We start from the raw sequence: 113,841 nt of genomic DNA on the forward strand, positions 1-113,841 counted from the left end.
GAGGGGGAACGATCGTGCACCCGTGGCAGTACGTCCTATTGCGACATCGATCATCATGTTGTCCGTTCCCCGCGTTCACGCCGACTGTCTCACGATCAGCCTGGCAAAGAACGTATTCCACTCGCACCTAACGAATGCGCGCGCGTTTGCGAACCCGATCGACCCCCCGTCACATCATTTCGACGAGTCCTCTTCGGCTACCGAATCCGGCTCGTCGTAGGTCACCGTGATGTCCTGGAATCCCTTGTTCCGCTGCGCTTCTGCCTGGCCGGTGTAGGAGTTCTTGTCCCCTTCGGTGAGTTCGACGTTGTCGGTGAACGGCGTGAGCAATGCTCTGGGGTGCAGGTGATCGACTCGCACGGCATTGATCTCGATGCACAGCACGATCAGCACCGACGCGACGTAGAGGAAGCCCAGCAGACCGAGGACGATCGCGAAGATTCCGTTGGCCGCGCTGGCATTGCCGACGACGTACCGAATGTAGATTCCGCCGAAGGATTGGAGCGCCTGCCAGATCACGGCGGCGATCGCCGCACCGGGCAGAACCTCGCGAACACTCAGTGGACGTGCGGTTCCGATACGAAACGCTGCGGTGAAGACCACGACGTTGACGACCACCGCACCGATCAGTGCCAACGCGCCGCCCGCGAAGCCGAACACCCCCGAGGACGCGACACCGTTCAGGACCGTCAACCCGATGATCGCCGTGCCGACGGTGCTCAGCAACACCAACCCGCGCAGGCGTCCCTTGATCGGATCCGGTTGCTCGTTTCGGGGTACCGACCATGCCGTGTTCATCGCGTACTGGGCGGCCAGGGAGACCCCGAGCCCGCCGTACAGCGACCCGACGACACCGATGACGATGGCCGTAGTTCCGCCGCTGAGGCGATCGGGCTGACCGAGTTGATCGCCGATCACGGGAATTTGACTCATCGCCGAATCGAGAATTCGGGCCTGCAGCTCCGGGTCGCCGGCCAGCACGATCCCCAACACCGTGGTGAACAGCAGCAGGAGCGGAAACAGTGAGAGGAACGAGTAGTACGCGATCAGTGCTGCCAGATAGCCGCCTCGGTCGTCGAGAAACTTGTACAGCACCGCCAGCGGGAAACCTGCCGACCGGTGTTTGCGCTGATAACTGTCCACTTTGGCGACCATCATCGGTCGAATGTATCCACAGCCGGCGTCGTGGAAACGTCGACGGTGTGTGTGACCTAGATCTCTTGATGCACACGTGCGCTTCGGAAGGTGGCCCTCGACTAAGTAACCAGTACCAACCCAGGACGAGGAAAGGAACTCACATGAGCTTCATCGACAAGGCCAAGAACGCAGCAGAAGACGCAATCGGCAAGGCCAAGGAAGTTGTGGGTGACGCCACCAACAACAAGGACCTCGAGGCCGAGGGCAAGAAGGACCAGAGTTCGGCCGGCGTGAAGAAGGTCGGCGAGAACATCAAGGACACCTTCAAGTAAGTCTTTCCGCAGAGGGGACCGTCGATCGCACGATCGGCGGTCCCCTCTGGTTTGCACCCGTATAAAGTGCACAGCACCGGCCTCGGCGGCCGGCAGGGCGTCCAGCAGACGGCGCATGTTCGTGGATTTCTCCGGCGAATGACGGCAGAGGTCCCATGCGAGAGGACAGTGTGAATGTCGCAACAGTCGACCGATAGACACCCTGCCAGTACGTCCCAGGCTTCGATGCTGGCCGAGTTCGCGCGGTCTCTTCGCGATACCCGTCGTTCGATGCCCGAGACGATCAGCGAAATTTTGCGTACTGCGATTCGGCTCATCCCGGGCGCAACCGTCGGTTGCGTCACCACCGTGAGCAAGGGTGAGCGAACGGTCGTTGCGTCCACCGATCCTCTTGCCGAGGAGCTGTGTCGACTTCAGTACGAACTCGACCAGGGCCCCATTCCCACCGAGGTCCGTCATTTCGACGTCGTCGTGTCGGACGACCTCACGTCCGAACCACGATGGCCGGAATTCGCCGTCCTTGCCGTCGGCGCGGGTTTCAAGTCGCTGGCCGCATTTCAGCTCTACAGCAATGCCGATGACCTCGGCGCATTGGTCTTCTACAGCAATGAACCCGGGGCCTTCGACGCCGACGCAGTCGAGATCGGTGAGGCACTCGCCGCCCACGCCGCGATCGCCCTGCTCAGTGCCCGCGACAACGAGCAGTTCCGAACGGGACTGGCGAGCCGCGACCTGATCGGTCAGGCCAAGGGGATGATCATGGAGCGCTACGACCTCGATGCAGTCCAAGCGTTCGAGTTGCTCGCCAAGCTGTCGCAGCAGCAAAATCAGCCCCTGCGTACAGTGGCTCAGGATCTGGTAAGTACCGATCACCCCACCAACTCGACCTTCTGACCGCCTCCCAGGTTTCGATTTCCTCGCTCGAGGAAGCCTGTGGGTGGTACCGCAACGAACACGCGGTATCCGCGGGCGGTTATGTCGTTGAGTCAACAGCGATCGACCGCTCGTCGCTATCTCTCCGGTTGGCATCTCGGACACCACCACGTTCGACGCCGATCCGGATCTGCCGGCACTTCGGCAACCACCCGAATGCGTGTTCCGCACCGCAGGCATGGCTTGCCTGCCCGTCCGGCGACCCAGTGCGAGCGACCCTTTCGAGTGTCACCGGTAGTGACCTGCATCGCCCCCGGCGTTGTTGCGGAGTGCCGCATCGCCCGCTCGAGCAACGCAATCAACTTCTGTGGATCTACTTCACGCGACGGTGTCCACGGCCACAGTCCGCGGAGGAAACACAGCTCGTTCGCCCACAAATTGCCGGGGCCGGCAACCACTCTCTGATCCAGCAGAGTTGCGATGATCGGGCGATCCTGTTGAGCAACCACATTGGCCGCTGCTCTGTCGGCGTCGAACGTGGGCTGCAGCGGATCCGGCCCGAGATGTGCGACCAGTGCATCCATGTCGGCGGTGAATCCGTAGTCGACCACCGGTAGCAGAATCCCATAGGCGGTAGGCCCATCGACCACGGCCAACTGCACACGAACGTCCGGACGCACCCGCTGCGGAATCGATCGCCCGGCCCGCACCACCGTCCACGAACCGCTCATCCGCAGATGTGTGTGCAATGTGGTGCCGTCGTCGAAATCGGTGAACAGATGCTTCCCGTGGGTTCGATGTGCGACGACGCGTCGGCCGGCCAGATTCTCCACCGCGTGTGCCGGCACGTTCAGCCTGCCGACCCGCAACGGCGCGCCGTCCAACGCGCGCCGCAGCCTCGCGGCCAGTACGAACACGGTGTCGCCTTCGGGCATGCAGATGGTGTATCCCGTGTGCGCACAGCGCAATCTCTCGAAGCCCCTAGGGCGCGACCGAGGATCGCAGGATGCCCGGCGGCGTCGGCCGCAACACCGACGCGAGCTCCTCCAGACGCACCGGTGGCTCGACGAGGGATTCCCACGGATATCTGTCCACGGTGTCTCGCAGAAACGCGACCGCCTGGTGGAGGTGTCGTGGCTCGTAGTTGTGGACGCCGGTGACCGTGAGCCACTGACGCACTACGGTTTCGGGGTCCACCGTGATCGATGGACCCGGCGAGACGGAACCGGCAAGCACCAGGCGACCGCCGACGTCGAGTCTCGATAGAGCCGACTGCACAGCGGACGACGCACCGGAGAAGTCGATGGCGACATCCGTCGGTCCACCGTCGTCGCCGTCGGCACCGAAGTCACGCGATCGCCCCTGCCGTTCCGGGTCTCGATCGAGCACGCGGACCGTCGCGCCCCGCTCGGTGGCTGCCGCAGCGGCCGAGATGCCCAGCATTCCTGCACCGACGATCAGGACTCTCTTTCCGTCGAGAGCGCCGGCCGCCTCGAGAGCCGCCATGACCGTGGCCGTCGCACACGCAGCCGGTGCGGCGACTGCGTCGGGCATCGTATCGGGCACGTGCGCCACAGCGGTGCCGCGCGGAAGCACGATGTGTCGGGCATACGAGCCGCTGAGAGACCATGTGCTCCGGGCAGACTCGTGCCCCACCTTGCGCACGTCCGAACATTTGGCCGTGAAACCGGCCGCGCACCGTACGCACCGGCCACAGGGCACGGTGACCGACCACACGATCCGATCCCCCACTGCTGCGCTCGACGTGTCGCCGCCGACGGAGACCACGTGGCCGACGGCCTCGTGTCCGAGTACCGACGGGCACGCACCGGCACGGCGTCCCGATACCGTATGCAGATCACTCCCGCACACCGTTGCGAGATCGACTCGGACCAGCAGGTCGCCCGGCGCGAGGGCAGGAATCTCGATGTCCCGCATCTCGATTCCGTTACCGACCCACACCGCGGCTCGTGTCACACCAACAGTGATCTGATCCACCCCGAGATCCTTTCCACGATGTACACGACGACGAAGATCACCAGAACGATGGCACCGGCAACATCGAAATTCAGAGTGCGAATGGACTCGAAGAGCAGGAAACCGATACCTCCCGCACCTACGATCCCCAGGATGGTGGAGGTACGGATGTTCACGTCGAGCAGGTAGAGACTCGAGCCCACCATCGACGGGACAGCCTGAGGGACAACGGCACTGAGCGTTCTGTTCCACCAACCTCCACCGACCGACGCGACGGCCTCGAGGGGCCCGGGATCGATTTCCTCGATGGCGTCGGCGACGAGCTTGCCGAGAAATCCGACGGATCCGATGGCCAATGCGCAGGTTCCCGCCACCGGACCCAATCCGAGCGCCGCGACGAACACGACCGCGAGGATGAGTTCGGGAACGGCGCGAACCAACAGGATCCAGGATCTCGCCACCCAATACACCGCGGGATGCGGAGTTGCGTTGCGCGCGGCCAGCACTCCGACGGGTATCGACAGTACGACTCCGATTGCGGTGGCCACCACACCGATGGCGACGGTCTGGACGGCGGCGTCGAGCAGGTCCGATCCCAGGGACGAGAAATCCGGGGGGACCATTCTTCCGAACACCTCGACCGACGGCCCGATCCACGTCAGCAGCGACCGCGGATCCAGCTCGAGGACCGCGAAGGACGACACCACCGCGACGACCAGCACGGCCGACGCTCCGATCCGCATCAGTCGATCTCGCTGCGGGCCGGCCGCGGACGGAACAAGCAACATGCGGCGAAGAGCCATGGCCACCAGTTCCATTGCCGCGATGATCACCAGGATCACCAACACGATTCCGAGAGCACGCGGGTAGATCAATCCGCGCAGGGCGTCCTGCAGGGCGAAGCCGATACCGCCGGCTCCGACGAATCCGAGAACAACCGACATACGTAGGTTGATGTCGATCCGATAGACGAACGCTCCGATCCATGCCGGAACAACCTGCGGTACAACGGCATTGATCATCTCTCGAAAGTAGCCCGCTCCGGCGGCGCGCAGCGCCTCGCGCGGTCCCACGTCGGTCTCCTCGATGGCATCGGCGAACAGTTTGCCGAGCATGCCGATCGAGTGCAGCGCGAGGGCGAGGATGCCGGGCAGCACCCCGATCCCCAGCGCCCTGACGAACAGCACCGCGAACAGCAGATCCGGCATCGCCCGACAGAACGTGATGATTGCGCGAGCCACACTGTGCAACATCGGATGCGGCGAGGTATTCCGCGCGGCAAGGAAGGCGAGCGGTATCGAGACGATCGCCGCGAGCACAGTACCCAGCACCGCCATGAGCAATGTTTCGACTGCGAGTGAGACGATCCGGCCGGTGTCGTCGACGCGGGGCGGCAGCATCCGTTCGAGGAGATTGCCGACGTCGTCGAGACCGTCGAGCAATGTGGTGGGCGCAAAGTCGATGAACCCGGCAGACAGTACCGTGAGAACCAGGGCAGCAACGCTCAACAGCGGAAACAGCCATCGTGGTCGACGCGGATCGTTGTGCGCTGCAGTCTTCGTCGGCTGTGGCGACGCCGTGACTGTCATGTCGGTGCCACCGCGGACCTGTTCCCGGGGTCGGGGGTGATCCGCTGATAGATCGGCATGATGTCCTCGCGCTCGAGCCCTGCGGCCGGGCGGTCGAGCACCACCCGTCCGTCTCGTAGACCCACGAGCCGATGCGCCCAACCCAGCGCGAGATCGACCTGATGCAATGTGCACACCACGGTCAGCTTCTCCTCACGGCACACTCTTTGCAACAGGTCCATGACCACGCCTGCATTCTCGGGGTCGAGGGACGCGACCGGCTCGTCCGCGAGGACGATCCGGGGCCGCTGCATCAACGTCCGGGCGATCGCCACCCGTTGCTGCTGTCCACCGGACAGCGTGTCGGCACGGCGTTCGGCGAAGTCCGCCAACCCGACTCGGTCGAGACAGGCACGAGCCTCCTCTCGCATCGCCTTCGGGTACGTGAGTGCTCCGTACCGGGGAAGGGACAGCCGACCGACGCCGCCCACGAGTACGTTTTCGAGGCAGCTCAACCGACCGACGAGATTGAAGTGTTGAAAGATGAAACCGACGTCGCGGCGCAACTCGCGCACCCGGCGACGGTTCGCCAGATCGACGCGAATGTCGAGAGCGGTGATGTTGCCCGAGGTGACGGGATGCAGCCCGTTGATGCACCGCAACAGCGTCGACTTGCCGGAACCCGAAAGCCCCAGCAACACCAGCATTTCACTGCGATGAACGTCGAGGTTGACGTCCTGGAGCGCGGTGGTCGGCCCGAACGTCTTGGTGACGTTACGGACGCTGACAACCACGTCCCGCGTGCCCATGGGTGTGGATGTCATCAGCCCGTGCACTTCTCGGAACCGGTGACCTCGCATACGTGGCGCACGCCGTCGTAGTCGCTGTCCTGGGCCGGGACGACGCCCCATGCATCCTCGTCGGTGATGCGGCATTCCTCGGCGCAGATACCGTCGGCGACGAACGCATCCGAGTTCATGCCCTCACTGAATACGTCCTGCAGTTTCGCGATGGCATCGGTACCCAGATCGTTGTTGGCCGCGAAGAGCGATCCGGCGATCGTCTCGGACTTCCAGACGGTCCTCAGCTCGCCGGGTGCGATCTCGCCGTTGTCGATCATCGTTCGGTCGACCATGGTGTCGAACGCGAATCCGGCGTCGCAATCACCCGCTTTCACAGCAAGTACCGATGCATCGTGTCCGCCGGCATAGATCGGGGTCATCGCCGCAGAGATGTCGGCCTCCGAGCCCGATGCGATGACCTTGTCTTCGGTCAGTCCCGCTGTGGGGTAAAGGAATCCGGAGGTCGAGCTCGGGTCGACGAAGCAGACCTTCTTTCCTGCGTAGTCTGCGAGATCACTGACCGAAGCATTGTCCGACCGGGCGATTCCGTAGGACTGGTACCCGGGCTTGCCACCCTTGTCCTGGATGACGGCACCCAACGGTGTCATCTCGGCCCCGTTGATACCGGCCACGACGTAGGCGAACGGGCCGAAGAATGCGAGGTCGACATTGCCTGCGATCAAGCCCTCGACCACACCGGCGTAGTCGGAGGCCTGGATGAACTCGACCGTGGCTCCGGTCTCCTTCTCCAGCCGCTCGATGACCGGGTCGTAGCTGGCCTTCAGATCGGTCGAGTTCTCGGCGGGAATGGCGGCGAGCGTGATGGTTTCGGGAAATCCTTGCTCGGTCGTGGCTCCGTCGGAAGAACTGGAGCAACCGGCTGCCACGAGGGCAGTAGCGGACAGCAATGCCGCAGCGGCTACGGCACGACGGCGAGAGGTGATGATCATGGCGTGGGTTCCGTTCGGTGGAGTGAGCGTTCAGGGCAGAACGATGTGGGGGAGCTCGGCAACGCTGTCGAGCACGTGAGTGGCACCGGCTTCGCGGAGTAGGTCCGCAGAGTGAGCACCGGTGAGCACACCGACGAGTACGGACGCGCCGGCCCGCCGACCGGACAGGATGTCGCTCGAGGTGTCACCGACGACCGCGACGGCAGCGATGTCACTGACCTCGGAGCGCAACGCAGCCGAGAGGACGAGGTCCGGGTGTGGTCGGCCGCGACCGGCATCGCCGGGCGCGAGGAAGGCGTCGGGCAGATCCTGCCAGCCGAGCGTGTCGATGATGCGCCGCTGCGTCGTAGCCGAGAATCCGGTTGTCAGGACGACGCTGATCCCGGATTCGCGCAGCGCCGTGATGGCCTGGGCTGCACCCGGGATGGGCGCGATGCCGTCGTCGATGCGGGCGTCGTAGGCAGACTCGAATTCCCGGTTGGCGGCCTGGGCGCGCTCCTCGGATCCGAACAATGCCCGGAACACCTCGATCTTGGACTGCCCCATGGTGTCGAGTACGTAGCGTCGGGCGTCATCGCGTTCGGGCCCGTCGTTCGCAAGTCCCACGGCCGTCGCCGCGGCGTCGAATGCATCCAGTACGAGTCCGTCGTCGGTGACGGTGGTTCCCGCCATGTCGAGGACGATGAGTTCGATGTCGCGAGTGTTCGGGTCGGTGGTGTTCGGCATGAGGTAGAGATTGCCGTTTGGTATAGACCATTGCGTGGAACTTCGATGAACGAATCGTGAACGTCACGCAACAATTAGGTCTAGACCAATTGATGCTATGGTCGGCTCATGGTTGTGGACACCGAACCCCGGGTGCTCAAGCACCAGATCGTGCGAAGAAGCCTCGACGCGATGCTCGACGGCATGGCCGCCGGCGACGCATTTCCGTCCGAACGCGATCTCGCCGATCGATACGACGTCTCCCGCGAGACATTGCGCCAAGCCATCCGAGAGCTGTTGGTGGCGGGTCGAATAGAACGTCGTGGGCGCGCCACGGTGGTTGCCGAGCCCAAGGTCGTACTGCCGCTCGCCATCGGTTCGTACACCGAGGCAGCGCGCGAGAAGGGTATGAGCGCTACTCGAATTCTGGTGGGTTGGGATACCTTCCGGGCCGACGACGCCCTGGCGGAGCTACTCGGAATCGACATCGGTGCAGATGTGGTGCAACTCGAGCGCGTCTTCACCACCGGCGACGTCCGAGTGGGCCTGGAAACGACCCGTATACCTGCGCACCGGATTCCGGGGTTGCCGGACAGCTTCGATCACCGAACCTCGCTCTACGCCGAATTGCGAACGCGCGGAATAATCTTCGGGCGAGTAGTCGACACCATCGAAACTGTCCTACCCGACGCCCGAGAGGCTGCGCTCCTCACCGTCGACACCCGAACGCCGATGTTCCTGCTCGGCCGCGTCTCCTACGACACCGACGGGATTCCCATCGAGCACCGACGTTCGCTCTATCGCGGTGACCGGATGACGTTCACCGCTGTCATGGACGCCTGATATGACCACAGAATACGACGTCGTGGTCGTCGGGGCCGGGATAGTCGGCCTCGCTCACGCATACCACGCGCACCGACGCGGCCTCACCGTCGCAGTGGTGGATCATGCAGACCGGGTCGCGGGCGCGTCGGTACAGAACTTCGGACACGCCTGCATCACAGCGCAATCCGGGGACGCGCTCGAGTACGCCAGGGTCGGTCGCAGTCACTGGCTCGAGCTGGCCCACACGGCCGGCTTCTGGGCTGCCGAGTCCGGCACGCACTGCGTGGCTCGGCACGAGGACGAATTCGCGGTGCTCGAGCAATTCGCCGAACTGCGCGGCCCCGACCACGCGCGGTTGATGGACCGCCGCGAGGTGCTCGACCGGCTGCCGATCGCCGACACCGATGTGGTGGGCGGCCTGTACATGCCGACCGACGTTCAGGTCGACCCGCGTGCCGCCGCACCGGCCATCGCGCGCTGGCTCGACGCCTCCGGGGTGGACTTCCACTGGCGCACCGCCGCAACGTCGTTCACGCCGGGAGTCGTCCACACCTCACGCGGCGACCTGTACGCAGGCACCACCTTCGTCACCGTCAATCACGACATCGATCGACTCTTCCCCGAGTACGCGGAACGCGGCGGTCTGGTGCGATGCCGACTGCACATGATGCGCGCGTCCCTGCCACTGCGCGCGCCGCTACCCTCGCCGTTGTTCACCGGTTGGTCGCTGCTCCGGTACTCGGGCTTCGAGAACCTTCCCGCCGTCGCAGATGTCGCCGCTCGCCTGCAGGCCGAACACCCCGACTACGTCGAACTCGATCTGCACCAGATGTACACCCCGCAGCCGGACGGGTCGATTCTGTTGGGTGACACGCATGTTCGCGAGATCACCACGTCTCCCTTCCAGAGCGAGGAGGGATTCGAGGTTCTTCTCACCGAAGCCAAGTCGCTGTTCGGAGTCGAACGCATCGACGTCACCGAACGATGGCAGGGCACGTACTGCTCGGCACCGGGTTCGGAGTTCCTGCTCGAAGAACCCATCGACGGCGTGCACATCGTCACCGTCACCACCGGAATCGGCATGACCACCAGCATGGGCCTCGCGCTGTCCAGTGTCGACAGCGCTCTGGTGCGGGTGTAGCGAACCTGGTTGTTCACGATCGCCCCCGAGTTGCGGAATCCCGCCGGCCAAGGACGATCGTGAACACTCCGGTCCGGTTGTTCGGCTTACCCGAGCAGGCTTTGCCCCAGATATCCGTCGTCGACCACGCCAGGCACTATCGCGAACACCGCTGACCCGATAGGCGTTGTCCATTCGTTCAGTGCATCGAATTCGTCGAGACGCTGCTGAATCGGCAGGAACTGGGTGAGCACATTGCGCTGGTAGCTCGCGAACAGCAGGCCGGAATTCGACAACGCACCGGCGGCCGGTGGGTCGTCGTAGTTGTAGGCCCGTCTGAAGATGCGTTCCCCGGCGTGAGAATGTCGGGCACGCGCAATGTGCGAGGACGGCGGGATCACCGGAATGCCGAATCGATCGGTCGCGTCGAAATCGGCCTCGTCGAACTCGGCGGTTCCGGTCAACGGGGCACCGGTGTCGAGAGTTCGCCCCACCGACAGTTCACGGCCGGGTCGGTCCAGTTCATCCCAGGTGTCCATCTCGATTCGGATGCGCCGCAACACCATCGACGTTCCGTGTTTCATCCAGGACTGATCGCTCCCGTCGTCCCAGACCAGAGCGTCGAAGTCCGTGCTCCCGGCCGCTGGATTGACGGTGCCGTCGACCTGTCCCATCAGATTGCGCATCGTGGTGCCCGATTCCTCGGTGCCACGTGAGCGCCGGAACCCGCGTTGCGTCCAGGCGATCGTCACCAACGAGCGAACGTTCTTGGTGAGCACCCGCACAGCGTGCGCAACCGTGACGGGATCATCGGAGCACACCTGCAGCAGCAGATCACCTCCGGTGAATCCTGGCTCCATACGGTCGATTCCGAACGTAGGGAGCGGGGCCAGCCACGACGGCCGCCGATCCGGCAGACCGATCGCATCGAATACACCGGGACCGAGTCCCACTGTCACGGTCAGGCGAGCCGGCCGAAGCGCAAGTTCGGCCTCGGTATCGGCCAACGCGGGCGCACCGGCTGTCAGCCGTCCGATGTCCTCGGTCCAGACCTTCAAGATCCCGATCAGCTCGTCGCACCCGACGCGATCGTGCAGGTTCAACCCGACGAACGTCGAGTGTGCCTGCGGCGGAACGGTGTCGATTCCAGCTTGATGCAGGCCACGCCACGGCACCGTGTCGGTTCCAGTAGTCGTCTCTTCCGCTCGGTTGCCGATGACTCCATAACCGGTCGCTGCCCCGACGCCTGCGATGCCGAGGGCGGCGACGCCTCCTCCCAGGAGACGTCGCCGGCTCATCGAACGTCGTGACCGGTTTTCGTTGTCAGCCACCGTGTGTCGGGGCAGGGGTCGCCGACCCGTCCATGTGCATGCTTCCCGGTTCGTAATTCTCCTGGGCACCGGAGAAGTCGCGGACCTGGGCGGTGAACGTCGTCGTCGACGCATCCTCGAACTCGAGGGTGAACTCCGCATCGGCTCCGGGGGTCAGCGGGGAGGTGACATCCATCAGCATCAGGTGGTCGCCGCCCGCGGCGAGCACATGCGTGCCGCCCGCAGGAATGACGAAGCCGCCCTCCTTCGGACGCATCACCATCGCGCCGTCGGCCCCGGTTGCCATCTCGTGCAATTCCATTCGGCTCGATGCCGGTGAGGATGCGCCGACCACGTGCACATCAGCGTCGCCGGTGTTCTGTAGTTCGGCGAAGGCTGCCGTCATCCCGGAGTCGGCCGCTTTCACCCATTGCTCGCGGACGACGACGGAATCGGACTCCTTCGCCGCGGTGGCCGGCTCGTTGCTGGAGCATCCGGTGAGGATCAGGCCGGTGACCGACAGTGCGACCAATATCGTCGAGGTACGTCGGGAGAGATTCATGTGAGTTCGCTTTCATGTTGGGAAGCCGAGGAATTAGCTGATCTGGTCCGCGTTCGACGGATCGAACCGAGCACGACGTCGACCGCCAGGAAGGCCACCAGACTCAGCCCGAGCAGCGGGACGAACCAGCCGACCCCGACTGCGACCACCGTCAGTGCGACCGCCGCGATCGGCGAGATGCGACGAATACCGCCGCGCAGAGGCGGCCGGCCCATGGTGAGACCGGTTACCCTGGTGGGGCGGCGTTTCCACCACATCATGTAGCCGCGGACGATGACCGATGCCAGTGCGATCGCAAGAGCAAGCAGCGCAAGCTGATTGGCCACGCCGAACAGCGTCCCCATATGCAATTGAATTCCCCACGCCGACAGCTTGGCCGCGAGCGGCCAGTCCGAGAAGTACTGAGTGTCGATCACCGTGCCGGAACTGCCGTCGATCGAGATGGAGTTGTTCGACATCACCCAGGGCTGACGGGTTTCGGCGACGACGGACGCCACGCCGTCCGACGCCGGGATCGACGCCTCCAGTGCTCCGTCGACGCCGTTGGCTTTCGCGATATCGAGGACCGAATCGATGCGGCCCACATTGCTGTCGACCGTAGATGCATCAGCGGACATGTCCATCGAATGCCCACCGTGACCGGAATGATCGGTCGTCGCCGCGTCGGACGATCCGATGGTTGTGGTGACGGCGGGTGTGGTCCAGCTCAGGGCCGACCGCACATCGGTGACGTTCTCACCCGCATAGGTGGACCACGTGAGTCCGGTGGCGGACAGGAAGATCAGACCGACGGCTATCCAGATCCCGGCTACGCCATGCCAGTTCAAGGACCTGTTGCGGCCCTTCGACTTACGGTCGAAGGTGAACAGTGTCGCCCTGCCTCGGTTGCGCCGATAACGCTCGAACCACAGGTAGAGACCGCCGAGCGCGATCACCCACAACCACGAGGCCGCAAGTTCGCTGTAGAGGCGGCCCGGCTCCCCCAAATGCAGATGGCGGTGCAGTTCGGAGATCCAGGTGCGCACCGGCAATGCGCTGGACGAGCCGTAGACGGGGAGTTCACCCACGGACGTCGCAGTCGAGGGGTCGACGAAGACTGCCAGTCGCTTCGATTCCCCGAGGCCGGGGTCGGTGAACATCACTCGGGTGGTGTCGCCGGGGTCGGCGGCGGGGCGCACCGCGGCGACGGTGAGCTCGGGTTGTTCAGCCTGCGCCGCTCGAATCTGATCGGCCACCGGAACGGCCGGGCCGGTGGGGTCGACGTGCAGATAGTCCCGATACATCAGTTGTTCGATTGTCGGTGCGACGGCGTACAGCCCGCCGCTGATGGTGGCGATCAGGATGAACGGTGCGATGAGGATGCCCGCGTAGAAGTGCAGACGCAGGATGAGCGGACGCCAACTGCGAGGGCTGGTCGGACGGGTGGGTGGGGAAGGATCGGCGACGCGTTCCAGTTCCGGTGTGGACACGAGGACTCGTTTCTCGGGAAAGATTGTGGGCGCGCGGATATGCGCGAGGTGGCATCGCACGACGGATCGAGCCGCGTCATGGCAGCGCGAATCACCAGGGGTGCGATGTGAAGTACGGCAACAGCCCGCTACCCGACGCCTGACGATCAGGTCGAGTGAGTTGGAGGGCTGAGCTCAGGCAGTGCGCGCCGGTGGTCCGCGGTTCCCGCGGCCCGAGAGGTCGAGCAGATGCGTCGATGCCGGGATTCGGTACACCGGGAGCGGCGGAGCGATGCGGTTTTCGTCGACGACGAGCGCCGTCAGTAGCGGCAATGCCCTGCGAAGTGAAGTGATTGCACGACGGATTCCGTGCTCGGCTCCGCGAATGGCGAGTGCGCCGACCAGGACGGCAACGGCGTGCGCTGCGAGCATCTGCTGCGTGAGCATCGAACCGTGATGGTGACCGTCCACGGCGGTGAGCAGCAGGTGTCCCAGCGCTTGAGCCGTGGCCAGAACGACCAGTAGCTGCAAGCGGGGTGCCACCACATTCGGTGCCGCCGATGTCGCGTACCCGACCGCCGCACACACGAGCACCAGCAGCACGACCGCAGCGTCGGACGGGAACATCCCGCCGCCGAACGTGTGCGCGGTCGTTGTGACCAGCGCGGACAGAGTGCCGACGGAGGCACCGCGCAGGGGCGCGAATCCATCCGTGGCAGACATGTCGGGAATCCTACTATCGGCCACACCGGGTAGTGATCAGAAGCTGCGCCCACCGAGACCGATCGCCGACCCATACCTAGCCCTCGTAACCGGTCCATCGGTATTTTTTCGGGCGTCTATCCTGATCTCCGGTATTCGAAATTTCGAGTACTTCGGCGCAGTGTTCGCGAAGGGACGCACATGGAGGTGAGCTCGGACGAGGCCCAGGCGCGGGTGTTTGCCGACATGCTGGAGACGGAGATCGGTACCGCCTCCACTCGCGTCGAGGAATCCGAGGAATGGGCGCGCAAAGCGTCCCGGGTCGGAGATTCTCGCAGTCAGGCCTGGCACAGCGAGGAAGCCCGCACACTGAGGCGGACGCTGTACGAGTTGCATCGCCAGCTCGACGCGTTACGCACCCGATTCCCCGGGATGACGACACACACGTACAGCTAGCGTCAGGCCCTACCGACGACGGCGACGATCAACGTCGTCAATTCTGCGGTCGCCTCCTCGGGAGCGAGGACACCCGATACCGCCGCGTGCGACAGCGCATCCGCGGCACCGAAGACGGCAGTCAGTGACGACGCCGAGACACCGTCCGCAGCAAACGGCTCCAGAAGCGTTCGACAGCGCTCGGAGTACGCCCGCTCCGATGCACGCTTCACCTGCTCCAATTCGGGTGAACCCTCCAGCGCTGCAAGCACACCCGTCAACTCGCGCCCCTGAGCCAGAGCGCAACCGACGTACGAGTTCGCAATAGCCCGTGCCCGTCCGCCCAAGGAAGCGGGTGCAGCATCGAGGCTCTCCTCCAGCATTGCCGTCTGCCGATCGTCGAATTCGGTGAACAACGCGGCCAACAGTTCGGCCCGAGAGCCGAAGTGGCTGTACACCACCGGTTTTGCGACGCCGGCATGCTCCGCGAGTCGCCCGAGCGTCAGGGCGTCCGCCCCCTCCGCTCGCACGAGGGCCCACGAGACCTCGACCAGTTGGTCGTACCTGTCCGATCTGGACAATCTCGTTCGAGCCATCGCGGACCTCCTTGCGCTATATACGAATAGTAACCTACTCTTGGTACATAGCTACTCGCCTCAACGAAGGAACAGCCATGAACGCACTCGTCGTAGTCTCCCACTCCGATCCCGGCTCACTTACTCACCACGTCGCCACATCCGTCTCGGACGCGATTCGCATCGCGGGCGGCACCGTCGAGACAGCCGACCTCGCTACGGAGAACTTCGATCCCAGATTTTCCACCGCCGACCTGAATCTGTTCCGCGGCAACGGTACCGCGCCGGCGGACGTCGTCGCCGAACAGGAGCGAATCGACCGCGCAGACCATCTTGTTCTCGCATTCCCGATGTACTGGTGGTCCATGCCCGCCCTGCTCAAAGGCTGGATCGATCGCGTCTTCGTCGGCGGATGGGCATTCGACTACAACCCGGGAGTCGGTATCGTCAAGAAGCTCGACCGACTCACTGTCCACCTGGTGGCGGTCGCGGCCGAGGACTCCGACAGCTTCGAGCGGCACGGCGTGCACGAGGCGTTCCGAACGCAGATCGAGCGCGGCATCGTCGAATACTGCGGGGCGACTGTCGGATCGACGACATTTGTGCACGGTTCCGATACCCGGTCACGCGCAGACCTCCTTGCCGAGATAGCCGAGATCGGCGTTGCCGTCGCTGCGCGCGTACTGGCCGACACGAACACACCTGCGGCGGTGTAGCACTCAGGTCAGTCGCGCTGCCACCGCAGCGAGGTCGGCCACGGACCCATCGGCGATCGTGCGGACGCGTTCGGTGATCGAGTCGATGGGCCAGTTCCACCAGGCGATGTCCAGGAGCGTCCGGGTCTCGTCCGCGGTGAACCGCTCTCGCAGCACACGGGCGGGGTTACCACCCACGACGGCGTAGTCCGGGACATCCTTGGTGACAACACTTTCGGTAGAGATCACGGCCCCGTTCCCGATTCGCACTCCCGGCATGACGGTGACGTTGCCGCCGATCCAGACATCGTGGCCCACCACAGTGTCTCCCCGCGACGGCAGATCGGACACCAGATCCAAGTGTTCGGCCCAGGCACCACCCATGATGGGAAAGGGATACGTGGACACACCGTTCATCCGATGGTTCGCCCCGTTCATGATGAACGTGACTCCGGTGGCCAAGGCGCAGAACTTGCCGATCACCAACCGATCAGGTCCGTAGTGGTGCAGTACGTTTCGGGTCGCGAACTCCTCGGCGAACTCCGGATCGTCGTAGTACGTGTATTCGCCGATGTCGATGAGTGGACTGGACACCAGAGGCTTCAACAACACCACCCTCGACTGCCCGGGAATGGGGTGCAGATTCGATGCGTCAGGAGCGGTCATGCTCCGACACTAGTCAGGAATCTGTCAGTCAGGCCGGCGTCAACCGGAAGATCGGGAACCGTCGCCCCTCTGCAGTCTCGACGTATTTTGCGAAGCCCTCGGACGCGTTCACGAATTTTTGCCAGTTCGCGTCCCACTCGTCCTCGGGTATTTCCGACACGGTCACCGGAATGGTCCTGACGTCACCGTCTCCGGGAATCTCGACGTCGATGGCGGGGTGGGCACGCAGATTGTGGACCCACGCAGGATGTTTCGGCGAACCGGCTGCCGACCCGACAATCAGCCAACTATCGCCCTCGGGAATTGCCATGAGCGGGTTCAACCGAATCTCACCGCTCTTGGCACCGATGGAGTGCAGAACGACGAGCGCATCACCGAAGCCCGCCGTCGATACGTGCCCGCCGTTGCTGCGGAACTCGTCGATGATCATCTCGTTGAAGTCGGCCATGGATCGAGTATGACGCGCAGCACTTCGTTTCGGACCTGATCGCAGCCCACGATTTCCGTCGACGCGATCCAAAGGTTAGCCTGTGCTCACCCGTACCTCACGTACGGTGCGCCGTCGGGTAATCCCCGGCGGCTCGTTGCTGTCTTGGACCGAAGGAAACCTTCAGTGCTGAACGTTCGTCGCCGCGCAGGCACCCTCGCTGTCGCTGCCGCCCTGGCCGGATCGCTCGCCGCCTGCGGGGCCTCCGAGGAGGTTCCCGACGCGGTCTCCGATACCACTGCCGGCGGGACGTCCTACCCACTGACGATCGAGAACTGCGGAGAGTCGGTGACCTTCGAGTCGGCACCGCAGCGGGTGGTATCGCTCGACCAGAACTCCACCGAAATTCTTCTCTCACTCGGCCTGCAGGATCGGCTGGTGGGCACCGCGTCGTGGACGGACCCGGTCCGGGAGAACCTCGCCGAGGCGAACGCTTCGGTTCCGAGACTCGCCGACAACGCACCTACCTACGAAGTGGTGCTGGACACCGAACCAGATTTCGTCACCGCGTCCTTCGGACGGCATTTCGAGCAGGGCGGGGTGACAGAACGCTCGCGCTTCGGTGAGACCGGTGCCGCGACCTACCTGTCCCCCACCGACTGCGACGCCGGTCGCAGCGTCAACGGGGGAAACACCCGCACGACGCCCCTGACCATGGATTCGCTGTACCAGGAGATCACCGAACTGGCAGCCGTCTTCGATGTGAACGAGCGCGGAGCCGAGTTCGTCGACGAACTGAAGAACCGCATGGCCGACGCCACCGCGCAGACGGCGAAGGCCGATGTGTCCGTTGCCTTCTGGTTCGCAGACACCAAGAGCCCCTACATTGCCGGCGGGCGGGGATCGGCTGATCTGCTCGCACGCACGGTCGGGATGTCGAACGTGTTCGCCGACACCGACGACGACTGGCCCGCCGTCGGGTGGGAGACCATGGTGGATCGCGATCCAACCGTCCTCGTTCTGGGCGACCTGGCGCGCAATCGCTTCCCCGGTGACCTCCTCGCCGACAAGATCGCGTTTCTCGAATCCGACCCCGTCACCAACACCATGGAGGCCGTCCGCGACAAGCGCTACATCTCCTTGCACGGAGCCGAGATGAACCCGTCCATCCGGGCAGTCGACGGTGTCGAGAAGGTGTCGGCCGGACTGCGCGATCTGGGGCTGTCGTCCTGATCACCACCGCCGCCCGCCGCCCTGCCGTCGATCGCTCGCCTGCCCCCCGTCATCTGTGGCGGTGGGTGTTGGCGGCGGTCGCTGGAATCGCACTGTGCGTGGTCTCGGTACTCGTCGCCATCACCTTGGGGCCGGCGAACATTTCGTTGGTCAACGTTCGAGATGTGGTGCTGAACCATCTCGGAGTCACCGATGTGCCGGTGAAGGTCTCGAAGAACGCGATCATCTGGGAGGAGCGGCTTCCCCGGGCGCTCGTCGCGGCAGCCAGTGGCGTCGGCCTCGGGATCTGCGGCGTCATCATGCAGTCGCTGCTGCGTAATCCGCTGGCGGACCCGTTCGTGCTCGGGGTTTCTTCCGGCGCATCGACGGGGGCCGTTGTGGTCGGCGTTCTCGGCGTGGGTGGGGCCGCCCTCGGCCTGTCCGGTGGTGCGTTCATCGGTGCACTCGTCGCGTTCGGCCTGGTCCTGTTCCTCGCCCGCATGTCCGGTAGCGGAAACGACCGCGTCATCCTCGCCGGCGTCGCAACCACTCAATTGTTCTCGGCCCTGACATCTTTCGTCATCTTCGCGTTCGCGGACTCCGACGAGACCCGCGGCGTGATGTTCTGGCTCCTCGGATCGTTCGAGGGAGTCCGCTGGAACGACGTCGTGCTGTGTGTGACCGTGGCCGGCATAGGCGCGGTGGTGTGCTGCTACTACGCCTTTGTGCTCGACGCGTTCGCGTTCGGTAACTCCGTCGCGTCCTCGCTCGGTTTCGATGTGAAGAAAGTGCGCCTGGCACTGCTCGTCGGTACCGCCCTGATCACCGCGACGTTGGTCAGCGTCGCCGGTGCGATCGGCTTCGTCGGGCTCATCCTCCCGCACGCCGCGCGACTACTGGTGGGCCCCAACCACAGTCGACTGGTGCCGGCCACAGCGATCATCGGTGCCATCTTCATGGTGTGGGTCGACGCCGTCTCCCGAGTCGCGTTTGCCCCTACCCCACTTCCGGTCGGCGTCGGAACCGCATTGGTCGGCGTGCCCGCCTTCATCGCGATCATGGCTCGCCGGAGGGGGATCCGATGACTTTGCACGCGTCGAACGTGTCGTGGAAGCGCGGCGGAGTCCTCGTGGTCGACGGGGTGACCGTACATCCGGCGCCCGGGCGAATGGTGGGACTGTTGGGCCCCAACGGTTCCGGTAAATCCTCGTTGCTTCATCTGATGGCCGGGGCAGCAACACCTACCTCGGGTGTCGTCGAGCTCGACGGTACGGAGCTCGGTTCGCTCAAACGCAAACACATTGCCCGCGCCGTTGCGGTGGTCGGTCAACATGCGCACACGGACATCGACGTGACGGTTCGTGACGTCGTGCGTCTCGGCCGAATTCCGCACCGCGGAGCGTTCGGTGGAAACGACCTGGACGAGGACGCAGTGGACGATGCCCTCGCGCAGACCGGGCTCAGTATCAAAGCAGATCGATTGTGGCGCACCTTGTCCGGTGGTGAGCAGCAGCGGACGCACATCGCCCGGGCCCTCGCGCAGCAGCCGCGCGAAATGTTGCTGGACGAACCCACCAACCACCTCGACATCCATCACCAGCTCGAGCTGTTGGCGCTCGTCGCGCGCCTGCCGATCACGAGCATCGTCGCGCTCCACGACCTGAACCTGGCCGCGATGTTCTGCGACGAGGTGCTGGTCCTCAAAGATGGGAAGGTCGTCGCAGGCGGTGCACCTGCGGCTGTGCTGACCGAGGACTTGATCGCCGACGTCTACGAGGTGCGAGCGCGAGTGTCGGTCGACGACGACACCGGACGCGTGTACATCCGATTCGATGCGGCGGCGCAACCCGAGGTCGTTCGTCGCTAACCTTGAACTATGAGTGGATCCTCGAACGACCCCGCAGTCGCGACCACGAACCTGCCTGCATTCGGGTTCGAGACCACGTTGGTCGACGATGTTCCCGGTGTGACGGTGCCGTGGCAGGGCACCCACGCACCGGATCCGCGGGTGCTCATCCTCAACGACGACCTGGCTCGGTCGCTTTCACTCGACCCAGAGTCGCTCCGCACTCCGGACGGTGCCGGTGTGCTGTCCGGATCGACTCCGTCGGCCGAAGCTGCCTCGGTGGCGATGGCGTATGCCGGTCACCAATTCGGGAACTTCGTACCGTTGTTGGGTGACGGCCGTGCACTTCTGCTCGGCGAGCTTCACGACGATCGCGGCCATCGAGTAGATCTGCATCTCAAAGGGTCCGGCGCTACACCGTTCTCGCGTGGCGGTGACGGGCGCGCGGTAGTAGGAGCGATGCTGCGCGAATATCTGATCAGCGAGGCAATGCATGCGCTGAACATTCCTACGACGCGCTCACTTGCCGTCGTCACGACCGGCGAGCGGGTTTTGCGAGAAGGAGGTCCGCGACCCGGGGCAGTGCTTGCCCGGGTCGCGTCCAGCCATCTGCGGGTGGGCACCTTCGAGTTCGCTGCCCGGCGTGAGGGGCTCGCGCAGCCGCTCGCGGATTACGCGATCGCCCGCCACTACCCTGCCTTCGTCGATCTTCCTTCCGAGGATCGCTACCTCGCCTTCTTCGAAGCCGTCGTCGAGGCCCAGGCATCCCTTGTTGCTCAGTGGATGTCGGTCGGATTCGTTCACGGTGTCATGAACACCGACAACACGACGATTTCCGGCGAGACCATCGACTACGGGCCGTGCGCGTTTCTCGATGCCTACGATCCTGCAACGGTATTCAGCTCGATCGACCACGGCGGACGCTACGCCTACGGAAATCAACCCGCGGTGCTCGGGTGGAATCTGGCCCGATTCGGTGAAACACTGCTCCCACTGGTGAATTCGACGCCAGACACTGCCATCACCGCTCTCACTGCGGTCCTCGATACGTTCGGGGATCGATACCGACAGCACTACTCTGCCGCGATGGCCCGCAAGCTCGGACTGGCAGACGATGGGATGGACGCGGCACTCGTCGACGATCTTCATCGACTGCTCACCGAGCACCGTGCCGATTGGACCCTGGCCTTCCGGGCGCTCGCCGACAACCTCCGAGGAAGCTCGGCTCCGTTCGACTCCCTCGTCCCACCGGACGCGTCCGCGAACTGGCTCGAGCGTTGGCGCACAACGGTTTCGGCGCGGGAACAGAACTTGCCATCTGTCGCCGACGGCATGGATCGCGTCAACCCGGCATACATACCCCGAAACCACCTGGTCGACGCTGCCTTGAATGCCGCCACCGAGGGTGATCTGGAACTTTTCGATCGCCTGCTCGAGGTCGTCATGTCACCGTTCGATCGACGCGACGACCGCTCGGACTACGCTCTCCCTGCGCCCCAGAACTTCAGCGCGGGTTTTCAGACTTTCTGCGGTACCTGATGATGTGAAAGACAGCGCGATCAGGCCGGCGCAGCGAAGAATTCGAGCGCGATGTTGTCCGGATCTCGAAACGAGATTCCAGAACCGTAGTGGGCGTTCTTGATTCCGCTGTGCGCGATGTCGAGTCGGTCGAGCGTGGACACCCAGTCCGCCAGCTCGTCCTGGGTGCACGAGAAGGCGATGTGGTCCACACCCGTGCTCTTCTCGTCGAAGGCACCAGACCTCTGGGCCGCACCGTGTGTGTGCAGCCCGAAGAGCATGCCGCCATCGAGCGCGAACACGGTGTGGTGATAGTCGCCGGATTCTTCGTCCTCGTCGAGAACGGGCGAGGCGTCGAACAGTCGTGAGTACCACTCGGTGCTGGTGGCGAGATCGGATACGGTCACGGCCACGTGGGAGAGACCGGGGAATTGCGGCATGCGCTGGTCCTTTCGTCGTCACCGTCCACGTTAGGCACCAATGTCTGTGTGCTACCGACGATCAGGGGAATACTGCCCATTCGGCGGGGGGTCGGCCCGACCATCCCTGCTGGCTCATCACTGCGGGGGCTCCATGAACTCGATCGTCTCTCCGTGTGGACCCAACGCGTACATCACGCGGGTACCCACCTTTGCCCCGCCGGCAATAGGTTGAGGAGTTCCCTGCGCCGTCCACCCGAAGTCCGCGATTCGCGTCAGGACCGCGTCGATATTGTCGACCTCGAAGGCAAGATGGGCGAAACCAGGATCGTGGGGTCGAGAGGATCCCTGCTCTCCCTGGACGTCGCGATATTCCAGCAGTTCGATCGTCTGACCCGCGATGGATACCACCGCCATCCGGACTGCAGCCCCGTGCGCTCCGGTGACCTCTCCGAGAAACTCTCCACCCATCTCACCGGTCCGTTCGAGGACCGCGCCGAGACCGTCGATCCAGAACCGAAGGGCGTCATCGAGGGAACCGACGGCGAAGCCGACGTGGTCGGAGCAAAGGATTCTGAACGACATGCCAGGAGCGTACGCCTGGCATGTTCACGAGTTGCGCTTCTGTTCGGCTCTGATCAGTCCGCCGCCGACGATCAACCGCTGGATCTCACTGGTCCCCTCGTACAGCCTCAGCAGTCGCACGTCCCGGTAGATACGCTCGACCGGCACCTCACGCATGTACCCGGCACCGCCGTGGATCTGGACGGCGAGATCGGCGACCTTACCCACCATTTCGGTACAGAAGAGCTTCACCGCGGACGGCGCGATCCGTCGATCGGTCTCCAGCACCCACGCACGAGCAGCCTCACGCACCATTGCCCGGCCCGCCATCACCCCGACCTGCTGATCGGCGATCATGGCCTGCACGAGCTGGAAGTTTCCGATCGGTTCACCGCCCTGAGTGGACGCCGCAGCGTGGGACACCGACTCATCCAACGCGCGCTGCGCCTGACCGACCGCTAGCGCCGCGATATGCACCCGCCCCCGCGCCAGCGACGTCATCGCCGCCTTGTACCCGATATCGCTCTTGCCACCGACCACCGCGTCGGCCTCGACCCGCACATCGGTGAAGTTCACATCAGCGGTGCCCGAGCCCTGCTGACCCATTTTCGCGTCCTTGACACCCACCTCGATCCCCGCGGTGTCGGCAGGAACCAGAAAGACCGCAATACCGTTGCCGCTCTCCGGTTTCGGGTCCAGCTTGGCGAAGACGACGAACATGTCGGCGATCGGAGCGTTGGTGATGTACCGCTTGCTGCCGTTGATGATCCATCCGGAGCCGTCCACCTTCGCCGTTGTCCTCAGGCCCGCCGGATTGGATCCGGCTCCGTCCTCGGTCAGCGCGAAGGAGGCGACGATCTCGCCGGTTGCCATGCCCGGCAACCACTTCGCCTTCTGCTCCTCGGTACCGAAGCCCACGAGCACCTGCCCGGCGATCCCGTTGTTGGTGCCGAACATCGACCGCAAAGACAACGAGGTGTAGCCGAGTTCCATCGCGAACTCGACGTCCTGGATCAGGTTCAGACCCAGGCCGCCCCACTCCTGCGGGATCGCGTAACCGAATAATCCCATCTCGGCGGCCTGCTTCCGCAGATCGTCGGGAATCGCATCCGTGTTCATGATCTCGAGCTCGCGCGGCACTACACGCGACCGCACGAAGTGGGAGATCTGCTTCAGCACGTCAGCGAAAAGGTCGTCCGGTACATCGGGGTTCAGCGTGTCCATGACACCACTATCCCCTGCTGGCGTGTCCTGGCAACATGGCATGGTCCCGCCGAATCAGCCCCTCCGTTTCGGAGACCTGCCTCCGATCGGAGTCTGGTATTCGATTCCGAGGAGCTGATTCGCAGCGGAGGTTGGGCGCTACCGTCAGCGAGACACCGCCTCGAAGTGATCCAGCGCCTCGGCAAGGCCGATCACGTCTGCGTATTTCGCTCGCAAATCGAGCAAATTCGACTCGTGCATGCCCGGCTCACGATCACCGCACGCATCGGCGACCACCAGTGGGCGGAACCCGTGTTGGAGTGCATCGGTGGCACTCGCACGGATGCACCCGCTGGTGGTCAACCCACAGATGTACAGCGTGTCGATACCGGATGCCGTGAGTGTGGCGGCAAGCGAGGTGCCGAAGAACGCACTCGCGTACTGCTTGGTCACCACGGTCTCGCCCGCAAGCGGACGGGGTTCCGCCGGAAACTCGCCCAGTTCCGAGCCTTCCTCGAAAACCTTCAACGCCGGGATCTTGGACATGAACAGGCCGCCGTCGCTACCGCCAGGCTGGTAACTGACCCTGGTGAACACGACGGGAATGCCAGCGGCTCTGGCGGCCGACACCAACTGCGCGGCAGCCTCGACCGACGCGTCCACCGGGGCACGCATGGGCGAACCGTCCACCAGATACGCCGCAACGATGTCGACCACGAGCACCGCCGGACTCCGACCGGGACCAAGCTCGCCCGCGAACCCCGACTCTCGATACGAGCCGAGGGTATCGCTCACGCTCGTACCGCCTTTCTGACGTTCACCGGCGGACGAGGTGCCGGCAGACCGGTCTCGGCCTCGCACCGTTCGAGAATCACCTCGATCGACGGCCCCTTGTCGAAGACCTCGATCTCACCACGCGCTTCCGCCATCTGGTGTCGAAGTGCTTCCGACGCAGCCGAATCCACCACACCGTCGGCGTCGCAGACCGTTCCGTACCCGGCTCGGGCACCTTCGGCACTGACGAGACCTCGGCGGACCTCGAGACTGATCAGCTCGGGATCCCGGGTCAACGGGTCACCCCATCCTCCGCCACCCCACGTGACGAAGTGCAGAACGTCTCCGCGTGCGACCGGGACCTCGTGAATCTTGCTGGGCAACACCTCGACCTCACCTGACGCCCGGACAATCCACTTCTTCCCTCTCGCACCGGGTTTGCCGCCGTTGACTCCCCACGGGTACGTCAGCCACCTGTCGTCGTGGATCGCTATGGTGCCGGGTTCCTCGAAGTAGTACGCCACATCGACACCGTTGCCGCCACGATGCAACCCGGCACCGCCGGTATCGGTGACGGTCTCCCAGCGCTCGATACGCAGTGGGTAGTACGACTCGAGGTACTCGCACGGAATGTTCACGAACGACGGCCACAGCGAGTGCCCGTCCGGGCCGTCGCCCATCGGTCGTCCGGGGATGCCGCCGAAACCGATCGAGTAGAGCTGGAACCACTCGCCGTCGCGGGCACCCCCGTCGTAGTGGCCGGAGTACATGAAGTGCGGCGAGGACGAGAAACCGGCGGCGTTGAGAATCTCGGGATTGTTCTTTCCCAACAGTCCACCGAAAAGGTCGAAGACGCGGCCGATCCCGTGATTTCGTCCGTTGAGCGCAGCGGGATAGCGCGGCTTCCAGAACGAGTCCTCGGGGATGGTCACGTCGATCAGCGGATAGAAGCCGTCGTTCCACAGAATCTGCGGATCGGCCACGGTGATGACGTAGATACCGAAGAACATTCGTACGAGGTTCTCGTTGATGAAGTAGTTGATCGGCCCGACGGCCTGCGGCGCGGCCTTGCTGAAGTCGAGATGGATCTTTTCGCCGTGACGGGTCAGCGTGATCGCGAGTTCGTACGGTCCGTAACCACACCCGTCGTCGCAGATGAAATCGCTGAACTCGATGGTCTCGCCGTCGACGAACAACATGGCGAGCAGCACCTTCATCGCCTGATAGTTCCTGTCCAGCAACGCATCGAGCGCCGACAGGTACACATCCACACCGAATCGGTCGCAGAGTTCGACGATGCGCCGCGACGCGGTGGTGCACGCAGCAACGAGCCCGTTGAGGTCCGCTCGGTTCCAATCGGGCTTGCGCACCTGATTGAGGATGATGTCCAACGCGGTCTCGTTCAATTCTCCTGCGCTGTAAAGCTTGAACGGCGGAATGATCACCCCTTCCTCGAAGATGGTGTGCGCGTCCGTCGGCATCGACGACGGCGTCTTGCCCCCGACGTCGGCCATGTGGCCGAACATCGACGACCATCCGACCACCCTCCCGCTGTGGAAGATGGGGAGAACGATGAGCCAGTCGTTGGCGTGGCTGATCGCGGCCCCACAGGCGTACGGGTCGGAGGTCAGGAGGATGTCACCCTCGCCGACGGTTCCGGAGAAGTTGTCGAGGAAATCCGGCACGGAGAGCCCGAATTGACCGACGACCATCTTGCCGCTCGGGTCGGCGATGAGCGGGAATTCGTCGTGCTGCTCGCGAATGCCCGGTGACAGTGCGGTTCTGAACAGCACTTCGTCCATCTCCGCCCGCGCGTTTCGCAGCGCATTCTCGATGATGTCCAGGGTGATCGGGTCGACCGGAACTGTCGTGAACGGAGTCTTCGAGGTCTCGATGATGGTGGCCATCAGCTCTCCTGCAGTCGAGTGGTGCGGTGGGTGTCGTCGGTGCCGATCGGGGCGATGAGAAGGCAGGCACTGGCGTGGACGGTCGCTGCGTGCCCGGACAGCACCAGCGTGGTGGAGTCCATCTCGGTGATGACGGCTGGGCCTGTCACGACGTTGCCCGCCAGCAGTTTCGAGCGATCGTAGATCCCGGCTTTCGAGTACTTCCCGTCCATCCAGACGTCGTTCGTGGACATCAGAGCCGCCGCCGCGTCCTCGGTGCCCTGCTCCAGCGGTTGGAACGCCACCTCGGGACGCGGCCCGCTGACGGTCACTCGGAGATTGATGACCTCCCGTTCGTTCTTCAGCAGGAACGAGAACAGGCGCTGATGTTCGGCGTCGAAAGCGGCTCCGAGTGTTGCCAGCACGTCTCCGGAGTCGAGGGCGGCGGCGTCGAGGTCGACGGGAATCTCGAATCCCTGTCCTTGATAGCGCAGATCCACTTGATAGGCGGCGGTCTGCTGTTCTTTCGGAACACCCTCGGACGACAGCCTTTCGGCGGCCGACTCGGCCAATTCCGCCAGCGCCTTACGCACCTCGCCGTCGTCGATGTCCGAGAACGCCCTGACCATGGTTCGCGCAGCCTCGTCGCGCAGACACGTCGTGGCGTCGCCGTAAGCGCAGAGGACACCAGGAGACGGGGGCACGATCACCGGCCACGCCCCGGTGAGTCGTCCCAGAGCGTTGGCGTGCAGCGGCCCGGCACCACCGAACGAGACGAGCGCGAAATCACGTGGGTCGTATCCCTGCTGCACACTGACCAATCGCAAAGCGCCGAACATGTTCTCGTTGACGATATCGACGATCCCGGACGCGGCTTCCTCCGGACTGGCGAGGCCGATCGCGTCCGCGATCGTTGCCACCGCGGTCCGGCTCGCCTCGGCGTCGAGATCGACCTCGCCGCCTGCCAACGAGGTCGGCAGGTACCCGAGAACGACGTTCGCGTCGGTGACCGTCGGTTCGGTTCCGCCCTTTCCGTAGGCGGCAGGCCCCGGGTCGGCACCGGCCGATTGCGGCCCGACCCGCAATGCACGGGTCAACTCGGGTACGTGCGCAATGGAACCACCACCGGCACCGACGGTTCGCACGTCCACGCTCGTGGCGCGGACCGCGAGATCACCCACTTTGGTCTCACGCCCGATGCGCGGCTGTCCACCGAGCACGAGGGCCACATCGGTACTGGTTCCACCCATGTCGAACGTGAGGAAGTCGGAGAAGCCGGCCTGTTCGGCAAACCAGACGGCTCCGGTGACGCCACCGGCCGGACCGGAGAGCAGCAACGACACCGGTGCCTCCGACGCCTTGGCCGACTGCACCAGTCCGCCGTCGCTGCGCAGGATGGACAGGGGGGCCTCGATTCCTCTGTCCTGCAGGGACTTGTCCAGGTTTCGTACATAACGCGACACCTCTGGTTGAACGTAGCTGTTGGCCACGGTGGTGAGGGTGCGCTCGTACTCCCGCATCTCGGGTAGGACCTGACTGGAAATGGAGATCGGAATGCCCGGCAGCTCGTCGGCAGCCCACTCGGCGACCTGCTTCTCGTGGGTGTCGTTCGCATACGAGTTGATGAGCGAGATCGTGAGAGCCTCGATACCGGCACCGGCCAGTCGACGTAGTTGAGTCCGCGCCTGGTTCTCGTCGAGCGCCGTCACCTCGCTACCGTCCGCGGCCAAACGACCTACGACCTCGACGGTGTTCTCCAGCGCTGCAAGTGGTTCGGGCTTGGGCCAGATGATCCAGCCCGCCAGACCACCCGGGACGTACGATCTGGCGATCTGCAGGACCTGCCGGAACCCGTCCGTGGTCACGAGTCCCACGCGAGCACCACGGCCCTGAAGGATGGCGTTGGTCGCCACCGTGGTGCCGTGCAGGACTTGATCGATCTCCGACGGTTCTATCCCGGCCGCCGAGCACACCTTGTCGATGCCGTTCAGCACGCCGACCGATTGATCGGCCGGTGTCGACGGTGTCTTGGCCCTGAAGGTGGTACCTGTCGTTTCTTCGAGAAGCAGTACGTCGGTGAAGGTTCCGCCGACGTCGACGCCCAATCGATAGCGCATGGTGATCTCCGGTCGTGTGGGATGCGGTGAGTGGAGTTGTCGAGATCAGATGGTGCCGCGGTCGACGAGCGCAGCCTGCTCGGCGTCGGTCAGCCCGAGGAGCGACCCGTAGATATCCGAATTATGCTCCCCCAGTTCGGGTCCTGCATGCCGGACGGCTCCGGGACTGTCGCTGAGCTTGGGCACGACACCCGCCATCGGGATCTCGCCGAAATCGGGATGAGCCAAACGCACGATGGCGTCGCGAGCCGCGAAATGCGGATCGTCGAACATGTCGCGAGCGGTGTAGATGCGACCGGCGGGGACACCTGCCTCGTGCAGGATGTCGAGCACTTCGTCGGTTCCGAGGTCTGCGGTCCACGATCCGATGACGGCGTCGAGTTCTTCCATGTTGACCCCACGTGATGCGTGGTCGACATAACGAGGATCGGACACCAGATCGGCGCGGCCCATCGCGGTGACCAGTCGGGCGTAGACCGAATCCTGGTTCGCAGCAACCAGAATCATCTCCCCACCCTTTGTCGGATAGACATTGCTCGGCGCGATGTTCGGCAATACCGACCCGGTCCGTTCGCGCTGGTATCCACCGATTTCGTACTCGGGGAGCAGTGATTCCATCATTGCGAGCACGGCCTCGTAGATCGCCGAATCCACCAGTTGCCCACGTCCGGTGCGCTCCCGGTGGTGTACGGCAGTAAGGACACCGATCGTCGCGAATACCGCAGCCAGGGAGTCGCCGAGCGAGATTCCGGCCCGAGACGGTGGCTGATCCGGATTGCCTGTCACATATCTGATTCCGCCCATCGCCTCGCCGATCGAACCGAAGCCGGCGCGGGGAGAGTAAGGCCCGTCTTGGCCGTAGCCCGTCACCCTGGCCATGATCAGACGCGGGTCGAGCGTGCGCAGGTCCTCGTACCCGAGTCCCCATCGCTCGAGGGTGCCGGGACGGAAATTCTCGACGACGATGTCCGACTTACCGATGATGTTGCGCGCCAGCGCCTGTCCTTCTTCGGTACGAAGATTGCAGGTGACCGACTTCTTGTTCCTCGCCACCACCGGCCACCACAGCGACTTGCCGTGGGGCTTTTCGCGGCCCCACTGCCGCATCGGGTCACCCTTGCCCGGCGGCTCCAGCTTGATGACCTCCGCTCCGAAATCGGCGAGGAGTTGTCCGCAGAACGGCCCGGCCAACAACTGGCCCATCTCTACTACTCGGAGGTCTGACAACGGCCCTGAGGCGGCCTCGCTCATTCGGACTCCTTGACTTCGTCGGGCGTGAGGGATTGCAGAAGAACGTGTTTGGCGGCACGGACGTGAGCACGCATCACCGAGTCGGCCCAGACTTCGTCTCCACTGGTCAGGGCTGACACCAGATCGCGGTGGTGCGCATGACTACGGGCGACGTCCGCCGGTGCGTAGCGGTGAAAGGTGCGCATCACGAGGGGGAATTGAATGACGGCACCGAGCATCGTCAGCAAGCGAGTGCTGGCGGCGGCGGTACGCACGATGGCGTGAAACTCGTCGTTGAGCTGCGCCATCAGGTCCAGTTGCTGCCCGGCACCGTGCGCCGCTGCAGATTCCATCAGATCGCAGAGCTCGCTCAGCCTGTCGAGGTCCTTCTCGCCGATTCGGCGCGCCGCCCGCGCCGCGGCCATGGCTTCGAGCGTCATTCGTAGGTCGTAGATTTCTTCGAGATCGTCTGCTGTCCAGGAGTAGACGCGCGCCCCGCGGTGGGGAACGACCTCGACGAGCCCTTCCATCTCGAGTTGCCGCAGAGCCTCGCGAACGGGCGTCCGACTGGTGTCGGTCAATTCTGCGATGTCGACCTCCCCCAGCCGTTCGCCGGGCGCATAGGTTCCCGCGATGATGCCGTCGCGAATGTGGGAATACACGCGATCCACGGCCCTGACCATGCAGGCCTCCGTCCGAAGGGGAGCTAGTTGTTCACAACTTAAGGCCAGTTCCGCCTGCTGTCCACGCTTTGACCAGAATCAGAGTCGGTCAACTCTTGGTATTGCATGCAATGCCTCCTGAGAGGAGGATCGCGCTATGACGCCTGTACAACTTGTCGAAGTGGGTCCGCGTGACGGGCTGCAGAACGAAAAAACCGTGCTGACGGTGGACCAGAAGATCGAGTTGATCGCTCGCAGTGTCACGGCCGGCGTCAAGCGAATCGAAGCGGTCAGCTTCGTCAACCCGAAGCGAGTGCCGCAGATGGCCGGGGCCGAGGACGTGATGGCCGGTCTCGAGCGGCGCGACGACGTGTCGTACATCGGCCTCGTGTTGAATCGGCGCGGTCTCGAGCGGGCCGTCGCAGCGCGCGTCGACGAAGTCAACGTCGTGGTCGTTGCCTCCGAAGAGTTCAGCCGGAGAAATCAGAATTGTTCTGTTGCAGAAGCAATCTCGACTGCTCGCGATGTCATTCGCGATGCCGGATCGGCCGGGTTGAGCACCACCGTCACCATTGCGGCGGCGTTCGGTTGTCCGTTCAGCGGAGAGGTCGATCCCGAGTTCGTCGGTGAGATCCTCGCGCAGTTGGCCGAGGATCGGCCGTCGGAAATCGCCTTGGCGGACACCATCGGCGTCGGCGTGCCGACGCAGGTACGCATATTGGCCGACGTGGCGAACACACGAGCACCCGGAATTCCGCAGCGATGGCATTTCCACAACACGAGAAACACGGGCTACGCCAACGCATTGACTGCTCTGGACACGGGTGCGCACGCGTTGGACGCCAGTATCGGCGGCTTCGGAGGGTGCCCGTTCGCCCCTGCGGCAACGGGCAACATCGCGTCCGAGGACCTCATCTACGCACTCGATCGATCGGGAGTCGAAACCGGTGTTGCTCAACAAGTTCTGATCGATGCCGCGTCGTGGCTCGGGTCCGCGCTGGACAAGGAAGTCCCCGCTCTACTCGGACGGGCCGGTGGCTTTCCTAACGTGTGAGTCCCCGTTCACCGATCGGCTCCTCGCTTCCGGATCCACGACTCCGATCGGCGTCGGATATTCGAATCCGAGGAGCTGATTCACGGCGGCGGGGCTATCGAAGACGGGTCGCGGCGAACACGTCGACCGGATGCGGAACACGCTGCCCACCAACGGCATCGGGGACCGACACGGCGTCGAGATAGGCCCGCACGGGCACACGCAACTCCGGCGTCAGTCGGGCTTGTACCGAGAAGTCGAGCACCTCGTCGCTCGCGGCGGCGAGGTCGACGAGCGCATCCAGAGTGACCACGTCGTCGACGGTGATCTCGGCGTCGACGAAGGCTTTCTCGACGTCGGCGCTGAACCACTGCCGATGGCCCTCGAGCGGAGGCGCAAGGACTTCGACGAGTGCGTTGAGCGCGGCCGTCGGCGCAATCGCGACCCACAGTTCGCCGCCGGGTCGCAACAGGCCGAGCGCGGCACGCAGGGTTGCTCGTAAGTCTGCGACGTAGTACATCGAGTGCACGAACATCACGACGTCGAACGTCTCGTCGACCGGCGAGTCGTCGAACGATGCGACGTATGCATGGGAGTCGAGCTCGGTGGCCTCGAGCGCGGCCATCTTGGCGGTGAAAAGCTCGGCGCTCCCAGGCCAGGGGTCGATGCCGACGTACCGGACCGCTCGTCCGGGTACACCCTGCACCAGGCTGGCGGCGAGCCGAGCGTCCAGGGAGCCGTCCCCGCAACCCACCGACAGCACCGAGATCGGTCCATCACCCATCCCGGCCAGCCGCGCGGTGACGTGCTCGGCAATCAGGTCGCGCTGGTCGGAGAGTCGCTCGAAGGCCGCGTGCGATCGGGCATAGGACTCTGGCGCGAGGCCCGCCAGCGCATCGGCCCCGCGCCGCACCGACCGCAACTCGTCGAGAAGCAGTGCGGCAGTGTCGGTCGGCGAATTCGGAGCTATGTTGGACATTGAACCGAGTCAACCACGACGCCCCGCCCGGTGCGACGTAGTCGGCCTTCTTGGAGGAATCGCATGAGCAGCGGAGACACGGCCGAGCGCAGTCTCGAGCATTGGAGCGAGGCCGGTCGCACGGGGATGGAGGCGTTCTACGCCTTGGCCACCGAGGACTACCACCAGCTGGCACTGGCGGCAGATTGGCCCGCCCTGCTCGCCGAGCGAGCGCACGACGGCTGGACGCTACTGGACGTGGCCTGCGGCAGCGGCAAGTTCCCGACCGCACTGCGGCGGTACACCGACTTGTCCTCGGTGCCCGACCTGGCCTACGACCTCCTCGACCCGTCGGCATTCTCGGTGGCCGAGGCGCGAGGAGCGCTGGAGAAACCGTTCGTTGCTCGTCGCGACCTGGTGATGACGCTGCAGGATCTGCCCGCCGATCACACCGGCTACGACGTCGTGTGGGCCACCCATGCGCTCTATGCACTGCCACCGGCCGAGTTGGACGCTGCAGCCGAAAGATTCGTGTCCGCATTGGCCCCGGGCGGTCTGGGTCTGGTCGCTCAGGCCACAGCCGCCTCGCATTACATCGCGTTCTACGACGCCTTCCGCGCCGGCGTGCGCGAGGCCACGCCGTATACAACGGCCGAGCAGGTACGCGACGCGCTGATTCGAGCGGGCGCGGACGTGCGCGACCAGCGCGTCACGTACACCACCGGTACCTCCGATCGTGCTGTTGCCCAAGGCTTTCTACAGCGTTGTGCCTTCGACGACTCAGTGTCGCTGGAGGAGATGGAGGCGGCACCGGTGCTGGGTGACTACCTTGCCTCCTGCCGCGACACGTCCGGTTCCTACACCTTCTCGCACGAGGCGGCCCTGTTGTGGATCTGACCAACAAGCTTCTCCCCGAACAGAATCGCGACGGCGGTATCGATCAGGATTGGGCAGGTGACGATCAGGACTGGTGGGATTGGTACGTCACGCTGGCCGCCAACGACACGATGCCGACCGAGCTGGTCGACGGTCCTGGCCTACCCGACGTCGAGGCGGCGACGGACGCACAGGTCGAGCGTGAGCTTGCCGAGCCGTACGACCTCGACCCTGCTGCCGTCGACGCATTCGCTCGTCAGGCCTTCGTGCGGCTGCCCGCCGTGTTCTCCCCGGCCGTCGTGCGTCGCCTCGCCGAGCGCCTCGAGGAGCTGCTGCGAGCCGAGCACGGCGAGAACGTGGCCGGTAGATTCACTGCGCTGGAACAGATGTGGCTCCATGACGACTTGATGCGCGCCGTGGCGCTGTCACCCAGAATCGGGGGCGTCGCCGCAGCCTTGCTCGACGAACCAGCCGTTCGGCTCTATCACGACAACGCACTGTCCAAGGAGCCCGGTTGCGGACGCACTCCCTGGCACCACGACGCCGAACATTTCCCGCTGCAGACCACCCAGGCGGTCACTGCGTGGATGCCGATGTCGGCGATCCCCGGTCGTATGGGTCCGCTGTCGTTCGCTCGCGGTCGACAGGTGCTGGACGAGGTTGTGGATTTGGAGTTCGACAAGGTCGGCACGTCGTACGACGAGGCCGTCACGAAGCGCTTCGTCGAGCGCGACGTCGAAGTCGAGTCGACGCCGTTCGCCGTGGGCGACGTGTCCTTCCACTCCGCGCTGTGCTTCCACACCGCGGGGCCGAACCTGACGACGCAGCCGCGCCGAGCCCTGGCCAACACCTACTTCGCCGACGGGGCTCGCGTTGTCGAGTCGCCGACGCTGATCAGCGGCACGTGGCGCGAATTTCTCCCCGGTGTCGAGCCCGGGGGCCTTGCGGCTTCCGAGCTGAACCCGGTGGTCGGCCGCCGCTGATTTTTGCAGCTCGACCGTTTCAGTGGACACACGTACACTGGATTCGGTGGGGAAGAAATCTCAGCGCACGCAGGAACTGGGTGAACTCGGCGAGCTCACCCTTCGCGAGCTGGCGTCGGCCGCAGGTGGCGTTCGCGCCGTCCACTCGGCAATTGCACGTCGGACGTTCTCTGCCGTACGGCTCGGCGTCGGTCCAGCCGTCCTACCGACACAGCTGATGCACGACGCGATCGCCGCGGGCACTTACGCGACCGTCGCGGCCGCATGTACCGGGGCAGCCAAGGTCGTCGGTGCCTTGACCGGCGGCGACGAGACGAGCGAGGACGACTCGCGGCCCTCGCCGTCGCACACCACCGGTGGTGCGCAGACCATCGCGGTCCTGCACGGTCTCATCGGCGACGAGATGGAGCGAACCGCCCGGGTCCTGGCGTATCCCATGTCGATCCGTGTCGACGGACGCCCCGTACCCCCGAATTATCGAGCGCTGGCCGCGGCGTTCCCCACCGCGGGAGCGCACCTGGTGTTGTTCCTGCACGGTCTGGTCGAAACCGAATCGGCGTGGCGGCTCGGCGGGCGGCCCACGTACGGGGAGCGGCTGGACTCCGAAGCCGGAACCACCTCGATCTTCGTGCGCTACAACACCGGACGTCGAATCGGCACGAACGGCAGCGACTTGTCGGACCTCCTGGAACAGCTCGTCACGGCGTGGCCGGTGCGGGTTCACCGCATCACACTGGTCGGTCACTCCATGGGCGGGTTGGTCTCACGCAGCGCCGCTCATCACGCCACCGAAAGCGGCCGCCGATGGGTGGACCTGTTGACGGACGTGTTCACCCTGGGAACTCCTCATCTGGGCGCTCCGCTCGCACGCGGGGTTCACCTGGCCACAGCAGCGCTGGCGCTCGCACCCGAGACCCGGCCGTTCGCACACCTGTTGGCGCGTCGAAGCGCCGGGGTCCGCGACCTGATCCACGGCGCGATCACCGAACAAGAGGGGCATGCCAGCTACACCGACGGATTCGATGTGGGCGCGGCCATGGACATCTCGGTTCCGGAGGGGGTGCGGCACCATCACGCCTCTGCCGTCGTCACCGGCAACCCTCGACACCCGGTCGGGATATTCGTGGGCGACGGCCTCGTTCGCACCGACAGCGCCGGAGGACGAAACAAGCTGCGCAACATAGGACTTCGGCCGGACGATGGGCTGGCGATCAACAGCGCCCACCATTTCACCCTCCTCAACGACGAGAGGGTGTACGGCTGGATGCGGCGTGCACTGGTCGGTCCAGGCTCGGAAGACTCCGATCTACGCCGACACCGTCCACCGGACTATTCGGTCCATCGATAGTCGAGGAACTTCCCGTCGAATGTCACCACGACGCGATCTCCGTCGTCGTGCGGGCGTCGTTCGATGTTCATCGTGAAGTTGATGGCACTCATGATGCCGTCGCCGAACTCCTCGGCGATCAGCTCTTTGAGCGCCGGCCCGTATACCTGAAGCGCCTCGTGGAATCGGTAGACCGTGGGGTCGGAGGAGATGTCGAGTGACCCGCGATAGGGAGCCAGGGTCAGCTCGAACAACGAGCCTTCGGGCATGCTCAGTTTCTCTGCGAGCAGATCGGCCTGAGCGACGGTGAGAGGATGCTGGCCGTACAGAGCCGAGACCGTCCATGCCACCGGCATATCGATAGCTTCGGCCAAGCTGGCCCAACTCGTCCCAGCACGCGCGCGTGCAAGCCGAATCTCACCGATCAATGGCTTTCCTGCGAAATCGGTCAACAGCTCACTCCTTCGTAGTCGTACTACAAGCACGAACCCGGTCGGGCCTCGACATCCCAGTCTCAGCCGAGAATTGATGTCTCGCAACATTTCGCATCGAGGGAGCCCGCGCTACCCGATCGCGGATAGGGTGGTCCTGATCGCCACGGCACAACGAAAGTACTGACCACATGACACAACTCGGCCTCGGCCTCGCCGCACTCGGACGTCCCGAGTACCTGACGATCGGGCACTCGGACGCCGTGGCCGGGCGATTCGATCCGGCAGCCTTGGAGCAGCACTGCCACGCAGTACTCGACGCCGCGTGGGACCACGGGGTTCGGCACTTCGACGTTGCGCGCTCGTACGGGCTTGCCGAGCAGTTCCTCGGCAATTGGTTGACTCGACATCCGGGGCGGCGCGAGAACCTCGTGATCGGCTCGAAGTGGGGATACGCCTACGTCGCCGATTTCCAGCAGGGAGCCGAAGTCCACGAGGTCAAAGAGCATTCGGTTGCACGCTTCGCCGAACAGTGGCCGCAAACCCGCCGCGAGCTCGGTGGTGCGCCCGACCATTATCTGATCCACAGCGTCACTCCGGACAGTCCTGCGCTCACCGACACGGCACTGCTCGACGGCCTACGCGCCGCAGCCGACAGTGGCACCCGAATCGGCATCAGCACCAGCGGGCCGCAGCAAGCCGATGTGGTGGATGCAGCGCTGCAGATCGGGGTGTTCAGCTCGGTGCAATCGACCTGGAACCCCCTCGAACCGTCCGCCGGTCCCGCCCTCGCCCGTGCACACGAGGCCGGCTGGTTCGTCGTCGTCAAAGAGGCGATGGCCAATGGCCGACTCGTGACGGAAGATTCGGCACTCGCCAGGGCAGCAGACTCCGCCGGGGTCGGACGCGACGCATTGGCGCTGGCAATAGCACTCGCGCAACCGTGGGCCGATGTCGTGCTCTCCGGCGCGGCCACCACTGCACAACTCGAGCAGAACCTCGCCGCACTCACCATCGACCACGAGCTGACAGCCGCGAGCGACCCGGACCTGCCAGAGCCTCCAGACATTTACTGGCACACACGGTCCCAGCTTGTGTGGACATAATGTAATTCGGATTGCTTGTCATCTCGCCCGCACACCTCCATGCTGTAGGCAGGAACAACAACTGTCGTCCCCTGCGACCGTCGGTGGTGCTGCCCACAGGCCCGTCGCCGCTACGAGTGCGAAACGGAGACAGATGAGCGATCCTGGCCTCGATCCGCTCGTTCTTCGCGCTCTGTTCGACGAATCCCCCGACATGGTCGCCCTGTCGGAATTCTCGGGTGCCGTGATCGACGTCAATCCGGCCGGCCTCCGCCTGGTCGGCCTCGACGCACTACCGGCGAACCGTCTGTCGACAGTGGATTTCTTCACTGCCGGCGGACTCGAGGTGTCCGGGGACGTCGAAGACGCGTTGCGGGCGACAGGGCATTGGCAGGGGCGAACCGAGCTACGCCACTTCGCGACCGGCGCGGGCATTCCCGTCGCCCTGTCCACGTTCGTCGTCCGACGTTCAGGACGGGGACCCGACCTGATCGCGACGATCGTCCGCGACCGCACCCGTGGCCATCGACGTGACCTCGAACTGCTGGCCGCGGCCACATCGGCGGAGAGGATTGCCGTCGAGCAACAAGCCTTGGCCGAGTTGAGCGCACTCGCTGTCACTGCAAGCTTCGACGCCGTACTGACAGCGGCCACGAACACGGCGGCCACGTTGATCGGCGTGGAGTCCGCGGCACTGGCCAGACATTCGAACCCGGCCGAACCGTTTCTGTCCATCGACGCTGTCACCCGTTCACTTCGAGACGATGTCGTGGTGGCCGCCGGCGATGGGTCATTGACCGGTTATGCACTGGCTCGAAGCGAAACCACCGTGTGCTCCGACATCGACTCCGAAACGCGATTCGACACCTCGGCGATGTCCACCATGGGTTTTCGCAGCGGAGTCGCCGTCCCGATCACCATCGGAACCGGTCTGTGGGGCGCGTTGATCCTCTTCGGCCGGATCCCACACCTGTTCGGCGACGGCGACATCGCCTTCGTCTCCGCGGTAGCAGGAGTACTGTCGGCCGCACTCGAACGGGTCGAACTCGACCGAGAACTGCGCTGGCGCAGTGCCCACGATCAGTTGACCGAGCTGCCCAATCGAGCAGGGGCGTATGCCGAGATAGATGCCGCACTGGCCCGTGCCCGCGAGAACGACCAACGAGTGGCATTGCTGATGCTCGACGTCGACGATTTCAAGATCATCAACGACAGCCTCGGCCACGACGCCGGAGACCGCTCACTCGTGCGCTTCGCGCGGCGCCTCACCGAAACAGTGGAACCCGGCGACATGGTGGCCAGACTCGGCGGCGACGAATTCCTGATGATCTGCAACCACGTTCACGATGTAGCGCACGCAGAGCGCATCGCCGAGTGCATTCGCGCTTCTCTCGGTTCGTCGACCGTCGAAGACGACGACGATCCGGTACCGGTGAGCGCCAGCATCGGAGTCGTTGTCTCCGAGCCGAACTCGACTCGTAGTGAGCTTCTCAGATCAGCCGACCTCGCGATGTATCGAGCGAAGGACACCCGAGCCGGGCATGCGGTCTTCGATTCGAGCGATCTCTACGACGCCGACCGCGTGCGCTCGATGTCGGTGGATCTCCGCAGGGCTCTCGCCGGCGGCGATCTGAACCTCGCGTACCAACCCCTGATCGACATCGCGACCGGACAGATCGTCTCCGTCGAAGCACTGGCACGGTGGCACCACCCGAAGTTGGGCTCCATAGAGCCATCGGAATTCGTTGCGGTCGCCGAACGCACCGGTCTGGCAACACTTCTGGGCGATTGGGCACTCACCACTGCCTGCCGGCAACTCGTGCGGTGGCGCGAGACCGTTCACCAGAGCGTCCGCGTGAACATCAGCGCGCTGCAATTGCGAGACCCGGCATTCCCGAACCGAGTGGCGGTCGCCCTCGACACCACCGGTGCACCTGCCGGTGCCATCGTGCTCGAACTCACCGAAACGGAGTGGCTGTCCGACAACGGCACCGTTGCGTCGAACTTGGCTGCTCTGCGTGAGATCGGCGTCGCGTTGTCGCTCGACGACGTCGGGAAGGGCTACAGCAGCCTGGCATACCTCGAACGCTTTCCGTCGATCAGCAGCTTCAAGATCGACAAAACGTATATCGATGCTCTTCACACCACCCGAGGTCGCGACGTGGTGACTGCCATCATCGCCCTTGCGAAGGCGTACGGTGTGACCGTCGTGGGTGAGGGCGTCGAAACACAGGCACAACTCGACGTCCTCACTGCAGCCGGGTGCGATCTGGCCCAGGGCTTCCTGCTGGGTCGACCGGCTGATGCCGAACACACGACGACCCTGCTGACTGGTACGAGACCCAGCTCGACGAACACCTAAACCGACAGAACCCCTGATTCCATGGCGCGAATCGGTCCTTTGGTACACACTCGAAAGGAACAGGATCGCCGATGGGATGGAGTCGCGTATGGCCGACGCCCCACACTCGTCGTTCGGCGCGGAACCACTTGTCTCGGACGTGGCATCGCACGCGGCGTCCATCGGCATCACGCGCTTCCATATCGGGCAGTCGTACATGGAGTGGGACGCGCGGGCGGCAGCGATATTCGACGCCGGTCACGACGATCGGCCTGCACTCGAGATCTGGCACAGCCGTGTGCACCCTGACGACACCGACGTGCTCCGAACGCTCTACGGTGACGCGCGCGCATCGATAGGGGCGGAGTGTATTTATCGGATCATCGATCGCAACAGCATCATTCGGCACGTACTCACCAGGAGTGTGTCCATCGAGCATGCCCCCGATGGATCGCCCTCGGTGCTGACCGGCGTCGTCTCCCTCGTTGTTCCACCGGCGGAACCCCAGCTGGACCTGATGCCCGAAGCACGGTGGAGCCGCATCCTCGACGGCGTGTCACTCGGATTCGCCATTGTCGACGAGGCAATGGTGTTGCAGTACATCAACACTCAGACCGAACGCCACCTGGGCGTCAGCCGAGCGGAGGTCGTCGGACGGCATATGCACGAGGCACTACCGGTGACGGCTGGGTCCTACTTCGACGATCTGCACCGGGAGGCGATCACAACTCGCGGCGAGGTCACCAGGGTGGTGCAGGCCCTGTTCATTCCCGGCAGAACGCTCGAGGTAACCGCAAACTACGTCGACGGTGTCGTCGCGATCAGCTTCCGCGATGTCACCGATTTTGCCGCGACAACCAGCAGTCTGCTCGAGGCGTACCGCGAACTACTGGTGAAGTCGAGGGTCGACGATCTCACCGGCGTGCTCAATCGCGCGGCGCTACTCGAACGAATCGAACGGACAACTGCGGAGACCGCTGCTCCCGCGGCAGTATTGTTCATCGACCTCGATGACTTCAAAACCGTCAACGATACGTACGGCCACTTGGTCGGAGACAAAGTCCTACGAACGACAGCCGCGCGGCTGGTTGCGATCTGCGATTCCGGCACCGTATTCGGAAGGATCGGCGGAGACGAGTTCGTTGCTGCGCTTTTCGACGACACCTTGCTCGGTCGAACTCGATCCGCCGCGGACGTCGAGCGCGACATGATCATCGCGACGTCCTCGCCGATCGACGTCGTCGATGGACAAGTCTCGGTGTCGATCAGCATCGGGGTCGCGCACAACACCGGAGCCAGCACACTCGAAGAGCTGCTGACCCAGGCCGATATTGCCCTGTACAAGGCCAAACAGTCGACTGCATCGAATCGGACCGACAGCCCGCCCTACTCATAGCGACTCGGATCGATCCCGGCCGGCCGCCCGCTGGTACCCGACGTCGTCCGGCACTCGCACACCGTAGCGATTGTCTCCGAAATCTGTTGCCAATGAACGGTTTACTGAGACCAACTGAATCGGCAGAGTGCGAACGTATGCCGCGAGCGCGCCGCGAGCAAGCGCCCTCGACACAGGTCCCGGGCTGGGCAGGCCGTGGATTTCACGAAGTCGCGGTGGGCAGAACACAGCAATGATCTGCGCGTCCCACCGTCGTAGCAGCGCGGGCAAGCACCGCTGCCCGAAAGCACGCACCAAAGCATCTGTGATGTGTCGTCCTTCCTCGCTGGCTGCGTATTCCGTCTTCTCGTACAACTCCGCCCATGCGCTCAGCTCTGCGCGGGTTTCCGGTATGCCCTCCAGGTGTTGCCGCACCGCAACCTTTCGCCAGAAGAGCCACTGCGACTGCAGTTCCGCTGGACCGAAGGGCGAGTGCCCCAGCGCCAGTGTCAGATCGTGCGGGTCGAGTGCGAGCGTCGACAGGGTGTACAGCGAATCGTTGTTCCGGATGGGAAAATTGGCGTGTATTCGGTTCAGGCGGTCGATCCACTCACGGCCTGTGGGCGAGTTCGGTCCATGGTCGAGCAGTTGGCCGAAGAAGACGATCGTATCGTCGTTGCGCTTCACGGTCTCTCGAACGATGTCGCCGCTCCCCCGCCGGTACAGAATGCGCGCCATGTCTGGCACGGCCACCTGTTTGATGAAGGCAACGGTGAAGAGTGCGTACACCAGTCTGTTCTTACCGTTGAGCGTGACAACCGACAGTCTCGCGATCTCGTCGGCATCCTCGGTCGGGTCCAGTGCACGTATCTGCTGCCGAACGCGTCGGCCCGAAACTCGGTTCATGATCGTGGCTCGATTCGTAGCTCGGTTCGACCGTCGAGGTCGACGGTGAGGGCGAAGCGGCCGTCGTGCCCTGCCCTGACGGTCTCCTCCAAAGCACCTCGGACGAGGTAGTCTCGCGCGGGTTGCGCGTTGTCGATCGTGAGATTCACTCGCTTTCGTTCCGCGCCCGGATGGAGCACGCACTCGAGCGCTGCCCCGTCGCTGACCGCGCGGCCCACCAGGACGTCCGGGTACGACGCGTCGGCCAGACGTGGTCCCCGGAGCCAGTTCGCATCGGCCCCATGCCCGACGAGGTCACGAAGACCCCCGTGCCGACCGAAGCGAGCCATCAGAGAGTACAGATTTCCCTGCGTCGATGTCTGTGTGAAAACCGTTGCACCGTTGGCAGTTCGGGTGGGTTCATGATGATCCAGATGAGACAGGACGTTGGCCGCGACATCCTCGTCGCCGATCTCCCGGGCTGCCATGGCGAGCATGATCTGACCGAAGGTATCCCCACCGAAGGAGTAGGAACCGGCATCCACCCGATTGGCCAGAGTCCTCGGCAGGTGAAACCGTTCGCCGTCGTGGCGCAGCACCGTATCGCGCATCAGCCACCACGAGCGGTGCGCCAGATCCGGCAAAGCCGCGTGCATCCAGTACGTCGTCGGTAGCCACACTCCGTCTCCGGACCACGGGCTCCAGGAGATTCCAGCAGTCTCGGATCGGACCCCGATGATCCGTCCGTCGGGTCGATGAAATTCCTCCAGGTACGCCCGCCGGATGGACTCTTCGAGATCGGCGAACATATGGGTGCCGTGGAGTCTGTCGTGCATGACCAACGTGTTGACGCCGAAGGTGTTGCACACCGGGTAGATCCAGCGAGGTTCACACGAGTACAGCGTGAACGGTGATCTCCGCATGTTGTGTTCGATCGACGCCGAGAGCGAATGAAAGTCGTTGGCGTACGACTCGGTGTCGGACCACCGATACGTCAGCGCTTCCGGCTGGGAGAAGCGGTTGTCCTCGAGACTCTCGAACATCCCGACGGCGACACCCTGCCAGCCGGTGAGCATGATGTTGTCGGTGTTCGCTACCGGATCGCGACTCGACTTCATTCTGCCCCAGGCATTCTCGACGGCCCAGTATCCCCATACTCGTCGATCGCTCATCTTGTGGATCGACCGCGCCGCCGACTCGGCCAGATAGCCCGAAAATGCGGGAGCGTAGTTGTATCGATACGTCGCCAGCGTGTAGCCGAGGATACTGAGCTGGTATCTCAGCGCGGCTTCTCTGAACTGATCCCGTCGGTCGAATCCGTCGAAACGGTCCACCGGCTGCAGGGCCAGATCGAAAGCCAGCCTCAGCCGGGTGAGATCCTCGATCGACGCCTCGCCCACGGGCAGAACAGGACTCGACGGAACCCGCGTGACGGCGACCTCCAGTTCTCGCAATACGAGATTGGTACGGGCTGCCACGCCTCGGCGCCGACGATGGCGTACGGCGTGGGCGAAAACAGCGAAGGCCAGCAAGGTGGGTACCACCGCGGACAGTACCGCCGCAGTGACGCTGTCGATGTTGTGGTGGCTCGGCATTGCCACAGCCCACGCCGCGTTGAGACCCCACACGACGAACGGTGCGACGAAAGCGCCGACCATCCACCAGAGCAGCACGGCCGCAACCAACGACACGATCGCAACGACGCCGAACAGAATGTGGCCGTGGGCAAAGTGTCCACCACCCGGGACCAGTAACTCTGCGCCGAGAATCTGTATGCGACCGGTCCCGGCCAGAAGCAGGGTGAGGCCCAGGATCCACACCGCGGCGTAGACGGTCATGAATCTGCCGACGACCCTGGCCGTGACCGGTGGAAGAAGTGGTGCTCGTTCGTCGAGGAGCGGGACCGACATCGGTTCGGTTTCGGGCACGACGAGTAGATCCTGCGGCGTCGTGTTCTTCACTGGAAGACGTCCGATCTCTGCAGCGGTCGGACCGTGTACTTCGCCGTGGGCAGGTGGGGCACGTCTCGCCCCCCACCTCTCACCCACGAAATCGGCCGTACGAAAACCCGCGACAGGATCGACAGGACGGCAATTGCGGCAATGCAACACACCATGACCACTCCAATCAGGAACTGCGACGTAGCAGTTCCTGAATAATGCAGCGCAGCTCCCCGAGTGTCAAGATGTCGGTATGAACTCGATCGATGGCCCCTCACGCAAGTACGGCGGTCTGTCTCAGGAGGAACGACTTGCAGATCGGCAAGATCGCCTCCGGGAGGCCGCACTGGATCTCGTGCACGACAAGGGCGTCACCGAACTCACCATCGGCGCGGTATGCGCCCGAGCAACTCTCGCAAAGCGGTACTTCTACGAGACCTATACGTCCCTGGAAGAGCTGTTGTCGGCGGCCATGCAAGACGTCTTCGACTCCATCTCGCAAGCCATCGACGCGGCGGGCAACCTCGGCATCTCAGATCCTCGGCAGGTACTGACGTTGGCCATCGAGGCCGTACTGGACGCGATGGACGACCCACGGACAGCTCGACTGTATCTCGAATCAGCTGCCAGCCCAGCACTACTCGCGACGCGCGACGCCGCCGTGGATCGGTACGTGAACCAGCTTCTGGGCTTGATGTCATCGACATCCGTCGACGACGTGGACGCGCAACTGGTAGGGCACTTGCTCGTTTCCGGCTCGACCCACGTAGTCGCCATGTGGCTTCGCGGTGCACTGCCGATCGAACGGAACGAATTCATCGAACGGCTTCTGAACCTCGCAACGACGGCGGTCGCCGGCCTCGGCCCTGCCGAAAGACAGTGACGGGTGGCGTTTTACCGCGGGGCGGTCAGTGCCAGGCGTCGGGTGCCGGCGTCAGCGGTTCTGGACCTGACATACGAAACGCTTGAAGCATGTAGTCGCCCAAACGTTTCCACGCATTCGGAGCGGTGCTCTGGGTACCGCGCAGGAGACCGGCGTTGGCATGATGGAGTAGCAACAGGTCGCTGTGGTGGAAGTCCGCTCGAATCGCACCAGCCGCTTTCGCACGATTCACCAGGGTCACCGACGCGTCGAACGCGCGCTGGATCTCGCTTCGGAACTGGACAGTTCCTGAGCCGTTGGTACCGAACAGGATGACGTCACTGAATCCGAGATCGGCAGCTTGCTCGGACAGGAAGAAGTGGACGTAGTCACGGAATGCTTCCCACGGCTCGGTGGACGCTCGCTCGGCGGCCGCCTCGGTGCGATCGGCATAGCGTGTCATCTTCTCTTCCAGCACGACGGCGACCAGGTCATCGATTGTCGGAAACCGACGATAGATCGTCCCCACTCCTACCCCGGCGACGCTCGCAATGTGTTCGAGGGTCGTCGCCGTTCCCTCCTCGGACAGAATGGTCGACGCTGCCGAGATGATCGCCTGGCGGTTTCGCTCTGCGTCGGCCCTCAATGGCCGCTGCTCGGAGGGCATACCCCACCCTAGCAGCCAAGTGGAATAAATCTTCCAGATATGTGGTTCAATCAAGCGGAGAACAAGTTCCACTTACAGATTCGAGTAAGAGACGCCAGGCACCTTGACGTCGCCCCTCATTTCCTGCATCAACCGTAAGGATTCGATACCAATGAACATCACTGTCTTCGGTGCCACCGGCGTCATCGGCTCCCTGACCGTCGACCGCCTACTGGAGGCCGGTCACACTGTCACCGCGTATGCCCGCAACCCCTCCAAAGTCCCCGAGCGGTGGGCAGACCGTGTACGACTGGTGGTCGGAGAACTATCCGATTCCGAATCCGTCGATCACGCTGTCCATGGTGCCGATGTCGTCGTCAGTGCTCTCGGGCCGTTGACCGACCGCACGATCACGGGACTGCCTCTGACCGATGGGGTGCAGCACATCCTTGCTGCCATGAGTCGTCACGGCGTCACCCGATATGTCGGGCACGGCACCCCATCGGTGCTCGACCCACAGGAGAGTCCGACCCCGATGACTCGGTTCGTCTCGTTCACCGCACGCACGTTCATTCGCCGCGCGTACGACGATATGACCGCCATGTCCGCCGCGATCATGAGCTCCGGATTGGACTGGACGATAGTGCGTTTCATACGCCCCACGAACGGCGACTCCACAGGTACCGTCAGGTCGGGCTTCTTCGGCACCGACAAACTCGGCTTCGCCATCACCCGCGCCGATATCGCAGCGTTCACCGTCGCACAAGTCGACGACACCCGCTACATCGGCCGCGCTCCCGCCGTCTCGAACTAGCGGTCGGTCCTCGTAATCCATTGACGCCCAACATCATTCGACGGCCAGCGACGTTCTCAATTCCTGATCGACCCAGCGGCGCCGATGATTCCGGAGGCGACGAAGCCGAGAATCAACACGAACAGCATCACAGAGAACGCGAGCGCGGCGGCCGCCGACTTCACTGCGGTACCGCCGGCCTCGACGAAGTTCGACATCAGATCTCCCAGTTCCAGTGCGTCGCGAGACGCAGCTACTTAAGCGCGTTAGTAGAACTACTATGGGCTGCGTCACAGGTCCAAGTCAAGAGTTCGGCTACAAACCCCGGTGCTTCAACGCGCGGATGCGCTCTGCGGAACGCACGGGTCCGGTGCTTCCCCGCACGATGAGATGTGGTTCGACGATCATCTCGGACGCCGGCGCGGAGACGTTCTCCAGGCGCGTCACCGCGAACGTAACGGCGTTTTCGGCCAGGGCATCGACGTTCTGCCGCACGGTCGTCAGATCGATCCGAGACAGCCGCGCGAGTTCGCTGTCGTCGTATCCGACGATGGACACATCACCGGGCACATCGATTCCGGCGCGGTCGAGCGCATCCATGAGGCCCAATGCACAGCGATCGTTGCCCGCAAGAACCGCTGTCGGCAAACTGCCTTCGTCGAGCATGAGATGCCCGGCAGCAACCCCCGACGCCTCATCGTGAGCTCCGGCGATCACTCGAATTCGATCGCCCAGGTCGTGTCGATCCATCGCACCGCGATACGCGGCGCTCCTGATCGCAGATCCCGGACCGGATCCCCCGTCGATGTGATAGATCTCGCGGTGGCCCAGTTCGATCAGATGGTCGACGGATTGCCGAACACCGCTGTCGTCGGCGCTGCGCACACTGTCGAAGTTGCTCCGAGACAACGGTTTTGCCACGACAACTACGACGGCACGGTCTTCCAACTCCTCGAAGTACGACTGGTCCGAGCTCGGACCGAGCAGGATCAGCCCTTCGCATCGATGTCCGATCAGAGATTCGACGGCAGCCCGTTCGTCTCGTCCCGGTGCGCTGGCAGAGAGCAACACCTCGTAACCCGCGGCTTTCGCAACCGGATAGATTCGCTTCACCAACTGCGCTTGGAACGGCTGCTCGACGTCGATCAGAACTCCGATGGTTCGACTGCGTCCCCGGGCCAACAGCTGAGCGGTGGCGTCGGGTGTGTATCCGAGTTCAGCAGCTATTCGAAGGACGCGCTCTCGCGTTCGCTCCCCCGCACCGGCCTTGCCTCCGAGGACGAACGACACAAGCGTGCGTGATACCCCCGCCCGAGCGGCAATATCGTCCATCGTGGGTTTTCGAGATCGCGCGCGAGGCTGCGAACCAGCATCCGGCCGGTGATCACCCTGCTCGCCCTCGACCACGTTCCCCCCTGCACCCGGACACCACTGTCGAAACCGTACCTCCGGACGGCCTCGACGCCCGCGCGTTCGATCGGATGCCTAGTGCGCGTCCTGTGACCCACTTCTCATTTTGCTGTCAGTATGTTAAGACATACGTACATGGATTTCCCGCTTTGACAGCAGAGTTGCCACCCACGGGTATCGGAGGATGAGAAACAGATGTCTTCAGCTCAACCAACCTCACGGAGTGCGCTGCCGCCCGACACACCGGGGACGCATTCCCGACGACTGGGCGTCATCGCCGTCGTAGCGACATTCGGCGGGCTACTGTTCGGCTACGACACCGGTGTCATCAACGGTGCGCTCGAACCGATGAAGGACGACCTGGGGCTCACGTCGTTCACCGAAGGTCTTGTCGTCAGCATTCTCATCTTCGGGGCTGCGATCGGCGCACTGGTCGGAGGGCGTCTGTCCGACAAATACGGTCGACGCCACAACATCTTGCTGCTTTCCGGCGTCTTCGCCCTGGGCACGATCGGGTGTGTGCTTGCCCCGTCGTGGGAGGTGCTCGCGGTATTCCGATTCATCCTCGGTCTCGCGGTCGGCGGCGCGTCCGCCACGGTTCCGGTCTACCTCTCCGAGGTTGCACCTGCCGAACGACGCGGATCTCTGGTCACCCGCAACGAGGTGATGATCGTGAGCGGCCAGTTCGCGGCCTTCATCATCAATGCCATCATTTTCAATATCTGGGGTGACCACGAGTCGGTGTGGCGCTACATGCTGGTGGTCGCACTTTTCCCGGCGATCGCGCTGTTCGTCGGCATGCTGCGCATGCCCGAGAGTCCGCGCTGGCTCGTGCTGCAGGGTCGCGACGACGAGGCACTGGCAGTTCTGAAGCAGGTACGGACCGATGAACGCGCAGTAGCCGAGATGGCCGAAGTCCACGCTCTGGCAGAAGAAGAGCGACTCTCCCAGACCGGAGGTGCTGCGGACCTGTCCGTCCGCTGGATCCGTCGACTCATTTTCATCGGCGTCGGCCTCGGCGTCTTCCAGCAGTTCACCGGGATCAACTCGGTCATGTACTACGGAACTCAACTGCTCGGTGACGCGGGTTTCTCCGACAGCGCCGCAATCATCGCCAACACCCTCAACGGATTGTTCAGCGTTCTCGGCATCACCGTCGGTTTGCTCATCATGAACAAGGTGAACCGCCGGACGATGCTCATCGCCGGCTTCGGGCTGACGACCTTCTTCCACCTCCTCGTCGGACTTTCCGCGCTGCTACTGCCCGACGGCAATGCCAAGGCGTACTTCATCCTCGTCTTCGTCGTGCTGTTCGTTTTCTGCATGCAGGGCACCATCGGCCCCCTGGTGTGGCTCATGCTTGCCGAGATCTTCCCCCTCAAGATCCGCAGCTTCGCAATCGGGGTCTGCGTGTTCATGCTCTGGTTGGCCAATGCTGTTGTTGCGCTCGCATTCCCGCCTGTCGTCGAAGCGCTGGGCATAGCGCCGACCTTCTTCATCTTCGTCGGGCTCGGGGTCCTGGCACTGATCTTCATCGTCACCCAGGTACCGGAAACACGCGGGCAATCACTCGAACAGCTAGAGGCCGGATTCCGTCGCGAGTACTCGTGAACCGAACGCATCGAAAGGACGGCACGACATGGCAATACTGGTTGCAGTAACCGACAACGAAGAGGGTCGTCACGCCCTGCGCCTCGCGGCCGACGAAGCAGGTGCCATGCGCACCGAACTGATCGTGGTGAATTTGACTCTCGGCGGACTCGACGTCAGCGGACTCGACGCAGAACTTACTGTGCGGGTCATCGACCGGGCCGGACGAGCAGACCGCGATCCAGCAACAGCCGTCCTCGACGAGATCGACGCCCATCCCGAAGTGACGCGACTCGTTATCGGAATCAAGAGACGCAGCCGAGTCGGTAAAGCGTTGCTGGGCAGCATCACTCAGCGTCTACTCATGATGTCGCCCGTCCCGGTCCTGAGCGTCCAACCCAGCTGATACGGCCGCTGCCGGCAAGAACGACGATGACGAGACCCTGCGCGACAGAACATGTCACGCAGGGTCTCGTCGTCGTCGGAATCTGTAGTAACACGGCGCAAGCCGGGGTATATTTCCGCGCGGGGGCGGCGGATCCGAACCTCTACGGTCGATCGCGGGGGAATACATGAAAATTCGATCCACGTTGGTCTGGTTCGCAACTGCTGCAATGCTTGCCGGCTCGGGAGTGCTCGGCCCCGTTGCCGGCGCGGCACCGTCGACATCTATCGAGCCGATTTCGAGGATCATCGACGGTGCCTATGCCGGCTACGCACTGTCCTACTGGACCACCGACGAACACGGGCGTCCGGCGCGAGCCCGCGGACAGGTGTACATCCCCTCCGGCACGCCGCCAGCAGGCGGGTGGCCGATTGTGTCCTGGGCCAAAGGCACCGTCGGCGTGGGTGATTCATGCGCCATGAGCACGGCGCTGGAGAACAGGACTGCCGAGGATCCGATGGCCGTCGAACTGTCGAAGCCCCTGATCACCAACCTACTCCGTAGCGGTACGGCCGTAGTCTCGACGGACTACATCGGACTCGGAACGTCGGACATCCACCACTATCTGAACAGTGTCTCGGCGGCGAATGCCGTCACCGACGCCGTCGACGCAGCAGCCGACATGCTGCCCGCATTGTCGCGAACCTGGGTCGCCGCCGGGCACTCTCAAGGCGGCGCGGCCGCACTCACCACCGGAGCTCGCGCCGGTATGTACGGAGCCCCGTCAGACTTTCGCGGGGTGGTGTCTTTCGCACCCTCGTCGAACCTCGAGGTCCTGCTGCCACTACTTTCTCCCACCACACCCCGGATCGCACAACTCGACAACGTCACTGCCACCCTGATCTACATCCTCCATGGGCTCGAGGACTCTCGGCCCGATATCCACGTAGACGGCTACCTCAGTGACATCGGACGTGCCTACGTAACGCAAGCAGAGGGCAGCTGTATCGGCGCGTTGAGAGAGGAAGTGATCGGTGTTTCTCCGCAACAGCTTCTTGCCCGGCCGCTGTCCGATTCTGCGATGGCCTCGGCTCTACGCGAGTACCTGTCGGTGCCGACCACCGGATACACCCGGCCGGTAGTGATCGAACAAGGACTGGCAGACATGGTCGTGCCGCCGGCAGCAACGACCGGCTTGGCTGCTGCACTGCTGGCAAGCGGCGTGCGCGAGGTGACCTATCGGCCCGTACCCGATGCAACCCACTACGACGTTGTTGCCGCTACCGTCGACGACGCCCAGGCTCGAATACTCCACATGCTGCACTGACCCCGGCTCACCCCGCAGAGTCGAATCGGTCCAGCATCTGCTGCCCGTGCAGCGCGAAACCCCCGCTCCGACAATGGGAGCGGGGGTTTCGCAGTTCAGGGCTCAGTCGTTCTCAGGGCTCAGTCGTTCTCCGGGCTCAGTCATTTTCAGGGAATCCGAGGTTGATGCCACCATGGCTCGGATCGAGCCACCGGCTGGTGACTGCTTTGCCGCGGGTGAAGAAGTGCACGCCTTCCATTCCGTGGGCGTGGGTGTCGCCGAACAGACTGTTCTTCCAACCACCGAAGCTGTAGTACGCCATGGGCACCGGGATCGGGACGTTGATGCCGATCATGCCGACCTCGACCTCGTTCTGGAAGCGTCGGGCCGCGCCGCCGTCGTTGGTGAAGATGGCGGTGCCGTTGCCGTACGGGTTCGAGTTGATGAGCTCGAGTGCCTCGTCGTAGGTATCGACCCGAATCACCGACAGGACCGGTCCGAAGATCTCGTCGGTGTAGATGGACATGTCGGTGGTGACATTGTCGATCAGCGTCGGGCCGAGCCAGAATCCGTCCGCTCCGCCGTCGGGTTCAACCGTACGTCCGTCGACGACAATCGTCGCACCGGCGGCTTCGCCGGCATCGACGTACGAGGCGACTTTGTCGCGGTGGGCCTTGGTCACCAGCGGTCCCATATCGGCGCCGCGGGTGCCGTCGCCTGTCACCAGAGGCGTGGTGCGCTCGACGATCTTCGCGACCAGGTCGTCGGCGATATTCCCGACGGCAACCAGCGCAGAGATGGCCATGCATCGCTCACCGGCAGAACCGAACCCGGCGTTGACCATTGCGTCTGCCGCGAGGTCGAGATCGGCGTCGGGCAGGACGATCGCATGGTTCTTCGCTCCGCCGAGAGCCTGAACGCGCTTACCGTTCGCCGTGCCGGTGGAGTAGACGTACTGCGCTATCGGCGTCGACCCGACGAAACTGATCGACTTGATCGACTTGTTCTCGAGCAGTTCGTCGACGGAGACCTTGTCACCCTGGAGGACGTTGAAGACACCGGGAGGTAGGCCTGCCTCTTCCCACAGCGCGGCGATCCACAGCGATGCGGTCGGATCCTTCTCGCTGGGCTTGAGCACGACCGTGTTGCCTGCGGCGATGGCGATGGGGAAGAACCACATCGGCACCATCGCTGGGAAGTTGAATGGGCTGATGATGCCGACGGGGCCGAGGGGCTGACGGATCGAGTAGATGTCGACCTTCGTCGACGCGTTCTCGGTGAAGCCGCCCTTGAGCAGATGGGGAATGCCACAGGCGAATTCGACGACCTCTTGGCCGCGGCTGATTTCGCCGAGTGCGTCGGAGAGAACCTTGCCGTGCTCGGCGGTGATGATCTCTGCGAGCTCACCCTTCTTGGCGTTGAGCAATTCCCGAAATTTGAAGATGATCGCGGTTCGCTTGGCCAGCGAGGTGTCTCGCCAGCCCGGGAATGCTGCTGCGGCAGAGGCGATGACCGTGCGTGCATCCTCGACGGTGGCCAGCGCTACCTGGCCGGTTACCTGCCCGGTCGCGGGGTTGGTGACCGGAGCGGTCTTGTCGGACGTGCCGGCGAACGGCTTCCCGTCCACCCAATGTGCAATAACGTTGTCGGTCATGTTGTGTCCCTACGTGAGTGAAAATCAGGAGTGCTCGGAGACGTACTTCCGAATGGTGTCCAGCTGATAGCGCGAGACCTCGTGCGCGTTCTCGTTCTCCGCGAACACACTCGAGACCATGACGGTGTCGCGGTCGTAGAAGCCGAGCGTGGCGAGGCCGCCGAAGAACTGGTTCCAATCGACATCGCCGTCACCGATCTTGAGGTGCTGATGCACGCGTACGGCGTTGCCCGGAGGATTGGTGATGTACCGAAGCCCGTGCGAACGATGATGATCCATCGTGTCGGCAACATGCACCAGTCGCACCATGTCGCCGGCCGCCGCCATGATCGCGTCGAGATCGCCGCCCATGTGGAACTGGTGACAGGCCACGATCACCATGCCGATGTTCTTCGAGTTGATTCCGCGAATGGTACGAACCGCCGCCAAACCGTCCTCGACGAAATCGTCGGGATGCGGATCGATCAACACATCGAGACCTTCACGTTCGATGATGGGCACCAGCTCCTCCATCGACCGGTAGAAGGCCCGTTCGGATTCCTCGGGCTTCTCCGGTCGGCCGCTGAACTCGGTGTTCATGGTCGACACACCGAGGTCGACGGTGATCTGAATCGCGCGCTTCCAGTACCGAACTGCAGCCTCACGGGCATCCTCGTCGGGACCGGACCACCGCAGCACCGGAAGCACGGATGCAATACCGACACCGGCGTCGGAACACGCCTTCTTGAACTTGGCGACGAGGTCGTCGTCGGCTTTCGGGTGGTTGAAGAACGGGATCATGTCCACGTGCGGCGTCAACTGCAGCCACTCGTACCCGAGATCGGCTACCACACCGGGTAATTCGAGCAAGGAGTAATCGTGGTGGAACGGAGTCGGATCGAGAGCGATCTTCATTCGCTTCACGCGCCCGGGATCGAGGAACGCGGAACCATATCCACGGCCACGGGAGCACCCGACTCGAGCGACTTCACTCCGGCATCGCACACAGCCGCTGCGGCATAGCCATCCCATGCGCCGGGACCGTCCACGTAGTTTCCGGTCTCGGCACCCGCGCGCACGGCGTCGACCCACCGCTGAATTTCCGTGTCGTAGGCCTGCCCGAAGCGCTCCTTGAACGACGGTGTGATCGTGCCGCCCCAGGTTCCGGGTGCCGACTTGCGCACCAGGCCCACATCGAGACCGATCATGGCACTGCCGCGTTCGGCCACGACCTCTGTCCTGACCTCGTACGCGACGCCCGTGGTCACGAACACCTCCGCGTCGACGTGCCGACCGGTCTCGGTCGTGAAAATGGCGATCTGCGGATCTTTCAGTCCCGCAGGCGCATTCGTGTTGGCGGACGGCGTGATGATCTGCACCGTCGTGATTTCCTCGTCGAGGAGAAAGCGGGTGACGTCGACTTCGTGCACCAACGAATCCTTGACAATCATTGCGCTGTCGAAATGCGGCGGCACAGCCGGGTTTCGATGGGCGCAGTGCACGACGAGCGGCCGACCGATATCTCCTGAGTCGATCAGAGCTTTGAGATCTGCGTACTCGTTGTCGAAGCGGCGCATGAATCCGACCTGGATGAGCTTCTTGCCCAGTTCGGCCTCTGCCTTCACCACTGCGAGCGATGTTTCGACGTCGGTGGTCAACGGCTTCTCGCACATGACCGGCTTGCCGTACTCGAGACACGCGAGGAGCTGCTTCTCGTGCGTCGGACCAGGGGTCGCGAGCAACACGGCATCGACCTCCGGATCGGCGATGGCGTCGATAGGGTCGTTGACGACTCGAGCGCCGGGGATGGACGCGGCGAGCTCTTCGGCCTTCTCGGTGAAATAATCGTTGACGACGGCAACGCGTGCACCGGCGATCTTCGAGGAGATGCGAGCGACGTGGTCGGCACCCATCATGCCGACCCCGAGGACGGCGATGCGCAGTTCGTTGGTCATGAAAAAGTCTCCTTGCGGGTATCAGCTGAACTGGATGGACGGGATCCCGCAGGAGCCCAGGTACTTACGAGTGCGCTGCGCGATCGGCAACGGGTAGTCCGGCTCGCACGGATACATGTCCTGCTCGACGATCGCGAAGATGTCTGCGGTGAGCTTGCCTTCGTCGGCCAACCGCTCGATGGTCGACAGCAGTGGCGGCATGTCCGGGATGCCCAGGGGCGGTTCGGTCATCGCGCCGAGCTTGCAGGCCTCGCCGAACGGCAGATCCTCCGCCTCGACTCGGGCGCGGACGGCTTCGTCGACCTGCTTGAGATGCAGGTATCCGATGCGCTCCGGTGCGCGCTCGATGATGGCGATGTTGTCTCCGCCGCAGTAACTGATGTGGCCGGTATCGAGGCACAGATTGACGAACTCACTCGACGTGCCGTCGAGGAACCGATAGACGTTCTCCTCGGTGTCGACGTGAGAGTCCGCGTGCGGGTGGTACTGAGCCTTGACGCCGTACTGCTCGAACATCCGCTTGCCGAGCTCGTTCATGCCCTCTGTCTTCTTACGCCACTGATCGGTGGTGAGTGTGCGGTCTTCGAGCACCGCACCGGTGGACGGGTCGCGCCACATCTCGGGAATGACCACGACGTGCTTTCCGCCCACTGCCGCAGTCAGTTTCGCGACGTCCTCGATCTGAGTCCACACCGCATCCCAGGAATCGTCCTGGTGCAGATGCTCGAAAACGGTTCCGGCAGAAAGCTTCAGGTTGTGTGCAGCGAGCTCGTCGGACAGCTTCTGCGGATCGGTCGGGAGATATCCGAACGGCCCGAGCTCGATCCACTCGTAACCCGATGCGGACACCTCGTCGAGGAACCGGCCGTACGGGGTCTGCTGCGGGTCCTCCGGAAACCAGACGCCCCACGAATCAGGTGCCGATCCCACGCGAATAACGCTCATGAAAATAGTTCCTCTCGAAATATGCCGAATGTTCTGGGGTGACTACTGGCCGGACGGACGCAGGAACGGCCGCTGAATCTTCTTCCACTTCTGATACGTCTCGTATGCGGTCGTCGTCGACTCGAGGGTCGAGGTGGCACTGACCGGCACATCCCACCAGGATTCGGAATCCGGTGCAGCGATGAGTGGGTCGGTTTCGACGTGGATGACCGTGCTCGTCTCGCTGGCCTTCGCCGCCTTCACGGCGTCCGTGAACTCGTTGCCGTTGTTCACCCGGACGACGTCCACGCCGAGGCTTGCCGCGTTGGCGGCGAGATCGACGGGCAGAATGCCACCGTCCAGACGACCGTCCTCGCCGCGGTATCGGTAATCGGTGCCGAATCTTTGCGATCCGAGCGACTCCGACAGCGAACCGATGGAAGCGAACCCGTGGTTCTGTACCAAGATCATGATGACCTTGACGCCCTCCTGCACGGCGGTGACCAGTTCGGTCGCCATCATCAGGTACGAACCGTCGCCCACCAGGATGAACACGTCACGGTCGGGCTCGGCCATCTTCGCACCGATACCGCCTGCTACTTCGTAGCCCATGCACGAGAAGCCGTACTCGACGTGATATCCCTTTGTATCCCTTGTGCGCCATAGCTTGTGCAGATCACCAGGCATGGACCCGGCAGCACACACCACGACGTCGCGGGGATCGGACAAGGTGTTCGCGAGACCGATGACCTGGTTCTGATTCAGCGGTGCGGACGAATCCTCGATGTTGTACACCGAGGTCACCGTGTCGTCCCATTGCTGTGCGAGTTCGGCAACTCTACTGCGATAGTCGTCCGACACCGAGAAGTCGCCGAGTGCCTCGGCCAGTGCGTCCAAGGCCTCTCGGGCGTCGGCGAGAACGGAGACACCGCCCTGCTTGACCGAGTCGATGGAAGCAACGTTGATGTTGACGAACTTCACGTCCGGGTTGGTGAACGCGGTGCGCGAGGCAGTGGTGAAATCACTGTAACGCGTACCGATTCCGATCACGACGTCGGCGTCGGTGGCGAGCGCATTGGCGGCCGTCGTTCCGGTGGAGCCGACGGCGCCGACGGACTGTGGGTGGTCGTACGGCAACGATCCTTTGCCCGCCTGGCTCTGCCCGACGGGGATGCCCGTCGCCGCGCAGAACGAGGCAAGTGCATCGGTTGCACGCGAATAGATCACGCCGCCGCCTGCGACGATCAGCGGCTTCCGCGCACTGCGAATGACCGCAGCCGCGCGCTCCACGGCGGACTTCTCGGGGACGGGACGAGCCACGTGCCAGGTACGCGGAGCGAAGAAGGATTCCGGCCAGTCGAATGCTTCTGCTTGCACGTCCTGAGGGATGGCGACGGTCGCCGCACCCGTCTCGACCGGATCGGTGAGCACACGCATGGCACCGAGCAGAGCACTCGGCAGCTGCTCGGGACGCCACACCCGGTCGAAGTAACGCGACAGCGGCTTGAATGCATCGTTGACCGTGACGTCGCCGCTCGACGGAAGCTCGAGCTCCTGCAACACCGGTGCGCTGGCTCGCGTGGCGAAAGTGTCTGCGGGAAGCAGCAATACGGGAAGACGATTGATCGTGGCCAGAGCTGCACCGGTCAGCATGTTGGTCGAGCCCGGCCCGACGCTGGCTGTCACTGCCCAGGACTGCAGACGATCTTTCTGGCGCGCATAGGCCACGGCGCTGTGCACCATAGCCTGCTCGTTACGTCCGAGGACATACGGCAATTCCGGTTCGGTGCCGGATTCGACGGCGTCGATCTCGGCCTGCAGTAGTGCTTGCCCGAGGCCCGCGACATTCCCGTGACCGAAGATGCCGAAGGCTCCCGCAAAGAACTTGGCGCGGACGCCGTCACGCTCGACGAACTGGTTGGCCAGAAACTTCACGACTGCCTGGGAGACCGTCAGATGCACTGTCGGTTCGGCATTGTCGTTCTTGCTCGCCGAGATCGGCGCTGTGGACACCACGGTCATGCTCCTGTCGATGCGGTGTGGAGGGGAAGGCGGGGGTCGACCGGTTGGTCGGTCCAGCTGCCGCGAATCCAGGTGTGTTCGGGGTCGTCGACGATGTTCCAGGCGCGTTCGGCACCGGGTCCGGCCATGACGTTCAGGTAGTACATGTGGTAGCCGGGGGCCGCGACCGACGGTCCGTGGTACCCGTGTGGCACCAGAACCACGTCTCCGGTTCTGACTTCCTCGAGTACCTCGATCGGTCGCTGCGGGGTGCCGTACACCCGGTGGTAGCCGAAACCTGCGTTGCCCTGGGGCCCGTCGGCGATCTCGAAGTAGTAGATCTCCTCGAGTGCCGATTCGGTCGCGGTGTTCTCGTCGTGCTTGTGGCCGGGATACGAGGACCAGTTACCACCGGGAGTGATGACCTCGCAGGCGATGATCGAGTCCGCGTCGAAAGTGTCTGCGGTTCCGAAGTTGTGAACCTGCCTGCTGCAGTTGCCGGCACCACGCAGCTCCACTGGGATCTTCGATGCGGGTACGTACCGGAAAGGCAACTTGAACCTTGCACGCGCACCGCAGAGGGCGAAGCGACCACCGGCGGCGCTGACTATCGTGTACGCGGAATCCCGACCGACGTAGACGAAGTCGGAAGGACCGTCGAACACGGACGCTCGACCGAGGAGCTCGAATGTCGTGCTGTCGCTGGTGACCGTGGCCGAACCCGACAGTGGCAGGACCATGATTTCGTCGCGTCCGGAATCCAGTTCGAGGGCTTGTCCCGCGGCGAGCGTAACTGTCCACAAGCTGGATTCGGTCCAGCCGGCGGAGTCCGGCGTGACCACGACGTCGAAGCCGTCCGCGCTACCTGTACCGGCTGCGATGTAGTACTCGGAGTTCATGTTTCACCTCACCATGTCGACGGCGGTACCGACTGCAGCTTCGACGTTTCCGTCCGGCGGGTAGAGCAACGTGCGACCGACGATCAGGCCCCGAACCGCGGGAATCTCCAGCGCGCGTGCCCAACTGGCGTACGTCTCCTCTGGAGCGGTCTGCGGGTCGCCCCCGAGAAGCAGCGTCGGGAATGTGGTGGCGTCCATGACACGTTCCATCTCGGGCACTACGGGAAGCTTCATCCAGGTGTGGGCGGAGCTGGATCCCAGACCCTGCGTGATGTGGATCGATTTGATGACCGCGTCGGTACTCAAATCGTTCTTCACGCGACCTTCGACCCGGCGCGAAAGAAACGGCTCGACCATGGCAATGAGGTTGGCCGCGGCCAGTTCGTCGATTGCCTGCGCGCATGCGGTCATCGTCGCCAGAGTGCCCGGATCGTCGAGTGCAATTCGGGTGAGCATCTTCGCACCGTTCATCCGAGCTTTGGCAGTGGAAGCGGCTGTGGCACCGGTCATTCGGTCGTCCAGCTCGAACGACGCGCCGGCCAAGCCACCACGATTCATCGACGAGAAGACCACCTTGTCCTCGAGCGCACCGAGCAGCACGAGGTCGTCCAGGATGTCGGCGGATCCGAGCACACCGTCGACGCCGGGGTTGGCGAGTGCGGTGCGGAGTCGGTCCAGCAACTCGGTGCGGCTGTTCATGGCGGTCATGTTCGAGCCGACCGAGAGCGCGCCCCGGGCCGGATGGTCGGCGGCAACGATCATCAGGCGGCCGTTGCCGCGGATCGTCGGGCGGGTGACCCGAGTTGCCCACGCACGTTCGATGGCCTGCGGATCGGTGGCGCGAATTGCGGTGACCTCGGCGTAACTGGCGGCCGCGGGTGCGGGGCTCAAGGTGGTCTCAGACATTGACAGCCTCCGTTGCGGTTTGTTCGGCGAGCAGAGCGACTTCGGTGGCGGTGGGCATTGCCGTCGAACATTCGAGGCGCGATGCCACGATGGCTCCTGCGGCATTGCCGTATCGCAAGATTTTTTCCAGCGGCCAACCGGCGAGCAAGCCGTGACAGAGCGAACCGCCGAAGCTGTCTCCCGCCCCGAGTCCGTTGACCACGTCGACGAAGTTCGGTGCCACCGTGACGGTCTGCGTCTTGGTCTTGCCGAGAACACCTTTGGGGCCCATCTTGACGATGGCAAGGGAGACTCCGAGATCGAGAAGTGCATCGGCCGCCTTGTGCGGGTCGGTCTCACCGACTGCGATCTGGCACTCCTCCTTGTTCCCGACGGCAACCGTGACCTGCTCGAGCGCCCGGCGTACCTGCTCCGTCGCGGCGGCGGGCGAATCCCAGAACATCGGCCGGTAGTCCAGATCCAGTACGGTCAACGGTGCTCGATCTCGGGCGTCCCATGCAGCGAAATGGGCGCTGCGGCTGGGTTCTTCGGACAAGCCGGTGACTGTCGACCAGTACAGACGAGCGTTGCGGACAGCGTCGACGTCGATGTTCTCCGGACGAATCTGGAGATCGGGCGCCGACGGCTTCCGATAGAAATAGAGCGGGAAGTCGTCGGGCGGAAAGATCTCGCAGAACGTGACCGGAGTTGCGAATTGGTCGTCGGTGACGACGAATCGGTTGTCGACGCCCAACCGAGCCAGCTCCGCGGCCACGTATCGACCGAAGGGATCGTTGCCGACGCCGGAGATCAGCGCCGAGCGGCACCCCAGTCGCGCGGCGGCGACGGTGACGTTCGCGGCGCTACCCCCCAGGAACTTTCCGAAGGTGTCGACCTCCTCGAGACCGACGCCGGTCTGCAGAGGATAGATATCGACACCGCTTCGCCCGATTGCGAGGACGTCGAAGGCCGCGGTGTTCGCGTCGGCTGAGGTGGTCACGATCGACTCCATTGGTGTGAGGTGTTGGTTTCGAGTGCGGGCTTCCCACGTTTCTGCGGTGCGTCCACTGTGCGTGAGCTCACACACGAATGTCAATAGTTTGTCCTGACATTCTTACTTCCGGTCAAGTGATGTTATCCATGACCTAGACTTCGTACAAGCCGGTGCCCCACAGCGCCCACAGAAAGACGGGAGAGACCAGTGACCACGTCGAACACAGCGGCGGCTGCAACCGAGGCGGCTCAACTTCCTGTCGAACTCAATCGGTCGAGTCCGGTGCCCCTGTACTTTCAGCTGGCCCAGGCAATCGAATCCGCCATCCTGCAGGGTGTCCTCGCGCCGGGAGAGCGCTTCGAGAACGAGTTGGCACTTGCCAAGCGACTGAGCCTGTCTCGCCCCACCACCCGGCGTGCGATTCAAGAACTCGTCGACAAGGGGCTACTGGTACGGAAGCGGGGCGTCGGAACACAGGTGGTTCAGAGCCCGGTCCACCGACCGGTCGAGCTCACCAGCCTGTTCGACGACCTCGCACGCGCCGGCCAGAACCCGACCACCCGCCTCCTCGACTACCAGGTCGGTCCGCCGACCCACGACGTCGCACAGGAACTGAACATCTCCGAGACGACGGACGTCGTCACCATTCGCAGGCTCCGAAGCACCAACGGTGAGCCGCTCGCGGTCATGGTCAATTATCTGCCGGGCGACATAGCCCCGGATCCGGATGAGCTGGAGACCCAGGGCCTGTACTCCTCGCTACGTACGCGAGGGGTGCACATCAGACTCGCCCGCCAGCGCATCGGTGCCCGCGCGGCCGACCGCGACGAGGCAGCCTTGCTCGACGAAAAGTACAAGGCACCCCTACTGACCATGCACCGCACCGCTTTCGACGACTCGGGAAGCGTCGTCGAGTTCGGCGCGCACGTGTACCGGGCGTCCCGGTATTACTTCGACACCACCCTGGTCGACCGCTGAAGGCCCGAGCCGCACCAGGACGTCGGTAATCGCCTTCAGAAAGGGCTCTCCACCACGACTGTTGCGCCGCCGCTGTGCATCGAGGTGATCAACGCCTGCGCCACCACGCTCGCCTGCAGCCCGTCACGCGCCGAGGCCAGTGTGGACGTGCGCCCGTCGGTGATCGAGCCGATCCACTCGCCCAGTTGGAGTCGATAAGCGTCGGCAAAGCGGGGCACCCAGTCCTTCGAGTACGAATGACCGTGCTGCAGAGCCTGATCGGTCAGCGTCCGAACCGGCTCAGCCAGACGGCTCGCGCCATCTTCGCCGACCACCTCACAGCGGATGTCGTAACCGTAGCCGGCGTTGAGGAACAACTCCACGGTCGTCAGGACGCCACTCTCGGTTCTGAGCAGCATGAACTGCGGATCGCGGCGATGCGCTATCCGCTTGCTCGCACGAGTGGCATGCCAGCTGACCTCGACCACCGGGGAATCGAGCAACCACGGCACCGTATCGAGTTCGTGTATCGCGGAATTGGTGATACTTGCCTCCGAATCGCCGCCCGGACCGGAGGTGACCGTGCGACTCGAGCAGTGCACGATCAACGGATCGCCCACTGCGCCCGAAGACACCGTGTGCTTCAACTCGACGTATCCCGGGTCGAATCGGCGCATGAAACCCACAGTGAGCAAGGGAATTCCGCCCGAGATCGCAGCCTCGTGGGCTCGAACGACTGTTGCGCATTCCTCGACGGTGACCGCGAGCGGCTTCTCACAGAGGACAGGCTTGCGGGCCTCGATACAGGCGAGCACCAACTCGGCGTGGGTGGAGTCATGGGAGGCGACGACAACGGCGTCGACGTCTTTTCGCGAAATCAACGCGTACGGGTCGGTGATGCCGTCCGCGCCGACCTCGGCCGCGAGACCGGCCGCGCGGGTGGCGTCGACGTCCGCCACGGCCGTCACGGTCGCGCCCGACACCACGGAATGCAGGTTCCTTATGTGGTCGGCCCCCATCACTCCGGCTCCGATTACTCCTACGCGCACGCTCATGGACCCTCGCTTTCGATCTCGATGAAAACATCCGAATGTCCGGACATATGTACAACACGAGATACTAGGGTGCGTGGCATGACTTCGACCACGGAACTACTACTTCCACCCTCACGCGTCGCACCGCCTATCGATGCGCCTGCGCTTCGATGGGGCATCCTCGGACCGGGATGGATCGCAGCGCGGTTCGCAGAGGCACTGCGCCACCACACTTCCCAGCAGATCACCGCCGTCGCCTCGAGAAACGCGCAGCGAGGCGCGGCCTTCGCTGCGGACTGGGGAATCCCGACCGTCCACGGCAATTACGAGGATCTCGTTGCACGTTCCGATGTCGACGTCGTGTACATCGCCACCCCGCACACCCTCCACTTCGAGCACGCAAGCTTGGCACTCGACGCAGGTAAGCACGTCGTGGTGGAAAAACCCCTCGCTCTCGACGCCCACCAGGCTCGCGCTGTCGCCGAACTCGCCCGATCCAAGGGACTGTTCGCGATGGAGGCCATGTGGTCTGCGTTTCTGCCGAAATTCGACGTGATCTCCCAGATCTTGACGCAGGGAATGCTCGGTGAGATCGGTACCGTCCTGGCCGATCACGGCGAGCACTTCGACACCGATCATCGAATCTACGACCCCGCACTGGCGGGCGGTCCCCTACTCGATCTGGGTACCTATGTCGTCTATTTCGCTCAAAAGGCGCTGGGCCGACCGGCTGGTGTCACGGCGGTGAGACAGCAGGCAAACTCGGAGCTCAACGGTCAGATCTCGGCGGTCCTGACCTCGCCGACAGGTGCTCACGCCGTTCTCAACACCACCATCCTGGCCGACACACCGAACCTCGGTGCGGTGTGCGGCACGGCGGGCATGCTCCGTACAGCGGACGTCTTCTATCGACCAGGAGACTTCACGGTGACCCTGCGCGACGGACGATCAGCCCGGTTCGTCGACGACGTCAGCGGTTACCCCCGAGGACTCGCCTACGAGGCCGCGGAGGCCGCCCGTCGGATCGCAAGCGGGGAGCTCGAAAGCCCCTGCCACACAATGATCGACACCATCTCCACTCTCGAGACCCTCGACGAGCTGCGACGCCTCCTCGGCATCGTTTTTCCCTCCTGATTCGCAGTCTTCCATTTCCCTGCAGTCCTAATGTCTGGACAAACTATTGACTTTTGAGTGTGACCGGTATTACATCTTCTAAGGCAGTACGCCAGGCCCGCATCAGCGGGTCGTCTGGTCATCGAGAGGATGTTTGGAAAATGACGTCTCGTCTGGGTTCGGTAGCGGACAGGTCCCCAAAGAACCTGGGGCGCAAAACCATCGCACTGGCGATGGGGGTCGCGTTGGCGGCATCGGTCGCCGCGTGTTCGTCCTCGGGAGGCGCTCCCGAGGAGTCCGACTCCGGAAGCAATGCAGGAACGGCCGATACCCCGAAGGCAACCATCGCGATGATCACCCACGAGGTACCGGGCGACACGTTCTGGGATCTGATTCGCAAGGGTGCCGAGGCAGCGGCGGCGAAGGACAACATCGAACTGCGCTACTCCGCAGATCCCGAAGCGCCCAATCAGGCCAACCTGGTCCAGAGCGCAATCGACTCGAAGGTCGACGGCATCGCGGTGACGCTGGCCAAGCCCGACGCCATGGCCCCCTCGGTGGAGGCCGCAGAAGCCGCCGGAATTCCGGTGGTGGCGTTCAACTCCGGATTCGACTCGTGGAAGGACATGGGAGTCGGCCAGTACTTCGGACAGGACGAGACCATTGCCGGCCAGGCCGCTGGTGCCCGCCTGACCGCGGACGGTGCGAAGAAGACACTCTGCATCATCCAGGAGCAGGGCCAGGTGGCTCTCGAATCTCGCTGCGCTGGAGTCACATCCGGATTCACCGGTGGCAGCACCGAGATCCTCAACGTCAACAGCAAGGACATGCCGTCGGTGGAGGCCACCATCACCGCGAAGTTGCAGCAGGATCCGTCGATCGATCACATAGTCGCGCTCGGAGCCCCGATCGCGCTGACGGCCGTGCAGTCCAAGGCCAACGCCGGTAGCAACGCCACCGTCGTCACGTTCGACACCAACGCCGCACTGGTCGACGCGATCAAGTCCGGCGATGTCGAGTGGGCCATCGATCAGCAGCCGTACCTGCAGGGCTACCTGGCGATCGACTCGCTGTGGCTCTACCTCAACAACGGCAACACCATCGGCGGAGGCACCCCGGTACTGACCGGACCCGCGTTCATCGACTCGACAAATATCGACGCCATCGCCGAGTACGCCCAGAACGGTACTCGCTGAACCCGACGCTCACCGGCACGCGGATCCCGCTGCCGGTGAGCGTCGTACCAGCAGGGAAGGAATACCATGTCCACGCAGGCCGACCTGGATCTGTCCAAACACACTGTCGTCGTCGATGAGCGGGTGAAGAAGCAGAAGCCGTTGCAGCGCTTGTTGATTCGCCCGGAGATCGGGGCTCTCTTCGGAGCGATCATCATCTTCGTGTTCTTCTGCATCGTCGCACCACCGTTCCGCTCCCCCGAGGCGCTCGCGACCGTCCTCTATGCGTCGTCGACGATCGGGATCATGGCCATCGGGGTCTCGTTGCTGATGATCGGCGGCGAGTTCGATCTGTCGACCGGCGTCGCAGTCACGTTCTCGTCCATCATGGCGTCGATGATTGCTTACAATCTGCACCTGAACGTGTGGATCGGATCGGCGTTGGCGTTGGTGCTGGCGCTCGCGGTCGGGTTCCTCAACGGATATCTGGTCATGAAGACCAAAATCCCGTCGTTCCTCATCACACTCGCAAGCTTCCTGATGCTCACCGGAATCAACCTCGCCGTCACCAAGTTGGTGACCGGACAGGTGGCAACACAGTCGATCTCGGACATGGACGGATTCGATTCCGCCAAAGCGGTGTTCTCGTCGTCGTTCTCGCTGTTCGGAGTCTCCATCCGCATCACCGTCGTGTGGTGGATCGTGTTCACTCTCGCAGCCACCTGGGTGTTGATGAAGACGCGGATCGGCAACTGGATCTTCGCCGTCGGCGGCAACCAGGACTCGGCCCGTGCGATCGGTGTACCGGTGACGAAGGTCAAGATCGGCTTGTTCATGTTCGTCGGCTTCTGCGCCTGGTTCGTCGGTATGCACCTGCTGTTCGCGTTCAACACCGTTCAGTCCGGCCAAGGCGTCGGCAACGAGTTCCTCTACATCATCGCCGCAGTGATCGGCGGGTGTCTGCTCACCGGCGGGTTCGGAACTGCCATAGGCGCATTCATCGGCGCGTTCATTTTCGGCATGGCCAACCAGGGCATCGTCTACGCCGGCTGGAACCCCGACTGGTTCAAGTTCTTCCTCGGCGCGATGCTGCTGTTCGCCGTCATCGCCAACAACTCGTTCCGCACCTACGCTGCCAAGAGGTAATCATGACCATTCACGCCGACACCCCCATCGAATCCGAACCTGCAGGCGGAGGCAAAACGCCCCTCATCGAACTGAAGAACGTGGGCAAGAGCTACGGCAACATCATTGCGCTGCAGGGCATCAACCTACGCGTGGGTGCCGGTGAGGTCACCGGAGTCCTCGGCGACAACGGAGCCGGCAAGTCCACCTTGATCAAGATCATGGCCGGCCTGCATCAACAGAGCGAAGGAGAACTGCTCGTCGACGGCAAGGCGACCACGTTCGACTCCCCCAAGGACGCGCTCAACCAAGGCATAGCGACGGTCTACCAGGACCTTGCTGTGGTCGCGTTGATGCCCGTGTGGCGCAACTTCTTTCTCGGTCAGGAGCTCCGCAAAGGCAGTGTGTTCAAGTCGCTCGACACCAATGCCATGCGCGCGACGACCATCGAGGAACTGCACAAGATGGGCATCGACCTACCCGACGTCGATGCACCCATCGGGTCCCTCTCCGGTGGTCAGCGTCAGTGTGTTGCCATCGCCCGCGCCATCTTCTTCGGTGCGCGTGTACTGATCCTCGACGAACCGACCGCAGCCCTCGGCGTCAAGCAATCGGGAATGGTACTGCGCTACATCTCCGCAGCCAAAGAACAGGGCTTCGGCGTCGTCTTCATCACCCACAATCCGCATCACGCCTACATGGTCGGAGATCACTTCGTCCTACTCAACCGTGGCCGACAGAAGCTCGATTGCAGCTACGAGGACATCTCGCTCGACGACCTCACGAAGGAAATGGCGGGCGGCGACGAGCTCGACACCCTCACCCACGAACTCCGGCGGTAATTCGGGCTCGTCACCCACCTGCTGTATCGGGCCGGTCCGATCGGACCGGCCCGCACATCTTTCGAAAAGGGGTTTTGTTGTGCGATCGACTCGGTCGGTTCGTGTCGGAGTAGCTGGTTTCGGGTGGATGGGACGGGTGCACACGCAGGCGTATTCTCGGCTGACGCAACACTATCCAGACCTCGGCGTGCGCCCCGAGTTGGCCATGGTCGCGGACGAGCTCGAAAGCCGAGCAGACGACGCTGCCGACCAGTTCGGCTTCGCGGCGGCGACAACCGATTGGCACGAGATCCAATCCAACCCGACGATCGAGGCCGTGTCGATCACCGCGCCCAACTTCCTGCATCGCACCATCGGAACCGCAATGGTCGAGGCGGGAAAGCACATCTGGATCGAGAAGCCGGTCGGTCTCTCCGCCGACGACGCACGGGCAGTTGCGCTCGCTGCCGAGAAGGCGGGCGTACAGACGGCCGTCGGCTTCAATTACCGCAATGCTCCTGCGGTCGAGGAAGCCAAAGCTTTGGTGGAATCGGGCGAACTCGGGTCCATCACTCATGCTCGGTTCCGATTCTTCAGCGACTACGCAGCTCATCCCGACGGGGCGCTGAGCTGGCGATTCGAGCGGGCGCGTGGGGGCAACGGAGTTCTGGGCGATCTCGCCTCGCACGGAGCCGATCTAGTCTACTACCTGCTGGGCGACATCGAATCCCTGGTGGCAGACACCGCGATCTTCGTTCCCGAACGAACCAAGCCGAGCGGCTCCACCACCGGTCATGCTCTCGCGGCCGGAGGTGAACGCGGTGCCGTCGAGAACGAGGACTTCGTCAGCAGCCAACTCCGCCTGCACAGCGGAGCGCGCGTCGTGCTCGAGGCAAGTCGCGTGGCCGTCGGCGATCAGAACGCGTACGGATTCGAGATTCACGGCACCAAAGGTGCTGTGTCCTGGGACTTCCGGCGGATGGGCGAACTCTCTATCAGCACGGGTGACCGTTACCAGGATCAACCTGCATCGACCGTCTACGTCGGACCTTCGCACGGAGAATACGGCGCATTCCAACCAGGTTCGGCGTCGTCCATGGGGTATGACGACCTCAAAGTCATCGAGGCCATGCGCTTCTTGAAGTCCATCGCAGACGGAAAGCCCTGCGGCGCAACGGTGCGAGACGCCGTCCGCAGTGCCGAAGTCCTCGATGCCATGACCGAATCGGTTACTTCGGGACGCTGGATCCAGCCTGGAACCTGACGCAGGCCCGGAGCTGTCAGCTGCCCGACTCATGGACGGTGGACCACGGCGTGAGCAGTTGACTGCACATTGTATGAGCATTAATCTGCTCACATGGCTCCCGCAACCATCCCCCCTTTTCACCTGGCGATTCCGGTTCACGATATCGACGCTGCCCGGAAGTTCTACGGTGACGTGCTCGGATTCTCGCGCGGGCGCTCGTCGGAGAGATGGACCGATTGGAATGTCCGCGGACACCAGGTCGTCACCCACCAGGTAGGCGACGGTTCCTCCGACGCACGGTCGCCGGTCGCCGGAACCAACCCCGTCGATGGGCACGAGGTTCCGGTGCCGCATTTCGGTTTGGTACTCGCGGTGGACGAATTCAAGGAACTCGCAGGCCGCCTCGAAGCCGCCGGCACGGACTTCGTCATCGAACCGTATGTGCGCTTCGCAGGCGAGCCGGGCGAGCAATGGACCATGTTCTTTCTCGATCCTTCCGGAAACGCTCTCGAGTTCAAAGCTTTTCGGAACATCGATCAATTGTTTGCCGTGTGAGATCGTGACACCTACTGGCCACGAACCCGAGGACGACGGTGCCGGTGACGGCGAACTCACCCGAGAGTTCCTGCAGCAGATCGGAGCGCGCATCCGCGTGCTTCGATCTCGGAGGTCTTTGACCGTGCAGCAGCTGGCCGACCTGTCGGATGTAAGCCGTCGCCTTCTCACTCAGATCGAGCACGGGCAAGCCAATCCGAGCCTGGTCGCGGTAACCCGTATTGCCCGAAGCCTGGGAACCGACTTCACCGAGCTCGTCGGGGACTCGGTACCCGGCGACGTTGCGGTCGAACGGATCTCCGCATCCGCACACGTGCTGGTGTGGACCTCTCGACTGGGCAGCACCGCTTATCTGTTGGTGTCCACCCCTGGCATCCGAGTGGCCGATATGTGGCTCTGGTCGTTGGTATCGGGCGATCAGTACGGCGGCCGCCCCGACTCCCCAGGATCTGCCGAGCTGTTCCACGTGCTCACCGGCGAGCTGACCGTTCGAGCGGACGCGACAGAGGTCGTCATTTCGGCCGGCGAGTCCGGCCGCCTCCGCAGTGACCGCGTCTACCAGTACATCAACAACGGCCCGAAGCCCGTGACATTCCTGCGGACGGTCGCGCTCGCCCGCTGAACAAAAGCAAGGAGACACACATGAAGACCTTCATCATCGGTGCCGCAGGCGGCATCGGCTCGAGACTCAGCACCATCCTCACCGGCCGCGGTGACACCGTTTCCGGAATGATCCGCAATCCCGATCATCGTGACCTGGTCGAATCAACCGGCGCAACAGCCGTTTTCGGTGACCTCATCGACAACGACGTCGCCACGCTCGCAACGGCGTTCACGGGCCACGACGCCGTCGTCTTCAGTGCAGGCGCACATGGCACCGGCATGGACAAGACAACACTGATCGACGGCAAGGGCCTGGAGAAGGCAGCCGACGCAGCACGCAGAGCCGGCGTCGATCGGTTCGTATTGGTCTCTGCGTTCCCCGAATCGGGCCGAAGCCAGCAGCCGTCCGAGGGATTCGAGCACTACATGGCCACCAAGAAGACGGCCGACGTCTACCTGACCCACACCGATCTGGACTGGCTGATCGTGCGACCGGGAGTTCTCCTCGACGAGCCGGGAGACGGCACTGTCACCGCCGGACTGGCCATCGAGCACGGTGACGTACGCCGCGACAACGTTGCAGCGTTCATCGCCGCGGCACTTGCCGAACCGTCGTTGACTCGAACCATCGTCGAACTCACCGACGGCACAACGCCGGTCGCAGATGCCGTTCGCCAGGTGATCGATGGCTCCGGAGCACGCCGAACCGCCTGATCGATTCCGAGTCGGCCTGGCTTCGGTACGAACGCGCCAGGCCGGGTCGGTCGGGTGGTCTAGTTCTCGGCGAGACCTAGTGCTGCTGAGAGATATTCACGCGAATCTCGAAACGTTTGCGCTACGCCGCGTCCTGCGACGGCTCTGTACCGACCGAGCTGATCGTCATCGAGGAGGTCGAGCACGGTGCTGGAATCGGCGTGCATCCAACCGCCGTCGCGCACCAATTCGTGGGCGCGTTTACCCTGCAGGGCTGCAATCCCCTCGACCCTGATTCCCTTCGGATCGGTCGACACTGCGATGTAGTAGGCCTTCTTTCCGGGGTAACCGGCCTTCACCTTCGAGCGCAGCCGCAAGACGGCAGCGACCGCGTCATCGATGGCTGACGACTGCTCGTCGGAGCCCGATTCGGCGTCGGATACCCGAGCAATCTCAGCATCCAGTGCAGCAACCAAAGTGGCCAGGTACTCGAGATCGCTCATCGACTCATGATGCCTTACGAGAGCGGGTTCTCGAACCAGCACCCGACGACGATCAACCTTCAGCTCCTCCGTTTCGGATAACTGACTCCGATCGGCGTCGGGTATTCCAAACCGGGGAGCTGATGCGCCTCAAAATGGGCAAGAAAACGCTCCGACCCAACAGCGGGATCGGAGCAGTGGAGCCTCCTAACGGGATTGAACCGTTGACCGCTCGCTTACAAGGCGAGTGCTCTACCGCTGAGCTAAGGAGGCAGTGAAGCGACGCAATCATATCCGTTCATCGGACGCTCAGTGTCAACAGGTACCTTGTCGGTGGATCACCCCAGCAACGTGTAAAGACGGACATGACTTTCCTGCAAGACCTGACGGCTTCGTTGAGCCGTCTCACCGGTGAGCGTCGGGCCACCATCGATACGCCGACTGCAGCACCGTCACCTCTACGCCCTATCGATCTGACCGACGATGCGTCGGTCGCCGAGGTGCTGGACCTCGCGGTTCGCGTCGGCGAGGTGTTGTTGGCCTCGGGCACTTCAGCGGTGGACACGGCGACGCAGGTCCAGTTCATCGCGGCGACATACGGCCTCGCGCGCTGCGATGTCGACGTCACGTACAACTCGATCACTCTGAGCGCCCATCGTGGCCCGACACGTCCTCCGGCGTCGACGATGCGCATCGTGCATTACCGCTCGATGGACTTCACGCGTCTGGCCGAGGTCGACCGTCTGATCCGCGCTGTACGCGTCAAGATGGTGCCGCCGAGTGCTGCGCTCGAGCGACTCGACGAGATCACCAAGGCCCCACACCCCTACAACCGGTGGATCGCGACTCTGGCGTGGGCCGGCATGGCTGCGGCCATCAGTGTGTTGCTCGGCGGTGGCGCTCTGGTCGCTGTGGTCAGCTTCCTGACGACGATGGTGATCGACCGCATCGGACGCGTCCTCAACCGCGCCGGTCTGCCGTTCTTCTTTCAGCAGGTGGTCGGCGGCTTCGTGGCGGCAACACCGGCGATCACGCTGTACAACTTCCAGGACCAGCTCAACATCGATATTTCGCCGTCTCAGGTCATCGCGGCCGGTGTGGTCGTGCTGCTGTCGGGTCTCTCGCTCGTCGGCTCGGTGCAGGACGCGATCACCGGTGCCCCGATCACGGCGTCGGCGAGGTTCTTCGAGGTGTTGATGATGACCGGCGGCATCATCGCCGGCGTCGCCACGTCCCTGCGGATTGCAGCGTTGATCGGCAGCGATCTACCCCAGATCAGCAACTTGGCACCGCCGGACATCCTGCAGGTCCCCACGAAGGTGCTCGCAGGCGCGGCAGCGTCGCTGTTCTATGCACTTGCCTGCTATGCCGAGCAACGTGCGCTGACGGCTGCCTTCATGGGCGGTTTCGCGGGCTCGCTCGTCTACCTGCTGTCGCAGACGCTCAACGTGGGTCCGATCATCGCCTCGGCCATCGCTGCTGTCGTCGTCGGATTCGCCGGTGGTCTGCTGGCCCGTCGTGCGCTCATTCCGCCGTTGATCGTCGCCGTTGCGGGCATCACGCCGTTGCTGCCGGGCCTCTCTCTGTATCGCGGTCTCTACGCGATCCTGAACGACCAACTACTGCTGGGAATCAGCTCTCTGTTCGCAGCATTCGGCGTCGGCTGCGGCCTGGCGGCAGGCGTCACCCTCGGTGAGTGGGGTGCCCGCACGCTACGACGACCGCGCATCCTGGCCCGTACCGAGGAAGTGCTGCGTCCGACGCTTCGTCGCATAGAAGTACCGCGCCGACCGACTGTTCGTCGGCGGCGCGGTACGGGTACTTCGTAGAGCGGAGCTCAGGCCTCGGCGCTGGGGGTTCCCTCGGCAGAGGCGCGTGCAGCAGCGTCGGCTTCCATGGCCTCACGCAGGCTACGCGGACGCATGTCGGTCCAGTTCTTCTCGACGTACTCCAGGCAAGCGGCGCGGGTGTCTTCACCGAAGACGACACGCCATCCCTGAGGGACCTCGGAGAACGTCGGCCACAGCGAATGCTGGTCTTCGTCGTTGACCAGCACGAAGAAGCGTCCGTCTTCGTCATCGAACGGGTTGGTACTCATCTCGCCTCACTCGTCGCAAACGTTTGATTGGTACGTGATGCACCGTGAAGTGCACCACGACCCTAGCAACGCGGGTGCTTACCCGGTGCCGTCAGGCCTTCAGAAAGCCGAGCAGTTCCGCATTGACTGCTTCGGGGCGCTCGAGATATCCGTAGTGCCCGGCATCTTCGATTTCGACGTACCGGGCACCTGGAATGGCGTCCGCCAGCTCCTTGCCCAGGTAGGCGGGGATCATCCGATCGTCGGCGAACCCGACCGACAGGCACGGCACGGAGACACCGCGGTAGGCCGAGGTGCGATCGAAATCGTCCTCCATCCCCAGCTGGGCGCGCACTCCGGCCGAGGGCGACGACGCCGAGAACTCGAACAGATCGAGCCAATCGCGCGCACCGCGCCCATCCCGCAACGTCGCAGGCGACAGATTCATCACTGCCGTGACCGCAGCCGAATACGTGCCGGGGAGCTCGACGCGCTTGTCGTACAACGCTCGCTCGCCCTGCGCGAGGGTCTTCTGGAACTCGTCGACTCGGGCGTGGCCGGCGAGGAACACGGCCTTGCGCACCAGGTCAGGCCGGGCCAAGGCCAATTCCTGCGCGACGCGTGAACCCATGGACGTTCCGACGACGAAGGCCTTCTCGTCCCCGTTGCGGACGAGTTCGATCAAGCCGGCGGTGTCGGCGACCATCGCCTCGATAGTGATGCCGTGAGCGCTCTCCGACGACGGCGCGATGCCGCGATTGTCGAACGTGCACACCCGGTACCCCGCTGCTGTGAGAGCGGGCACCTGATGCAGCTCCCACACGCGGCCCGGGCTACCGGTACCCATAACGAGAACCACCAGGTCGCCACTGCCTTTGACCTGGTAATTGATGTCGATGCCGTTGATCTTGGCGATAGGCATAGGTCTCCTCACTGCTGATACGTCCGTCGGCGATCGTATCGTTCGTGGTCGACACGGGGTTACTCGTACAGCCAGTGGGTACCTGCAGTGACATGACTGACGAGAACGTAGCGGGCGAAGCACGCAAGGGATTGCTCGACGGAATCAAGGGCAAAGCCAAAGAGGTCGTGGGCGCGGTGACCGGCAACGATTCGTTGACTGCAGAAGGTCAGTTGCAGGCCGCGCAAGCCCGCGAACGCAAGGAAGCGCAGGCCACCGAGCGGGTAGCGGAGGCTCAGGCCACCGAAGCCGGCGAGGAGTTGGCCGACGTACGCACCGCCGCCGAGAGCCGGCGTGAAGCCGCGGAGAAGAACGCGGCGGTGACCGAGGCCAACGCGGATCGCGTACGCGAAACGCAGGCGGCTGCAGCCGAGCAGAACAAGCGAGAGACCGTGGCACAGGAGCGCGCAGCAGCGGAGGTCGATGCCACTGCCGAGCAGATCGAAGCCGACGAGGACCGACGCATCGAGCAGGCTGCGGCGGACTCCGACGAGATGGTGGCTGCGCAGAAGCACCAGGAGGCACTTCGTCAGGCCGAGGCCGATCGCAAGAAGGCCGAAGAGCTCCGCAATCAAGCCTGATCCACTACTGCAAAACAGGAGTTTCGCTTTATGAGTGTCCTAGCCATACCGATGACCATTCTTCGCATCCAGTACAAGATCGCTCGAATTCCGTTGCAGCTCATCGAGACCAACGTCGTCGAGAAGATGAACGCGGAATCGCCGGCCCGTCTGGTGTACGAGCACACACTCGGATCATTGGACCGCGCCGTCGGAAACCTGTTGGGCGACAAAAGCCTTGCAGATCGCGGCGAGACATTGGTCGACAGCACCGAGAACCGCGCCGAAGCAGCTCGACTGGACGCCGAAGCCCGTGCCAAGAAGGCCGCTGCGGACGACGAGTTGAAGGTTGCCCGCGAGACGGCCGAGAAGGACCGCCGAGCCGCGGACGCCGCTGCCCAGGAAGCAGCACGTGACGCACGCCAGGAAGCGGAGCAGCGCAAGCGTGAGGCGGCTCAGGAAGCTGAGCGCGAAGCCGCCGCAAAGAAGAAGAAGGCCGACGAGCAGGCCGCCGCAGCGACAAAGGCAGCCGAGGATCGCAAGAAGGCGCAGCAGGCTCAGGTCGACAAGCAGGAGAAGCTGGCTGCAGCGCCGTCCGAGGCCGAACTGGCCGAAGCAGCAGAGCGTTCCGAGGAAGCCGACGCCAAGAAAGACGAAGCAGAGCGCATCGAGAAGCTGTTCATCGCGGAGAAGAACAAGGACTGACTTCGGTCCTGTCGGCGAATTACGTCGACTTGTCCGATCTCCGGGAGGACCTCACACCCTTTTTACCGACTGCGCGCCCCTACTCGCATCAGAGTATGGGCGCGCAGTCGTCAATCGGGGCGCGCGGTCCCCGCCCATCTGTTGATCAACCGAGAATGCGAGCGAGAAACGCACCGATGTTGTCTTCCACTGCTGCGGTACGTGTCTCGACATCGAAGTCCTCCTTGAACTGCCGGCCCAGCGCAGGGGTCTTCTTCTTACGCGCATAGAGCGAGCACGCAAGGTCCGAGCAGATGTAGGTACCCACGGTATTTCCACGCCTGCCGGATTCTCCGGCTTTCGCAGCAGCCATCAACGAGACCCCGCCGTTGGCGTGTGTGGTGAGACAGATGCTGCACATCTGCGCCGTGCGCGGCCCTCCGGGCTTGAAGCGCAACGCGATTCCGCGCAGATCGTCGCCAGAAGGAACGACGATGTAGCTTCTTCCGGCGAGCTTCGGGTCCACCCAACCGAAGAAGTCGAGATCGTCCCACGGTACTGCGTCGAATGCCTCGGGAAGGGTGACCCGCTTGGCATCGCCCTTGGATGAATTGACGAACGACGACCTGATGTCGCGTTCGGAGATCGGTTTCATCGTCACTGCCTCCACTGCTCCAAGAGAGCATCGATTCCGTCGAGAATGCGAACCCAGGACTCCTGCGAATCCGGCGCGCTGTGACTGAACGAGCCGGATGCGTCGAGGGTTGCGTAACCGTGAAAGACACTGCCCAACAATCGAACAGCGTGAACTTGGTCTGCCTCGCTCAGGTTGTACCCTCGCAGGATCGCCTTCATCATCGCCGAGTGACGCACTCCCGCACTCGCAAGAGCGGTCTCGTGATCGAGCGGAAACTGCGTCGCGGCATAGCGTCCCGGATACTCCCGCGAGTAGTCGAGATATGCGTTCGCGACGGCCACCAACGCGTCCTTGCCCGCTCGGCCCGCGAGAGCCTCCGACACCCTGTCGGCCAGTTCCTCCAACGCCAGCAGCGCGATGCCGACGTTCAACTCGTGCGAGTTCTTCAGATGCGAATACAGGCTCGCCACCTTGACGCCGAAACGTCGCGCCAACTCGCTGGCAGTCACGCGATCGAAGCCGACCTCGTCGGCCAGATCCGCTCCTGCTGCCACGATGCGTTGCGTGGTCAATCCTGCGCGTGCCATGCCGGCCTCCTCGATCTGTCGAGGACACCGTATCCAAAACTAATAGCTATAGGCAAATTGCTAAACCATTCAGCGGCCCTGCCACGCCTCCCACAACTGTGCGTAGCGTCCACCGGCCGCGACGAGCTCCTCGTGCGGACCTTGCTCCAGTATCTGACCGTGCTCCAACACCACCACGCGGTCGGCCGCGGCGGCCTGTGTCAGACGATGCGCGACGATCAACGTGCTGCGTCCCTTCGTCGCGGCCTCGGCAGCAGCTTCGAGTTCGCGCGCACCGGAACTGCCGGCCTCTGCGGTGGCTTCGTCCAACACCGCGACGGCCGGGTCGGCGAGAACCATTCGCGCCAAGGCCAATTGCTGCGATTGTGCGGCGGTCAATTGGTGCCCGCCCTCGCCGACGGCGGTATCGAGTCCGTCGTCGAGTGCCTCGGCCCACCCCCATGCTCCGACGGTCCGCAACGCTGCTTCGACGTCGGCGCGTCCGGCGTCCGGCGCGGCCAACCGCACGTCGTCGATCAACCGGCCGGCGAAGACGTGCACTTCCTGACTGACGATTGCAACGTGTCGGCGCAAGCCCTCACTGCCCAGTGCGTCCAGGGTTGCGCCGCCGACGCGGACCGTGCCGGACGTCGACGCGATCGAACCGGCCGCGATGGCCGCGATGGTCGATTTGCCGGCACCGGTGGACCCGACGAGCGCGACGGTCTCGCCCGCATCGACGCGCAGGTTCACTCCGTGCAACACCTCGTGGCCCTCCTCGTACGCGTGCCGTAGATCGACGACTTCCAGCGTGGAATCGGCAGGCACGGAACCGTCGCCTACCGGCCGTTCGTCAGGAATATCGACGACACCGACCAGGCGGGCCAACGATGCACCGGCAGACTGGATGTCGTCGAATGTGAACAGCAACGTGCCGATCGGATTGAACAGGCGATGGAACAGCAGGGCCGCGGCCGTCGTCTCACCGACGGTGACGTAATCGCCTCGTACGAGCAGGAACCCGGCCAGCAGGATCACCGACAGTCCCACGCATTCGGCGCGGTTGCTGCGCGAGCCGAACCGGGTGAAGAGTCGGAATACATCGAGGCCGATGTCTCGGGCCTTGGCCGACGACCGGTCGATGTCGCTCAGGTGGGCAGACTCGAGTCCGTACGCGCGCACTGTCTTTGCGCCCTGCATGCTGCTGACGAACGACTGCGCACGCTCGCCCATCGCGACGCGTTCGGCCGCATACAGCGGAGCCGACCGCGGCAGATACCACCGCAGCGCCAGCACGTACATCGGCAACGCCACCAGTCCGGCGAGGCCGAGACGCCAGTCGATTCCGAGCATCGTGATCATGCTTAGGCATACGAGCAGGAATGCCCCGACGAGCTGCGGAATCACTTCACCGATCGACTTCGCCATCACGGCGACGTCGTCGCCCACTCGGGAGAGCAAGTCTCCCTTGCCTACTCGCTCCAACGTGGCCACCGGCAGATGCAGGGCGCGACGAACGACGGCTTCGCGCAGCGAGGCCAGGATTCCCTCGCCGAGGGTGCTGATGAGATAGCCGCTGAATCCGGTGACGATTCCGCCGATCACCGCAGCCACCGCTATCACCACGACGACACCGACGATCGTCGACGTGTCGGCTCCGTCCCGGACACGGTCGACCAGCACACCGAGCACGTATACCGGCACCAGCGACATTCCCGCAGCAATCGCGCCGAGGAGCAGCGTCACCGCCGTTCGTGCTTTTCGCAGGCGCAGCTGCTCCAGCAGCCACTTCCCGGACCGTGCCCCGGTGGCGATCGGAAGTAGTTCGGGGGTCGTCATCGAAGCACCGTGTTCTTGTACTGCGTGTCCGACGACGCGAGATCGTGGTGCGTTCCCTCGGCGACGACGCGTCCGTCGTCGACGACGAGGACGCGATGGGTCACCGACAGCAGCGCGGGGCTGGTGGTGATGAGAATGGTTGTTTGCGAGGCGCTTTCGGTGTGCCGAAGTTCGGCGATACCGCCAGCGATGGCGTGTTCGGTGACGGCATCGACGGCCGTCGTCGGGTCGTGCAGCACCAGCACCGGCGCATCGACCGACAGCGCCCGAGCCAGGGCGACCCGTTGACGTTGCCCGCCGGACAGGCTCGCTCCACGGTCGGTGACGGCGTGTTCGAGGCCGGCTTCGTGCAGTTCCACTACGTCGGTGGCTGCGGATGCCTGCAGCACTCGGGCGAGTTCGGCCTCGGGCCGCTCACGCCCGGCGGTGACGTTGCTCCGGACGGTGCCGGCGAAGAGGTCGGTCAGGTGCGGCTCGACGAGAACGGTCTCGCGGGCGCGTCGGAGATCGATCTGCCCGGCCGTTATGCCGCCGATGCGGACCGTTCCGGTGTAGTCGGACTCGGAGACCTGGCCGGACAGCAGTGCGGCGATCGCTTCGCCGTCCTGCGGCCGATAGGCCACCACACCGAGTAACTCACCTGGTGCGGCCCGGAAGGCGAGGCCGTCGAGCGATCGGAATCGAACGTCGTCGACGGACAGTTCGGTCCCTACCGGAACCGCGGACTCCGACTGCGGTAGAACGTGTTCCGCACCGAGTACGAGGGCGAGCCGATCGGCCGATCCACGCACCATGGCCACCACACCGGGGATTCTCGACAACCCGGTGAGTGGCTCGATGACGAATTGCGAGAGTCCGATGACGGTGATCAACTCGCCGACCGAAATTCGGCCCTGCAGCGCGAACCAGCCTGCGGTCCCGGCAATTCCGACGGCGAGCAGCGCGTTGACCGCCGCGGCAAGGCCTTGATAGATGTTGTTTGCGCGAGCCAATTTCAGCGTCGCAGCCAATGCTGTTCGGCTCGACGTCACGAACCGCTGCGTTGCCGCGTCCTCGGCACCGATACCGCGCAGCGGCCGCACGCCACTGACCAGGTCGGTAGCCATCCCCGATACCCCGGCGATCTCGGCTTGCTGCGCGGTAGCCGCACGAGTGAGCAGCGGGGCGAGGCGCTGGAGCGCAATCAGAATCACCGGAGTACCGATCACTACGGCCAGGCCGAGAGGAATGTCGATGATCAGCAACGCCACCGCCGACGCCACCACCGCCACGGCCGATGCGAAAACCCGGGCGATCAGATCGAGGATCCACGACTCCTTCTCGGCATCCGAGGTCGATACCGTCAGCAGCTCCCCCGACGACAGCTCGGTCCGCAGTCCCCGGGGATCGAGAACGCGTCCGGCAACCTCGATACGCACCAGGTACGCCTCCCGCTCGATCGCGACGACGATGATGCGAGCACCGATGCGCCACGCATACGACAGCGTGACGAACAGGGCCGCCAGCCCGATCAGCGAGACGATCATCGCCGTGACGTCGCCGGTGTCGATGGCCCGCGAGACGATAAGCCCGATGGCCACCGGGACCATCGTTTCGCACAGTTGATGTACCCCGAACAGCATCGACGAGCCGATCAAGCGTGCGCGATGCCGCCGTACGGTGCGGCGCAGAATCGCGGAGCCGGTGGCCGGAGGAGGGCCCTCCAACACCGTTCGAGCATGGCGAAGCGGTACAGAATCGGTCATTTGCTGCAGCCTAAGGCATCGGGAACTGGCGATGGGGTGCCACATTTACATAGAGTCGTGGCCAGGAACACCACGTAAGTCCAGTAGAAAGTACGGAGAACACCATGCCTGCGAAGACATCGACCGACAACGACATCGCCGACGAAGACATCGTCCCACTCGAATACGAGACGGCCAGCCAGGCTCAGCGCGTCGTCGCGGCCTACGCCACCGATGCAGACGAATGCCGCATGTTGTTGTCGATGCTGGGTATAGACCCCGTAGCGAAGACCGACTGACAGGTTTTCGCAGGGCTGTTTCCCCAGGGATCTACAAGCGGATTGGACAGTTGTGGCTGACGCCTCGCAGGGTTCGGATTTTGTCGTCGTAGCCAACAGGTTGCCCGTCGATCTGGAAAAGCTTCCGGACGGAAGCACGCGATGGAAGCGAAGCCCCGGTGGGCTGGTCACCGCCCTCGAGCCGATCCTGCGCGCCAACAAGGGTGCCTGGGTGGGATGGGTCGGCGTATCCGACGTCGACGTCGAGCCGTTCGTCGAGGACGACCTGCAACTGCGACCGGTGCCGATCAGCGAGAAGGAGTACACCCAGTACTACGAGGGGTTCTCCAACGCCACCCTGTGGCCGCTCTACCACGACGTGATCGTCAAACCGGAGTACGACCGCGACTGGTGGAACGCCTACGTCGAGGTCAATCGCCGCTTTGCCGAGAAGACATCCGAGGCGGCGGCACAGGGAGCGACGGTCTGGATCCAGGACTACCAGCTCCAGCTCGTCCCGAAGATGCTGCGCATGTTGCGCCCCGATCTGACCATCGGGTTCTTCCTGCACATCCCGTTCCCGCCGATCGAGCTGTTCATGCAGATGCCGTGGCGGACCGAGATCGTCGAAGGACTGCTCGGTGCCGACCTCATCGGCTTCCACCTGTCCGGCGGTGCTCAGAACTTCCTCTACCTTGCCCGACGCCTCGCCGGGGGAACCACATCTCGCGGCACCGTCGGAGTGCGGTCCAAGCTCGGCGTCGTGCAGGTCGGCTTCCGGACCGTGCGCGTCGGAGCCTTCCCCATCTCCATCGACTCGGGCGATCTCGACACCAAATCGCGTACGAAGGCAGTCCGTGATCGCGCGAAGCAACTCCGCAAGGATCTGGGAAACCCGAAGCGCATCATGCTCGGTGTCGATCGACTCGATTACACCAAGGGAATCGACGTCCGGCTCAACGCTTTCCGCGAATTGCTGGAAGAGGGCCGAGTCGACCCCGCCGAGAACGTCATCGTGCAGTTGGCCACGCCGAGCCGTGAACGCGTAGAAAGTTACGTCGCGATGCGCGGCGAGATCGAGCAGCAGGTGGGCCGCATCAACGGCGAGTACGGCCAGGTGGGCCATCCGGTGGTGCACTACCTGCACCGGCCGATCCCCCGCGACGACCTGCTCGCCTACTTCGTCGCCGCGGACGTCATGCTGGTCACCCCGTTGCGCGACGGTATGAACCTCGTCGCCAAGGAATACGTGGCCTGCCGCAGCGACCTCGGTGGCGCATTGGTACTCAGCGAATTCACCGGTGCCGCAGCAGAATTACGTCAGGCGTACCTGTGCAATCCACACGATCTGGACAGCGTCAAAGACGCAATCATCGGTGCGCTGGAGCAGGAACCCGAGGCCGGAAAACGTCACATGCGCGCGATGCGTAGGCAGGTTCTCGCGCACGACGTCGACCGCTGGGCCCGATCCTTCCTGACCGCACTCGCACAACCTGCGGAGGGCTCGAGCCCCACACTGCGTTAAATCACTTTTCTTCCGACCGTCGACGGCTGTAGCTTTGCCGTCGACGGTTTCTTTCTATGCGCTTCACACGTGAGGAGGTGGGCATCATGGCCACCTGGACGACAGCACCCTCGAGCCCTCGTTCCTCCTCCCCGAAGGATTTCGCATGTCTCCACTCGACCTTTACGGTCTCGATCAACACTGGCTGACCGAATTCGAAAGGCATTCTCGGAACGCCATTCTCGCCCGCGTCGTTCGCGTCGACCGCGGTGAGTTCGACGCCGTCACCGACAGCGGCGTCGTCCGATGCACCGGCAGTAAAACCTGCACCGGAGATTGGGTGACGCTGGACGAGAACTCGTTCCGGCTGATCGCCATCCTGCCCCGCCGGACGGCCATCGAACGCGCCTCCGCCGGATCCACCTCCGAGACACAGCTTCTCGGAACCAACGTCGATACCGTTGTTGTCACCGTCGCGTCGGACACGGCCCTCGACCTCGGTCGCGTCGAGCGCTACATCACCCTCGCCTGGGGCAGCGGCGGCGTCCCCGTTCTCGTGATCACCAAGAACGACAGCGGCAGCGTGGACGAAGAACGAATACTGGCAGCCGCACCGGGTGTCGCTGTGTGCAGCACGAGCGCTGTGTCGAACCGCGGAATCGACTCACTGACAGCACATCTGCGAGGTACGGTCGCACTGATCGGGCCGTCGGGATCCGGAAAGTCGACGCTCGGCAACGCCCTTCTGAGCGGCTCGACTTTCGCCACCGGCGACACCCGCGACGCCGACGGCAAGGGCAGACACACGACGGTGCATCGGGACTTGGTGCCGATTCCGACGTCGGGCCTCGTTCTGCTGGACACACCGGGTCTGCGGTCGGTGGGCGTCCAGGGATCGGAAGATGCTGTGGCGAACGCCTTTTCCGACATCGAAGAACTGGCCGCACTGTGCCGGTTCGGTGACTGTGCCCACGAACGCGAGCCCGGCTGCGCAGTACTCGCCGCCGTCGACGCGGGCGATCTCACCGAACGCCGACTCGGTAACTACCGAAAGCTGCTGCGGGAGAACGCCTGGGCCACCTCGCGGCATGACGCGCGAGCTCGCAGCGAGAAGCTGCGCGAGTACAAACAGATCTCGAAATCACTGCGCCGGAAATACGCAGCCGAAGGCAAGGTGAGGTAAGTCAGCTCTCGTCGAACAGCGAGGGGCTCTCGCTCTCCGCCTCGGCCTGCGGACTCGACCCCCCGCTGTTCGACGCCTTGCGTACCACCTCGACCGTGGTGGTACGCACCGACAACCGATGCCCATCGTGATGTTCGAGCAGCGCCAAACCTTGACGAATCTCGAGCACCTTCCACGGGCCGGCGTGCCCGGACGCCTGAACCAGGTCGCCTGGTGCGATCTCGGAAGCCACTGTTGTTCTCCATTCGGCGAGCGATCGGGTTCGAGCAAGTCTGTGACACACACCCTATCGGGCACGCACCTGGGCGCACACACTTGCTCGGTGAACAATTTAGGAGTACTCATGTAATAGTTATAGATATACAAGCATTGTCGCGGAGGTGGACGTGGCCGAGTTGACTCGACGACACCGGTATCTCGTGCTCGGCATCTGCTGCCTGAGCCTGTTTCTCGTCAGCACCGACAACACGATCGTCAACGTTGCACTGCCGTCGATGCGCGCCGACCTGAACGCATCGGTATCGGGCCTCCAGTGGATCATCGACGCATACACGCTGGTCGTGGCCTCACTGCTGATGCTCGGCGGTTCGATGGCCGACAAGTACGGCCGCAAGCGCTTCTTCCTGATCGGCACCGGAACGTTCGTCCTCGGCTCCCTGCTGTGCAGCGTCGCACCGTCGCTCGGCTGGCTCGTCGCCTTCCGCATGTTGCAGGCCGTCGGCGGCTCGATGATGAATCCGGTCGCCATGTCGATCATCACCAACACCTTCACCGACCCGAAAGAACGTGCCGGGGCGATCGGAATGTGGGGTGCAGTCGTCGGGATCTCGATGTCCGCAGGCCCCGCACTCGGCGGCATCCTCGTCACGAGCGCCGGGTGGCAGTCCATCTTCTGGATCAACGTGCCGGTCGGCATCTTCGCCCTGCTGATGACGCTGAAATTCGTGCCCGAATCCAAAGCCGAACACGCACGAAAGTTCGACCCGGCCGGGCAGTTCCTCATCTTCGCGTTTCTGGCCTCGCTGGTGTTCACCATCATCGAAGGTCCCGCGAAGGGCTGGGGATCGCCGCTGATCGTGCTCACCGGTGCCATCGCACTCGGGTCCCTCGTCGGCTTGCTCGTGGTCGAGTCGAGGATCGAGGAACCGCTGATCCAACTGAAGTTCTTCCGCAGCGCACCGTTCAGCGGAGCGACGGTGATCGCGGTGTGTGCCTTCGCCTCCCTCGGTGGATTCCTCTTCCTCAACACCCTCTATCTCCAGGATGTGCGCGGGTATTCGCCGTTGCACGCCGGTCTCTACACTCTCCCGATGGCTTTGATGACGCTGATCTTCGCGCCGATCTCCGGCCGTATCGTCGGCACCCTGGGTGCGCGCATTCCGCTGCTCGTGGCCGGAATCGGATTCGTGACCTCGGCGCTGATGCTCACCCGACTCACTCCGACGACGTCGTTCGCGTGGCTGGCGGTTGCATACGTGATATTCGGAATATCCTTCGGCATGGTCAACGCACCGATCACCAACACAGCGGTGTCCGGAATGCCGCGCAGCCAGGCCGGAGTGGCGTCCGCCATCGCGTCGACCAGCAGGCAGGTGGGCCAGTCGCTGGGCGTGGCCGTCGTCGGTGCCATCGTGACTGCAGGCATCGTCGGTGAGATCTCCGACGGTTTCACCGCCGCCGCCGTGCCCGCGTGGTTCGTCATCGCAGGCGCAGGCGTGGTCGTCACCGCGCTCGCCTTGGTCACCACCGGCCGGTGGGCCCGCTCGACCGCCGAGAACATCGGCCGTCCGGTACTCGTATGACCGCCGACGCAGCGCATGTCTGGCGCGAGATGCGCTCACTGATGCTCGAGAAACACGACACCCGACGGGCCGTCGCCGACGCCACCGGTATGAGCTTTCTGCGGGCCAAATTGCTCACCAAATTGCTCGCAGGTGATCGGACGGTGACCGAGCTGGCCGAGATTCTTGCGTCCGATGCGCCGTACGTCTCCCTCAACGTTCGCGAGCTCGAGAAGCGCGAATTGGTGGTGCGCACCGAAGATCCCGACGATCGCCGACGCCGCATCATCGGGCTCACCGATGCCGGCCGTCGCCTTGCCGAGAAAGCCAGAACAATCGCCGACGCCCCGCCGCCGGAATTCACGACGGTATCCGCGGCGGATCTGGCACATCTACGACGGATTCTGCAGCTGCCCTGATCTCGTGGGACAGCGTTTCAGCGGCGGATGGACTCAAGCGGGGTGCCGGTCTCGACCAGGGCACGCACGGTCGCCGCTTCCATTCCCGGGGATCCGCACACCAGAATTTGGCTGTCCAGGAATGGCCCCTGGGTGGCGACGACGTCGGCCATACTGCCTTCCCAACAATGCTCGGGCTCGAAGAACGCGGTGGTGGAACCGATTTCGTCACGGATGCGGTCGTTCCATCGATCCGGAGCCCACGGCTCGTTCAGTTGATCAACGACGGGAACGACGGTCAACCACCGCAATTGCGACGCCATCAACCACAGCATGTCCCCGGCATACAGGTCGCGAGGCGATTTTCCGCCGACGAACAGCGTGACGTTGGGTGGCTGCTCCCAGCGCGTGAGATCGAGCAGAATTGCCCGCAACGGAGCGAGGCCGGTGCCGCCCGCGATCATCACGACGTCGCGACCCGAGTCGTCGACATGCAGACCGCCTTTCGGATCGCTGATCTGCCAGACATCCCCTGGCCGCGTCTCGTTGACGATCGACCCGCTCACCCATCCAGCGGGAACGGCTCGGACGTGAAATTCCAGTTTGCCGTCGAGCGAGGGCGGCAGCGCAGGTGAGTATCGCCGCGTCAGAGCTGAGTTCTGGGGAACTGTCACCGATACCGACTGGCCTGCCGTGAACGGAACCACATCACCCTCGAGTCTGATGACCGCGAGGTCGTTCCGAAGGCGGTGATACTGAACGACCGTCGAACTCCACGCCTGCATGCCGACCAGGATAGGGGTCGGGGGCGGGTGTCTCGCAAACGCGCGCGCGTTTGCGAGGAATCACGCGGGAGGCGAACCTAGCGCTGGTGCTTCGGCTTCCAGACCACCAGGGCGTTGCGTTGAATCGGCACCAGGTCGCGGCGATAGCTGGCGTGCACGGCTGCCAGCTCCTGAGCCAGTTCGCTGATGCGTGACTGCAGAGCCTCGACCTGATTGGTGAGCTCGATGATGCGCTTGATGCCGGCGAGGTTGACGCCCTCGTCCTGCGAGAGTCGCTGCACTTCACGAAGGAGCGCAACGTCACGCGGGGAGTAGCGTCGCCCGCCGCCGGTGGTGCGATGCGGGGTGACCAGTCCGAGCCTGTCGTAGGTACGCAGCGTCTGCGCGTGCATACCGGCCAGCTGAGCCGCCACCGAGATCACGAAGATCTGAGCGTCGGGATCAGCTTGTCCGCCACCGGCTTTCGCAGATCCGCTCTCGGGAGGGACCGACATCACACACCTGCCCACCCGGCCCGCGGGTCGAATCCGCTGGCCTTCTCGGCTTCCAGATAGTTCTTCAGAGCGTCGGTAGCAGCATCGTCCAGTTTCTGCGGCACGGCAACTTTGACGGTCACCATCAGGTCACCGGTACCGGATTTCTTCGGGATACCGCGTCCACGCACCCGCAGTACTCGGCCGTCGACGGTTCCCGGTGGAACCTTCACGCCGACGCGACCCTCGAGGGTGGGCACCGACAGCGTCGTACCGAGCACCAGTTCGCCGTAGCTCACCGGAACGGTCACCGTCAGATCGTCGTTGTTGCGGCCGAACACCTTGTCGGGCTTGACCCGTACCGTCACGAACAGGTCGCCCGACGGTGCTCCCCGCAGACCCGCTTCGCCTTGACCGGCGAGCCGAACCTTCTGCCCGTCGCTGATGCCGGCCGGTACACGCACGGTGATGGTGCGGGTGCGGTTCTGCACTCCGGTTCCACGGCAGTCCGCGCATGGGTCGTCGATGATGGACCCGCTGCCACGGCAGTCGTCACACGGCTCACTGAAGCCGAACGCGCCCTGGTTGCGGTTCACGACACCCTGGCCGTTGCATTTGGGGCACACACGCGGGCTGGTTCCCGGCTTCGCGCCGCTGCCGTGACACGTGGTGCACGAGGAGGGGCTGGTCAGCTTCAACGGGACCGTAACGCCCTGTGCCGCTTCACGGAACTGCAGCGAGGTCTCGGTCTCGACGTCGCTGCCGCGTCGGGGCCTGTTGCTCTGGGGGCGCTGCTGCGCGCCACCGCGATTGAACAGGCCTCCGAAGAGGTCGCCGATTCCGCCGTCGCCGCCGCCTTGACCGAAGATGTCGCCGACATCGAAGGTCTGACCGCCACCACCGAATCCGCCTGCGCCGGGCGAGAATCCACCGCCGCCACCGCGGCTACCGAATCCGCCCGAGGCGAACAGCCGTCGTGCTTCGTCGTATTCCTTGCGCTTGGCCGGGTCGGCGAGGACGGCATGCGCCTCGCTGACCGCCTTGAACTTGTTCTCGGCCGAGGCGTTGCCGGGATTGGCATCGGGATGGTTGTCCCGAGCCAACTTTCGGTACGCCTTCTTGATTTCTTCTGCAGACGCGCTGGAGGAAACGCCCAGCTCCTTGTAGAAGTCCTTCTCGATCCACTCCCGCTGGCTCACCGGGCGTTTCCTCCTCTCGCGCTATGTCTGTTTACTGCTCCTCGGACGCAGGTGCATCCGATTCTTCTGTTGCACTGTCGACCACGCCGACCATTGCGGTCCGCAGCACGCGTTCGCCGAGCTTGTAGCCCGGACGCATCAGCGTTCCGACTACCGGACTGCTGCCGTCGCCCTCGTGGGAGACGGCCTCGTGGATGGCTGGGTCGAAGGCGTCGCCCTCGGCTCCGAAGGTGGACAGGCCGATGTTCGAGAACACCCCTGCCAGCTTGTCTGCCACCGACTTGAGCGGTCCGGTTTCGAGATCACCGTGCTGGCGAGCTCGCTCGAGGTCGTCGAGAACCGGAAGAAGCTGCGAGACGACGGACGCCTTCGCGTTCTCCGCTCCGGTCTGCTTCTCACGGTCGGTACGACGCCGGTAGTTGGCGTACTCCGCCGACACGCGCTGTAGGTCTGCGGTGAGTTCGGCGACCTGCGTGTCACGCGGGTCTTCCACTACGTCACCCTCGACGGTCCCTTCGTCCACCGAGTCGGGCTGGGGCGCAGCCCCGGTGCCCACGAGGGGCTCCGGAACTGCGTCACCTTCCCGTACTTCACCGGTCTCGGGATCGATCTTTCGCTTGTCCACGAAAGTGACCGGTTCTTGCTCGGTGTTGTCCGACGTCACTTCTTGTCCGTGTCGTCGGCGGGCTCGTCGACAACCTCTGCGTCGACAACACCGTCGTCAGCGGCCTGCGCGCCACCCTCTGCGCCGCCCTGTTCCTTGGCCTGAGCCTCGTAGATGGCGGTGCCGAGAGCCTGCGACTCGGTCGAGAGCTTCTCCACGGCGGTCTTGACTGCCGAGATGTCGCTGCCCGCGAGAGCCGTCTTGGCGTCGGCGATGGCGGTTTCGACGCGTCCCTTGAGCTCGGCGTCGACCTTGTCCTCGTTGTCCTTGACGAACTTCTCCGTCTGGTGGACGAGGGACTCGGCCTGGTTGCGAACCTCTGCCTCTTCGCGACGAGCCTTGTCCTCGTCTGCGTGAGCTTCCGCGTCGGCGACCATGCGGTCGATCTCTTCCTTGGACAAGCCGGAGCCGTCCTGGATCTTGATCGTGTTTTCCTTGCCGGTGCCCTTGTCCTTGGCCGTGACGTGCACGATGCCGTTGGCGTCGATGTCGAAGGTGACCTCGATCTGCGGGACGCCGCGAGGGGCCGGGGGCAGCTCGGTCAGCTCGAAGGAGCCGAGGAGCTTGTTGTGCGAGGCGATCTCGCGCTCACCCTGGAAGACCTGGATCTGCACCGAGGGCTGATTGTCGTCAGCGGTGGTGAAGGTCTCGGAACGCTTCGTCGGGATGGTGGTGTTGCGCTCGATGAGCTTGGTCATGACGCCACCCTTGGTTTCGATACCGAGGGACAGCGGCGTGACGTCGAGGAGCAGAACGTCCTTGACCTCACCCTTGAGCACACCGGCCTGCAGTGCAGCACCGACGGCCACGACCTCGTCCGGGTTGACGCCCTTGTTGGGCTCGCGTCCACCGGAGAGTTCCTTGACCAGCTCGGAGACGGCGGGCATACGCGTCGAACCACCGACGAGCACAACGTGGTCGATGTCCTTGACGGCGATGCCGGAGTCCTTGACCACTGCCTGGAACGGCGCACGAGTGCGGTCGAGCAGGTCGGAGGTGATCTTCTGGAACTCCGAGCGGCTGAGCTGCTCGTCGAGGAACAGCGGGTTCTTGTCGCCGTCGACCGTGATGTAAGGGAGGTTGATCGAGGTGCTCTGCCCGGAGGACAGTTCGATCTTCGCCTTCTCGGCGGCCTCACGCAGACGCTGCAGCGCCATCTTGTCCTTGGTCAGATCGATGCCGTTCTGAGCCTTGAACTTGTCGACGAGCCAGGTCACGATGCGCTCGTCCCAGTCGTCGCCACCGAGGTGGTTGTCGCCGGACGTCGCACGAACCTCGACGACGCCGTCGCCGATTTCCAGCAGCGAGACGTCGAACGTGCCGCCACCGAGGTCGAACACGAGAATGGTCTGCTCGCTGTCGCCCTTGTCCAGGCCGTATGCGAGAGCAGCCGCGGTGGGCTCGTTGACGATGCGCAGGACGTTGAGGCCGGCGATCTGGCCGGCTTCCTTCGTGGCCTGACGCTGTGCGTCCTCGAAGTATGCGGGAACGGTGATGACCGCGTCGGTGATTTCCTCACCCAGGTAGGCCTCGGCGTCGCGCTTGAGCTTCTGCAGCGTGCGCGCGGAGATTTCCTGCGGGGTGTACTTCTTGTCGTCGATCTCCACGGTCCAGTCCGTGCCTACGTGGCGCTTCACGGAACGAATCGTGCGGTCGACGTTGGTGACCGCCTGGTTCTTCGCGGGCTGGCCGACCAGCACTTCACCGTTCTTGGCGAAAGCGACGATCGACGGGGTGGTGCGTGATCCCTCGGAGTTGGCGACGACAACCGGTTCGCCGCCCTCGAGGACGGACACGACCGAGTTGGTGGTCCCGAGGTCGATACCGACCGCACGAGCCATAATGTTTCCTCCTGTTAGTGCTGGGGTTCAGTCCCTGGGTGAGCGAACTCCGCTCAAGTTTGCACAACGCGATGTTTCGCGTCAACTTCCAACTTGAGCCTCATCCACTCAAGGCTGCTGACCTGCACAACGGAGGGTGTGGCGAATTTGTTCCCGGGGGAGCGGCTGCGCCGCACGTGCATAGAAATTCGGTGCCTGCTACGAGGGCAGGAGTGGAGCCTGCGGAACGACCCGATAAGGCTTGCTGGTCACATGGGGCAAAGCCCCTCCACAGCAGTACGCCGCGACGATCAGCAAGGATCGTCGCGGCGCAGCGGGGAGAAAGTAGTGCGGACGAGAACTACTCGGCAGGCTCCTCGGCCGGCGCGGGGATGCAGCTGAAGCTGAGCAGCCCGGCCGTGATGTTGTTCATGAAGTCGGCGTCGAGGGCGCTGGCGAAGGCCGCGGCACCCGCGGGACGAGCGACCCATTCACGATCGACGGAGGGCACGGTGTACGTCGCCGCCTCGCCTGCCTTGATGGTCTTCTCGTTGTTCTGGCCCTGAACTCCGGGCAGTGCACCGTAGTTGACGTTGACGTTCGACGCGTCGTCCTCACCCTTGTTGTCCACCTTCACCTGCAATGCGACGACGCCGCCCTCGGGTGCGTCCTTCACCGTGGTGTCGCAGACAGCGGCCATGGTGACCACCAGGTCGGGGCTTTCGAGGACTGCGGAGCCTAGGGGCATTGCGGGCTCGGTCTCGGGTTCGGCCGAGGCCATGGGCACGAGGACGACCGCACCGATGCCGGCGGCCAGGGCGGCCGTCGAGGCCAGGATCGATGTGCGGGCAAGACGTCGCATGGACAACTCCTGTAGCTGAGGGGATGTGACCCGTGAGTCTGATGTGACTGGAGGGACAGTTGGTACCTGACTCACTATGGCCTATCGGAATCAGACATTCCACACCAGGCGGTCTCGATTCGATGACGTTCGCATATCAAAGGAAAACGCCCCCAACGAATTACATCCGTGTAGTTCGGCGTAGGTTTCAGCGGTCGACCGCCAAGGTTTCACCGTTCGGCGAACAGGGGAACCACAACCCTGCGGATCGGCCGCGCCCTACGTAGGGTTTCAAGAAAAGCGAGGCTACGGAGGCACATGGATCCCGAAGTGCAGCACGAACCGAGCGAGATCACCTACGACGAGAAGTTCTACCCGGCTCGGCCGAAACCACTTCGCCCCTCGGTGCGCCGCGCCAACCGGAGCAACAGCCCCACTCCCGACAGCGAACCGGTGGCGTCGAACCCGGAGTACGTGGACTGGCTCACCGAACAGTCGATGCTGCGCGACGCCAAGCTGATCGCCGAGCAACTCTCGGGTAAGGGCAGCATGTGGCAGAACCCGTATGCCGATCCCGATCCTCGCGCCGCCGTCGAGCGCGCACCGGTGTGGTTCACCGCGTATCCCATCTCGGTGATCAACGCCCCGCAGACGAGCTTTCTGAGCACCCTCGGCGACGAGAAGCTGTGGCAGGCGTTCTCCGAAATCGGTGTCACCGCAGTGCATACCGGCCCCGTGAAGGTGGCAGGCGGTATCCACGGCTGGCGGCCGACCCCCTCGGTCGACGGCCACTTCGACCGCATCGGCATGCAGATCGACCCGGCGTTCGGATCGGAAGAAGAGTTCCGACGCCTGTGCGTGGTGGCCTCGGCATACGACGGCATCGTCATCGACGACATCGTGCCGGGACACACCGGCAAGGGTGCGGACTTCCGACTCGCCGAGATGGCCGTCGCCGACTACCCCGGTATCTACCACATGGTGGAGATCGAACCCCAGGACTGGCACCTACTGCCGCGAGTGCGCGCCGGTGCCGACTCACAGAACATCGACGCCGAGGCCGAGGCCAATCTGGCTCGCGCCGGTTACATCATCGGCCAGCTGCAGCGAGTGATCTTCTACGAGCTCGGTGTGAAGGAAACCAACTGGAGCGCAACACCTCCCGTCGTCGGCATCGATGGCGTCGAACGCCGCTGGGTGTACTTGCACTACTTCAAGGCCGGTCAGCCGTCGATCAACTGGCTCGACCCTTCTTTCGCCGGCATGCGTCTGGTGATCGGCGACGCGTGTCACTCCATCGCGGATCTCGGCGCGGGCGCACTACGCCTGGACGCCAACGGTTTTCTCGGCGTCGAGCGTCGAGCCGAAGGCCCGGGCTGGTCCGAGGGTCATCCTCTGTCAGAGGCCGCGAACCACCTGATCGCCAGCGTGGTGCGCAAGATGGGCGGGTTCACCTTCCAGGAGTTGAACCTGACGATCGACGACATCAAGGCCATGGGCACCAACGGGGCCGACCTGTCGTACGACTTCATCAACCGCCCCGCGTATCAGCATGCGCTCGTCATGGGCAACACCGAATTCCTCAGGCTCACCATGACTTTGGCGCGCGACCACGGCGTCGACACGGCATCTCTGGTGCATGCGCTGCAGAACCACGACGAGATGACGTTCGAGCTCATCCACTTCGCCACTCTGCACGCGGAGGACGAGTTCTCCTACGGCGGCGAGACGGTCAAGGGCTGCGACCTGGGCGATCGCATTCGCGGTGAACTCACCGATCGGCTCACCGGGCGTTGGGCACCGTACAACCGGACATTCACGACCAACGGAATTGCTTGCACCACAGCAAGTGTCATCACCGCATCCCTCGGCATCCGCGATCTCGATCGGATGGACGAGGCCGACATCGAGACGGTCAAGCGAGCCCACCTGCTGTTGGCGATGTACAACGCATGGCAGCCGGGCGTGTTCGCCCTGTCGGGCTGGGATCTGCTGGGCATCCTGCCCATCGATGCCGCAGAGGTCGACGATCTCATTCGGGAAGGTGACACCCGGTGGATCAACCGTGGCGCTCACGATCTCATGGGATATTTCCCCGAGGCCGTCCGCTCGGAGTCCGGCATTCCGCGCGGACGCAGCCTGTACGGATCGCTCCCCGAGCAGCTGGCCGACCCGCAGTCGTTCGCACGGCAACTGGCGCGAATCATCGAGCTGCGCAAGCGGTACGGTATCGCCACAGCGCAGCAGATCGATATTCCGACGGTCTCGCACAAGGGACTGCTCGTCATGGTGCACGAACTGAGCCAGGGAACGATTCAGGCCACGGTGCTCAACTTCTCGTCCGACGAGATCAGCGCAACCATTCAGTCCAAGCACCTCGTGCCCGGCACGTGTGCCATCGACGTGTACGACGACAACGAGATCGCAACGGTGGACGAGCTGAACAGCTTCCCGATGACACTGCGTCCGTACGAGGGCGTGGCGGTGGTGCTGCGCTGAGGCAGCGGCTCAGCAGCCCGGCCCGATAGACTCCTGCACCGTGGCCGAAGAACCGATGGACCCGATCTCGCGCAGACCTCGGCCTGCGCGTCCGCAACCGCCGCGGCCGGATGTTTCCGTCGAGCCTCTTCGGCCACGGCAGGAGCCCACGCCTTCGGTTCTCCCGAGGCTGGCGACTGCGCTGTGGACGCTTACTGCGGTACTGATCCTCGTATTGGCGGCAGTCATCGCACTCAATTGGGAGCCCGTGCTGTCCGGTGTCGAAAGCGCTGTCTCACAGCAGGATTCGACGGCAAGCGCGGTCGACGTCCGTAACACGGCCTCGGCGACACTGTTGTCCAGCGGTGCCGCTGGAGCGGTGCTCGTACTGCTCGGATTCGTCGCACTGAATCTACTGCGCGGTGCAGCGACGTCATCCAAGGTCTTGATGGGCGCGGTCGGGCTCTTGACCATCGGTGCGGCCGTCACGTTCTCGACCTTCGTGTCCGACGCACCTGCACTGCTCGGCGGGGTTCTGCAGTGGGGACCGTTCGTCGTTGCAGCTGCGGCAGGCGCGGCGACCGTCGTCGCGCTCCTCCCGCGTAGGGCATCGACACGATAGAACTCAGGCCAGCGAGGCGAGTATCCCTTCGGCGCTACGGGCGGCGAGGGCACACGAGCCCGCAGTGAACCGATCCAGCAGCGGGTGCTCGGACAACCCACGCCACTTGTGTACTGCCGCCAGTGCGATCTCGCGTTGTTGACCGGGGCCGGCATCGGGCGGCAGGTTCAGACGTTCGGTGGCGGAAATACCGAAGCCGCCGATGATGCGCTGTAGGTCCTGCAGGGCTCCCTCGGGGAGTTTCGGTGTGGTGGAGCGTAATCGGCCGAGCAGCCGCAGTTCGGCAAAACCATGCACGTCCGCCAGCATCCGCCCGGCCTCGGTACGCAGGGCATGCGATTCCGGCCGGAACTCCAGAATTCGCTGCAGCGCAACCAGAGCGGAGTGCAGTTTCAGTTGGTCGGCTCGCTGACCGAACTGCACGTCGATCACCGAACGCAGTTCGCTCAAGCCGCTGCGTTCGACCAGATCGGCAGCCAGCGTGGGCGAATCGCGTACCCCCAGCCGAATCAGAGTGACTGCCATCCGAATTCCGAACAAACCGAAGCGGTCGACGATGCTGGCCCGCAGCGCGGCATCGACGGGCAGTGTGCTCTCGGGTCGCACGAAGCGATCAGCCGAGAGCATCGCCAACTGCAGATCCTCGGTCGGTACCGTCGCCAGCATCTCGAACGCAGCGAACTCGTTCTGCCGCAACGTTTCCGCACCGAGTGCGAGCAGTCCCGCAACCGGAACCACTGCCTGGCACAAACCGGTGGCTTCGAGTTCGGATGCAAACCTCGCGGCGACCTCCTTGGCCGACATCATCGCGTCCATCCGGCCCGAGCCAACCTCGTCTGCTCGGGACACCACCCCGATGACGCCGAGAGGACCCGAATCGCCGCCCACGTGCGCGCCGATCTGTCCGAGAAACGACACGTCCGACGCGTTGAGGGTGCGCAGCAGATACACGACGGCGTCGGCACCGGAGGACGAGTTCTCGGGGGTGAGCATGGCCAGCGTGCGCGCCGATACATCGCGCGAGAGCGACGACGTGCCCGGGGTGTCGATGATCGTCGTCTGCGCCAAAGTGCTGGCGGGCCATTCGACGTCCAGGCGATCGACCTGCGCGGCCGTCAACGACCCCAGATCGAAGGTCAGTCGGCCGTCCCGTCGCTGCACCGGCACGTTCGCCGCACGATCGCCGTCGTACCAGGCCGTGACAGCGGGCGTGACGCCGTTGCGATACCACGTGACGACCTTGGTGCATTCGGTCGCATCGGTCGGCGCAATATCCTGTCCGACAAGCGAATTGAGCAGAGTTGATTTGCCGGCCTTGAGCGAGCCGGCCAACGCCACCCGCAGCGGCTCGTCCAGTCGGTACAGACATTCGTCGAGCATCCACGCGGCTTCTGCGTCCCCCGCGTACGTCGATCGAGCAGCCGAGATCAGGTCACGCGCCCGGTTCAGAGCCGTCGCGCTCATACCGCCTCGTCCTCGACGAGAGCACGTGCGCGGGCATTCAATTCCGAGGCCACGCGCAGATCGTTCTCCAATTGCGCTATCCGCGAAGCACGGTCGGTGTTGTCGGCCGCGGCGGCTTCCTGCGCCGAGCGTAGTGATTCGTTCAGCGACCGCAGCGTCTGCTCGGCGATCGAGGTGAAGTGATCGCGCAGTACCCGCTGGATCTGCCGCAGACGGTCTTTGGACTCTTTGCCCACCTGAAAGCTGACGTCGTCGGTGAAGCGTCGGATCGCCATCTTGGCCTCGGAACGGCGCGCCTTGACGCGATTCTCCTTGTCCTCCTTGTAGGCCTTGGTGCCCAGCAGAACGCCCGCGCCGATCGAGATCGGGTTGAGCAGACTCAGCCCGACGAAGGTGGTGATCAGACCGAACATGAGCACGCCGCCGTAGGAGCCGCGCATTCCCACGAGGACTTTCTGGGTGATACCCACCCGACCGGATTCCAGCTCGGCCAACGACGAGACGGGTTCGAGAACGTTGTCCAGATCACCGAGATCGAGGTCGGGCAACGCTGCTGCTCCGGAGGAAGCGAAATGCTCGGCCACCAACTCCGAGAGCCACAGTGCCCGCTCGTGCGCCCAGACGAAGTTGTCGCCCACCGACGCGGCGATCTGCTCCTCCAGCCACTCGCCGAGTTGCGGCCAGTCCTTACCCGGATCCCCCTCGTCGACGGTCTCCTCCGCCTCGCGAGTGACGCGGCGCAACCGGTCGCGTAGATCGTGATCGATATCGGACGCCAGATCGGCAATGCCGTCACCGAGGGTCTGCTGCCATTGCGACGAGCGTTTGTGCAACTCTTCGGCGGCGGATTTGGCGCGCTGCAGACCGGCGACGGCCGCGGCCGCCCGCTCCGGATCCTTCAGCGCCGCAAGCTCACTGCCGAAGGACAGGGAAAGGTGCTCGGTGACCGAGCGAACGTCGAGTGAGACCGACGCGCGAGCCAGTACGTCCGCACGGGCAACCACCTCGTCGCGAAGAAACGCGTAGAGCTGTTGAAAACCGGACTCGGCGTTGAGCTCTTCGTCGTTCAAACGCAGTGCGTGCGAGCGCAACAGCGACGACACCGGGAGCATCTGCACGTCGATGCCGGCCCGCTCGAGGTGCCCGCGATTGGCCTCGACGATCTGTCGCCAGTGCGGATACAGATCGATCTTGGTGATCAGTACCGCCACGGCCGGGCAGAGGCCTTGCACCTGCCGGAGAAAGGACAGCTCGGGCTCGGTGAATTCGCGGGAGGCGTCGGAGACGACCAGTACAGCGTCGGCGGACGGAATGAGCCCCAATGTTCCTGCAGCGTGCGGATTTCCGTGCCCACCGACACCCGGCGTATCGACCAGGACCAGACCGTCGGCGAGCAATGGACTGGGCACTCCGATGTCCAGCCGCAGCACTTCACGACCCTGAGCCCGGGGACTCGCCGGGGTGACGGTGGTGACCTCGTCGGGCGGCACGTCGACGCGGATCGGCTCACTGCCCGGATCTGCGAGAACGAGCTGCGCGGAAAAGCTCTCGGCGTTCGACACCACCGTCGGGATCGCGGTGGTCTCGTCGTCGCCGACCGAGCACACCGTCAGATTGAGCAGCGAATTCACGAATTGACTCTTGCCCTGCTTGAGCGGTCCGACCACGATGATGCGTCGGCGCGGATCCAAGACTCGCATTCTCGCTGCCTCGACTCGATCGACCAGATCGGATCTTCCCGCCGATGTCGCCACCTTCGCGGTGCGACTCAGCAGCTCGGCCAGCTCCGTTGTGTGCCCATCCATGCTCTTGCTTCACAACCCGTTCTCGTCGACGTCCCCGAGCAGAACTCTAGCGACGACACGGCCCCGAGTGTGACGAACACACTCGGGGCCGTGCACTGGTGTCGCTGACCGAATCAGGGGTGCAGCGGATCGATGTCGTGATCGACCGTCACTGCGTGGCCGAGAGAATCGGCCGCCGAGTCCACCGAGCCGTGCAGGCTGCCGTCGCTGAACAGACTCGAATCGCTCTCGGCCTGGCCGAACACGTCGGAGTCGACGCTCGACCAGCCGGTGCCGGAAGAGGTTGCGCTGCTGTCGAAGGAGCTGGAGTGCTCGAACGATCCCGACGCTGCACCGTTCGCGGCCGAGGAAAGGCTGCCGCCTGCATTAGCCAGGCCCTCCGCACCGGATTCCAGACCGCCGGTGACACTGCCCGCTGCCTGGCCACCGATATCGGCAGCGGAATCAAACCCGCCGCCCACGGACCCCGCAGCGTCGACACCAGCATCCAAACCCCCGGTCACCGTCGAGGCGACTTCGCCGCCGAAAGAGCCGCCGGCCTCGAGCCCCCCTCCGACGTTCGACGCGATCTCGCCGCCCACCGAGGTGCCGGCGTCGACCACTCCACCCGCAGCACCTTGGATGCCGCCGGCGACCGACCCTGCAGCACCGGCTGCACCTTCGAGACCCGCGCCGGCCGATGCTGCCGCGTCCAGGCCGGTATCGACAGCACCGGTCGCGGTTCCCTGCAGACCTGCGCCGGCCGATGCTGCCGCGTCCAGTCCGGTATCGACGGCACCGGTCACGGTTCCCTGCAGACCTGCGCCAGCCGAAGCTGCGGCGTTGACGCTGCCGGCCACTCCGCCCGCAACTCCCCCGGCGATCCCGCCGCCCAGGCTGCCGAGACCGGCGAGTCCTCCGGTGAGTCCTGCGCCGGCGTCGGCCAGCCCCGAGAGACCTCCGGTGACGCCCGCGCCTGCATCGGCGACGGCTGCCAGCCCGCCGGTGACGTCTGCTCCCACATTTCCGACCGCAGCAAGTCCGCCTGTCACACCGTCGGCAGCGCCGCCGACACCGGCAAGTCCGCCCGTCACACCGCCACCGAGTCCACCGATACCGGCGAGACCACCGGTCACACCGCCACCGAGACCACCGATACCGGCAAGACCACCGGTGACACCGCCACCCAGTCCACCGATACCGGCAAGACCACCGGAGAGGTCAGCGCCGACTCCGCCGACTCCACCCAGAGCGGCCTCGACGGTTCCCGTGAGATCGGCTCCTGCTGCCACCGCGGTATCGATCGCTCCGGTCAGTCCCGCGCTCAGGTCGGTTCCGGCACCGAGTACGGCTCCGAGGTCGAGTGCTGCACCGGTGTCGAGCACCGTCTCGAGAGCGGTGCCGAGCTGGGCTCCAGCCGCTCCGCCGACGCCGAATGCGGCTCCGAGGATGCCTTCGAGGTTTCCGGTGACTCCACCTTCGATGCCGCCCATGACACCGCCTGCGAGGCCTCCGCCGATGCCTGCACCTGCGCCGATGACGCCGTCGACCGCGGTGTCGATGGCCGCCGTCAGGCTGCCGATCGCGCTGGTGTCCAGGTCGAGTGCCGTTCCGAGTGCGCCTCCGACGACAGCACCGATATTGCCTCCTGCGGCCAGCAGGCCGTCGACGTCGAGGTCTGCGAGCGCACCGGCGTCGAGGACGGCTCCGAGTGCGGATCCGATGGATCCGGCAATGGCACCGTCGGCGGCGAAGAGCCCGCCGAGGCTGCCGCCGATGCCACCGGCGATGTCGCCGATCAGTGCGCCGCCGGCACCGACTGCGCCGTCGAGAGCAGCACCGACGTCGGTCGTGAGATCTGCACCGACGGTCCCGAGGCCCGCGAGTGCGCCGCCGATTCCGGCGGTCAGAGCGGCACCGAGGTCACCCGCGATGTCCAGTCCGGCTCCGGCACCGAGGGCGGCGTCGAAGACTCCACCGAGCGCCGTGCCGAGCTCGGCTCCGACGGTTCCACCGACTCCGAAGATCGCGCCGAGCGCGCCGCCCAGTCCGCCCTGGATGTCGGCCAGTGCGCCGAGGTCGACGGCACCGGTCGCGCCGATAGCAGCGTCGAGTGCTGCCTGCAGCTGTGCGGCGATGTCGCCACTGATCTCGCCGCCGATGTCTGCACCTGCGCCGATCAGTCCGGTCAAGGCAGCGCCGAGACCGACGGTTCCGCCGAGCAGACCGTCGAGATCGAGATCCAGATTGCCTCCGAGTCCGCCGCCGATGCCTGCGCCCGCGCCGATCAGAGCGTCGAGGGCACCACCGAAGGCAGTGCCGAGCTCCAGACCGATCTGACCGCCGACGGCCAACGCTGCAGCGAGAGCAGCCTGCAGGGATGCCTCGATCTCACCCGTCACATCGATTCCGCCGGTCAAGCTGCCGCCTGCAGCGAGTCCGCCGCCGGCAACTGCGCCTGCAGCGAGTCCGAGTCCGGCAGACAATCCGCCGCCGAGGCTCGCCCCTCCGGCAAGTGCGCCCTCGAGGCCGGCCGATCCGCCTGCACCCAAGATGGCCGACAGCTGGCTGCCCGCTCCGGCGAACAGACCCGACTCGGCGACCAGCGGTGCTACGGCGACGATGTCTGCGTGGGTCACGTCGCCGAGGCCTGCGGCGGCCAACGTGGTCTCGGGGTTGGCGCAGTAGGCCGCCGCGGCCTGGTCGTCGCGCAGCAAGCCGAGAATGAAATCGAGTACGGCGTTGGTAGCCATCTGGGTCTCCTTGACGAGTGGTCGTTCGTGGTTGATCACAAAGCTATGCATCGGAGAGCCCCCGCCCAACGGGGCCGATCCCCCTACTACCCCGGGGTCCGCCAGGGGGCTTTCGTTAGGGGATCTGAGCGCTTTAGGGGATTTCACTCGTTTCACGCTCTAACCTGCTGTGAGACGTAACGAACAACGGACGCGGTCCGACAGTGCGGGTGACGGCAGTACTACTGACGGCTGAGGCGAGATGAAGGCGGCGACATCACTATGAACGGCAAGAGTGCAGCCTGCGGAATGACCGGGACAGGGCTCGGCATACGTATCGGTTCGGTGACAGCGGCTGCTGCACTCGACACCGACCCCGTTACTTCCGTCGTCAAGCGTTCGGCACTCGATCTTCGCCCCGGCGCGGCTCCGAGCTTGGCCGAGCTGTGGGACGGATCGGGCCGCCATCTGATCAGCGGGTTCGCCGACCGAGTGGGCGACCCGGTGGAATTGATCGACGACGACGGCCGCAGTCACCGTGCCGAGGATCTGTACGCCACCGCCGCTCGCGCACTCGTGGCCGAGGTGTCCGCCGGAGCCGATTCCGCCCCCACGGTCGTCGTCGCCCACCCCACCCGCTGGACGGCGTACACGGCCGAGGTCCTCGGCGAGGCATTGGATCGCGCCGGCCTGGCCGACGCCACGCTGGTACCCGAGTCCGTTGCCACGATGCGCTGGCTCGAGGTGACTCGCGGACCACAGGCCGACGGCCTCGCCGTGATCTACGACCTGGGTGCCAGCGCCCTCGACGTGACCCTGATGCGGACCGGCACCGACGCAGGCGTCGTCGGCAGCGGCGTCCACTCGCAGGAATTCGGCGGCGCGCAGTTCGATCACGCGATCATGCAGTACGTCCTCGATACCGTCTCGGGAAGTCAATCGTTCGAGTTCGATCCGTTCGACCCCGACACCGTCGGTGCGCTGGTGGAACTGCGAGCACGGTGCGGCCAGGCCAAAGAACAACTCTCTTACGACACGTCCACCTCGCTCACCGTGGACCTGCCCGGTCTGCACACCGAGGTTCGCCTGGTGCGCTCCGAGATCGAGGAACTGGTACGCGCATCGCTGCTGGCGTCGGTCGGGGTCGTCCGTGACGCCGTGGCCGCCGCGGGGCTCGAGGTCACCGATATCGACCAGGTGGTGCTCGTCGGTGGCAGCTCGGCCATTCCCCTTGTTGCCGAACTCATCTCGTCCGAACTGCGCGCCCCCGTGGTGGCCGGTCCGCGTCCGGAACTGACCGTTGCGATCGGAGCCGCGATACTCGGAAGCGACATCGCCGACGCCACCGCCGCCGAAGATGCAGCCTCCCTGGCTGCGGTCCCGACCGCGTCCGTGGCTACCGCTGCCGCCGCCCCGATGCCTCGCCCCACCCCGAGACCGGCCCCGACGCCTACTGCGGTGGAATCCGACGCAGGGATGTCCGGCCGCAAGAAGGCCGGCCTCGTCGCCGGATCCGTTGTCGTCCTGGCTCTTCTCGCCGGCGGAGGCCTGTCGGTGGGTACCGCGTTGACCTCGGACAACACGGCACCGGCCGAGTCCAATGCCGACATCTCGAGCACCGAAACACCGGGAACCACCGCGGCTGTCGCGGACGCATCGACGACGACCACGACTACGGGCGAGAACGGCGCTGCTGCAGTCGGATCCGAGGGCGCTCCCACCACGGTCGTCAACGCCGACGGCACCGTGACGCAGATCGATCCGGCCACCGGTGCCCCGGTTGCCGGTGCGCCCGCGGCGGGAGCACCCGCGCAGGCCCCTGCCGACAACGGCGCAGCAACCGTGCCGACCATCCCATCGGTCGCGGCTCCGACGGTGCCCAACTACCAACCACCGGCTGTGCAGGTGCCACAGGTTCCCAGCTACCAGCCACCTACGTACCAGGGCCCGACTCTCGGCGATGTCGGCCAAGGTGTGGGTCAAGGTCTCGGCGGCGTCGTGGGCGGAGTCGGTGACGGACTGGGCGGTGCGGTCGGTGGCGTCGGCGACGGTCTCGGCGGAGCCCTCGGCGGCCTGACCGGTCGATAAGCCGACCGTGACCAGCATCCGGCCCTCCCTCGTCGGCGTCGAACGCGCCGATCGTTTCGTTCGTGATGCCCTCGCCACCACGGGGTTTCATGTTGTTGTCGGAGCGAACGGGTCCGGTCGCTCCGCAGTTCTCGACGCGATCGGCGCGGCGGTGGATCCGCACCCGGGCAGCATTGCCGACGCCCCGTCCGGCTCGACGGTTCTCGTCGACGACGCCCATCTGCTGTCGGAACAACGGTTGGACGAAATTGCCGCGGCAGCAACGCGGTCGGACATCACGCTGATCGTGGCCACGGCTCCGCGCTTGTTCGATTCTCGGATCGAGAAGTTGATCGCGTCCGCCGGTTCCGGTCGACTGACTCTGGTTCCGTTGGACAAGACGTCGATCGCCGCACGGGCTGCCGCCACTGCACGGCCCATCTCGGCGGCACTGGCCACTGCCATTGCGAAGTCCACCGGGGGAATCCTCTCTGCCGTCGACGCCGCCCTTGCCGCGCTATCCGCAGAACTCGCCGACCCTTCACCCCTGCGAGCGGTGACCGAAGCCGTTGCGGCACAGCATCGTCGGATGCTGCTCGACACCTCCGACGACACTCGGGCGCTGTTGCTCGCAGCTCGATTCGGCATAGCACCGGATCCCACGACGGCCGCGCAACTGATCGCGCGCACGAACGAAGTCGAATCTGTCGTCGATCTCGCCTGCAGCTCCGGCCTGCTCGACTCCACCGGCGCGTTGATTCCGGCCGCCGAGGTTCCCTTGACCGAGCTGATCGGTGATCGGCGCTGCCGCGTCCTGCTCCAGTCCGTCACCGACGTCGCATCCCGATCCCGCCTGCTCGACGCCACCGCCGCGCGTGCGCTGGCGCAGCGAGGCGTCGTCCATGTCGGTTTGGCCGATTTTCTTGTACAGCAAGCAGATTGGGCACCGGTCGAGGCAGCCGGCGCGCTGTACGATGCAGCTGTCGACGCCGGTTTCGATCCGATGGTGCTCGCCGCCCGTCGGTCCGAGGTCGCGGCCGCCACCGGCGACCTGGACGAGGCGGGGCGCTATGCCGATGCGGTACTCGACAGCGCCGCCGTCTGTGATTCCGCGGATCTGCGGACCGCGGTGCGGGTCTCGGCCGCGATTGCCGCGCAGCGCGGAATGCTCTCCCGCAGTGCGCAACTGTTCGGATGGCTCGGCGAGAATCGACTCGGGCCCGACGGGGTGTGGGCCGCTCTGTCCGCTGCTGGAGCCGGCGATCGTGATGCTGCAGACCGGTCGATGACCGCAGTGTCAGCACTTGCGCCGACGTCGAGCACTGCATCCGGCACCTTGCTGGTGGCCGGCGTCCTCGGGTCGATCGACTCCCGCAGCGCAGCCGGCTCGAGCGGTGCCGCGCACTCGCTGATGCGCGCACTGTCGTTGACCGGCAACGTATCCGACCGTTCGTGTGCCACCGACACCGCCGCGGCCGTCGCAGCCCTGCACGCCGTGCACTGCGGCGACCTCGCTCGCGTAGATTCCATTCTGGCCCGAGCCCTGCCCGAACAGCGTCCCGGATCCGAGGCGCACACTCGACTGATCCTCCTCGGGGCATGGGCGTCGATGCTGCGGGGCGATGCCGCCGAGGCGAGTGTTGCGCTCGATGGACTGCGGATACCGTTGTCGCACATGCGCAATCAGCTCTTCCTGCACGCGATCCGGGTGGGCCTGGCTCGCAGGTCGGGTGACGCAGGGTCGTTGATTACCGCATGGACCGGCGCCCAGAACGTCATCGCCGAATACTCGGCAGATCTGTTCGCGCTGCTCCCTCTGGGCGAATTGCTCTTGGCTGCAACCCGACTCGGCCAGGTCGACCGCGTCGAACACCTCGTCGCGCATGCCGCCGATCTGCTCGCAGCGCTCGGAGATCCGCCAGTCTGGGCGTCTGCGCTGAACTGGTACCAGGTCCAAGCGGCCATCGTGGCCCAGACTCCCGACGCGCTGGTGCCGCACGCCAAGGCCCTCGCGGCTGCCGCTCCCACCCACCCGTACAGCGCCGCCCTCGCCGCCGCCGGCCGCGCCTGGCTCGGGGTGTTGCAGGGCAGGCCCGATCCGGCCGATGTGGAGAACTCGGCACGGACGCTGACCGCGTTCGGGCTGCCCTGGGATGGAGCCAGACTGGCGAGCGAGGCCGCGCTGACCGTCTCCGATACCGCGACCGCCACCGCACTGCTGCACATCGCCAGGTCGCTGCGCCAATCCGGGTCGCAGCCGCCCACCGCGCACCGCCGCGAGAGTTCCGGAACCACGCCCACCCCGACCGGATCGTTGAGCGAGCGCGAGGCCGAGGTCGCCGAGCTGCTCGTACTCGGAGTCACGTACCGCGAGGTGGGTAGCCGCCTCTACATCTCCCCGAAGACCGTCGAACATCATGTGGCTCGCATACGGCGCAGGCTCGGGGCCGAGTCTCGCTCGGAGCTCATCTCGATGCTGCGCGCCATGGGATACGGAGGCTCCACCAGCACATCGAGCAGCAATGTAACTGTGTGAGGGCCGGAAGCGACATAACGACCGACCATCGGTAACCGATCAGAACAGGCAGCATCCCCATGACCGAGCAGCCCGGCAGTGTGAGGATCGGCACGCCGGACGTCGGCCTCTATCTGGACGACGAACGTGCCGTGGCTGCGGTGTCGCATCCCATTGCGCCCGGCCCGTCACTGCACCTGGCGTCGCTGCACTCGACCGTGCTCAACACCCATCCCGACGGCACCGTCTCGCTCGGTGACACACCCGGCGAGAAGTCGGAGGCGTACACCCACTTCCTCGACTCTCTCGCCGACGGCGTCGGCGTCACCGGCAGCAAGGGGACCGTCTTTCCCGCCGAGCAGCTGACGTCGATGGCGCTGTTGTGCCTGCTCACCGAGGTCGCGTCGTCGATCGATCTGCAACCAGGCGACCTCGCCGCGGCCGCCACCTACCCGGCCCGCTGGACGGCCGAGCAGGTCTTCGCATTGCGTTCGGCGATGAATGCGCACGGTCTCGCGCACGTATCGCTGGTGGCCGAAGCCGAGGCGCTCGCTGCGTGGAACGCGTCGGTGCGGGCGACCCTTCAGAGCAAAGACTCGGCCGTCGCCGCGGCGCGTGGTGCTGCGATTCTGGCGTCTGAATTCCCCGTCGAAGCGGTCACCGAGCAAATAGCGGTACTGACCCCCACCCGTTCCGACCGTCGCCCGCTGTTCGCGGCGGCGGCGTTCGCCTCTGCGTTGATCGTCGGCGCGTCCCTGATCGCGCTGCAACTGGGTACCTCTTCCGACACGACGGTGCCCACCATCGGCAACGCGCAGCTGATTCCGCCGACAACGTCCTCCGGGACCGGTGCCGGCGGCCCGATCCAGTTCCCCACCGTCGTCGTCGAACCGGCCGCCGAGATCGCGCCGGTCCAACCTCTTCCGCTGGAAACGACCGAAGAATCGACCCCGGCCGAGACCCCCGAGACCTCCGAGAACCCACGACGCAACGCGGACCCGACCGAGATCGACACCCGTCCCGCCGTAGAGACACCCGACATCCGCGACCGCGAGGACCCGCGTGAGACCGTCGATCCGGTCGACCCCGAACCAGTGGTCCCGGCCGACGAAGACACCGAGGACACCGGCGAGACGACCGACCCGGACACGACCGACCCGCAGTCCGACACCGAGCAGGCACGCGACGCAGGGACAGAGGGAACTCCATGAGCGGTGCGGGCCATCTCGGAATCACCGTCGGTAACACCCGGTCGGTGGCAGTCCACCGCGTCCGCACCGACGACGAACCGACGGTCGTCGTAGTACCGACGACCCTGAGATTCGACGACGACGGCCGAGCTCATCTCGGCGAACCCGCCGACACAGCGCCCTTCACCCGGTTCGTGGACCTGGTCGGTCAGCAGGAGGACCTCGAACCCGACGCCGCCGCGTACCGCGCCGAGGATCTGATGGCGAACGCGGCCAACTGCCTGGTCACCATGATGTCCTCGGCAACCGAGTCGGCCGACGCACCCGTCACGACCATGACGTACCCGACGCGATGGCCGCGCGAGAGCGTTGCACTGCTGCGCGATGCCCTCGATCACGCCGGCCTGACCGCAGTCGCCCTGGTGCCCGACGCAAAAGCCGCCAGCACCTTCGCGCAGCGCCACCCCGGCACGGCCGCCACGGTGATCGACATCGGCGCTACCGGCACCGACATCTCGACGTATCCCGGCGGCGGAACGGTTCGCACCACCGCCGTCAGCGGAGACGTCTTCACCGATGCGCTGTTCGATCACGTGGTGACCGATCGAGACCACATCGATCTGTCCGACGCCGCAGTCCTGGCCGCTCTCGCCGGCGTCGTCGCGTCCTGCGAGGCAGCCAAACACGCACTCAGCACGGAAGAGAACGCCACCATCTCCGTCGATCTGCCGGGGCTGTCGCAGACCACGACCGTGACGCGATCGGAGTTCGCCGACCTGGTCGCGCCGTCGGTACGCACGCTCGACGTGCCGCAGACCGGCACCGTGGTGCTCACCGGCGGCAGCGCCGAACTGGAGTCGGTGGCCGCCGGGATTGCCGAACGGACTTCGGGTGATCTAGTGGTCGAGCCACTGGCAGCACCCCGAGGCGCACTGCTGCTCGCCGAGGTCGACGATGTCGACGGCAACTCCCTGGTCACCGGCGCCGCGCCGATCGTCACCCGTAACGACGGCGCCGATTCGCTCGATACCGACGCCATTCCTGTTGTGCCACAAGAGAAGTCCCTTGCCTTCTCCGAGGCCATCCCAGCGGTGGCTCCGATGTTCGAGCCCTCGGAGTTTCGGTCCCATCCGGTCGAACCGGCCGAGGAGAACACGTCGAACACCGGTGCCGCACCGGCCGTGGCCCCCGTGGTCGCGTCGACGGATGCGACGAAGGAACGCAGCGAACGCTCGCGCACCATCACCACGATCATTGCCGGTGCCGCGGCGGGCGTGGTGATCGTGCTGGCGATCGCCGCGATCAGTGGCGTGTTCAGCAATTCGCCCGCTCCGACGCCCCCGGCCGTCACGGATGCAGGCTCGCCGGTCGTCACCTCGACCCGCACGCCGCCGACCACAACCACCACTCCCGCTGCGGCCGTCGTCGCGCCGGAGGTGGTCGACGAACCGACGTACGAGCCGTACATCCCGCCCCAACCCGCGCCGCTGCCTGCGCCGCCACCCGCCCCGATCCCGACGCCCCCGCCCGTGGTCACCACCACCGTCCCGGTGCCGACGACGACCCCGGTGACGACCACCCCGGCCGCGACGACCACAACGCCACCTACTACTACGTCTGCAACAACACCGACATCTTCCGACACTGCTACCCCCTGACCTGTGCAAACACTGGTTCAGCGGCTCATGCCCTAGGGTGGGGCGCTGATACCAAGCACCCGATGAAGGGATTTCATGCGTAACACCGGGGCTCTGCGTACTGCAGTGCTGTGCTCGACGGCTTTCGTTCTGTTCGCTTCGTTCTCCGGGACAGCGGCCGCCGAGCCCGTTGTCCAATCTCCCGCCGATCGGCTTCCCGCAGAGCTCGTCGAGGCTGTGCAGCGCGATCTGAAGATCTCTCCGCAGGAGTATCTCGATCGGGCCGCTCGTGCGCAGGAATTGTCCGCCTACGCATCGGACTTCCGTGCCAGCCGCCCCGCTGATTTCGCCGGCGCATGGATCGGACCCGACGGCAACGCCGTCGTCGCAGTCACCTCCCCTGCTGCAGCACAGGCAGTGGCCAAGGACGGATACGCCACAGCTCAGTCGCCGGTGTCGGCGGACGGGCTCGAGAAATCTCTGGCCGATCTCAACGGATGGATCGCCGGCCTCCCCCGCGAGATCTCCGAGCAGATCAACGGCACGGCGATCGACTTCATCGACAACCAGGTGGTCATCGACCTGGTGAACAGTCCGATCGGTAGCGCACTCAACCTGCCGACGTTGCTGGCCAACATCAAGGTCATCCTCTCCCCCGGTGGAAACAAGCCGGTCGACCCGGCTCCCATGGGTGGCGACACCTACGTCACCAGCACCGGGCCCATCGCCGACGCCCCGACCACCGACATCAGCGTCTGCTCGTTCGGGTTCAACGCCGTCGACTCCTCCGGCGACGCCGTCAATTTGACTGCCGGACATTGCAATCCGAACAAGGCCACCGGAGCCGGCGGCGCACCGGTCTACCTTCCCGATCCGTCGGACATCAAGCGCAGCACGCAGATCGGCTCGTTCGATCGGTCGAGCCTGGGCGCGCAGGACGGCCTCGACTGGTCGGTGATCGACCTGAACGACAGCGGTATTTCGTCCGGCCTCGACCGTCCCACCGTCCGCGGAGCCAACGGCAGCACCGTCACGATCACCGGAACCGCAGCACCCGTGATCGGAGCGCCGGTCTGCAAGTCGGGTCAGTCCTCGTCGTTCACGTGTGGCGTTGTTGCCGCCGACCGCGTCGAGACACAGCTCTACATGGAGGACGGCACCTCCCGCACGGTCCGTGGATTCGCCAGCACCGCGTGCACTCTGGCCGGCGACAGCGGCGGTGCCATCGTGACCGGAACACTCGCGCTCGGCATCACCAGCGGATCCAACAGTGGTGGCGCACCCGACTGCAACGAGGCAAATCTGGCATTGGCCCAGTACGGGGGCACTGCGAGTCTCGGTATTCCCATCGATCAGGTCATCGGCGCAACCGGAGCGACCCTACGAACCGAATGAGCCGGTAGGTCGACGCCTGCGCACCCCCTATAGTCAGTGAACGGCATCACATCGTTGATGCCTCGGGGGAGGGGTTTCATGCGTCGCCGTGGGCTGGGGTTGTCGATTGCCGTGTCATGCGTGATAGCGATGGCGGTGTTCGCGCCCGTTGCCACTGCCGCGCCCGCAGCGGGTACGGATCCGGTGCTGCCGCCCGAGCTGGTCGACGCCGTCGCCCGCGATCTCGGGCTCGATCCGCACCAGTTTCTCGAACGAGCCGACGCGGCAAGGCGTTTGGCGGAGTTCACTGCCGCTGTCGGTTCCGAGGCGATCACGGGTGCCTGGCTCGATACGGACGGTCGGCCCGTCGTCGCAGTGGCGGACGGCCACACCGATACCGAGGTGGCCGACGCCGCGTCGGCCAAGGGGTTCGCAACGGTTGCCTCCGGGATAGAGATTCCACAGGCGGTGCACGACGCCGTCGACCCGCTGGTGGAGCTACTCCCCTTCGATGTCGCGCCCACGGCCGGTCCCATTCGGGCCAGTTCGTATCTCGGCGGAGACAGCTTCCTTGCGGGCACTCCGGCCGGCCTCGGTCTGCGTTGCTCGCTCGGATTCAACGCCGTCGATCCCGCCCGCGGACCGGTCAACATCACTGCGGGCCACTGCGATCCGGCCGCCACCGGTTCCGCAGGGTCGACCGGCGCTTACCCGATGTACGGGAGTCTCGTCGGGTCGAAGTTCGGCTCTTTCTACCGAACCAGCCAGTCGCCCAACGATTACGCCCTGATCGAGATCGACGACGCCAACGTCGGAGAGTTCGAGAGCAATGCGGTGCGAGTGCCCGGCTCGGGACCGCTGCACGTCACCGGAACGGTGGATCCCATCGTGGGTGCACCGGTCTGCAAGTCCGGTTCCAGGACCGGATTCAGTTGCGGCACAATCTTGTCCACGGGCCGGAACGTCGCCATGGGTGAGGCCGTCATGGACCGAAGCTTCTCCACGTCCATCTGCGCTCTCCGCGGCGACAGCGGTGGCCCGATCGTCAGCGGCACCCTCGCCGTCGGCATCGCCAGCGCGTCGAATGTGGGCGATCAACCGTCCTGCGAAATCGCGATGGTGTTCAGCATGCTGCAGGGCCAACGACCCGAACTGTTCGCCACCCCCATCAACGACGTGTTGGCCGAGAATCCCGGACTGACGGTCCGTACGTCGTAGCCACACGCAGCGCACAAAAAACCCGCACCCTCGACGAGAGTGCGGGTTTTGTGTGGGACGTTGCTTACTTGGCGTACACCGTGGTGCCGGGTGCCGCGTTCAGCGTGTTGATCAAGTCGATGCCGGCGATCACAAGGGTCGGGCCGCCGACTGCGATCGTGCCGATCACAGCGCCAACAGTAGCGAAAGCGCCGATTGCGGGTATGGCCAGGATGCAAGCAGTCGTGGCGCAAGCAAGAGCCCCGCCCGTGATGCCGCCGACTACTGCACCGATCGCAGTACCGGTGAATCCACCGATTGCTGACGCGAGCCCGAGCTGGGACTGGAAGTTCTCTTGCGCCGCGAGGTTTTCCTCAGGCGATGCGACGGTCGTCGCACCGATGCTGCGTGAGTTCGCCGACGCCTTCGTGAAGTCGAGGTTCGGGATCAGGCGCAGGGTCTTGCCGTTGTCATCGACGTTCTGCTCGTACGGGAAGTTCAGTCCGCCGAGGTTGAACGAGAGCGGGAGGGTGACGAGGGTCTTGTCGGCGGCGTCGAGGACGTCGACCGTCTTGCCGTCGTCGGCAACCTTGAAGACGCCCGCATCGATGGTGGTGACGATGGTGCGGTCTTCCAGATCGACGGTGTAGTTGGTGTCGCCGGGGGCCGCCTGCTCAGTGGGGCCCTGTGCGTAGGCGGTACCGCTGGCCAAGCCCATCGCCACTGCGACGAAGGCCGAGGTAACGACCAGTTTGCTGAGTTTCATGTGGAGTTCTGTTCCGTTTCTGTGATGTGCACGCTCTGCGGGACCAGGTCCGCTCGAGCTCAAAGCCACCCCGATGACCCTTTTGCGACGTTCGATGCGCCCGAAGTGTAGCGCACAAACCGGACCGTTCGTTGTCCTTTTGCAACTGTCCCGACGCCTATCAGTTATCAACTGTCACAAACATATTGAGTTTCTGCAGCACACAGAGTTGCAGTGCGTCAACATGCGGCGAAAATGCCATCCGAACGGTCGACTGCCGGGCCCGCTACTGCGGCGCACTCGATAGTGCAGAGGACAAGTAAGGACTGCCTTCTCGACAACCCCACCAGGCCATACGCCTAACGTGATCCACGAGACAACCTACCGACGAGTTCAGCCCACCCGTCGGATGGCCTCATTTCGACGCCCACCAGCGTCGCTTGCCGGAACGATGCTAAGTTACCCATCAGTACAGTCAATTAGCTACCGACGAGTAACATTGGCTGTCGTACAGTTCGACGGGCTCGAACCAGCGGTAGCTTTTCCAGCCACCACCCCACAGCGAAAGGCCGCGACATGAACGCCCTGACGATCACGTTGGGCACAGTCGGTGCTCTGCTCAGCCTCGTGTGTTGGTACGCCTTCATTCGTGGGGCCCTGCGCATGTTCAACATCGTGCGGCTGGGTCAGCCGGCACCCGACCGTTGGCGACCGATCGTCCCCCGCTTCAAGCAGATGGTGATCGAGTTCGCGGCCCACACCAAGATGGTCAAGTTCCGCACCGTCGGCTGGGCGCACTGGCTCGTCATGATCGGTTTCATGGTCGGATCGGTGTTCTGGTTCGAGGCCTACGGCCAGACGTTCAACCCCGAGTTCCATTGGCCCATCGTCGGCGACACCGCCGTCTATCACCTGATGGACGAGATTCTCGGGCTCGGCACCGTCATCGGCATCGTCACGCTGATCGTCATTCGCCAGCTCAACCACCCGCGTAAGCCCGAGCGCCAGTCGCGCTTCGCCGGCTCCGGGTTCAAGGCCGCCTACTTCGTCGAGGCCGTCGTGCTCATCGAGGGCCTGGGCATGGTGTTCGTCAAGGCGGGCAAGATCGCCACCTACGGAGACGCGAACCCGTACACCGACTTCTTCACGATGCGCCTCGCCGAGCTGCTGCCGGCCAACTCCAACATGGTCTCGATCTTCGCTCTGATCAAGTTGATGTCCGGCATGATCTGGCTCTACATCGTGGGCACCCGCATCAACTGGGGCGTCGCGTGGCACCGTTTCACGGCCTTCCCCAACATCTACTTCAAGCGCATGGACGACGGCACCGTCGCCCTCGGACCGGCCAAGCCGATGATGTCCGGCGGCAAGGTCCTCGAGATGGAAGAGGCCGACCCCGACGTCGACGCGTTCGGCGCAGGCAAGATCGAGGACTTCAGCTGGAAGGGCTGGCTCGACTTCACCACGTGCACCGAGTGCGGCCGCTGCCAGTCGCAGTGCCCCGCCTGGAACACCGGCAAGCCCCTCTCCCCCAAGCTGCTGATCATGTCGCTGCGCGACCACAGCCACGCCAAGGCCCCGTACCTGCTGGCCGGCGGCAAGAAGGACATGGCCGGCGACGAGGTCGGACTCGTCGATGCAGAAGGCAACGTCGACCAGAAGGCGCTCGACGCCATTCCGCAGGCCGCTCGGGACGAGGCCGATCGCAAGCTCGTCGCCGACGCCATCGAAGGCGGCATCATCGATCCCGAGGTGCTGTGGAGCTGCACCACCTGTGGTGCCTGCGTCGAGCAGTGCCCGGTGGACATCGAGCACGTCGACCACATCATCGACATGCGCCGCTACCAGGTGTTGATCGAGTCCGAGTTCCCGTCCGAGCTCGCAGGTCTGTTCAAGAACCTGGAGAACAAGGGCAACCCGTGGGGCCAGAACTCCAAGGACCGGCTCAACTGGATCAACGAGATGGACTTCGACATCCCGGTCTTCGGCAAGGACGCCGATTCGTTCCAGGACTACGAGTACCTCTTCTGGGTCGGCTGCGCCGGTGCCTACGAGGACCGGGCGAAGAAGACCACCAAGGCCGTCGCCGAGCTGCTCGCCACTGCAGGCGTGAAGTTCATGGTGCTCGGTGCCGACGAGACCTGCACCGGCGACTCCGCTCGCCGCGCGGGCAACGAGTTCCTGTTCCAGCAGCTCGCGATGCAGAACATCGAAACGATCAACAACGTGTTCGACGGCGTGGAGCAGAAGAAGCGCAAGATCGTCGTCACCTGTGCGCACTGCTTCAACGCCCTCGGTAACGAGTACCCGCAGGTCGGCGGCGACTACGACGTGGTCCACCACACGCAGCTGCTCAACCGCCTCGTGCGGCAGAAGAAGCTTATTCCGGTGGCCTCGGTCAGCCAGGACATCACGTACCACGATCCGTGCTACCTCGGCCGTCACAACAAGGTGTACGACGCTCCGCGTGAGCTGATGGCTGCGTCGGGCTCCAACCTCAAGGAGATGCCGCGTCACGGTGAGCGGTCCATGTGCTGTGGTGCCGGTGGCGCTCGCATGTGGATGGAAGAGAACATCGGCAAGCGCATCAACATCGACCGGGTCGACGAGGCGCTCGCGACCAACCCGAAGAAGATCGCCACGGGCTGCCCGTTCTGCCGCGTCATGCTCACCGACGGTGTCACCGCACGGCAGGAAGGCGGCGCGCACGAGGGTGTCGAGGTCGTCGACGTCGCGCAGCTGATGCTCGAGTCGATCACCCGCGTCGAGTCCTCGGTACTGGCCGAGAACATCAAGGTCATCCCCCGCGAGCGGACAGCGGAGGAGGAGCTCGAGACCGAGAAGGCGATGGAGGTCGAAGAGGCCGAGCGCATCGCACCCGTCGAGGAGCCTGCCGAGGCGAAGACCGCTCCCGCAGCTCCCGCTCCGAAGGCCGGCGGCGGACTGAAGATGAAGGGTCTGGCCAAGGCACCGGGCGCGAAGGCACCGGGTTCGGCTGGAGCGACCGACACGGCCGACACTGCCGAAGCCGAGGCAGCACCGAAGCCCAAGGGTCTCGGCATGGCCGGAGGCAAGGCACCCGGCGGCAAGGGTCTGCAGATGAAGGGCAAGGCTCCCGGCGCGAAGGCAGCTGCCCCTGCGCCTGCCGACGCTCCTGCTGAAGCTCCGTCTGCGGAGACCACCGAGGCCTCGGAATCGACTCCGTCCGTCAAGCCCAAGGGTCTGGCCGTGAAGTCGGGCTTCAAGAAGCCGGGAGCCAAGGCACCAGGAAATCCCGCCGAAGCTGCTCCGACTGCTGCTCCGGAGGCTGTCAGCGAATCTTCGGAATCAAGCGCTGCGGCAAGCGAATCCAAGCCGACCGTCCAGCCGAAGGGCCTGGCCGTGAAGTCCGGATTCAAGAAGCCGGGAGCGAAGACTGCGAGTGCCCCTGCTGCAACAGCTCCGGCTGCCGAGGCACCTGCCAGCGAAGCACCTGCTGCCGAGGCCCCGACTTCGGAGGCGCCCGCTGCCGCAGAATCCAAGCCGACCGTCCAGCCCAAGGGTCTGGCCGTGAAGTCCGGATTCAAGAAGCCAGGCGCACGGACACCGGGTGCGACTGCCGCTGCACCTGCCGCGCCGGAGAAGGCAGAGCCCGAGAAGGCCGAGCCGACACCGGAACCCGAAGCACCGAAGGCCGAAGCACCAGCGACCGAGGCACCGGCAGCTGAGACACCGGCTGCCGAGGCGACGGAAGCGGAGGCACCGAAGGCGGAAGCGTCGGACACTGCGGCCGATGCGACGTCCAACGGTTCGGATGATCGGACTCCGCCCAAGCCGAAGGCCGGTGGACTCGGATTCGCTCCGGGAGCCAAGGTTCCGGGTCGCCGGAAGTAACCTCACACCCTTTTTACCGACTGCGCGCCCCTGTTCACGTCAGAGCAGGGGCGCGCGGTCGTCAATAGGGGTGTGAGGTCCCGCCCCGGTTTATCCACAGGCGACGAGTTATCCACAATCCGGCACACGGGGCTTGTCCAAAGCGATTGCGCTGGAGAGCATTCCTTAATGACCCGCATCGTCTCGCGATCCGACGCTCTCTCCCGTGGTACCTCTGATGCCGAATTGCAGCGCTACTGCCGAACGCGAGCGTGGCGTCGACTGCGACCCGGGCGGTTCGTCAGCCGG

General features: G+C 64.3%; 105 protein-coding genes and 1 tRNA gene (1 of these 106 only partly in view). 49 read left to right on the forward strand and 57 right to left on the reverse strand.

The genetic code is table 11. From position 1 onward, the window contains the following. Positions 1-174 precede the first annotated feature (174 nt). The gene (locus tag ASG84_RS20425) at positions 175-1,158 is read right to left on the reverse strand and encodes a YihY/virulence factor BrkB family protein (RefSeq protein WP_442971003.1); all 984 of its coding nucleotides are present in this window, start codon (positions 1,156-1,158) and stop codon (positions 175-177) included. A 140-nt stretch (positions 1,159-1,298) separates the two neighbouring features. On the opposite strand from ASG84_RS20425, the gene ASG84_RS20430 reads away from it, so the two are divergent. Further along, a complete protein-coding gene (locus ASG84_RS20430; protein ID WP_057478839.1) occupies positions 1,299-1,469 on the forward strand; it encodes a CsbD family protein in 171 nt (56 codons plus the stop codon). 270 nt (positions 1,470-1,739) lie between these two features. Further along, on the forward strand, positions 1,740-2,363 hold the full coding sequence (locus ASG84_RS20435; protein ID WP_235581761.1) for a GAF and ANTAR domain-containing protein: 624 nt from the start codon (positions 1,740-1,742) through the stop codon (positions 2,361-2,363). Between the two features lie 116 nt (positions 2,364-2,479). On the opposite strand, the gene ASG84_RS20440 is transcribed toward ASG84_RS20435, so the two are convergent. Genes ASG84_RS20440 through ASG84_RS20465 form a run of 6 tightly spaced genes read right to left on the reverse strand, consistent with a single transcriptional unit; the run spans position 2,480 to position 8,405 of the window. Continuing rightward, positions 2,480-3,277 carry a DNA-formamidopyrimidine glycosylase family protein gene (locus tag ASG84_RS20440; RefSeq protein ID WP_057479050.1) on the reverse strand — a complete coding sequence of 266 codons (798 nt, stop codon included), beginning with the start codon at positions 3,275-3,277 and terminating at the stop codon, positions 2,480-2,482. Positions 3,278-3,323: 46 nt separating this feature from the next. Further along, a complete protein-coding gene (locus ASG84_RS20445) occupies positions 3,324-4,340 on the reverse strand; it encodes a zinc-binding dehydrogenase (RefSeq protein ID WP_057478841.1) in 1,017 nt (338 codons plus the stop codon). Beyond that, on the reverse strand, positions 4,316-5,908 hold the full coding sequence (phnE, locus tag ASG84_RS20450) for a phosphonate ABC transporter, permease protein PhnE (RefSeq protein WP_057478842.1): 1,593 nt from the start codon (positions 5,906-5,908) through the stop codon (positions 4,316-4,318). The genes ASG84_RS20445 and phnE overlap by 25 nt, the downstream gene beginning before the upstream one ends. Beyond that, positions 5,905-6,711: a phosphonate ABC transporter ATP-binding protein gene (phnC, locus tag ASG84_RS20455; protein ID WP_057479051.1), complete on the reverse strand. Its 807-nt coding sequence runs from the start codon at positions 6,709-6,711 to the stop codon at positions 5,905-5,907. Before phnC ends, phnE begins: the two co-directional genes overlap by 4 nt. After that, positions 6,711-7,679: a phosphate/phosphite/phosphonate ABC transporter substrate-binding protein gene (locus ASG84_RS20460; protein WP_057478843.1), complete on the reverse strand. Its 969-nt coding sequence runs from the start codon at positions 7,677-7,679 to the stop codon at positions 6,711-6,713. The genes phnC and ASG84_RS20460 overlap by 1 nt, the downstream gene beginning before the upstream one ends. Positions 7,680-7,709: 30 nt before the next feature. Continuing rightward, positions 7,710-8,405, reverse strand: coding sequence for a phosphonatase-like hydrolase (locus tag ASG84_RS20465; protein WP_057478844.1), 696 nt, complete (start codon positions 8,403-8,405; stop codon positions 7,710-7,712). Between the two features lie 108 nt (positions 8,406-8,513). Here ASG84_RS20465 and ASG84_RS20470 point away from each other — a divergent pair, with 108 nt between their 5' ends. Together ASG84_RS20470 and ASG84_RS20475 are read left to right on the forward strand one after the other, a co-directional pair. Beyond that, a complete protein-coding gene (locus tag ASG84_RS20470) occupies positions 8,514-9,227 on the forward strand; it encodes a GntR family transcriptional regulator (RefSeq protein ID WP_200936641.1) in 714 nt (237 codons plus the stop codon). A 1-nt stretch (position 9,228) separates the two neighbouring features. Next, on the forward strand, positions 9,229-10,350 hold the full coding sequence (locus tag ASG84_RS20475) for a TIGR03364 family FAD-dependent oxidoreductase (RefSeq protein ID WP_057478845.1): 1,122 nt from the start codon (positions 9,229-9,231) through the stop codon (positions 10,348-10,350). A gap of 86 nt (positions 10,351-10,436) precedes the next feature. On the opposite strand, the gene ASG84_RS20480 is transcribed toward ASG84_RS20475, so the two are convergent. The 4 genes from ASG84_RS20480 to ASG84_RS20495 all read right to left on the reverse strand — a co-directional run bounded on the left by ASG84_RS20480 (position 10,437) and on the right by ASG84_RS20495 (position 14,372). Next, positions 10,437-11,627 carry a Dyp-type peroxidase gene (locus ASG84_RS20480; protein WP_057478846.1) on the reverse strand — a complete coding sequence of 397 codons (1,191 nt, stop codon included), beginning with the start codon at positions 11,625-11,627 and terminating at the stop codon, positions 10,437-10,439. Between the two features lie 25 nt (positions 11,628-11,652). Then, positions 11,653-12,201: a copper chaperone PCu(A)C gene (locus ASG84_RS20485; protein WP_057478847.1), complete on the reverse strand. Its 549-nt coding sequence runs from the start codon at positions 12,199-12,201 to the stop codon at positions 11,653-11,655. Beyond that, positions 12,198-13,670: a PepSY-associated TM helix domain-containing protein gene (locus ASG84_RS20490; protein ID WP_057478848.1), complete on the reverse strand. Its 1,473-nt coding sequence runs from the start codon at positions 13,668-13,670 to the stop codon at positions 12,198-12,200. The genes ASG84_RS20485 and ASG84_RS20490 overlap by 4 nt, the downstream gene beginning before the upstream one ends. A gap of 174 nt (positions 13,671-13,844) precedes the next feature. Next, on the reverse strand, positions 13,845-14,372 hold the full coding sequence (locus ASG84_RS20495; protein ID WP_057478849.1) for a hypothetical protein: 528 nt from the start codon (positions 14,370-14,372) through the stop codon (positions 13,845-13,847). 180 nt (positions 14,373-14,552) lie between these two features. Between ASG84_RS20495 and ASG84_RS20500 the strand changes: the two genes are divergently transcribed. Beyond that, the gene (locus tag ASG84_RS20500; RefSeq protein ID WP_057478850.1) at positions 14,553-14,807 is read left to right on the forward strand and encodes a hypothetical protein; all 255 of its coding nucleotides are present in this window, start codon (positions 14,553-14,555) and stop codon (positions 14,805-14,807) included. Positions 14,808-14,809: 2 nt separating this feature from the next. On the opposite strand, the gene ASG84_RS20505 is transcribed toward ASG84_RS20500, so the two are convergent. Continuing rightward, positions 14,810-15,382 (reverse strand): TetR/AcrR family transcriptional regulator, encoded by a 573-nt coding sequence (locus ASG84_RS20505; RefSeq protein ID WP_057478851.1) that lies wholly within the window; start codon positions 15,380-15,382, stop codon positions 14,810-14,812. 77 nt (positions 15,383-15,459) lie between these two features. Here ASG84_RS20505 and ASG84_RS20510 point away from each other — a divergent pair, with 77 nt between their 5' ends. After that, positions 15,460-16,077: an NAD(P)H-dependent oxidoreductase gene (locus ASG84_RS20510; protein WP_057478852.1), complete on the forward strand. Its 618-nt coding sequence runs from the start codon at positions 15,460-15,462 to the stop codon at positions 16,075-16,077. 3 nt (positions 16,078-16,080) lie between these two features. Here ASG84_RS20510 and ASG84_RS20515 read toward each other — a convergent pair whose 3' ends face one another. Together ASG84_RS20515 and ASG84_RS20520 are read right to left on the reverse strand one after the other, a co-directional pair. After that, on the reverse strand, positions 16,081-16,722 hold the full coding sequence (locus tag ASG84_RS20515) for a CatB-related O-acetyltransferase (protein WP_057478853.1): 642 nt from the start codon (positions 16,720-16,722) through the stop codon (positions 16,081-16,083). A gap of 28 nt (positions 16,723-16,750) precedes the next feature. Next, entirely contained in the window at positions 16,751-17,170 is a 420-nt protein-coding gene (locus ASG84_RS20520) for a nitroreductase/quinone reductase family protein (protein WP_057478854.1), read from the reverse strand. Positions 17,171-17,335: 165 nt separating this feature from the next. On the opposite strand from ASG84_RS20520, the gene ASG84_RS20525 reads away from it, so the two are divergent. The 4 genes from ASG84_RS20525 to ASG84_RS20540 all read left to right on the forward strand — a co-directional run bounded on the left by ASG84_RS20525 (position 17,336) and on the right by ASG84_RS20540 (position 21,746). Further along, complete coding sequence (locus tag ASG84_RS20525) at positions 17,336-18,382, forward strand: ABC transporter substrate-binding protein (RefSeq protein WP_442971004.1); 1,047 nt, start codon at positions 17,336-17,338, stop codon at positions 18,380-18,382. 68 nt (positions 18,383-18,450) lie between these two features. After that, positions 18,451-19,446 carry a FecCD family ABC transporter permease gene (locus ASG84_RS20530; RefSeq protein WP_442971005.1) on the forward strand — a complete coding sequence of 332 codons (996 nt, stop codon included), beginning with the start codon at positions 18,451-18,453 and terminating at the stop codon, positions 19,444-19,446. Further along, entirely contained in the window at positions 19,443-20,228 is a 786-nt protein-coding gene (locus ASG84_RS20535) for an ABC transporter ATP-binding protein (RefSeq protein WP_057478855.1), read from the forward strand. The genes ASG84_RS20530 and ASG84_RS20535 overlap by 4 nt, the downstream gene beginning before the upstream one ends. 9 nt (positions 20,229-20,237) lie before the next feature. Beyond that, positions 20,238-21,746, forward strand: coding sequence for a protein adenylyltransferase SelO (locus ASG84_RS20540; RefSeq protein WP_057478856.1), 1,509 nt, complete (start codon positions 20,238-20,240; stop codon positions 21,744-21,746). 20 nt (positions 21,747-21,766) lie between these two features. On the opposite strand, the gene ASG84_RS20545 is transcribed toward ASG84_RS20540, so the two are convergent. From ASG84_RS20545 to ASG84_RS20580, 8 genes are all read right to left on the reverse strand, one after another. Next, complete coding sequence (locus ASG84_RS20545; protein ID WP_057478857.1) at positions 21,767-22,165, reverse strand: VOC family protein; 399 nt, start codon at positions 22,163-22,165, stop codon at positions 21,767-21,769. A 117-nt stretch (positions 22,166-22,282) separates the two neighbouring features. Beyond that, positions 22,283-22,729: a VOC family protein gene (locus ASG84_RS20550; protein ID WP_057478858.1), complete on the reverse strand. Its 447-nt coding sequence runs from the start codon at positions 22,727-22,729 to the stop codon at positions 22,283-22,285. 24 nt (positions 22,730-22,753) lie between these two features. After that, the gene (locus ASG84_RS20555; RefSeq protein WP_057478859.1) at positions 22,754-23,932 is read right to left on the reverse strand and encodes an acyl-CoA dehydrogenase family protein; all 1,179 of its coding nucleotides are present in this window, start codon (positions 23,930-23,932) and stop codon (positions 22,754-22,756) included. A 144-nt stretch (positions 23,933-24,076) separates the two neighbouring features. Next, positions 24,077-24,706, reverse strand: a complete 630-nt coding sequence (locus tag ASG84_RS20560) for an isochorismatase family protein (RefSeq protein WP_057478860.1) — start codon at positions 24,704-24,706, stop codon at positions 24,077-24,079. Further along, on the reverse strand, positions 24,703-26,592 hold the full coding sequence (locus ASG84_RS20565; protein WP_057478861.1) for a hydantoinase B/oxoprolinase family protein: 1,890 nt from the start codon (positions 26,590-26,592) through the stop codon (positions 24,703-24,705). Before ASG84_RS20565 ends, ASG84_RS20560 begins: the two co-directional genes overlap by 4 nt. Beyond that, a complete protein-coding gene (locus ASG84_RS20570; protein ID WP_057478862.1) occupies positions 26,592-28,688 on the reverse strand; it encodes a hydantoinase/oxoprolinase family protein in 2,097 nt (698 codons plus the stop codon). Before ASG84_RS20570 ends, ASG84_RS20565 begins: the two co-directional genes overlap by 1 nt. Before the next feature lie 45 nt (positions 28,689-28,733). Beyond that, entirely contained in the window at positions 28,734-29,939 is a 1,206-nt protein-coding gene (locus ASG84_RS20575; protein ID WP_057478863.1) for a CaiB/BaiF CoA transferase family protein, read from the reverse strand. Continuing rightward, a complete protein-coding gene (locus ASG84_RS20580; protein ID WP_057478864.1) occupies positions 29,936-30,601 on the reverse strand; it encodes a GntR family transcriptional regulator in 666 nt (221 codons plus the stop codon). The genes ASG84_RS20575 and ASG84_RS20580 overlap by 4 nt, the downstream gene beginning before the upstream one ends. Before the next feature lie 136 nt (positions 30,602-30,737). On the opposite strand from ASG84_RS20580, the gene ASG84_RS20585 reads away from it, so the two are divergent. Continuing rightward, on the forward strand, positions 30,738-31,634 hold the full coding sequence (locus ASG84_RS20585; RefSeq protein ID WP_057478865.1) for a hydroxymethylglutaryl-CoA lyase: 897 nt from the start codon (positions 30,738-30,740) through the stop codon (positions 31,632-31,634). Positions 31,635-31,728: 94 nt separating this feature from the next. On the opposite strand, the gene ASG84_RS20590 is transcribed toward ASG84_RS20585, so the two are convergent. Next, entirely contained in the window at positions 31,729-32,592 is an 864-nt protein-coding gene (locus tag ASG84_RS20590; protein WP_057478866.1) for a class I SAM-dependent methyltransferase, read from the reverse strand. A gap of 63 nt (positions 32,593-32,655) precedes the next feature. Between ASG84_RS20590 and ASG84_RS20595 the strand changes: the two genes are divergently transcribed. From ASG84_RS20595 to ASG84_RS20605, 3 genes are read left to right on the forward strand one after another with little or no spacing between them, the layout of a single operon-like run. Further along, positions 32,656-33,468 carry a class I SAM-dependent methyltransferase gene (locus ASG84_RS20595; protein WP_057478867.1) on the forward strand — a complete coding sequence of 271 codons (813 nt, stop codon included), beginning with the start codon at positions 32,656-32,658 and terminating at the stop codon, positions 33,466-33,468. Beyond that, positions 33,459-34,430, forward strand: coding sequence for a phytanoyl-CoA dioxygenase family protein (locus ASG84_RS20600; protein WP_235581762.1), 972 nt, complete (start codon positions 33,459-33,461; stop codon positions 34,428-34,430). The genes ASG84_RS20595 and ASG84_RS20600 overlap by 10 nt, the downstream gene beginning before the upstream one ends. A gap of 46 nt (positions 34,431-34,476) precedes the next feature. Then, positions 34,477-35,778 carry an esterase/lipase family protein gene (locus ASG84_RS20605; RefSeq protein ID WP_235581763.1) on the forward strand — a complete coding sequence of 434 codons (1,302 nt, stop codon included), beginning with the start codon at positions 34,477-34,479 and terminating at the stop codon, positions 35,776-35,778. Here ASG84_RS20605 and cynS read toward each other — a convergent pair. After that, the gene (cynS, locus tag ASG84_RS20610; RefSeq protein ID WP_057478869.1) at positions 35,760-36,209 is read right to left on the reverse strand and encodes a cyanase; all 450 of its coding nucleotides are present in this window, start codon (positions 36,207-36,209) and stop codon (positions 35,760-35,762) included. The genes ASG84_RS20605 and cynS overlap by 19 nt on opposite strands. A 170-nt stretch (positions 36,210-36,379) precedes the next feature. Here cynS and ASG84_RS20615 point away from each other — a divergent pair, with 170 nt between their 5' ends. The 3 genes from ASG84_RS20615 (at position 36,380) to ASG84_RS20625 (ending at position 41,010) form a co-directional block, all read left to right on the forward strand. Next, positions 36,380-37,294 (forward strand): aldo/keto reductase, encoded by a 915-nt coding sequence (locus ASG84_RS20615; protein ID WP_057478870.1) that lies wholly within the window; start codon positions 36,380-36,382, stop codon positions 37,292-37,294. A 133-nt stretch (positions 37,295-37,427) separates the two neighbouring features. Next, on the forward strand, positions 37,428-39,635 hold the full coding sequence (locus ASG84_RS20620) for an EAL domain-containing protein (RefSeq protein ID WP_057478871.1): 2,208 nt from the start codon (positions 37,428-37,430) through the stop codon (positions 39,633-39,635). A gap of 88 nt (positions 39,636-39,723) precedes the next feature. Continuing rightward, positions 39,724-41,010, forward strand: a complete 1,287-nt coding sequence (locus ASG84_RS20625; RefSeq protein ID WP_057479056.1) for a GGDEF domain-containing protein — start codon at positions 39,724-39,726, stop codon at positions 41,008-41,010. Here the strand turns inward: ASG84_RS20625 and ASG84_RS20630 are convergent. Continuing rightward, positions 41,005-41,895, reverse strand: coding sequence for an oxygenase MpaB family protein (locus tag ASG84_RS20630; protein WP_057478872.1), 891 nt, complete (start codon positions 41,893-41,895; stop codon positions 41,005-41,007). The two genes, ASG84_RS20625 and ASG84_RS20630, sit on opposite strands and share 6 nt — an antisense overlap. Next, on the reverse strand, positions 41,892-43,835 hold the full coding sequence (locus ASG84_RS20635) for a linalool dehydratase/isomerase domain-containing protein (RefSeq protein WP_057478873.1): 1,944 nt from the start codon (positions 43,833-43,835) through the stop codon (positions 41,892-41,894). The genes ASG84_RS20630 and ASG84_RS20635 overlap by 4 nt, the downstream gene beginning before the upstream one ends. 232 nt (positions 43,836-44,067) lie before the next feature. On the opposite strand from ASG84_RS20635, the gene ASG84_RS20640 reads away from it, so the two are divergent. Further along, positions 44,068-44,697 (forward strand): TetR/AcrR family transcriptional regulator, encoded by a 630-nt coding sequence (locus tag ASG84_RS20640; RefSeq protein ID WP_057478874.1) that lies wholly within the window; start codon positions 44,068-44,070, stop codon positions 44,695-44,697. Positions 44,698-44,722: 25 nt separating this feature from the next. Here ASG84_RS20640 and ASG84_RS20645 read toward each other — a convergent pair whose 3' ends face one another. Further along, on the reverse strand, positions 44,723-45,343 hold the full coding sequence (locus tag ASG84_RS20645) for a TetR/AcrR family transcriptional regulator (protein WP_057478875.1): 621 nt from the start codon (positions 45,341-45,343) through the stop codon (positions 44,723-44,725). 151 nt (positions 45,344-45,494) lie between these two features. Here ASG84_RS20645 and ASG84_RS20650 point away from each other — a divergent pair, with 151 nt between their 5' ends. Continuing rightward, positions 45,495-46,136 carry an NAD(P)-dependent oxidoreductase gene (locus ASG84_RS20650; protein WP_057478876.1) on the forward strand — a complete coding sequence of 214 codons (642 nt, stop codon included), beginning with the start codon at positions 45,495-45,497 and terminating at the stop codon, positions 46,134-46,136. A gap of 56 nt (positions 46,137-46,192) precedes the next feature. Here the strand turns inward: ASG84_RS20650 and ASG84_RS27625 are convergent, their stop codons facing one another. Together ASG84_RS27625 and ASG84_RS20655 are read right to left on the reverse strand one after the other, a co-directional pair. Then, positions 46,193-46,333, reverse strand: coding sequence for a hypothetical protein (locus tag ASG84_RS27625; protein WP_156399640.1), 141 nt, complete (start codon positions 46,331-46,333; stop codon positions 46,193-46,195). Positions 46,334-46,430: 97 nt separating this feature from the next. Next, entirely contained in the window at positions 46,431-47,447 is a 1,017-nt protein-coding gene (locus ASG84_RS20655; protein ID WP_057479057.1) for a LacI family DNA-binding transcriptional regulator, read from the reverse strand. Between the two features lie 273 nt (positions 47,448-47,720). Between ASG84_RS20655 and ASG84_RS20660 the strand changes: the two genes are divergently transcribed. From ASG84_RS20660 to ASG84_RS20670, 3 genes are all read left to right on the forward strand, one after another. Continuing rightward, positions 47,721-49,136: a sugar porter family MFS transporter gene (locus tag ASG84_RS20660; protein WP_057478877.1), complete on the forward strand. Its 1,416-nt coding sequence runs from the start codon at positions 47,721-47,723 to the stop codon at positions 49,134-49,136. Between the two features lie 28 nt (positions 49,137-49,164). Beyond that, complete coding sequence (locus ASG84_RS20665; RefSeq protein ID WP_057478878.1) at positions 49,165-49,521, forward strand: universal stress protein; 357 nt, start codon at positions 49,165-49,167, stop codon at positions 49,519-49,521. Between the two features lie 166 nt (positions 49,522-49,687). Further along, entirely contained in the window at positions 49,688-50,827 is a 1,140-nt protein-coding gene (locus ASG84_RS20670; protein ID WP_057478879.1) for an alpha/beta fold hydrolase, read from the forward strand. Between the two features lie 136 nt (positions 50,828-50,963). On the opposite strand, the gene ASG84_RS20675 is transcribed toward ASG84_RS20670, so the two are convergent. Genes ASG84_RS20675 through iolC form a run of 8 tightly spaced genes read right to left on the reverse strand, consistent with a single transcriptional unit; the run spans position 50,964 to position 60,115 of the window. Further along, complete coding sequence (locus tag ASG84_RS20675) at positions 50,964-52,460, reverse strand: CoA-acylating methylmalonate-semialdehyde dehydrogenase (protein WP_057478880.1); 1,497 nt, start codon at positions 52,458-52,460, stop codon at positions 50,964-50,966. Positions 52,461-52,484: 24 nt separating this feature from the next. Then, positions 52,485-53,354, reverse strand: a complete 870-nt coding sequence (locus ASG84_RS20680) for a sugar phosphate isomerase/epimerase family protein (RefSeq protein WP_057479058.1) — start codon at positions 53,352-53,354, stop codon at positions 52,485-52,487. 5 nt (positions 53,355-53,359) lie between these two features. After that, positions 53,360-54,394: a Gfo/Idh/MocA family protein gene (locus ASG84_RS20685; RefSeq protein ID WP_057478881.1), complete on the reverse strand. Its 1,035-nt coding sequence runs from the start codon at positions 54,392-54,394 to the stop codon at positions 53,360-53,362. A gap of 21 nt (positions 54,395-54,415) precedes the next feature. Beyond that, positions 54,416-55,339, reverse strand: coding sequence for a sugar phosphate isomerase/epimerase family protein (locus ASG84_RS20690; RefSeq protein WP_057478882.1), 924 nt, complete (start codon positions 55,337-55,339; stop codon positions 54,416-54,418). A gap of 42 nt (positions 55,340-55,381) precedes the next feature. Further along, the gene (gene iolD, locus ASG84_RS20695; RefSeq protein ID WP_200936642.1) at positions 55,382-57,340 is read right to left on the reverse strand and encodes a 3D-(3,5/4)-trihydroxycyclohexane-1,2-dione acylhydrolase (decyclizing); all 1,959 of its coding nucleotides are present in this window, start codon (positions 57,338-57,340) and stop codon (positions 55,382-55,384) included. Next, positions 57,337-58,218 (reverse strand): 5-deoxy-glucuronate isomerase, encoded by an 882-nt coding sequence (gene iolB, locus ASG84_RS20700; protein WP_057478883.1) that lies wholly within the window; start codon positions 58,216-58,218, stop codon positions 57,337-57,339. The genes iolD and iolB overlap by 4 nt, the downstream gene beginning before the upstream one ends. Positions 58,219-58,221: 3 nt before the next feature. Beyond that, complete coding sequence (locus tag ASG84_RS20705) at positions 58,222-59,124, reverse strand: Cgl0159 family (beta/alpha)8-fold protein (protein WP_032377230.1); 903 nt, start codon at positions 59,122-59,124, stop codon at positions 58,222-58,224. Continuing rightward, entirely contained in the window at positions 59,117-60,115 is a 999-nt protein-coding gene (iolC, locus tag ASG84_RS20710) for a 5-dehydro-2-deoxygluconokinase (protein ID WP_057478884.1), read from the reverse strand. The genes ASG84_RS20705 and iolC overlap by 8 nt, the downstream gene beginning before the upstream one ends. A gap of 189 nt (positions 60,116-60,304) precedes the next feature. Here iolC and ASG84_RS20715 point away from each other — a divergent pair, with 189 nt between their 5' ends. After that, a complete protein-coding gene (locus tag ASG84_RS20715) occupies positions 60,305-61,075 on the forward strand; it encodes a GntR family transcriptional regulator (protein WP_057478885.1) in 771 nt (256 codons plus the stop codon). Positions 61,076-61,110: 35 nt separating this feature from the next. On the opposite strand, the gene ASG84_RS20720 is transcribed toward ASG84_RS20715, so the two are convergent. Continuing rightward, the gene (locus ASG84_RS20720) at positions 61,111-62,109 is read right to left on the reverse strand and encodes a Gfo/Idh/MocA family oxidoreductase (RefSeq protein WP_057478886.1); all 999 of its coding nucleotides are present in this window, start codon (positions 62,107-62,109) and stop codon (positions 61,111-61,113) included. Between the two features lie 78 nt (positions 62,110-62,187). Between ASG84_RS20720 and ASG84_RS20725 the strand changes: the two genes are divergently transcribed. The 8 genes from ASG84_RS20725 (at position 62,188) to ASG84_RS20760 (ending at position 69,440) form a co-directional block, all read left to right on the forward strand. Next, complete coding sequence (locus ASG84_RS20725; RefSeq protein WP_057478887.1) at positions 62,188-63,222, forward strand: Gfo/Idh/MocA family protein; 1,035 nt, start codon at positions 62,188-62,190, stop codon at positions 63,220-63,222. A gap of 140 nt (positions 63,223-63,362) precedes the next feature. Further along, entirely contained in the window at positions 63,363-64,397 is a 1,035-nt protein-coding gene (locus ASG84_RS20730) for a substrate-binding domain-containing protein (RefSeq protein WP_200936643.1), read from the forward strand. Positions 64,398-64,463: 66 nt separating this feature from the next. Then, positions 64,464-65,522 carry an ABC transporter permease gene (locus ASG84_RS20735; protein ID WP_057478888.1) on the forward strand — a complete coding sequence of 353 codons (1,059 nt, stop codon included), beginning with the start codon at positions 64,464-64,466 and terminating at the stop codon, positions 65,520-65,522. A gap of 2 nt (positions 65,523-65,524) precedes the next feature. Further along, positions 65,525-66,343: an ATP-binding cassette domain-containing protein gene (locus tag ASG84_RS20740; RefSeq protein WP_032377233.1), complete on the forward strand. Its 819-nt coding sequence runs from the start codon at positions 65,525-65,527 to the stop codon at positions 66,341-66,343. A gap of 79 nt (positions 66,344-66,422) precedes the next feature. Further along, positions 66,423-67,586: a Gfo/Idh/MocA family protein gene (locus tag ASG84_RS20745; protein ID WP_082521113.1), complete on the forward strand. Its 1,164-nt coding sequence runs from the start codon at positions 66,423-66,425 to the stop codon at positions 67,584-67,586. Between the two features lie 93 nt (positions 67,587-67,679). Continuing rightward, a complete protein-coding gene (locus ASG84_RS20750; protein WP_057478889.1) occupies positions 67,680-68,123 on the forward strand; it encodes a VOC family protein in 444 nt (147 codons plus the stop codon). A 4-nt stretch (positions 68,124-68,127) separates the two neighbouring features. Beyond that, positions 68,128-68,745: a helix-turn-helix domain-containing protein gene (locus ASG84_RS20755; protein WP_057478890.1), complete on the forward strand. Its 618-nt coding sequence runs from the start codon at positions 68,128-68,130 to the stop codon at positions 68,743-68,745. A gap of 20 nt (positions 68,746-68,765) precedes the next feature. Then, the gene (locus ASG84_RS20760) at positions 68,766-69,440 is read left to right on the forward strand and encodes an NAD(P)-binding oxidoreductase (RefSeq protein WP_057478891.1); all 675 of its coding nucleotides are present in this window, start codon (positions 68,766-68,768) and stop codon (positions 69,438-69,440) included. Positions 69,441-69,499: 59 nt separating this feature from the next. On the opposite strand, the gene ASG84_RS20765 is transcribed toward ASG84_RS20760, so the two are convergent. Both ASG84_RS20765 and ASG84_RS20770 read right to left on the reverse strand, forming a co-directional pair. Next, positions 69,500-69,922 carry a hypothetical protein gene (locus ASG84_RS20765; RefSeq protein ID WP_057478892.1) on the reverse strand — a complete coding sequence of 141 codons (423 nt, stop codon included), beginning with the start codon at positions 69,920-69,922 and terminating at the stop codon, positions 69,500-69,502. 177 nt (positions 69,923-70,099) lie between these two features. After that, positions 70,100-70,174 (reverse strand) — tRNA-Thr (locus tag ASG84_RS20770). Between the two features lie 92 nt (positions 70,175-70,266). Between ASG84_RS20770 and ASG84_RS20775 the strand changes: the two genes are divergently transcribed. Next, complete coding sequence (locus ASG84_RS20775; RefSeq protein WP_057478893.1) at positions 70,267-71,730, forward strand: threonine/serine ThrE exporter family protein; 1,464 nt, start codon at positions 70,267-70,269, stop codon at positions 71,728-71,730. Positions 71,731-71,738: 8 nt separating this feature from the next. On the opposite strand, the gene ASG84_RS20780 is transcribed toward ASG84_RS20775, so the two are convergent. Next, positions 71,739-71,999, reverse strand: a complete 261-nt coding sequence (locus ASG84_RS20780) for an MbtH family protein (protein WP_032376226.1) — start codon at positions 71,997-71,999, stop codon at positions 71,739-71,741. A gap of 91 nt (positions 72,000-72,090) precedes the next feature. Next, complete coding sequence (locus tag ASG84_RS20785) at positions 72,091-72,900, reverse strand: alpha/beta fold hydrolase (RefSeq protein ID WP_057478894.1); 810 nt, start codon at positions 72,898-72,900, stop codon at positions 72,091-72,093. A gap of 92 nt (positions 72,901-72,992) precedes the next feature. On the opposite strand from ASG84_RS20785, the gene ASG84_RS20790 reads away from it, so the two are divergent. Beyond that, positions 72,993-73,520, forward strand: coding sequence for a hypothetical protein (locus tag ASG84_RS20790; RefSeq protein ID WP_057479062.1), 528 nt, complete (start codon positions 72,993-72,995; stop codon positions 73,518-73,520). A gap of 30 nt (positions 73,521-73,550) precedes the next feature. Then, complete coding sequence (locus tag ASG84_RS20795; protein WP_057478895.1) at positions 73,551-74,204, forward strand: hypothetical protein; 654 nt, start codon at positions 73,551-73,553, stop codon at positions 74,202-74,204. 145 nt (positions 74,205-74,349) lie between these two features. Here the strand turns inward: ASG84_RS20795 and ASG84_RS20800 are convergent, their stop codons facing one another. The 4 genes from ASG84_RS20800 to ASG84_RS20815 all read right to left on the reverse strand — a co-directional run bounded on the left by ASG84_RS20800 (position 74,350) and on the right by ASG84_RS20815 (position 78,970). Beyond that, positions 74,350-74,838: an FBP domain-containing protein gene (locus tag ASG84_RS20800; protein ID WP_057479063.1), complete on the reverse strand. Its 489-nt coding sequence runs from the start codon at positions 74,836-74,838 to the stop codon at positions 74,350-74,352. Between the two features lie 2 nt (positions 74,839-74,840). Further along, entirely contained in the window at positions 74,841-75,407 is a 567-nt protein-coding gene (locus ASG84_RS20805; RefSeq protein WP_057478896.1) for a TetR/AcrR family transcriptional regulator, read from the reverse strand. Between the two features lie 69 nt (positions 75,408-75,476). Then, positions 75,477-77,225 (reverse strand): ABC transporter ATP-binding protein, encoded by a 1,749-nt coding sequence (locus tag ASG84_RS20810; protein ID WP_057478897.1) that lies wholly within the window; start codon positions 77,223-77,225, stop codon positions 75,477-75,479. Further along, positions 77,222-78,970 (reverse strand): ABC transporter ATP-binding protein, encoded by a 1,749-nt coding sequence (locus ASG84_RS20815; RefSeq protein ID WP_235581764.1) that lies wholly within the window; start codon positions 78,968-78,970, stop codon positions 77,222-77,224. The genes ASG84_RS20810 and ASG84_RS20815 overlap by 4 nt, the downstream gene beginning before the upstream one ends. Before the next feature lie 104 nt (positions 78,971-79,074). Here ASG84_RS20815 and ASG84_RS28015 point away from each other — a divergent pair, with 104 nt between their 5' ends. The 3 genes from ASG84_RS28015 to rsgA all read left to right on the forward strand — a co-directional run bounded on the left by ASG84_RS28015 (position 79,075) and on the right by rsgA (position 81,914). After that, on the forward strand, positions 79,075-79,248 hold the full coding sequence (locus ASG84_RS28015) for a hypothetical protein (protein ID WP_008710019.1): 174 nt from the start codon (positions 79,075-79,077) through the stop codon (positions 79,246-79,248). Positions 79,249-79,300: 52 nt separating this feature from the next. Further along, positions 79,301-80,752 (forward strand): alpha,alpha-trehalose-phosphate synthase (UDP-forming), encoded by a 1,452-nt coding sequence (locus ASG84_RS20820; protein ID WP_057478898.1) that lies wholly within the window; start codon positions 79,301-79,303, stop codon positions 80,750-80,752. A 145-nt stretch (positions 80,753-80,897) separates the two neighbouring features. Next, positions 80,898-81,914 (forward strand): ribosome small subunit-dependent GTPase A, encoded by a 1,017-nt coding sequence (gene rsgA / locus ASG84_RS20825; protein WP_057478899.1) that lies wholly within the window; start codon positions 80,898-80,900, stop codon positions 81,912-81,914. Between the two features lies 1 nt (position 81,915). On the opposite strand, the gene ASG84_RS20830 is transcribed toward rsgA, so the two are convergent. Continuing rightward, positions 81,916-82,146 carry a hypothetical protein gene (locus ASG84_RS20830; RefSeq protein ID WP_057478900.1) on the reverse strand — a complete coding sequence of 77 codons (231 nt, stop codon included), beginning with the start codon at positions 82,144-82,146 and terminating at the stop codon, positions 81,916-81,918. 154 nt (positions 82,147-82,300) lie between these two features. On the opposite strand from ASG84_RS20830, the gene ASG84_RS20835 reads away from it, so the two are divergent. Next, a complete protein-coding gene (locus tag ASG84_RS20835) occupies positions 82,301-83,716 on the forward strand; it encodes an MFS transporter (RefSeq protein WP_057479065.1) in 1,416 nt (471 codons plus the stop codon). Continuing rightward, entirely contained in the window at positions 83,713-84,114 is a 402-nt protein-coding gene (locus ASG84_RS20840) for a MarR family winged helix-turn-helix transcriptional regulator (protein WP_037172841.1), read from the forward strand. The genes ASG84_RS20835 and ASG84_RS20840 overlap by 4 nt, the downstream gene beginning before the upstream one ends. A 17-nt stretch (positions 84,115-84,131) precedes the next feature. Here the strand turns inward: ASG84_RS20840 and ASG84_RS20845 are convergent, their stop codons facing one another. The 6 genes from ASG84_RS20845 to ASG84_RS20870 form a co-directional block, all read right to left on the reverse strand. Then, a complete protein-coding gene (locus ASG84_RS20845; protein WP_032405540.1) occupies positions 84,132-84,878 on the reverse strand; it encodes an FAD-binding oxidoreductase in 747 nt (248 codons plus the stop codon). A 77-nt stretch (positions 84,879-84,955) separates the two neighbouring features. Next, a complete protein-coding gene (locus tag ASG84_RS20850; RefSeq protein ID WP_057478901.1) occupies positions 84,956-85,372 on the reverse strand; it encodes a heat shock protein transcriptional repressor HspR in 417 nt (138 codons plus the stop codon). After that, on the reverse strand, positions 85,372-86,550 hold the full coding sequence (dnaJ, locus tag ASG84_RS20855) for a molecular chaperone DnaJ (RefSeq protein ID WP_057478902.1): 1,179 nt from the start codon (positions 86,548-86,550) through the stop codon (positions 85,372-85,374). The genes ASG84_RS20850 and dnaJ overlap by 1 nt, the downstream gene beginning before the upstream one ends. 31 nt (positions 86,551-86,581) lie before the next feature. After that, the gene (gene grpE / locus ASG84_RS20860; protein WP_057478903.1) at positions 86,582-87,214 is read right to left on the reverse strand and encodes a nucleotide exchange factor GrpE; all 633 of its coding nucleotides are present in this window, start codon (positions 87,212-87,214) and stop codon (positions 86,582-86,584) included. Then, the gene (gene dnaK / locus ASG84_RS20865; RefSeq protein ID WP_057478904.1) at positions 87,211-89,055 is read right to left on the reverse strand and encodes a molecular chaperone DnaK; all 1,845 of its coding nucleotides are present in this window, start codon (positions 89,053-89,055) and stop codon (positions 87,211-87,213) included. The genes grpE and dnaK overlap by 4 nt, the downstream gene beginning before the upstream one ends. A 340-nt stretch (positions 89,056-89,395) precedes the next feature. Continuing rightward, on the reverse strand, positions 89,396-89,896 hold the full coding sequence (locus ASG84_RS20870; RefSeq protein WP_057478905.1) for a hypothetical protein: 501 nt from the start codon (positions 89,894-89,896) through the stop codon (positions 89,396-89,398). A 297-nt stretch (positions 89,897-90,193) separates the two neighbouring features. Between ASG84_RS20870 and treS the strand changes: the two genes are divergently transcribed. Together treS and ASG84_RS20880 are read left to right on the forward strand one after the other, a co-directional pair. After that, positions 90,194-92,374, forward strand: coding sequence for a maltose alpha-D-glucosyltransferase (treS, locus tag ASG84_RS20875; protein WP_057478906.1), 2,181 nt, complete (start codon positions 90,194-90,196; stop codon positions 92,372-92,374). A 40-nt stretch (positions 92,375-92,414) separates the two neighbouring features. Further along, positions 92,415-92,975, forward strand: a complete 561-nt coding sequence (locus tag ASG84_RS20880) for a hypothetical protein (RefSeq protein ID WP_156399641.1) — start codon at positions 92,415-92,417, stop codon at positions 92,973-92,975. A 3-nt stretch (positions 92,976-92,978) separates the two neighbouring features. On the opposite strand, the gene ASG84_RS20885 is transcribed toward ASG84_RS20880, so the two are convergent. The 3 genes from ASG84_RS20885 to ASG84_RS28565 all read right to left on the reverse strand — a co-directional run bounded on the left by ASG84_RS20885 (position 92,979) and on the right by ASG84_RS28565 (position 98,976). Beyond that, positions 92,979-94,439, reverse strand: coding sequence for a dynamin family protein (locus ASG84_RS20885; RefSeq protein WP_057478908.1), 1,461 nt, complete (start codon positions 94,437-94,439; stop codon positions 92,979-92,981). Beyond that, positions 94,436-96,244, reverse strand: a complete 1,809-nt coding sequence (locus ASG84_RS20890) for a dynamin family protein (protein ID WP_057478909.1) — start codon at positions 96,242-96,244, stop codon at positions 94,436-94,438. The genes ASG84_RS20885 and ASG84_RS20890 overlap by 4 nt, the downstream gene beginning before the upstream one ends. Before the next feature lie 113 nt (positions 96,245-96,357). Then, complete coding sequence (locus tag ASG84_RS28565) at positions 96,358-98,976, reverse strand: IniB N-terminal domain-containing protein (RefSeq protein WP_082521138.1); 2,619 nt, start codon at positions 98,974-98,976, stop codon at positions 96,358-96,360. Between the two features lie 261 nt (positions 98,977-99,237). On the opposite strand from ASG84_RS28565, the gene ASG84_RS20900 reads away from it, so the two are divergent. The 6 genes from ASG84_RS20900 (at position 99,238) to ASG84_RS20925 (ending at position 108,956) form a co-directional block, all read left to right on the forward strand. After that, entirely contained in the window at positions 99,238-101,043 is a 1,806-nt protein-coding gene (locus tag ASG84_RS20900) for an Hsp70 family protein (protein WP_235581765.1), read from the forward strand. A gap of 7 nt (positions 101,044-101,050) precedes the next feature. Then, the gene (locus tag ASG84_RS20905; protein WP_057478911.1) at positions 101,051-103,558 is read left to right on the forward strand and encodes a helix-turn-helix transcriptional regulator; all 2,508 of its coding nucleotides are present in this window, start codon (positions 101,051-101,053) and stop codon (positions 103,556-103,558) included. A 59-nt stretch (positions 103,559-103,617) separates the two neighbouring features. Next, positions 103,618-104,748: a hypothetical protein gene (locus ASG84_RS20910; RefSeq protein ID WP_057478912.1), complete on the forward strand. Its 1,131-nt coding sequence runs from the start codon at positions 103,618-103,620 to the stop codon at positions 104,746-104,748. Then, complete coding sequence (locus tag ASG84_RS20915) at positions 104,745-106,385, forward strand: Hsp70 family protein (RefSeq protein ID WP_057478913.1); 1,641 nt, start codon at positions 104,745-104,747, stop codon at positions 106,383-106,385. The genes ASG84_RS20910 and ASG84_RS20915 overlap by 4 nt, the downstream gene beginning before the upstream one ends. A gap of 75 nt (positions 106,386-106,460) precedes the next feature. After that, positions 106,461-107,759, forward strand: a complete 1,299-nt coding sequence (locus tag ASG84_RS20920; protein WP_200936644.1) for a S1 family peptidase — start codon at positions 106,461-106,463, stop codon at positions 107,757-107,759. Between the two features lie 78 nt (positions 107,760-107,837). Next, a complete protein-coding gene (locus ASG84_RS20925) occupies positions 107,838-108,956 on the forward strand; it encodes a S1 family peptidase (protein ID WP_082521115.1) in 1,119 nt (372 codons plus the stop codon). A 64-nt stretch (positions 108,957-109,020) separates the two neighbouring features. Here ASG84_RS20925 and ASG84_RS20930 read toward each other — a convergent pair whose 3' ends face one another. Continuing rightward, positions 109,021-109,701, reverse strand: a complete 681-nt coding sequence (locus ASG84_RS20930) for a hypothetical protein (protein WP_057478915.1) — start codon at positions 109,699-109,701, stop codon at positions 109,021-109,023. A 555-nt stretch (positions 109,702-110,256) separates the two neighbouring features. Here ASG84_RS20930 and ASG84_RS20935 point away from each other — a divergent pair. Continuing rightward, complete coding sequence (locus ASG84_RS20935) at positions 110,257-113,553, forward strand: (Fe-S)-binding protein (protein WP_057478916.1); 3,297 nt, start codon at positions 110,257-110,259, stop codon at positions 113,551-113,553. A gap of 168 nt (positions 113,554-113,721) precedes the next feature. Then, on the forward strand, positions 113,722-113,841 hold the beginning of the coding sequence (locus tag ASG84_RS20940) for a type IV toxin-antitoxin system AbiEi family antitoxin domain-containing protein (protein ID WP_057478917.1). The gene runs 801 nt beyond the window's last position; only the first 120 of its 921 coding nucleotides appear in the window; its start codon is at positions 113,722-113,724; the stop codon falls past the right edge of the window.

It is taken from the genome of Rhodococcus sp. Leaf278 (genome assembly GCF_001426085.1).
In the GTDB taxonomy this organism is placed as follows: Bacteria; Actinomycetota; Actinomycetes; order Mycobacteriales; family Mycobacteriaceae; genus Rhodococcoides.

What these genes read in the sequence shown, in the direction of transcription:
- ASG84_RS20425 (WP_442971003.1), bottom strand. Translation starts at nt 1,158, where the DNA reads ATGATGGTCGCCAAAGTGGACAGTTATCAGCGCAAACACCGGTCGGCA.
- ASG84_RS20430 (WP_057478839.1), top strand. Translation starts at nt 1,299, where the DNA reads ATGAGCTTCATCGACAAGGCCAAGAACGCAGCAGAAGACGCAATCGGC.
- ASG84_RS20435 (WP_235581761.1), top strand. Translation starts at nt 1,740, where the DNA reads ATGCCCGAGACGATCAGCGAAATTTTGCGTACTGCGATTCGGCTCATC.
- ASG84_RS20440 (WP_057479050.1), bottom strand. Translation starts at nt 3,277, where the DNA reads ATGCCCGAAGGCGACACCGTGTTCGTACTGGCCGCGAGGCTGCGGCGC.
- phnE (WP_057478842.1), bottom strand. Translation starts at nt 5,908, where the DNA reads ATGACAGTCACGGCGTCGCCACAGCCGACGAAGACTGCAGCGCACAAC.
- phnC (WP_057479051.1), bottom strand. Translation starts at nt 6,711, where the DNA reads ATGACATCCACACCCATGGGCACGCGGGACGTGGTTGTCAGCGTCCGT.
- ASG84_RS20460 (WP_057478843.1), bottom strand. Translation starts at nt 7,679, where the DNA reads ATGATCATCACCTCTCGCCGTCGTGCCGTAGCCGCTGCGGCATTGCTG.
- ASG84_RS20465 (WP_057478844.1), bottom strand. Translation starts at nt 8,405, where the DNA reads ATGCCGAACACCACCGACCCGAACACTCGCGACATCGAACTCATCGTC.
- ASG84_RS20470 (WP_200936641.1), top strand. Translation starts at nt 8,514, where the DNA reads ATGGTTGTGGACACCGAACCCCGGGTGCTCAAGCACCAGATCGTGCGA.
- ASG84_RS20475 (WP_057478845.1), top strand. Translation starts at nt 9,229, where the DNA reads ATGACCACAGAATACGACGTCGTGGTCGTCGGGGCCGGGATAGTCGGC.
- ASG84_RS20480 (WP_057478846.1), bottom strand. Translation starts at nt 11,627, where the DNA reads ATGAGCCGGCGACGTCTCCTGGGAGGAGGCGTCGCCGCCCTCGGCATC.
- ASG84_RS20485 (WP_057478847.1), bottom strand. Translation starts at nt 12,201, where the DNA reads ATGAATCTCTCCCGACGTACCTCGACGATATTGGTCGCACTGTCGGTC.
- ASG84_RS20495 (WP_057478849.1), bottom strand. Translation starts at nt 14,372, where the DNA reads ATGTCTGCCACGGATGGATTCGCGCCCCTGCGCGGTGCCTCCGTCGGC.
- ASG84_RS20500 (WP_057478850.1), top strand. Translation starts at nt 14,553, where the DNA reads ATGGAGGTGAGCTCGGACGAGGCCCAGGCGCGGGTGTTTGCCGACATG.
- ASG84_RS20505 (WP_057478851.1), bottom strand. Translation starts at nt 15,382, where the DNA reads ATGGCTCGAACGAGATTGTCCAGATCGGACAGGTACGACCAACTGGTC.
- ASG84_RS20510 (WP_057478852.1), top strand. Translation starts at nt 15,460, where the DNA reads ATGAACGCACTCGTCGTAGTCTCCCACTCCGATCCCGGCTCACTTACT.
- ASG84_RS20515 (WP_057478853.1), bottom strand. Translation starts at nt 16,722, where the DNA reads ATGACCGCTCCTGACGCATCGAATCTGCACCCCATTCCCGGGCAGTCG.
- ASG84_RS20520 (WP_057478854.1), bottom strand. Translation starts at nt 17,170, where the DNA reads ATGGCCGACTTCAACGAGATGATCATCGACGAGTTCCGCAGCAACGGC.
- ASG84_RS20535 (WP_057478855.1), top strand. Translation starts at nt 19,443, where the DNA reads ATGACTTTGCACGCGTCGAACGTGTCGTGGAAGCGCGGCGGAGTCCTC.
- ASG84_RS20540 (WP_057478856.1), top strand. Translation starts at nt 20,238, where the DNA reads ATGAGTGGATCCTCGAACGACCCCGCAGTCGCGACCACGAACCTGCCT.
- ASG84_RS20545 (WP_057478857.1), bottom strand. Translation starts at nt 22,165, where the DNA reads ATGCCGCAATTCCCCGGTCTCTCCCACGTGGCCGTGACCGTATCCGAT.
- ASG84_RS20550 (WP_057478858.1), bottom strand. Translation starts at nt 22,729, where the DNA reads ATGTCGTTCAGAATCCTTTGCTCCGACCACGTCGGCTTCGCCGTCGGT.
- ASG84_RS20555 (WP_057478859.1), bottom strand. Translation starts at nt 23,932, where the DNA reads ATGGACACGCTGAACCCCGATGTACCGGACGACCTTTTCGCTGACGTG.
- ASG84_RS20565 (WP_057478861.1), bottom strand. Translation starts at nt 26,592, where the DNA reads ATGGCCACCATCATCGAGACCTCGAAGACTCCGTTCACGACAGTTCCG.
- ASG84_RS20570 (WP_057478862.1), bottom strand. Translation starts at nt 28,688, where the DNA reads ATGCGCTATCGATTGGGCGTCGACGTCGGCGGAACCTTCACCGACGTA.
- ASG84_RS20575 (WP_057478863.1), bottom strand. Translation starts at nt 29,939, where the DNA reads ATGAGCGAGGCCGCCTCAGGGCCGTTGTCAGACCTCCGAGTAGTAGAG.
- ASG84_RS20580 (WP_057478864.1), bottom strand. Translation starts at nt 30,601, where the DNA reads ATGGTCAGGGCCGTGGATCGCGTGTATTCCCACATTCGCGACGGCATC.
- ASG84_RS20585 (WP_057478865.1), top strand. Translation starts at nt 30,738, where the DNA reads ATGACGCCTGTACAACTTGTCGAAGTGGGTCCGCGTGACGGGCTGCAG.
- ASG84_RS20590 (WP_057478866.1), bottom strand. Translation starts at nt 32,592, where the DNA reads ATGTCCAACATAGCTCCGAATTCGCCGACCGACACTGCCGCACTGCTT.
- ASG84_RS20595 (WP_057478867.1), top strand. Translation starts at nt 32,656, where the DNA reads ATGAGCAGCGGAGACACGGCCGAGCGCAGTCTCGAGCATTGGAGCGAG.
- ASG84_RS20615 (WP_057478870.1), top strand. Translation starts at nt 36,380, where the DNA reads ATGACACAACTCGGCCTCGGCCTCGCCGCACTCGGACGTCCCGAGTAC.
- ASG84_RS20620 (WP_057478871.1), top strand. Translation starts at nt 37,428, where the DNA reads ATGAGCGATCCTGGCCTCGATCCGCTCGTTCTTCGCGCTCTGTTCGAC.
- ASG84_RS20625 (WP_057479056.1), top strand. Translation starts at nt 39,724, where the DNA reads ATGGCCGACGCCCCACACTCGTCGTTCGGCGCGGAACCACTTGTCTCG.
- ASG84_RS20630 (WP_057478872.1), bottom strand. Translation starts at nt 41,895, where the DNA reads ATGAACCGAGTTTCGGGCCGACGCGTTCGGCAGCAGATACGTGCACTG.
- ASG84_RS20640 (WP_057478874.1), top strand. Translation starts at nt 44,068, where the DNA reads ATGAACTCGATCGATGGCCCCTCACGCAAGTACGGCGGTCTGTCTCAG.
- ASG84_RS20645 (WP_057478875.1), bottom strand. Translation starts at nt 45,343, where the DNA reads ATGCCCTCCGAGCAGCGGCCATTGAGGGCCGACGCAGAGCGAAACCGC.
- ASG84_RS20650 (WP_057478876.1), top strand. Translation starts at nt 45,495, where the DNA reads ATGAACATCACTGTCTTCGGTGCCACCGGCGTCATCGGCTCCCTGACC.
- ASG84_RS27625 (WP_156399640.1), bottom strand. Translation starts at nt 46,333, where the DNA reads ATGTCGAACTTCGTCGAGGCCGGCGGTACCGCAGTGAAGTCGGCGGCC.
- ASG84_RS20655 (WP_057479057.1), bottom strand. Translation starts at nt 47,447, where the DNA reads ATGGACGATATTGCCGCTCGGGCGGGGGTATCACGCACGCTTGTGTCG.
- ASG84_RS20660 (WP_057478877.1), top strand. Translation starts at nt 47,721, where the DNA reads ATGTCTTCAGCTCAACCAACCTCACGGAGTGCGCTGCCGCCCGACACA.
- ASG84_RS20665 (WP_057478878.1), top strand. Translation starts at nt 49,165, where the DNA reads ATGGCAATACTGGTTGCAGTAACCGACAACGAAGAGGGTCGTCACGCC.
- ASG84_RS20670 (WP_057478879.1), top strand. Translation starts at nt 49,688, where the DNA reads ATGAAAATTCGATCCACGTTGGTCTGGTTCGCAACTGCTGCAATGCTT.
- ASG84_RS20675 (WP_057478880.1), bottom strand. Translation starts at nt 52,460, where the DNA reads ATGACCGACAACGTTATTGCACATTGGGTGGACGGGAAGCCGTTCGCC.
- ASG84_RS20680 (WP_057479058.1), bottom strand. Translation starts at nt 53,354, where the DNA reads ATGAAGATCGCTCTCGATCCGACTCCGTTCCACCACGATTACTCCTTG.
- ASG84_RS20685 (WP_057478881.1), bottom strand. Translation starts at nt 54,394, where the DNA reads ATGACCAACGAACTGCGCATCGCCGTCCTCGGGGTCGGCATGATGGGT.
- ASG84_RS20690 (WP_057478882.1), bottom strand. Translation starts at nt 55,339, where the DNA reads ATGAGCGTTATTCGCGTGGGATCGGCACCTGATTCGTGGGGCGTCTGG.
- iolD (WP_200936642.1), bottom strand. Translation starts at nt 57,340, where the DNA reads ATGACCGTGGTGTCCACAGCGCCGATCTCGGCGAGCAAGAACGACAAT.
- iolB (WP_057478883.1), bottom strand. Translation starts at nt 58,218, where the DNA reads ATGAACTCCGAGTACTACATCGCAGCCGGTACAGGTAGCGCGGACGGC.
- ASG84_RS20705 (WP_032377230.1), bottom strand. Translation starts at nt 59,124, where the DNA reads ATGTCTGAGACCACCTTGAGCCCCGCACCCGCGGCCGCCAGTTACGCC.
- iolC (WP_057478884.1), bottom strand. Translation starts at nt 60,115, where the DNA reads ATGGAGTCGATCGTGACCACCTCAGCCGACGCGAACACCGCGGCCTTC.
- ASG84_RS20720 (WP_057478886.1), bottom strand. Translation starts at nt 62,109, where the DNA reads ATGAGCGTGCGCGTAGGAGTAATCGGAGCCGGAGTGATGGGGGCCGAC.
- ASG84_RS20725 (WP_057478887.1), top strand. Translation starts at nt 62,188, where the DNA reads ATGACTTCGACCACGGAACTACTACTTCCACCCTCACGCGTCGCACCG.
- ASG84_RS20730 (WP_200936643.1), top strand. Translation starts at nt 63,363, where the DNA reads ATGACGTCTCGTCTGGGTTCGGTAGCGGACAGGTCCCCAAAGAACCTG.
- ASG84_RS20735 (WP_057478888.1), top strand. Translation starts at nt 64,464, where the DNA reads ATGTCCACGCAGGCCGACCTGGATCTGTCCAAACACACTGTCGTCGTC.
- ASG84_RS20740 (WP_032377233.1), top strand. Translation starts at nt 65,525, where the DNA reads ATGACCATTCACGCCGACACCCCCATCGAATCCGAACCTGCAGGCGGA.
- ASG84_RS20750 (WP_057478889.1), top strand. Translation starts at nt 67,680, where the DNA reads ATGGCTCCCGCAACCATCCCCCCTTTTCACCTGGCGATTCCGGTTCAC.
- ASG84_RS20760 (WP_057478891.1), top strand. Translation starts at nt 68,766, where the DNA reads ATGAAGACCTTCATCATCGGTGCCGCAGGCGGCATCGGCTCGAGACTC.
- ASG84_RS20765 (WP_057478892.1), bottom strand. Translation starts at nt 69,922, where the DNA reads ATGAGCGATCTCGAGTACCTGGCCACTTTGGTTGCTGCACTGGATGCT.
- ASG84_RS20775 (WP_057478893.1), top strand. Translation starts at nt 70,267, where the DNA reads ATGACTTTCCTGCAAGACCTGACGGCTTCGTTGAGCCGTCTCACCGGT.
- ASG84_RS20780 (WP_032376226.1), bottom strand. Translation starts at nt 71,999, where the DNA reads ATGAGTACCAACCCGTTCGATGACGAAGACGGACGCTTCTTCGTGCTG.
- ASG84_RS20785 (WP_057478894.1), bottom strand. Translation starts at nt 72,900, where the DNA reads ATGCCTATCGCCAAGATCAACGGCATCGACATCAATTACCAGGTCAAA.
- ASG84_RS20790 (WP_057479062.1), top strand. Translation starts at nt 72,993, where the DNA reads ATGACTGACGAGAACGTAGCGGGCGAAGCACGCAAGGGATTGCTCGAC.
- ASG84_RS20795 (WP_057478895.1), top strand. Translation starts at nt 73,551, where the DNA reads ATGAGTGTCCTAGCCATACCGATGACCATTCTTCGCATCCAGTACAAG.
- ASG84_RS20800 (WP_057479063.1), bottom strand. Translation starts at nt 74,838, where the DNA reads ATGAAACCGATCTCCGAACGCGACATCAGGTCGTCGTTCGTCAATTCA.
- ASG84_RS20805 (WP_057478896.1), bottom strand. Translation starts at nt 75,407, where the DNA reads ATGGCACGCGCAGGATTGACCACGCAACGCATCGTGGCAGCAGGAGCG.
- ASG84_RS20810 (WP_057478897.1), bottom strand. Translation starts at nt 77,225, where the DNA reads ATGACGACCCCCGAACTACTTCCGATCGCCACCGGGGCACGGTCCGGG.
- ASG84_RS20815 (WP_235581764.1), bottom strand. Translation starts at nt 78,970, where the DNA reads ATGACCGATTCTGTACCGCTTCGCCATGCTCGAACGGTGTTGGAGGGC.
- ASG84_RS28015 (WP_008710019.1), top strand. Translation starts at nt 79,075, where the DNA reads ATGCCTGCGAAGACATCGACCGACAACGACATCGCCGACGAAGACATC.
- rsgA (WP_057478899.1), top strand. Translation starts at nt 80,898, where the DNA reads ATGTCTCCACTCGACCTTTACGGTCTCGATCAACACTGGCTGACCGAA.
- ASG84_RS20840 (WP_037172841.1), top strand. Translation starts at nt 83,713, where the DNA reads ATGACCGCCGACGCAGCGCATGTCTGGCGCGAGATGCGCTCACTGATG.
- ASG84_RS20845 (WP_032405540.1), bottom strand. Translation starts at nt 84,878, where the DNA reads ATGCAGGCGTGGAGTTCGACGGTCGTTCAGTATCACCGCCTTCGGAAC.
- ASG84_RS20850 (WP_057478901.1), bottom strand. Translation starts at nt 85,372, where the DNA reads ATGTCGGTCCCTCCCGAGAGCGGATCTGCGAAAGCCGGTGGCGGACAA.
- dnaK (WP_057478904.1), bottom strand. Translation starts at nt 89,055, where the DNA reads ATGGCTCGTGCGGTCGGTATCGACCTCGGGACCACCAACTCGGTCGTG.
- ASG84_RS20870 (WP_057478905.1), bottom strand. Translation starts at nt 89,896, where the DNA reads ATGCGACGTCTTGCCCGCACATCGATCCTGGCCTCGACGGCCGCCCTG.
- treS (WP_057478906.1), top strand. Translation starts at nt 90,194, where the DNA reads ATGGATCCCGAAGTGCAGCACGAACCGAGCGAGATCACCTACGACGAG.
- ASG84_RS20885 (WP_057478908.1), bottom strand. Translation starts at nt 94,439, where the DNA reads ATGAGCGCGACGGCTCTGAACCGGGCGCGTGACCTGATCTCGGCTGCT.
- ASG84_RS20890 (WP_057478909.1), bottom strand. Translation starts at nt 96,244, where the DNA reads ATGGATGGGCACACAACGGAGCTGGCCGAGCTGCTGAGTCGCACCGCG.
- ASG84_RS28565 (WP_082521138.1), bottom strand. Translation starts at nt 98,976, where the DNA reads ATGGCTACCAACGCCGTACTCGATTTCATTCTCGGCTTGCTGCGCGAC.
- ASG84_RS20900 (WP_235581765.1), top strand. Translation starts at nt 99,238, where the DNA reads ATGAACGGCAAGAGTGCAGCCTGCGGAATGACCGGGACAGGGCTCGGC.
- ASG84_RS20910 (WP_057478912.1), top strand. Translation starts at nt 103,618, where the DNA reads ATGACCGAGCAGCCCGGCAGTGTGAGGATCGGCACGCCGGACGTCGGC.
- ASG84_RS20915 (WP_057478913.1), top strand. Translation starts at nt 104,745, where the DNA reads ATGAGCGGTGCGGGCCATCTCGGAATCACCGTCGGTAACACCCGGTCG.
- ASG84_RS20920 (WP_200936644.1), top strand. Translation starts at nt 106,461, where the DNA reads ATGCGTAACACCGGGGCTCTGCGTACTGCAGTGCTGTGCTCGACGGCT.
- ASG84_RS20925 (WP_082521115.1), top strand. Translation starts at nt 107,838, where the DNA reads ATGCGTCGCCGTGGGCTGGGGTTGTCGATTGCCGTGTCATGCGTGATA.
- ASG84_RS20930 (WP_057478915.1), bottom strand. Translation starts at nt 109,701, where the DNA reads ATGAAACTCAGCAAACTGGTCGTTACCTCGGCCTTCGTCGCAGTGGCG.
- ASG84_RS20935 (WP_057478916.1), top strand. Translation starts at nt 110,257, where the DNA reads ATGAACGCCCTGACGATCACGTTGGGCACAGTCGGTGCTCTGCTCAGC.